99 protein-coding genes and 2 pseudogenes (1 of these 101 only partly in view) are annotated in these 115343 nt (G+C 71.2%); 48 read left to right on the top strand and 53 right to left on the bottom strand.

Annotated features, from left to right (window positions below; translation table 11 throughout):
• Both IEY61_RS09925 and IEY61_RS09920 read right to left on the bottom strand, forming a co-directional pair.
• Positions 1-129 carry the start of a SigE family RNA polymerase sigma factor gene (locus IEY61_RS09925; protein ID WP_229705794.1) on the bottom strand. Its footprint begins 396 nt before the window's first position, so only the first 129 of its 525 coding nucleotides appear in the window; it begins with the start codon at positions 127-129; its stop codon lies beyond the left edge, outside the window.
• Between the two features lie 150 nt (positions 130-279).
• Entirely contained in the window at positions 280-3210 is a 2931-nt protein-coding gene (locus IEY61_RS09920; RefSeq protein WP_189042810.1) for a glycoside hydrolase family 9 protein, read from the bottom strand.
• A 360-nt stretch (positions 3211-3570) separates the two neighbouring features.
• On the opposite strand from IEY61_RS09920, the gene IEY61_RS09915 reads away from it, so the two are divergent.
• Positions 3571-4317 carry a DUF5753 domain-containing protein gene (locus IEY61_RS09915; RefSeq protein ID WP_189042808.1) on the top strand — a complete coding sequence of 249 codons (747 nt, stop codon included), beginning with the start codon at positions 3571-3573 and terminating at the stop codon, positions 4315-4317.
• Positions 4305-4499, top strand: a complete 195-nt coding sequence (locus IEY61_RS09910) for a DUF397 domain-containing protein (protein ID WP_189042806.1) — start codon at positions 4305-4307, stop codon at positions 4497-4499. Before IEY61_RS09915 ends, IEY61_RS09910 begins: the two co-directional genes overlap by 13 nt.
• A 68-nt stretch (positions 4500-4567) precedes the next feature.
• On the opposite strand, the gene IEY61_RS09905 is transcribed toward IEY61_RS09910, so the two are convergent.
• The 7 genes from IEY61_RS09905 to IEY61_RS09875 form a co-directional block, all read right to left on the bottom strand.
• Positions 4568-5269 (bottom strand): ACT domain-containing protein, encoded by a 702-nt coding sequence (locus tag IEY61_RS09905; protein WP_189042804.1) that lies wholly within the window; start codon positions 5267-5269, stop codon positions 4568-4570.
• A 193-nt stretch (positions 5270-5462) separates the two neighbouring features.
• Positions 5463-6509, bottom strand: a complete 1047-nt coding sequence (locus IEY61_RS09900) for a LacI family DNA-binding transcriptional regulator (RefSeq protein ID WP_189042802.1) — start codon at positions 6507-6509, stop codon at positions 5463-5465.
• Positions 6510-6591: 82 nt separating this feature from the next.
• Positions 6592-8025, bottom strand: coding sequence for a GH1 family beta-glucosidase (locus tag IEY61_RS09895; RefSeq protein WP_189042799.1), 1434 nt, complete (start codon positions 8023-8025; stop codon positions 6592-6594).
• Positions 8022-8864 (bottom strand): carbohydrate ABC transporter permease, encoded by an 843-nt coding sequence (locus IEY61_RS09890; protein ID WP_189042797.1) that lies wholly within the window; start codon positions 8862-8864, stop codon positions 8022-8024. Before IEY61_RS09890 ends, IEY61_RS09895 begins: the two co-directional genes overlap by 4 nt.
• An 11-nt stretch (positions 8865-8875) precedes the next feature.
• The gene (locus IEY61_RS09885; RefSeq protein WP_189042795.1) at positions 8876-9844 is read right to left on the bottom strand and encodes a carbohydrate ABC transporter permease; all 969 of its coding nucleotides are present in this window, start codon (positions 9842-9844) and stop codon (positions 8876-8878) included.
• Positions 9845-9959: 115 nt separating this feature from the next.
• Positions 9960-11246, bottom strand: coding sequence for an ABC transporter substrate-binding protein (locus tag IEY61_RS09880; RefSeq protein WP_189042793.1), 1287 nt, complete (start codon positions 11244-11246; stop codon positions 9960-9962).
• Between the two features lie 260 nt (positions 11247-11506).
• Positions 11507-12052, bottom strand: coding sequence for a plasmid pRiA4b ORF-3 family protein (locus tag IEY61_RS09875; RefSeq protein WP_189042791.1), 546 nt, complete (start codon positions 12050-12052; stop codon positions 11507-11509).
• A 150-nt stretch (positions 12053-12202) separates the two neighbouring features.
• Between IEY61_RS09875 and IEY61_RS09870 the strand changes: the two genes are divergently transcribed.
• The 11 genes from IEY61_RS09870 to IEY61_RS09820 all read left to right on the top strand — a co-directional run bounded on the left by IEY61_RS09870 (position 12203) and on the right by IEY61_RS09820 (position 26321).
• A complete protein-coding gene (locus tag IEY61_RS09870; protein WP_189042789.1) occupies positions 12203-12949 on the top strand; it encodes a pyrimidine reductase family protein in 747 nt (248 codons plus the stop codon).
• Positions 12950-13028: 79 nt separating this feature from the next.
• Positions 13029-15284 (top strand): hypothetical protein, encoded by a 2256-nt coding sequence (locus IEY61_RS09865; RefSeq protein WP_229705792.1) that lies wholly within the window; start codon positions 13029-13031, stop codon positions 15282-15284.
• A gap of 156 nt (positions 15285-15440) precedes the next feature.
• Entirely contained in the window at positions 15441-17192 is a 1752-nt protein-coding gene (locus IEY61_RS09860; protein ID WP_189042787.1) for an ATP-binding protein, read from the top strand.
• A gap of 137 nt (positions 17193-17329) precedes the next feature.
• On the top strand, positions 17330-18478 hold the full coding sequence (locus IEY61_RS09855) for an exonuclease SbcCD subunit D (protein WP_189042785.1): 1149 nt from the start codon (positions 17330-17332) through the stop codon (positions 18476-18478).
• A complete protein-coding gene (locus IEY61_RS09850; RefSeq protein WP_189042783.1) occupies positions 18478-20952 on the top strand; it encodes an AAA family ATPase in 2475 nt (824 codons plus the stop codon). The genes IEY61_RS09855 and IEY61_RS09850 overlap by 1 nt, the downstream gene beginning before the upstream one ends.
• A 55-nt stretch (positions 20953-21007) precedes the next feature.
• A complete protein-coding gene (locus IEY61_RS09845) occupies positions 21008-21976 on the top strand; it encodes a hypothetical protein (RefSeq protein WP_189042781.1) in 969 nt (322 codons plus the stop codon).
• The gene (locus tag IEY61_RS09840; RefSeq protein WP_189042779.1) at positions 21976-22833 is read left to right on the top strand and encodes a spermidine synthase; all 858 of its coding nucleotides are present in this window, start codon (positions 21976-21978) and stop codon (positions 22831-22833) included. The genes IEY61_RS09845 and IEY61_RS09840 overlap by 1 nt, the downstream gene beginning before the upstream one ends.
• 82 nt (positions 22834-22915) lie before the next feature.
• Positions 22916-23608 carry a sigma-70 family RNA polymerase sigma factor gene (locus tag IEY61_RS09835; protein WP_189042777.1) on the top strand — a complete coding sequence of 231 codons (693 nt, stop codon included), beginning with the start codon at positions 22916-22918 and terminating at the stop codon, positions 23606-23608.
• Positions 23605-24387: an anti-sigma factor family protein gene (locus tag IEY61_RS09830; RefSeq protein WP_189042775.1), complete on the top strand. Its 783-nt coding sequence runs from the start codon at positions 23605-23607 to the stop codon at positions 24385-24387. The genes IEY61_RS09835 and IEY61_RS09830 overlap by 4 nt, the downstream gene beginning before the upstream one ends.
• Positions 24388-24578: 191 nt before the next feature.
• The gene (locus IEY61_RS09825) at positions 24579-25250 is read left to right on the top strand and encodes a COG4315 family predicted lipoprotein (RefSeq protein ID WP_189042773.1); all 672 of its coding nucleotides are present in this window, start codon (positions 24579-24581) and stop codon (positions 25248-25250) included.
• 153 nt (positions 25251-25403) lie between these two features.
• Entirely contained in the window at positions 25404-26321 is a 918-nt protein-coding gene (locus IEY61_RS09820) for a DNA-3-methyladenine glycosylase family protein (RefSeq protein ID WP_189042770.1), read from the top strand.
• A gap of 125 nt (positions 26322-26446) precedes the next feature.
• Here the strand turns inward: IEY61_RS09820 and IEY61_RS09815 are convergent, their stop codons facing one another.
• The gene (locus tag IEY61_RS09815; RefSeq protein ID WP_189042768.1) at positions 26447-26659 is read right to left on the bottom strand and encodes a hypothetical protein; all 213 of its coding nucleotides are present in this window, start codon (positions 26657-26659) and stop codon (positions 26447-26449) included.
• Positions 26660-26794: 135 nt separating this feature from the next.
• Here IEY61_RS09815 and IEY61_RS09810 point away from each other — a divergent pair, with 135 nt between their 5' ends.
• Together IEY61_RS09810 and IEY61_RS09805 are read left to right on the top strand one after the other, a co-directional pair.
• Entirely contained in the window at positions 26795-27907 is a 1113-nt protein-coding gene (locus IEY61_RS09810; protein WP_189042766.1) for an ATP-dependent DNA ligase, read from the top strand.
• 54 nt (positions 27908-27961) lie between these two features.
• Entirely contained in the window at positions 27962-29524 is a 1563-nt protein-coding gene (locus IEY61_RS09805) for an alpha/beta hydrolase (protein ID WP_373293129.1), read from the top strand.
• Positions 29525-29554: 30 nt separating this feature from the next.
• Here the strand turns inward: IEY61_RS09805 and IEY61_RS09800 are convergent, their stop codons facing one another.
• The 4 genes from IEY61_RS09800 to IEY61_RS09785 form a co-directional block, all read right to left on the bottom strand.
• Complete coding sequence (locus IEY61_RS09800; protein ID WP_189042762.1) at positions 29555-30229, bottom strand: hypothetical protein; 675 nt, start codon at positions 30227-30229, stop codon at positions 29555-29557.
• A gap of 117 nt (positions 30230-30346) precedes the next feature.
• On the bottom strand, positions 30347-30733 hold the full coding sequence (locus tag IEY61_RS09795; RefSeq protein ID WP_189042760.1) for a hypothetical protein: 387 nt from the start codon (positions 30731-30733) through the stop codon (positions 30347-30349).
• A 17-nt stretch (positions 30734-30750) separates the two neighbouring features.
• Positions 30751-37368: a polymorphic toxin-type HINT domain-containing protein gene (locus IEY61_RS09790; protein WP_189042758.1), complete on the bottom strand. Its 6618-nt coding sequence runs from the start codon at positions 37366-37368 to the stop codon at positions 30751-30753.
• An 86-nt stretch (positions 37369-37454) separates the two neighbouring features.
• The gene (locus IEY61_RS09785) at positions 37455-41339 is read right to left on the bottom strand and encodes a LamG domain-containing protein (RefSeq protein ID WP_189042756.1); all 3885 of its coding nucleotides are present in this window, start codon (positions 41337-41339) and stop codon (positions 37455-37457) included.
• Between the two features lie 794 nt (positions 41340-42133).
• Between IEY61_RS09785 and IEY61_RS09780 the strand changes: the two genes are divergently transcribed.
• Positions 42134-42790: a C39 family peptidase gene (locus IEY61_RS09780; RefSeq protein WP_189042754.1), complete on the top strand. Its 657-nt coding sequence runs from the start codon at positions 42134-42136 to the stop codon at positions 42788-42790.
• A gap of 250 nt (positions 42791-43040) precedes the next feature.
• Positions 43041-43493, top strand: a complete 453-nt coding sequence (locus IEY61_RS09775; RefSeq protein WP_189042752.1) for a GNAT family N-acetyltransferase — start codon at positions 43041-43043, stop codon at positions 43491-43493.
• Here IEY61_RS09775 and IEY61_RS09770 read toward each other — a convergent pair.
• Positions 43483-43770 carry a hypothetical protein gene (locus tag IEY61_RS09770; protein WP_189042750.1) on the bottom strand — a complete coding sequence of 96 codons (288 nt, stop codon included), beginning with the start codon at positions 43768-43770 and terminating at the stop codon, positions 43483-43485. The two genes, IEY61_RS09775 and IEY61_RS09770, sit on opposite strands and share 11 nt — an antisense overlap.
• 403 nt (positions 43771-44173) lie before the next feature.
• On the opposite strand from IEY61_RS09770, the gene IEY61_RS09765 reads away from it, so the two are divergent.
• The 3 genes from IEY61_RS09765 to IEY61_RS09755 are packed head-to-tail and all read left to right on the top strand — an operon-like array spanning position 44174 to position 45597.
• On the top strand, positions 44174-45052 hold the full coding sequence (locus tag IEY61_RS09765) for a helix-turn-helix domain-containing protein (RefSeq protein WP_189042748.1): 879 nt from the start codon (positions 44174-44176) through the stop codon (positions 45050-45052).
• Positions 45045-45239: a DUF397 domain-containing protein gene (locus tag IEY61_RS09760; protein WP_189042746.1), complete on the top strand. Its 195-nt coding sequence runs from the start codon at positions 45045-45047 to the stop codon at positions 45237-45239. The genes IEY61_RS09765 and IEY61_RS09760 overlap by 8 nt, the downstream gene beginning before the upstream one ends.
• 55 nt (positions 45240-45294) lie before the next feature.
• A complete protein-coding gene (locus IEY61_RS09755; protein WP_189042744.1) occupies positions 45295-45597 on the top strand; it encodes a hypothetical protein in 303 nt (100 codons plus the stop codon).
• 169 nt (positions 45598-45766) lie between these two features.
• Here the strand turns inward: IEY61_RS09755 and ligD are convergent, their stop codons facing one another.
• The gene (ligD, locus tag IEY61_RS09750; RefSeq protein ID WP_189042741.1) at positions 45767-46792 is read right to left on the bottom strand and encodes a non-homologous end-joining DNA ligase; all 1026 of its coding nucleotides are present in this window, start codon (positions 46790-46792) and stop codon (positions 45767-45769) included.
• A 47-nt stretch (positions 46793-46839) separates the two neighbouring features.
• On the opposite strand from ligD, the gene msrB reads away from it, so the two are divergent.
• The gene (gene msrB / locus IEY61_RS09745) at positions 46840-47250 is read left to right on the top strand and encodes a peptide-methionine (R)-S-oxide reductase MsrB (protein ID WP_189042739.1); all 411 of its coding nucleotides are present in this window, start codon (positions 46840-46842) and stop codon (positions 47248-47250) included.
• Positions 47251-47349: 99 nt separating this feature from the next.
• On the opposite strand, the gene IEY61_RS09740 is transcribed toward msrB, so the two are convergent.
• Positions 47350-48096, bottom strand: a complete 747-nt coding sequence (locus IEY61_RS09740; RefSeq protein ID WP_189042737.1) for a lytic polysaccharide monooxygenase — start codon at positions 48094-48096, stop codon at positions 47350-47352.
• Positions 48097-48194: 98 nt separating this feature from the next.
• Entirely contained in the window at positions 48195-48470 is a 276-nt protein-coding gene (locus IEY61_RS09735; protein WP_189042735.1) for an isoamylase early set domain-containing protein, read from the bottom strand.
• Positions 48471-48662: 192 nt separating this feature from the next.
• Between IEY61_RS09735 and IEY61_RS09730 the strand changes: the two genes are divergently transcribed.
• The 3 genes from IEY61_RS09730 to IEY61_RS09720 all read left to right on the top strand — a co-directional run bounded on the left by IEY61_RS09730 (position 48663) and on the right by IEY61_RS09720 (position 50702).
• The gene (locus IEY61_RS09730) at positions 48663-48923 is read left to right on the top strand and encodes a metallothionein (RefSeq protein WP_189042733.1); all 261 of its coding nucleotides are present in this window, start codon (positions 48663-48665) and stop codon (positions 48921-48923) included.
• Between the two features lie 17 nt (positions 48924-48940).
• Positions 48941-49381 carry a GNAT family N-acetyltransferase gene (locus tag IEY61_RS09725; RefSeq protein WP_189042731.1) on the top strand — a complete coding sequence of 147 codons (441 nt, stop codon included), beginning with the start codon at positions 48941-48943 and terminating at the stop codon, positions 49379-49381.
• A 208-nt stretch (positions 49382-49589) separates the two neighbouring features.
• Positions 49590-50702, top strand: a complete 1113-nt coding sequence (locus tag IEY61_RS09720) for a lytic polysaccharide monooxygenase (RefSeq protein WP_189042729.1) — start codon at positions 49590-49592, stop codon at positions 50700-50702.
• 51 nt (positions 50703-50753) lie between these two features.
• Here the strand turns inward: IEY61_RS09720 and hemQ are convergent, their stop codons facing one another.
• The 3 genes from hemQ to hemE are packed head-to-tail and all read right to left on the bottom strand — an operon-like array spanning position 50754 to position 53961.
• Positions 50754-51455: a hydrogen peroxide-dependent heme synthase gene (gene hemQ, locus IEY61_RS09715; RefSeq protein WP_189042727.1), complete on the bottom strand. Its 702-nt coding sequence runs from the start codon at positions 51453-51455 to the stop codon at positions 50754-50756.
• Positions 51452-52861 (bottom strand): protoporphyrinogen oxidase, encoded by a 1410-nt coding sequence (hemG, locus tag IEY61_RS09710; RefSeq protein WP_189042725.1) that lies wholly within the window; start codon positions 52859-52861, stop codon positions 51452-51454. The genes hemQ and hemG overlap by 4 nt, the downstream gene beginning before the upstream one ends.
• Before the next feature lie 5 nt (positions 52862-52866).
• Positions 52867-53961, bottom strand: a complete 1095-nt coding sequence (gene hemE, locus IEY61_RS09705) for a uroporphyrinogen decarboxylase (protein WP_189042723.1) — start codon at positions 53959-53961, stop codon at positions 52867-52869.
• 135 nt (positions 53962-54096) lie between these two features.
• Between hemE and IEY61_RS09700 the strand changes: the two genes are divergently transcribed.
• From IEY61_RS09700 to IEY61_RS09685, 4 genes are all read left to right on the top strand, one after another.
• On the top strand, positions 54097-54669 hold the full coding sequence (locus IEY61_RS09700; protein ID WP_189042721.1) for a DUF3000 domain-containing protein: 573 nt from the start codon (positions 54097-54099) through the stop codon (positions 54667-54669).
• A 63-nt stretch (positions 54670-54732) separates the two neighbouring features.
• On the top strand, positions 54733-56076 hold the full coding sequence (locus tag IEY61_RS09695; RefSeq protein ID WP_189042719.1) for a ribonuclease D: 1344 nt from the start codon (positions 54733-54735) through the stop codon (positions 56074-56076).
• A gap of 222 nt (positions 56077-56298) precedes the next feature.
• On the top strand, positions 56299-57492 hold the full coding sequence (locus tag IEY61_RS09690) for a thiolase family protein (RefSeq protein WP_189042717.1): 1194 nt from the start codon (positions 56299-56301) through the stop codon (positions 57490-57492).
• A 50-nt stretch (positions 57493-57542) separates the two neighbouring features.
• On the top strand, positions 57543-59612 hold the full coding sequence (locus tag IEY61_RS09685) for a 3-hydroxyacyl-CoA dehydrogenase NAD-binding domain-containing protein (protein ID WP_189042715.1): 2070 nt from the start codon (positions 57543-57545) through the stop codon (positions 59610-59612).
• 55 nt (positions 59613-59667) lie between these two features.
• On the opposite strand, the gene IEY61_RS09680 is transcribed toward IEY61_RS09685, so the two are convergent.
• A complete protein-coding gene (locus IEY61_RS09680; RefSeq protein ID WP_189042713.1) occupies positions 59668-60063 on the bottom strand; it encodes a VOC family protein in 396 nt (131 codons plus the stop codon).
• 335 nt (positions 60064-60398) lie between these two features.
• Here IEY61_RS09680 and IEY61_RS09675 point away from each other — a divergent pair, with 335 nt between their 5' ends.
• Complete coding sequence (locus tag IEY61_RS09675; RefSeq protein WP_189042711.1) at positions 60399-61088, top strand: hypothetical protein; 690 nt, start codon at positions 60399-60401, stop codon at positions 61086-61088.
• A gap of 104 nt (positions 61089-61192) precedes the next feature.
• Here IEY61_RS09675 and IEY61_RS09670 read toward each other — a convergent pair whose 3' ends face one another.
• The 5 genes from IEY61_RS09670 to IEY61_RS09650 form a co-directional block, all read right to left on the bottom strand.
• The gene (locus tag IEY61_RS09670) at positions 61193-61987 is read right to left on the bottom strand and encodes an endonuclease/exonuclease/phosphatase family protein (RefSeq protein ID WP_189042709.1); all 795 of its coding nucleotides are present in this window, start codon (positions 61985-61987) and stop codon (positions 61193-61195) included.
• Positions 61988-62008: 21 nt separating this feature from the next.
• Positions 62009-63166, bottom strand: a complete 1158-nt coding sequence (locus IEY61_RS09665; protein ID WP_189042935.1) for a sensor histidine kinase — start codon at positions 63164-63166, stop codon at positions 62009-62011.
• A gap of 41 nt (positions 63167-63207) precedes the next feature.
• A complete protein-coding gene (locus IEY61_RS09660) occupies positions 63208-63876 on the bottom strand; it encodes a response regulator transcription factor (RefSeq protein ID WP_189042707.1) in 669 nt (222 codons plus the stop codon).
• A gap of 114 nt (positions 63877-63990) precedes the next feature.
• A complete protein-coding gene (locus tag IEY61_RS09655) occupies positions 63991-65301 on the bottom strand; it encodes an outer membrane protein assembly factor BamB family protein (RefSeq protein ID WP_189042705.1) in 1311 nt (436 codons plus the stop codon).
• A gap of 230 nt (positions 65302-65531) precedes the next feature.
• Positions 65532-66827 carry an outer membrane protein assembly factor BamB family protein gene (locus IEY61_RS09650; RefSeq protein ID WP_189042703.1) on the bottom strand — a complete coding sequence of 432 codons (1296 nt, stop codon included), beginning with the start codon at positions 66825-66827 and terminating at the stop codon, positions 65532-65534.
• A gap of 38 nt (positions 66828-66865) precedes the next feature.
• Here IEY61_RS09650 and IEY61_RS09645 point away from each other — a divergent pair, with 38 nt between their 5' ends.
• Both IEY61_RS09645 and IEY61_RS09640 read left to right on the top strand, forming a co-directional pair.
• A complete protein-coding gene (locus IEY61_RS09645) occupies positions 66866-68794 on the top strand; it encodes a DUF6311 domain-containing protein (protein WP_308424560.1) in 1929 nt (642 codons plus the stop codon).
• A gap of 141 nt (positions 68795-68935) precedes the next feature.
• Positions 68936-69538 (top strand): hypothetical protein, encoded by a 603-nt coding sequence (locus IEY61_RS09640; RefSeq protein ID WP_189042699.1) that lies wholly within the window; start codon positions 68936-68938, stop codon positions 69536-69538.
• 134 nt (positions 69539-69672) lie between these two features.
• Here the strand turns inward: IEY61_RS09640 and IEY61_RS09635 are convergent, their stop codons facing one another.
• A complete protein-coding gene (locus IEY61_RS09635) occupies positions 69673-71667 on the bottom strand; it encodes a DUF6311 domain-containing protein (protein ID WP_373293124.1) in 1995 nt (664 codons plus the stop codon).
• Between the two features lie 182 nt (positions 71668-71849).
• Here IEY61_RS09635 and IEY61_RS09630 point away from each other — a divergent pair, with 182 nt between their 5' ends.
• Positions 71850-73049, top strand: coding sequence for a hypothetical protein (locus IEY61_RS09630; RefSeq protein WP_189042697.1), 1200 nt, complete (start codon positions 71850-71852; stop codon positions 73047-73049).
• A 172-nt stretch (positions 73050-73221) separates the two neighbouring features.
• Here the strand turns inward: IEY61_RS09630 and dxs are convergent, their stop codons facing one another.
• The 3 genes from dxs to IEY61_RS09615 form a co-directional block, all read right to left on the bottom strand.
• Positions 73222-75165: a 1-deoxy-D-xylulose-5-phosphate synthase gene (gene dxs, locus IEY61_RS09625; RefSeq protein WP_189042695.1), complete on the bottom strand. Its 1944-nt coding sequence runs from the start codon at positions 75163-75165 to the stop codon at positions 73222-73224.
• Positions 75166-75255: 90 nt separating this feature from the next.
• Positions 75256-76485, bottom strand: coding sequence for a class I SAM-dependent RNA methyltransferase (locus IEY61_RS09620; protein ID WP_189042933.1), 1230 nt, complete (start codon positions 76483-76485; stop codon positions 75256-75258).
• 17 nt (positions 76486-76502) lie between these two features.
• Positions 76503-78575, bottom strand: a complete 2073-nt coding sequence (locus tag IEY61_RS09615; protein WP_189042693.1) for an APC family permease — start codon at positions 78573-78575, stop codon at positions 76503-76505.
• A 184-nt stretch (positions 78576-78759) separates the two neighbouring features.
• Here IEY61_RS09615 and IEY61_RS09610 point away from each other — a divergent pair, with 184 nt between their 5' ends.
• Together IEY61_RS09610 and IEY61_RS09605 are read left to right on the top strand one after the other, a co-directional pair.
• Complete coding sequence (locus IEY61_RS09610; RefSeq protein ID WP_189042691.1) at positions 78760-79425, top strand: potassium channel family protein; 666 nt, start codon at positions 78760-78762, stop codon at positions 79423-79425.
• On the top strand, positions 79422-80117 hold the full coding sequence (locus tag IEY61_RS09605; protein ID WP_189042932.1) for a potassium channel family protein: 696 nt from the start codon (positions 79422-79424) through the stop codon (positions 80115-80117). The genes IEY61_RS09610 and IEY61_RS09605 overlap by 4 nt, the downstream gene beginning before the upstream one ends.
• A 12-nt stretch (positions 80118-80129) precedes the next feature.
• Here the strand turns inward: IEY61_RS09605 and IEY61_RS09600 are convergent, their stop codons facing one another.
• The 4 genes from IEY61_RS09600 to dut all read right to left on the bottom strand — a co-directional run bounded on the left by IEY61_RS09600 (position 80130) and on the right by dut (position 82564).
• Positions 80130-80825 (bottom strand): DUF3159 domain-containing protein, encoded by a 696-nt coding sequence (locus tag IEY61_RS09600; RefSeq protein WP_189042689.1) that lies wholly within the window; start codon positions 80823-80825, stop codon positions 80130-80132.
• 31 nt (positions 80826-80856) lie between these two features.
• A complete protein-coding gene (locus IEY61_RS09595) occupies positions 80857-81237 on the bottom strand; it encodes an OB-fold nucleic acid binding domain-containing protein (protein ID WP_189042687.1) in 381 nt (126 codons plus the stop codon).
• Between the two features lie 128 nt (positions 81238-81365).
• Positions 81366-82037: a DUF3710 domain-containing protein gene (locus IEY61_RS09590; RefSeq protein WP_189042685.1), complete on the bottom strand. Its 672-nt coding sequence runs from the start codon at positions 82035-82037 to the stop codon at positions 81366-81368.
• On the bottom strand, positions 82034-82564 hold the full coding sequence (gene dut, locus IEY61_RS09585) for a dUTP diphosphatase (protein WP_189042683.1): 531 nt from the start codon (positions 82562-82564) through the stop codon (positions 82034-82036). Before dut ends, IEY61_RS09590 begins: the two co-directional genes overlap by 4 nt.
• 78 nt (positions 82565-82642) lie before the next feature.
• On the opposite strand from dut, the gene IEY61_RS09580 reads away from it, so the two are divergent.
• The gene (locus IEY61_RS09580; protein ID WP_373293128.1) at positions 82643-83143 is read left to right on the top strand and encodes a DUF3093 domain-containing protein; all 501 of its coding nucleotides are present in this window, start codon (positions 82643-82645) and stop codon (positions 83141-83143) included.
• A 101-nt stretch (positions 83144-83244) separates the two neighbouring features.
• Here IEY61_RS09580 and IEY61_RS09575 read toward each other — a convergent pair whose 3' ends face one another.
• Together IEY61_RS09575 and IEY61_RS09570 are read right to left on the bottom strand one after the other, a co-directional pair.
• Complete coding sequence (locus IEY61_RS09575; protein WP_189042679.1) at positions 83245-84042, bottom strand: hypothetical protein; 798 nt, start codon at positions 84040-84042, stop codon at positions 83245-83247.
• Positions 84043-84307: 265 nt separating this feature from the next.
• Positions 84308-84604, bottom strand: a complete 297-nt coding sequence (locus IEY61_RS09570; RefSeq protein ID WP_007075406.1) for a DUF4193 domain-containing protein — start codon at positions 84602-84604, stop codon at positions 84308-84310.
• A gap of 431 nt (positions 84605-85035) precedes the next feature.
• Here IEY61_RS09570 and IEY61_RS09565 point away from each other — a divergent pair, with 431 nt between their 5' ends.
• Positions 85036-85554, top strand: coding sequence for a LytR C-terminal domain-containing protein (locus IEY61_RS09565; RefSeq protein ID WP_189042931.1), 519 nt, complete (start codon positions 85036-85038; stop codon positions 85552-85554).
• A gap of 102 nt (positions 85555-85656) precedes the next feature.
• Here IEY61_RS09565 and IEY61_RS09560 read toward each other — a convergent pair whose 3' ends face one another.
• On the bottom strand, positions 85657-86478 hold the full coding sequence (locus IEY61_RS09560; protein ID WP_189042930.1) for an inositol monophosphatase family protein: 822 nt from the start codon (positions 86476-86478) through the stop codon (positions 85657-85659).
• Positions 86479-86762: 284 nt separating this feature from the next.
• On the opposite strand from IEY61_RS09560, the gene IEY61_RS09555 reads away from it, so the two are divergent.
• Both IEY61_RS09555 and IEY61_RS09550 read left to right on the top strand, forming a co-directional pair.
• Positions 86763-88370 (top strand): RNA polymerase sigma factor, encoded by a 1608-nt coding sequence (locus IEY61_RS09555; protein ID WP_189042677.1) that lies wholly within the window; start codon positions 86763-86765, stop codon positions 88368-88370.
• A 243-nt stretch (positions 88371-88613) separates the two neighbouring features.
• Positions 88614-88847 (top strand): DUF7455 domain-containing protein, encoded by a 234-nt coding sequence (locus IEY61_RS09550; RefSeq protein WP_093410327.1) that lies wholly within the window; start codon positions 88614-88616, stop codon positions 88845-88847.
• A gap of 274 nt (positions 88848-89121) precedes the next feature.
• Here IEY61_RS09550 and IEY61_RS09545 read toward each other — a convergent pair whose 3' ends face one another.
• The 3 genes from IEY61_RS09545 to IEY61_RS09535 form a co-directional block, all read right to left on the bottom strand.
• Positions 89122-90849 carry a DEAD/DEAH box helicase gene (locus IEY61_RS09545; protein WP_189042675.1) on the bottom strand — a complete coding sequence of 576 codons (1728 nt, stop codon included), beginning with the start codon at positions 90847-90849 and terminating at the stop codon, positions 89122-89124.
• A 253-nt stretch (positions 90850-91102) separates the two neighbouring features.
• Positions 91103-91756 (bottom strand): trimeric intracellular cation channel family protein, encoded by a 654-nt coding sequence (locus IEY61_RS09540; RefSeq protein WP_189042673.1) that lies wholly within the window; start codon positions 91754-91756, stop codon positions 91103-91105.
• A gap of 28 nt (positions 91757-91784) precedes the next feature.
• Entirely contained in the window at positions 91785-92003 is a 219-nt protein-coding gene (locus tag IEY61_RS09535; protein ID WP_189042671.1) for a DUF3039 domain-containing protein, read from the bottom strand.
• Positions 92004-92091: 88 nt separating this feature from the next.
• Between IEY61_RS09535 and IEY61_RS09530 the strand changes: the two genes are divergently transcribed.
• Positions 92092-93027 (top strand): pseudouridine-5'-phosphate glycosidase, encoded by a 936-nt coding sequence (locus IEY61_RS09530; RefSeq protein ID WP_189042669.1) that lies wholly within the window; start codon positions 92092-92094, stop codon positions 93025-93027.
• Positions 93024-93920: a carbohydrate kinase family protein gene (locus IEY61_RS09525; protein WP_189042667.1), complete on the top strand. Its 897-nt coding sequence runs from the start codon at positions 93024-93026 to the stop codon at positions 93918-93920. The genes IEY61_RS09530 and IEY61_RS09525 overlap by 4 nt, the downstream gene beginning before the upstream one ends.
• 63 nt (positions 93921-93983) lie before the next feature.
• Here the strand turns inward: IEY61_RS09525 and IEY61_RS09520 are convergent, their stop codons facing one another.
• The gene (locus IEY61_RS09520) at positions 93984-94340 is read right to left on the bottom strand and encodes a DUF3099 domain-containing protein (protein ID WP_189042665.1); all 357 of its coding nucleotides are present in this window, start codon (positions 94338-94340) and stop codon (positions 93984-93986) included.
• An 80-nt stretch (positions 94341-94420) separates the two neighbouring features.
• On the bottom strand, positions 94421-95032 hold the full coding sequence (locus tag IEY61_RS09515; protein WP_189042663.1) for an HhH-GPD-type base excision DNA repair protein: 612 nt from the start codon (positions 95030-95032) through the stop codon (positions 94421-94423).
• Between the two features lie 125 nt (positions 95033-95157).
• On the opposite strand from IEY61_RS09515, the gene IEY61_RS09510 reads away from it, so the two are divergent.
• The 3 genes from IEY61_RS09510 (at position 95158) to IEY61_RS09500 (ending at position 98982) form a co-directional block, all read left to right on the top strand.
• Positions 95158-96213 (top strand): iron ABC transporter substrate-binding protein, encoded by a 1056-nt coding sequence (locus IEY61_RS09510; RefSeq protein ID WP_189042661.1) that lies wholly within the window; start codon positions 95158-95160, stop codon positions 96211-96213.
• 65 nt (positions 96214-96278) lie between these two features.
• Positions 96279-97820: an ABC transporter permease gene (locus IEY61_RS09505; RefSeq protein ID WP_189042658.1), complete on the top strand. Its 1542-nt coding sequence runs from the start codon at positions 96279-96281 to the stop codon at positions 97818-97820.
• Positions 97821-97896: 76 nt separating this feature from the next.
• The gene (locus IEY61_RS09500) at positions 97897-98982 is read left to right on the top strand and encodes an ABC transporter ATP-binding protein (RefSeq protein ID WP_189042656.1); all 1086 of its coding nucleotides are present in this window, start codon (positions 97897-97899) and stop codon (positions 98980-98982) included.
• On the opposite strand, the gene IEY61_RS09495 is transcribed toward IEY61_RS09500, so the two are convergent.
• Positions 98975-100195: a S8 family peptidase gene (locus tag IEY61_RS09495; RefSeq protein WP_189042653.1), complete on the bottom strand. Its 1221-nt coding sequence runs from the start codon at positions 100193-100195 to the stop codon at positions 98975-98977. The two genes, IEY61_RS09500 and IEY61_RS09495, sit on opposite strands and share 8 nt — an antisense overlap.
• A gap of 177 nt (positions 100196-100372) precedes the next feature.
• Here IEY61_RS09495 and IEY61_RS09490 point away from each other — a divergent pair, with 177 nt between their 5' ends.
• Positions 100373-101857: a DUF7782 domain-containing protein gene (locus IEY61_RS09490; protein ID WP_189042651.1), complete on the top strand. Its 1485-nt coding sequence runs from the start codon at positions 100373-100375 to the stop codon at positions 101855-101857.
• 19 nt (positions 101858-101876) lie between these two features.
• Positions 101877-102299: a D-aminoacyl-tRNA deacylase gene (gene dtd, locus IEY61_RS09485; protein ID WP_189042649.1), complete on the top strand. Its 423-nt coding sequence runs from the start codon at positions 101877-101879 to the stop codon at positions 102297-102299.
• Between the two features lie 79 nt (positions 102300-102378).
• Here the strand turns inward: dtd and IEY61_RS09480 are convergent, their stop codons facing one another.
• Positions 102379-103167, bottom strand: coding sequence for a sporulation protein (locus tag IEY61_RS09480; protein ID WP_189042647.1), 789 nt, complete (start codon positions 103165-103167; stop codon positions 102379-102381).
• A 257-nt stretch (positions 103168-103424) separates the two neighbouring features.
• Between IEY61_RS09480 and sigB the strand changes: the two genes are divergently transcribed.
• Positions 103425-104435: an RNA polymerase sigma factor SigB gene (gene sigB / locus IEY61_RS09475; protein ID WP_189042645.1), complete on the top strand. Its 1011-nt coding sequence runs from the start codon at positions 103425-103427 to the stop codon at positions 104433-104435.
• A 73-nt stretch (positions 104436-104508) separates the two neighbouring features.
• On the opposite strand, the gene IEY61_RS09470 is transcribed toward sigB, so the two are convergent.
• A complete protein-coding gene (locus IEY61_RS09470) occupies positions 104509-105882 on the bottom strand; it encodes an FAD-binding oxidoreductase (protein ID WP_189042643.1) in 1374 nt (457 codons plus the stop codon).
• A 97-nt stretch (positions 105883-105979) separates the two neighbouring features.
• On the bottom strand, positions 105980-106468 hold the full coding sequence (locus IEY61_RS09465) for an RrF2 family transcriptional regulator (RefSeq protein WP_189042640.1): 489 nt from the start codon (positions 106466-106468) through the stop codon (positions 105980-105982).
• 90 nt (positions 106469-106558) lie between these two features.
• Between IEY61_RS09465 and IEY61_RS09460 the strand changes: the two genes are divergently transcribed.
• Positions 106559-106966, top strand: a complete 408-nt coding sequence (locus IEY61_RS09460) for a VOC family protein (RefSeq protein ID WP_189042638.1) — start codon at positions 106559-106561, stop codon at positions 106964-106966.
• 72 nt (positions 106967-107038) lie between these two features.
• Here the strand turns inward: IEY61_RS09460 and IEY61_RS09455 are convergent, their stop codons facing one another.
• Genes IEY61_RS09455 through IEY61_RS09445 form a run of 3 tightly spaced genes read right to left on the bottom strand, consistent with a single transcriptional unit; the run spans position 107039 to position 111684 of the window.
• Complete coding sequence (locus IEY61_RS09455; RefSeq protein WP_189042636.1) at positions 107039-109594, bottom strand: bifunctional acetate--CoA ligase family protein/GNAT family N-acetyltransferase; 2556 nt, start codon at positions 109592-109594, stop codon at positions 107039-107041.
• A gap of 25 nt (positions 109595-109619) precedes the next feature.
• On the bottom strand, positions 109620-110801 hold the full coding sequence (locus IEY61_RS09450) for an acetoin utilization protein AcuC (protein WP_189042634.1): 1182 nt from the start codon (positions 110799-110801) through the stop codon (positions 109620-109622).
• Positions 110802-110829: 28 nt separating this feature from the next.
• Entirely contained in the window at positions 110830-111684 is an 855-nt protein-coding gene (locus tag IEY61_RS09445) for a sulfurtransferase (protein ID WP_189042632.1), read from the bottom strand.
• 160 nt (positions 111685-111844) lie between these two features.
• Here IEY61_RS09445 and IEY61_RS09440 point away from each other — a divergent pair, with 160 nt between their 5' ends.
• A complete protein-coding gene (locus IEY61_RS09440; RefSeq protein ID WP_229705790.1) occupies positions 111845-112534 on the top strand; it encodes an iron-dependent transcriptional repressor DtxR in 690 nt (229 codons plus the stop codon).
• Between the two features lie 176 nt (positions 112535-112710).
• Here IEY61_RS09440 and IEY61_RS09435 read toward each other — a convergent pair whose 3' ends face one another.
• From IEY61_RS09435 to IEY61_RS31965, 3 genes and pseudogenes are all read right to left on the bottom strand, one after another.
• Positions 112711-112950 (bottom strand): C1orf53 family protein, encoded by a 240-nt coding sequence (locus IEY61_RS09435; protein WP_189042628.1) that lies wholly within the window; start codon positions 112948-112950, stop codon positions 112711-112713.
• A 272-nt stretch (positions 112951-113222) separates the two neighbouring features.
• Positions 113223-114458: pseudogene (locus IEY61_RS31970) on the bottom strand (ribonucleotide reductase barrel domain-containing protein); the annotation flags it as partial.
• A 3-nt stretch (positions 114459-114461) separates the two neighbouring features.
• A pseudogene (locus IEY61_RS31965) lies at positions 114462-115310 on the bottom strand (LAGLIDADG family homing endonuclease); the annotation flags it as partial.
• Positions 115311-115343 lie beyond the last annotated feature (33 nt).

Genomic DNA, 115343 nt, shown 5'->3' with positions numbered 1-115343 from the left:
GACGCGCACCAGTGTCAGCTGCACCAGATCCTCGGCCTGATGCTGGTCACCGGTCAGCAGCCATGCTGCCCGGGACAGTGCCGCGATCCGCCCGGCGACGTACGCCCGGAACGACTCTTCCCCGTCCACGCCCCACCTCCCGACCATCAACACGCCCGGCCCGGGTGTTTCGGGTGGGGAGACGATCACGGTAATCGCCGAGGGCGGGTGTACGGCCGGCGTGGACGGGGCAGGGCGCCTCGCCTGGTGGCGAGGCGCCCTGCCGAGAGGGTGCGACCGTCAGGCGACGGTGCAGGTGGAACCGTTGAGGGTGAAGCTGGTCGGCTTGGGGTTGCTGCCGCTGTGCGTACCGTTGAAGCCGATGCTGGTGGACGCACCCGGCGCCAGCGTGCCGTTGTAGGAGAGGCTCGTCGCGGTCACCGCCGTACCGGTCTGCTGGTAGGTGGCCGACCAGCCCTGGCCGACCCGTTGCCCGGCGTTCGGGAAGGTGAAGGCCAGCGCCCAGCCGTTGATCGCCGTCGTGCCGGTGTTGGTGATGGTGATGTTCGCGGTGAAGCCGGTGTCCCAGTCGTTGCTGCTCCAGGTTATCCGGCAGGACGAGGTCGGCAGTGGCGCCGAGGTGGTCACCGTCACCGTCGCCGACGGTGGGGAGGCGTTGCCGGCCGCGTCGATCGCGACCACGTAGAAGCGGTACGTCGTCTGCGGGTTCAGCCCGGTCAGCGCGTAGGTGGTGCCGGTGGCCGTGCCGACGAGGACTTCACCCAGTTCCAACCGGTAGATCCGGTATCCGGTCACGCCCACGTTGTCGGTCGACGGGGTCCAGGTCAGCGTCGCTCCGGTCGAGGTGATCGCCGAGACCGTCAACCCGGCCGGCGCGGTCGGCGGCACGGTGTCCCCGTCATCGGCGGCGGGGGTCGTCACGGTCAACGTCGGCGACGAGGCGGAGCTGTTTCCGGCCTTGTCCCGAGCCAGCACGCTGAACACGTACGTCCGGGCGGGTGTCAGGTCGGTGATCGTCAACGAGTTGGTGCTGCTGTTGCGGAGCAGGATCGCGTCGCTGCCGACGGTGCGGATGCTGACGCTGTAGCCGTCGACTCCACTGCCGGTGTCGGTGGACGGCGTCCAGGTCAGGCTCACCGATGTAGAGCTGACGGCGGTCGCCACCGGGGTACCGGGGACGGTCGGCGGGGTGGTGTCCGGGGTCGACGTGGGCTCGTTCCCCCACACCCGCGTGCCACCCACGTAGAGCGGCACGTTGCGGTTCGGCCCGGCGGTCGCCTGGTACGACGGGTCGTTGGCCGGATTCCAGGTGCCGCCCTCGGGCACGCCGACCTTGAACTGGACCTCCATCCGGTGCTGGGACTGGCCGGCGGGGGCGATGGTGTGCCCGGTGCAGTCGACCTCGACGTACCAGAGATCGCCGCTGACCTGGCGGGCGGTCGACGGGGACGGACAGCCCTGGGTGTAGCCCGGGGTGACCTGCACCGACCCGGCGCCGTCGGTGCGGAAGTAGTAGCGGAACCTGCCGTCGGTCAGCGCTCGCGCGGGGAAGGCCGACTTGTTGTAGATGATCGCCTTGATGCCGGTGGCCCGCGGCTCGTTCTGCATCACCGTGGTCTCCACGGTCAACTCGTCGATGTCGGGCCGCTCGGCGACCGGGAAGTTGGCCAGCGGGGTGCCGCCGTACTCCTGGGTCAGCCGGGCCAGCGCGGAGGTGAAGCCGGCGTTGTAGTCGGTGGCGACCTCGTTCATCACGTAGTCCGACCGGTTGTCGGTGTACGCGTCGTTCGGCGAGGACGGCCCACCGACCAGCGCGCCGTGCAGGGTGTGCCGGGTCTCGGTGGGCACGGTCATGCTGTCCCACCAGGAACCGTGCGCGGTGCGGTGGTGTGGGTTCTTCGGTGGGTTGGCGCCGAAGCCGACCACGTAGCTGGAGTTGCGCGGGTTGTCGCCGAGCGCGTAGTTGATCTGCCGGACGGCGAAGTCCTTGTACCGCGCCTTGCGGGTGACGTCGGTGGTCTTGTCGCTGTAGACCAGCGCGGCGAACGCGGTGTTGGCGGCGTAGCGCAGCGCACCCCACGAGTCGAGCACGGCCATTCCGCCGGGCGAGTAGCGGACCCGCTCACCGTTCACCCCGACCGTCCAGAAGTCCAACCACCGGTTGGCGTCGTCGACATACTTCTGCTTGCCGGTCAGGTTGGCCAGCAGCACGTACGCCCCGAACTGCTTGTTGTCCCAGGCCACGGTCCACTTGTAGGAGCGGGTGGTGGTCTGCGGCTCGGTGCCGAGCTTGTCGTACTCGCTCTCCGCCTTGGTCAGGTACGCGGCGTCGCCGGTGGCCCGGTACAGCCAGATCGCCCCCCACACCAGCTCGTCCTGGTAGCCGCTCCAGGAGCGGTAGAAGCTGGTCGCGTCGGTGATGCACTCGTGGTAGCTCTTGCGCACCGTGTCGGCGAAGGTGTAAAGCTGCCGGGCGTGGGTGAGCAGCTTGTCGGCGTAGGCGGCGTCGGTGGGCCGGAAGACCATGGACGACGCGGCCATCGCCGCCGCCGTCTCCCCCGCCAGGTCCGCGCCGCCGCAGCTCGCATCGATTTTGTACGCGGGCCGCGCCATCGGCATCACCTCGGCCGGTCCCCACCACTTGTGGTCGTCGTCGCCCTTGCCCACCTGTCCGTAGAGGACGTTCGGCGAGGGGTGCGCCCTGATGAAGTAGTCGTTGACGAAGCGCAGATTGTTCAGCAGGTGGGTGAGCTGGCCGGAGGCGGCGTAGCCGGACCGGTACTCGACCGCACCCCAGGCGAGCATGGTGGTGCTGAACGCCATCGGGAAGCCGAACTTGACGTGGTCACCGGCGTCGTACCACCCTCCGGTGAGGTCCAGCCCGACGCCGGCGCCGTCGCGCAGGGCCGAGTCTCCGCGCCACGAGACGCGGTTCCACTCCGGCAGTTTTCCGGACTGCTGCGCCTCGTAGAACAGCAGGGACTTCTGCAACGCCTCCGCGTAGTTGAAGGCCGGCGCGGCGGCAACCGCGGCTGCGCCGGTGGCCGGGGCGGCTGCGGTTCCGACCGTTGGTACGCCGATCGCGAGCGCGAGCCCGGTCAGCAGCGCCGTGCCGGTGGTCAGCAGGCGGCGCGACCAGTGGTCATCGCTGCGGGCGAAACGTGGCCAGGATCGTTCGGCGCCGACGCGGCGCGACCATCTGGTGTGCATTCGACTACTCCTGTCGATGCGGGGCGGGCAGCACCGGCCGGGCGCGTGGTGACGGGCACGGCGGGTTGGACGGCTGCCGGCGGTGGTGGCGAGGGGTTCCATCAGGACCGGGAGCGCTCCCATGGATAGCTGACAATGTAGTCCGACCGGCCACGACTTGGGAAGCACGACCTCGCACGGTGATCCACACAGTTTCGGGGAAGTTGCTGCCTCCGGGTCCGGCGGACACCGCAACTTCCCCGATGTTGCGACCTCCACCCAGACGAGACCACGACGATCACTCGCTGAGGGTTGTTCAGCAGTGACGGTAAGTAGGAAGGTGTACGGCAGGCATAGCGGACGATGTAGGTAGGGAGAGGGATGAACCGGGCTGTTCAGGTGGCGATGATGGAGGCGGGCCATACGGCCGACAGCCTCGCCGCAAAAATTGGTGTCGACCCGAAGACGGCCGCCCGCTGGATGAACCCGGGACTGGTGCCGCAGACCCGGCACCGCGCCCAGGTGGCCAAGCTCCTGGGCCGGGAGATGGAAGATCTCTGGCCGGGCGCGCTGCGGCGCCGGGAACCCGTGTGGTTTCTGCCCTGGACGCAGATCGAGCGGGAGGCCACCGGACTGCGGTGGTACGAATCGGCCGTGGTTCCAGGCCTGCTTCAGACCGAGGCGTACGCGCGGGCCGTGCTCGCCTGCGGGCCGCTGGTCGGCGACACCGAGCGGCACGTCGCGGTGCGACTGGAGCGGCAGGCAGCGGTCTTCGATCGGCCCCAGCCGCCGCTGGCGGTCTTCGTGATCGACGAGGTGGCGCTGCGTCGGGGCGCACCCGAGATCATGGGGTCGCAGCTCGACCACCTGGTCACGATGGCGCAGCGACCGAACCTCATGGTGCACGTGCTACCCCTGGCCGCCGGGCTGCACCCGGGCCAGGCCGGGCAGTTCGTGATCGCCACGATGTCGGAGGGCGACGACGTCGGCTACCTGGACGATCAGGCCGAGGGGCGGGTCACCAAGGAGGTCAGTCCACTCTGGGCGGTCTGGGATACCGTGAGATCGGTGGCGCTCCCGCGCGACCAGTCCATCGACTTCCTGAGGGAGCGAGCATGGCTGACCTGACCGGCGCCCAGTGGCGCAAGAGCACCCGGAGCAGCTCCAACGGCGGTGCCTGCGTCGAGGTCGCCGACAACCTGCCCGGTGTGGTCGGCGTACGGGACTCGAAGGACCCGACCGGCCCGGCGCTGGCCTTCGTCCCCGCCGCGTGGCGGACGTTCATCACCGGAATGCCCGAGCGGGCCTGACCCGATTTCGCCAGAACGGTGTCGATCAAGTCGACGGGCCGCCGACATGGCCGTGGCGGCCGCCGGTGTCACGGGTTGGCGCTGATCGAGGGGCTGCCCACCAGGTCGAGCCGGTCGCCGAGGATCACCGCGCTGGCCCGGACCAACTGGGCCAGCCGGTCCACCTCGGTGGAGTGGAACGCGGCCGGGGCGAGGGTCGCGCTGTGGTCACGGGACGCCACCAGGACCAGCCCGGCCCGACCGAACGGCACCACCGCGAAGTGGCCGCCGTCGGGCGTGGTCATCGACCGGGCGCGCAGCGGGGTCACCTCGGGCAGCCGCGGCGGTACGGGCGTACGCCAACTCGCGTGCCCCACCGTCGCCCCGCTGCCGCCGTTCGGGGAGGCCCAGTCGACCGGCACCACCGCCGCGACCGCCCACTCGGCGGCGAGCAGGCCCGGCACCGCGTCGACCAGGGTGGCCAGCCCGTCGGACGGGTTGGCGGCGACCTGGGCCAGCAACTCGGCGTCCTGGCCGGTGGCGGTGGGCGCGCCGATCGCCCGCCACACGCCGTCCACGCGTACCCCGGGGATCGCCGCCAGACCGGCCAGCAGGCGCTCCACCCGCGCGGCGCCCGACCACACCAAGGTGAAGTCGTCGACCGCCCGCCCGCCGAGGCGTTCCAGCACGACCACCTGCACGATGTCCGCGCCCGACACCCCGAGGGTGCGAGCCACCTGACCGAGCGTTCCCGGACGGTCCGGCAGGGTGACCCGAACGCGCAGCAACATCGCAAACCCTCCGCTCGGTGGGCCGGCGCAGGGCCGGCAGGCTGAGCACGAGCCTGCCAGTTGACCATTTCGTCACCGTTGCGGCGACATGTCCCCCGGGCTAAACCTCACCTTGCCCCGAGGCCCGTCGGCGCGGGTTAAGAGGGGGCCCCTGCTATACCGCAGGCGTTAAAAGGGGGCCCTTCCTTGCACCTCAGGCGGAGGCACGCTCGACGAACTGGGTGTCCAGGACGACGTGCGGTGCGGGGATCTCGTCGTCGCGGATGCGGGCGACCAGCAACCGTGCCATCTGCCGACCCATCTCCTCCACGGGCTGGAACACCGACGTCAGCGGCGGGTTCGCCTGCCGGGCGATCGGTTCGTCGCCGAAGCCGACCACGGCCACGTCCTCCGGCACCCGCCGGCCGGCCTCACGCAGCGTCCGCAGGGCGCCGAAGGCCATCAGGTCGGCCGCCACGAAGACGGCGTCCAGGTCAGGGCAGCGCTCCAACAGCTGCCGCATGGCCGTCGCCCCGCTCTCCTCGCTGAAGTCGCCGTACGCGATCAGGTCGGGGTTGACGCCGAACCCGGCGGTGCGGACCGCGTCCCGGTAGCCGGACAACCGGGCCAGACCAGCGCCCATGTCCTGCGGGCCGGCGATGGTGGCGATGCGCCGCCGCCCCCGGCCGGCCAGGTATTCCACGGCCTGCCGCGCCCCGCCGACGTTGTCCACGTCGACGAACGACGCGGGCTGCGCGTCGGGGTGCAGCATCCGTGCCGGCCGGCCGCCGAGCACGGTGGGCAGGCCGCGCTCTTCCAGCAGGGTGGGCAGCGGATCGTCGTCGTGCAGCGACAGCAGCAGTACGCCGTCGACGTGCTGATTGGTCAGGTGGTGCTCGACCCGCTCCCGCTCCAGCGGAGACTGCGCCATGGCCAACCAGAGCTGCAACGGCGTCTCCAGCAACGTCGAGCTGATCCCCCGCACGATGCCGGCGAAGAACGGCTCGGCGAAGAGCCGATCACCGGACTCGCTGACCACCAGGGCCACCGAGTCGGTCCGCTGGGTGACCAGCGCCCGCGCGGCCCGGTTCGGCACGTACCCCAGCTCGGCGATGGCCTGCTGTACGGCGGCGCGAGCCTCCGGGCTCACCTGCGGAGAGCCGTTGACCACGCGGGAGACCGTCCCGCGACCGACTCCGGCACGGGCAGCGACCGCGTCGAGGGTCGGGCGCCCGAGTGACCGGGTGCGCTGCGTTGTCATCGTCTGCTCCTCCGACGTCAGGCGGCCCCGGCATCTGGTTCAGCGTCGATGCCGGGCCGCCCGTTACTGGCTGGCCACTGCCCTATTGTGCGGCCAGACCGTTGCGTCGGATCACCTCGGCGTACCACCTGGCGCTGGACTTGGGGATGCGGGTCTGGCTGTCGTAGTCGACGTAGATCATGCCGAACCGCTTCGTATAGCCCCAGGCCCACTCGAAATTATCCAACAGCGACCAGGCGAAGTATCCCCGCAGGGGGACGCCCGCGCCGATCGCCTCGTGCGCGGCGCGCAGGTGCGCGTCGAAGTACGCCAGCCGATCGACGTCGTCGACCTTGCCGTCGATCACCGCGTCGACGAAGGCCGACCCGTTCTCGGTGACGTACAGCGGCAGGTCGGTGTACTCCTCGTGCACCCGGCGCAGCGTCTCCACCAGACCGGGGGCGTCGATCTCCCAGTTCATGTCGGTGACCGGCACACCCCGGGTGACGAACCGGACGTCCTCGCTGCCCGGCCAGCAGGACGGAGCCCGCCAGTAGGGCTCCGGCTTCGCGCCGGGCACCGGCGCGGCCACCACGTGGCGGCTGTAGTAGTTCACCCCGACCAGGTCCAGGGGCGTGGCGATGGTGGCCAGGTCGCCGTCCCGGACGTGGCCGAAGTCGGTCACCTTGGCCAGGTCGGCGACCAGGTCGCCGGGGTACTGCCCGCGCAGCAGCGGGTCGAGGAAGAACCGGTTCGCCAGCCCGTCGATGCGGCGGGCGGCGTCCCTGTCGTCGGGCGAGTCGGTGGCCGGGGTGACCGGGTACAGGTTGACGGTCACCCCGAGCTGCGCCTCCGGCCGGGCCGCGCGCAGCGCCTGCACGGCGAGCCCGTGCCCGAGCATCAGGTGGTGCCCGGCGCGGACCGCGTCCGCCCCGTCGGAGCGGCCGGGGGCGTGCACGCCGGAGCCGTAGCCGAGGAAGGCCGAGCACCACGGCTCGTTCAGCGTGGTCCAGTACTTCACCCGGTCGCCCAGCGCGTCCACCATCAGCTGGCTGTAGTCGGCGAACCGGGCGGCGGTGTCCCGGGCCGGCCAGCCGCCGGCGTCCTCCAACTCCTGGGGCAGGTCCCAGTGGTAGAGGGTGAGCCAGGGCTCGATGCCGTTGGCCAGCAGTTCGTCGACCAGCCGCCGGTAGAAGTCGAGCCCCTCGGCGTTGGCCGGACCCGACCCGCCCGGCTGCACCCGGGGCCAGGAGACCGAGAAGCGGTACGACTTCAACCCCAGCTCGGCCATCAGCCGCACGTCGTCGGAGAGCCGGTGGTAGTGGTCGCAGGCGACGTCGCCGGTGTGCCCGGCGACCGTCCGGCCCTCGGTGCGGCTGAAGGTGTCCCAGATCGACGGCGTACGCCCACCCTCGGCCGCCGCGCCCTCGATCTGGTAGGCGGCGGTCGCCGCCCCCCAGAGGAAGCCGGGCGGGAAGGTCAGTGGCGCACGTTCGTCGAGGACGCCGACGGCGGGCGGGGTGGCGGGGTTGCTCACGACTTGACTGCACCTTCCATGATGCCGCCGATGATCTGGCGGCCGAACAGAATGAAGACCAGCACCAGTGGCAGGGTGCCGATCGCGGTGGCGGCGAAGACCTGGGAGTAGTCCGTGTAGTAGGCGTACGAGAGGAAGGAGAGCGAGACCTGGAGAGTCGGGTTCTCCGGGCTGAGGATCGCGTACGGCCAGAGGAACGAGTTCCAGTTCTCCATGAAGGTCAGCAGACCGAGCACGCCCGCGGCCGGGCGCAGCGCCGGCAGCACGATGTTCCAGTAGATCCGGAAGGTGCTGGCCCCGTCGACCCGGCCCGCTTCGATCAGCTCGTCGGAGATCGCCTGGCTGGCGTACTGCCGCATCATGAACACGCCGAAGCCGGTGACCAGGAACGGCACGGTGACGGCGTACAGGGTGTCGGACCAGTTCAGATCCTGCATCATGCCCCAGAGCGGGATGAGGCCCAATTGGGTCGGGATCATCATGGTGACGATGATCGCCAGCAGCAGGACGTTGCGGCCCCGGAAGCGCAGCTTGGCGAAGGCGAAGCCGGCGAGCGAGCCGGTGAGCACCACCGACACGGTGACCACCGACGAGACGATGATCGAGTTGATCATGCCGGTGACGAAGTTGGCCGCGTCGTTGTCGAGCACCCGGCCGAAGTTGTCACCGAATGCTCCGCCCGGGGTCATCGGCGGTGGCACGTCGTTGATCGAGTCCAGGCTGCGGGTGCCGATCACCACCATGTAGTAGAAGGGGTAGATCGACAGCAGGGCCGCCAGGACGAGCGCGACGTAGGTCAAAGGGCTGGTGCGCCACAGGCGCTGGGAAGCCGAGACCACTTGATCTCTCCTCACTTGGCCGAGCGGCGGACGAGTATGAAGTTGATCAGCGACACCAGTACGATGATCATGAAGATCGCCCAGGCGACCGCGGCTCCGTAGCCTGCGGTGCTCAGGTTGTAAATGCCCTTTTCGTACATGTACATGGCCAGCGTCTGGAACTCCCGCTGGTTACCACCGATGATGCTGCCGTTGGCGAAGAGCAGCGGCTCGGTGAAGAGCTGCATGCCGCCGATCGTGGAGAGGATGACCACGAAGAGGAAGGTGGGCTTGAGCATGGGCAGGGTGATCTGCCAGAACTGCCGCCAAGGACCGGCCCCGTCGATGGCCGCGGCCTCGTACAGGTCCTTGGGGATGGCCTGCATGCCGGCGAGCAGGATCAACGTGTTGTAGCCGATCCACCGCCAGTTGACCATGGTGGCGATCGCCGTCCAGGAACTCCACGACTGCGCGCGCCAGTCGATCTGATCAACCCCGACGAAGCTGAGCAGCCAGTTGAACAGGCCGAAGTCGCGCTGGAACAGCATGCCGAAGACGATCGCGACCGCGGCGACCGAGACCACGTTCGGGACGAAGATGGCCATCCGGAAGAAGGTCTTGGCCCGCAGCATGGTGCGGTTGAGCAGGTTCGCCAGGAAGAGCGCCAGCAGCAACTGCGGGATGGTCGCCAGCGCGAAGATGCCGAACGTGTTGACCAGCGCGTTCCAGAAGTAGTCGTCGGAGAGCAGCTGGGTGTAGTTGTCGAGCCCGATGAACGTTTTATCGCCGATCATGTCCCAGTCGTGCAGCGACATCCAGGCGGTGCGCAGCATCGGGTACAGCCCGAACACGCCGAAGATCAGGAAGAACGGCGCGATGTAGAGGTACGGCGAGTACTTGAGATCCAGGCGGTTGAGCAGGCTCCCCCGGCGGCGACGGGCCGCTACGTCGGGAGGCGGTGTTGCTGGCGACGGCGGGGCCGTCGTGGCCGACAGGCTCATGACGTTTCCTTTCCCGGCGAGGTCCGGGGGCGTCCTCGCGCAGGGTGGTACGCGGAGGGGGACCGACCGGTGGCGTCCGGGAAACTCCCCGGACGCCACCGGTATCAGGAATCACTCAGAAGGCGCCCTGAGTCTGTGCGTCCTTCGTGAACTGCTCCCAGGCCTTGTCCTTGCTGGCCTGCCCGTTCTCGAACGCCCGCATGGCCGGCTCGAACGCGTTCTCCTTGACCGCCTGGTGCTTCGGGCCAAAGTGGATCGGCTTGATGTTGGCGACGCTCTCACCGAAGATCTTGCCGGTCGGCGCGTTGCTGAAGTACTCGTTGGTGTAGCTGAGGAAGGCCTCATTCTTCAGCGCCTCCAGGTTGGTGGGCAGCGGGCCCTTGAGCTTGAAGGCCTCCACCTGGCTGGTGGCGTTGGTCAGGAACTCGGCGAGCTTCGCCGCCTCCTTCGGGTACTTGCTCTGCTCCGGCACGGCCAGCCAGGAGCCACCCCAGTTGCCCGAGCCACCCGGCACGGACGCCACGTCCCACTTGCCCTTGTTGGCCTCGCCGGAGTTGTCCGCGACGATGCCGAGCATCCAGGACGGGCAGAAGGTGGCCGCGAAGGTGCCCTGCTTGAAGCCGCCGGACCACTCCGGCGACCAGGTGGACGCCTTGGCGGAGATGTCCACCATCGAGGTGGCGGTCTCCCAGGCGGCCTTCACCGCGGGGCTGCTGTCCGCGATGACGTTGTTCTCCTGGTCGTAGAACAGGTCGGTGCCCTGCTGGAAGAGCACGCCGTTGGAGACGGCGGTGATCGAGTCGATGAACCCCTTGCCGGTGGCCTGCTTGTACTTCTGGCCGGTCTGGTGGAAGCCGTTCCAGTCCGGCCAGAGCGCCGACACCTGGTCCCGCTCGGTGGGCAGGCCGGCCGCCTGGAACAGGTCCTTGCGGTAGCAGACGGCGAGGCTGCCGACGTCGGTCGGCAGACCGATCAACCGGCCGTCCGGCGCCTTGCCCAGCTCCCACTTCCAGGGCAGGTACTCCGTGGAGTGGTCGGCGACCAGCGGGGTCAGGTCGGCCCAGTTGCGCGGGTTGGCCTTGAACTCGTTGAGGATGCCCTCCTCCAGGGCGGTCACGTCGGCCGCACCCTTGCCGGTGGCCAGGTAGCGGACCAGCTTGGGCCGGTACTCACCGAGCTGGGCGGTCTTGCGCAGCTCGACCTTGATGCCGGTCTGCTGCTCGTACTGCTTGACGAGCTCGTCGTAGCCCATCTCGCCGAAGGTGTCGACGACCAGCTTGGCGGGCTTCTCGCCCTCGGCCGGCTTGTCGTCGTCCTTGCCACAGGCCGCGAGACCGCCGGCGGCGAGGACCGCCGCCAGGGCGGTCGCCGCCATGCGGGTACGCCGCGTGGTGAGGCTCATCCTGACTCCTCTTTCGATGGTGAGGCTGATTCATATGTGTGGTGGGGGCGCCGCAAAGCGCCTGCCGGCACCGGCTCGGTCAAGCCAGCGGCGACGCCCAAGGCTGGACTGTGATCCACGCCTCTTGGGAACGCTCCCATGAGATTGCCGGGAGGTGTCAGGGGTGTCAATAGGCCGATGGGAGCGATCCCAGATCGTTACCACTAAATGGGTTTAGGCGGTGAATCGGGTCATCCGGGTGGGCCCGTCGGGCAGGGTGCTCAGCAGAGTCGACGCAGCAGCGTGGCGACCCGGCCGGCGTCGAAGGCCGCCGGATCGAAGCCGGCACCCACCCAGTCCCGCAACACCGCGTGCTCGGGGTGCAGCGGGTCGGCCAGCGCGGCGAGGAGCAGCAGATGACCCTGCGGCCCGCCGATGTCCTCCGGCGGCCCGGCCCGCTCGCCGTCCAGACAGGTCGGATAGCGCTCGTCCGCCTCGGCCGCGAAGACGTCCTCGACCAGCAGGTCGTGCTCCCACCAGTCGCCGAAGTCGTACGTGTAGTGGAACCTGCTCCCCTTGCCGAGCACCGCGTCCAGCCGGACGTTCAACTCGTCGTGCACGGTCAACTCGCCGTCGGGATCGGGCTCGCCGTACTGCATGCCGTCGATCTCGAACGCGTGCAGGTGGCAGTCACGCCACCCCATGGCGTGCTGCACCACCCGGTGCAGACGATCCAGGGTGTACCCGCCGGGCACGAGCACCCGGCGCCAGATCGTGGGGCGGACTCCCGCCAGTGACACCCTCAGCTGGAAGATCTGACGCGGCATGCTGTCCCATCCTCCCTCGGCATAGGCTGCGAGCATGATCTGCCGAGCGTGCCGGACGCGGCGGCACGACGACTGCCCGGGCCGGAACTGGTGCGACTGCCAGCACCGTACCCCCCGACCCACCCCCGTCGTCACCGGTCCGGCGAGCGAATGAGCACCGAGGCTCCGATTTTCGCGCTCTGGCCTGACCCGTCACCCGCGCCGATCGACGACGAGACCCTCATCGCGCGCTACCGCCGCGCCGACACCCCGCACCTGCGGATGAACTTCGTGACCAGCGTCGACGGCGCGGTCAGCCTGGACGGTCTCTCCGCCGGCCTGTCCGGTGGGCCGGACAAGCGGGTCTTCGGGCTGCTGCGGATGCTCTGCGACGCGCTGCTGGTGGCGGCGGGCACGCTACGCCAGGAGGGCTACCGGGCGGTCCGCCTGGACCAGCGGCGCCGGGCCTGGCGGCGTGCACACGGCTTGACCGAGTACCCCACGCTCGTGGTGGTCTCCGGCAGCCTGCGCCTCGATCCCGCCCAGGCGGCCTTCGCCGACGCGCCGGTACGCCCCGTGGTGCTCACCCGCCACGGTCCGCCGGCCCCGCCCGGGCTGACCGCGGTGGCCGATGTGGTGCGCTGCGGCGCCGACCGCGTCGACCTCGCCGCGGGTCTGGCCGAGCTGCGCCGGCGCGGGCTCGACCAGGTGCTCTGCGAGGGTGGCCCGCGCCTGTTCGGCGCGCTCACCGCCGACGACCTGGTGGACGAGGTCTGCCTCTCGGTCGCCCCACTGCTCGCCGGGCCCGGCGCCGGCCGGATCACCGCCGGCGAACCGGCCCCGGTACGCGGGCTGCCGCTGCGGCACGTCCTGCTCGCCGACGACGGCACTCTGCTGCTGCGGTACGCCCGGGGGTGACCGTCGACCGGAACGGCCTTGTGCGCGCAGGTCAGGCCATACCGTTGACCGGAATCGGCAGCTGCCGAAAGGCGGGGCGTTGGCACACGAGGTGGTCGAGTTACGGGTGCACGGGGTCTCCGGCACCTCCGCCGAGGAGTTGCTCGACCACCCGGTCGTGATCCGGGTCGCCGGTGACGACAACGCCGGCTTCTACCGACCCCGACCCGGATTCGGGACCAGCGACCGGCCGGACGGGTTCGCGGTGGAGGCGTACCGCTGGGGGGCGCTGACCGCGGGCGCCGCCGCCCGGACCCTGTCCCTGCTGTTCCTGCTGCCCTTCATGCTGGTCAACCTCGCCGACTGGGCCAGGCCGGCGACCGGCGGGACCGGTCGGCCGGTCGGCGCGCTGTGCCGGCTGCTGGCCGCCACCCTGACCGCCGCGTTCGTCCTGTCCGTCGCGGGGTTGACCGTCGACCTCGTCGGCTGGCAGTGCGTCTCCTACCGCCCCTGCCTGCGGGGGCGCGGCTACCTGAGCTGGCTGGCCGTGTTCCCTCTCGGGCCGCGACTGGCGCTGCTCGCGCTGGTGCCGATCGCCGCGCTGCGGCTGCTCTGGTGGCTCGGGAAACGCTCCGCCCGGATGTTCGAGGCGTTCTCGACGGCGGGCGGGCAGGACCGCACCAGCGGCGGGGAGGACCGGATCGACCTTCCCGGCTTCTGGAACGACGCGCTCGTGGTGCAGCGGCTGCGCGCCATCCATCTCGCGATCGGCCTCGGCATGCTCGCCGCGCTGCTGCTCGGCGCGCAGATCCACCTCCGTCCCACGGCGGTCGCGTACGTCCTCTACGTCCTGGCCTGGCTCCTGCTGGTGGCTGGCGTCGTCCTGCTCTGCCTACCCGCCCGGATCCCGTCCGAGGGGCCGGGCCGCGGGCCGGTCGACATGCGGGGCATCCGGACCCTGCGGTGGGCGGCCGGCGGGCTCACCGTGCTGACCCTGGTCTACACGGCGGTGCCGCTCGAACCGGAACCGCCGCACGGGGGATTCCCGGGTTACGGGGGCTCGCTCACCGCGCTGGTCGCGGTCCAGGCCGGCCTGCTGGTCGCCCTCGTCGTCACCACGATGCGCCAGCGGCACCACGGCGACTCGTCGTGGCTGAGCGGACTGGCCACCCCGGTGCTCGCCGCCGCGGCGGTCGCCGCCGGGTACGGCTTCTCCGCCGCTCTGGTCTACCGGGTCGCCGACTTCCTGGACCGGGGCGACATCCCGAACCGGTTCCGGCCGACCCCACCCGGCGCGCCACCACTGGAGCCGCCCGTGACCTACCGCTGGGCGGTCCTGGCCGGGCTGACGACGGTGCTGGTGGTCGCCGCGACGATGCTCTGGCGGATCGCCGCGACCCGGCGTCGCCGCCGCCGGTTGGCCGACGAGATCGTCCGGCACGACTTTCCGGACCCGCCGCCGGAGGCGCTGACCCGGCGGACCGACGTCCGGGAGACCGTCGCCAGGTCCGCGCTCGCCGAGCAGGTGGGACCGGTCTTCGTCACGTTCCTGGTGGTGTCGTTGCTCGGCACCGCGGCGGTCGCGCTGGATCTGTTCGGCATCGGGCCGACGTGGCTGAGCGAACAGTCAGCCCATATCGACGGCTTCGTGACCAGGGACCTCCCGCTGCTGACCGACGTCGGGATCTACGTCATCGGGCTGGTCGCGCTCGGAATCCTCGTGATCGCCCTCTTCTCCTACCGCTCGGAGGAAACCCGGCGCACGGTCGCGGTGATCTGGGACCTGGGCACTTTCTGGCCGCGTACCGTGCATCCGTTCGCGCCGCCCTGCTACGCCGAGCGGGCGGTGCCGGAACTGGTTAAGCGGATCATGACGCTCACCAGCCGGGGCAGCGTGATCCTCTCCGGTCATTCCCACGGCTCCGTGCTCGCCGCCGCCGCCCTGCTCCAGTTGCCGGCGGAGGTGCTGCCCCGGGTGGCGCTGCTGACCCACGGCAGCCCGCTGCACCGGCTCTACGCGCAGCTCTGCCCAGCCTATTTCGGTGACCGGGTGCTCACCGAGGTCGGCGACCGGATCGGCTGGCGGTGGGTGAACCTGTGGCGGGACACCGACCCGATCGGCGGCCCGGTCTTCTCCGCGCACCGGCCCGGCCAGCCACCCCGGGTGCGGGGGCCGGCCGGCACGGTCGACCGGCGGATGCGCGACCCGCGCGCGGTCACCGTGCCGCCGGACGACACCGTCCCGCCGCCGATCGAGCGGCACTGGCCGTACCACACCGACCCGACGTACGAGGCGGCCGTGCGGGAGTTGGCCGGGCGGCTCGATCCGGACCTGCGCTCCCCGAGCCGCCGCTGAGCCACCACCCGCCGTGGATGGTGTCGTCGCGGTACGCGGTCGTCGCGACACCGCGACGTGGTCTCCGCCGCGTCGCGTGGCGGCCTGTCGTACTCCTCCGGCAGGATGCAGGGCGCGTGTGCCCATCGCGACGACCGACCGAGGAGGAGCCGCCCGATGACTGACCAGGGGTTCGACGGCCCGGGCGAGGGGGTCGGTCGGGTGCTCGGCACCGCCGACGCCACGCCGCTGCAGTTCTGGACGGCGGTCGCCCCCGGCAACTACCTCCAGCTCGACGACGTCGTGGTGACCCGGCGTGAGCTTCCCGACCGGGAACCGGTGACGATCGCCGGGGTGGTCACCCAGGTCCGGGCGCGGCACGAGGGCGCCCAGTTCGACTCCGACGTGTTCGCCATCGCCGACGGCACGCTCCCGGCTCAGGTGCAGGAAGCCGCCGAGATCACCACCACCCGGGTGGATCCGGAGTTCTACGTGCCGCCGCAGCCCGGCGCGGTGGTGCACCGGGCCGAGGGCGACGCCCGCGCCCGGGCGCTGCACTTCGACCGGATGGAACGGCGGGTCCCGATGGGGACCGGCCGCGACGGGGTGCCGGTCTACCTCAACGCCGACTTCCTCGACGGCACCCGGGGCGCCCACGTGTCGATCTCCGGCATTTCCGGGGTGGCCACCAAGACCAGCTTCGCCACCTTTCTGCTCTACTCGGTGTTTCGCTCCGGGCAGCTCGGCGGTGACGCGGTCAACGCCAAGGCGCTGATCTTCAACGTCAAGGGTGAGGATCTCCTCTTCCTCGACCATCCGAATGCCCGGCTGGACGACCCCACCCGGGCCGCGTACGCACGGCTCGGCCTGGTCGCCGACGCCTTCGGTGACGTGCGGGTGTACGCCCCGCCCCGGGTCGGCGACTCCTCCGGCACCCCCGACGTGAGCAGCCGGCTCACCGGCGTGGACAGCTTCTACTGGACGCTGTCCGAGTTCTGCGCCGACCGTCTCCTGCCGTACGTCTTCGCCGACGCCGACGACGAGCGCCAGCAGTACACGATGGTGGTGCATTCGGTCGCCGCCCACCTGGCCCGCTACGCCCAGCCCGCCGACGGCGGGGTGAGCATCGACGGGGTGCGCCTGGGCAGTTACGGCGACCTGGTCGACCACGTCGTCGAGCAGCTCAGCGACGACGAGACCCGGGGCGACTGGGCCGGCAGCGCGGTCGGCCTGGGCACCGTCAACGCCTTCGCCCGCCGGCTGATCGGCAGCAAGAAGGACCTGTCCCGGCTGATCCGCGGCGACCTGGCCACCCGCCGCCCGCACTCGATCAACACCGCCGAGTCGGCCCAGGTCACCGTGGTCGACCTGCACAACCTGCCCGACCGGGCGCAGCGTTTCGTGGTCGGCGTGACGCTCAAGAGCGAGTTCGAGCGCAAGGAGAAGGCCGGCACCGCCAAACCGCTGCTCTTCGTGGTGCTCGACGAGCTGAACAAGTACGCCCCCCGGGAGGGCTCCTCCCCGATCAAGGAGGTGCTGCTCGACATCGCCGAGCGGGGCCGCTCGCTCGGCGTGATCCTGATCGGCGCGCAGCAGACCGCCAGCGAGGTGGAACGGCGCATCGTCACCAACTCGGCGATCCGGGTGGTGGGCCGGCTCGACCCGGCCGAGGCGTCCCGCCCCGAATATGGTTTCCTCCCCCCGGCGCAGCGGCAGCGGGCGCTGCTGGCCAAACCGGGCACCATGTTCGTCAACCAGCCCGACATTCCCGTCCCGCTCTGCCTGGAGTTCCCGTTCCCGGCCTGGGCGACCCGGGTCTCCGAGGCGGGCACGGCGCCGTCGCAGACCCTGCGTTCGATCACCCAGTCCGCCGATCCGTTCGCGGTGGTCGGGTCCGGCGGCGGCGCCGACGACGACATCCCGTTCTAGAGCAGGGGATTCGGCATGGTGAGCGCGAGGAGTGCAGCGCAGCGGAGCCCCGCAGCCGCGAACGAAAGGTCCGGCCCGGTGAGCGCGAGGAGTGCAGCGCAGCGGAGCCCCGCAGCCGCGAACGAAAGGTCGGCACAGTGAAGATCCTGCACACCTCGGACTGGCACATCGGCAAGGTCCTCAAGGGGCAGTCCCGGGCCGAGGAGCACAAGCAGGTGTTGGCCGGCGTCATCGAGATCGCCCGGCGGGAGCAGCCGGACCTGGTCATCGTCGCCGGTGACCTCTACGACACCGCCGCGCCGACCGCCGAGGCAACCCGGCTGGTCACCCGGGCGCTGACCGCGTTGCGCCGCACCGGCGCCGACGTGGTGGCCATCGGCGGCAACCACGACAACGGGCCGGCGCTGGACGCGCTGCGGCCGTGGGCCGAGGCCGCCGGCATCACCCTGCGCGGCGGGGTACGCGAGGATCCGGCCGAGCACGTCATCGACGGCAGCACCGCCGACGGGGAGCGCTGGCGGCTGGTCGCGCTGCCGTTCCTGTCCCAGCGGTACGCGGTCCGCGCGGTGGAGATGTACGAGCTGACCGCCGCCGAGAGCACCCAGACCTACGCCGACCACCTGGGCCGCATCCTGGCCCGGCTCACCGAGGGCTTCGACGAGCCCGACCGGGTGCACCTGGTGACCACTCACCTGACCGTGGTCGGCGCGGCCACCGGCGGCGGAGAGCGGGACGCGCACACCATCATGGGCTACGCGGTGCCCGCCTCGGTCTTCCCCGGCACCGCCCACTACGTCGCGCTGGGGCACCTGCACCGCGCCCAGCGGGTCGAGGGGCCCTGCCCGATCCGCTACAGCGGGGCCCCGCTCGCGGTGGACTTCGGCGAGCAGGAGAACGTCCCGTCGGTGACCCTGGTCGAGGTCGGCGCGACCACGGCGGCGCGGGTCCGGGAGGAGCCGGTGACCGCGGCCACTCCGCTGCGCACGGTGCGCGGCACGCTGGCCCAGCTCGCCGAGATCACCCCGCCGGAGGGCTGGCTGCGGGTGTACGTCCGCGAGCAGCCCCGGGCCGGGCTGCGTGAGGAGGTACAGGAACTGCTGCCCCGCGCGCTGGAGATCCGCATCGACCCGGAGCTGGTGCCGGCACCCGGCAGCGGCACCCGGGTCGCCCAGCGCTCCGGCCGCTCACCCCGGCAACTCTTCGCCGACTACCTGGACAGCCGCGGCCACGCCGACGACGGCGTCCAGGAACTCTTCGACGAGCTGATCGAGGAGGTCGATCACTGATGCGGCCGATGCGGCTGGACCTGGCCGGCTTCACCGTCTTCCGCGACGAGACCACCATCGACTTCACCGACGCGGATTTCTTCGCCCTGGTCGGGCCGACCGGGTCCGGCAAGTCGACGGTGCTCGATGCGATCTGCTTCGCCCTCTACGGCACGGTGCCCCGCTGGGGTGGCACGCGCGGGCTGGGCAACGCCCTGGCGCCGTCGGCGACCGAGGCGCGGGTCCGGCTGGTCTTCGAATCCGCCGGTGCCCGCTACGTCGCCACCCGGGTGGTTCGCCGGGACAGCCGGGGAAACGTCAAGACCGCGGGCGCCGGGTTGCAGCTGATGCCGGAGGGCTTCGACGTCACCAAGCTGGACACCGGGCTCAGCCCGGAGGATCTGGGTGAGGTGGTCGCCGGCACCCCCGCCGAGATGGACACCGCGGTGCTGGCGGCGGTCGGCCTGCCGTACGAGCAGTTCACCAGCTGTGTGGTGCTGCCGCAGGGGCAGTTCGCCGACTTCCTGCACGCCCGGCCCGCGACCCGGCAGCAGATCCTGGTCAACCTGCTCGGGCTCGGCGTCTACGAGGAGGTGCAGAAGCAGGCCACCGTCCGGGCCGGGCAGGCCGAGGCGAAGCTGGAGGCGGTCGACCAGTTGCTCGCTGGTCTGACCGACACCGACGACGCCACGCTGGAGCGGGCCACCGCCCGCCTCGACCGGATGCGGGCGCTGACCGGGGCGGTGACCGCCGCCGTACCGGAGCTGGACGCCGCGCGGGCATCGGCGCGGGAGGTGACGGCGGCGCTGGCGGCGCTCGACGCCGAACTGGCGGTGCTGGGTGCGGTCCGGACGCCGGACGGGGTGACCGAGGTGGCTGCGGCGGTGACCTCCGCCCGGGCGGAGGCCGACGCGGCGGCGAGCGCGGTGTCGCTGGCCGAGGAGCGCGAGGAGAAACTGCGCGGGGAGCTGGCCGCCGCCGACGACGAGAGCACGCTGCGGCTGCTGCTGCGGGCGTACGCCGACCGGGAGCAACTGGCCGGCCAGGCGGAACAGGTGCAGGCCGTGGTGGCGGCGGCCGGTGCCGAGCACGAGGTGGCGGTGGGCGCGCTGACGCAGGCGCGGGCGGCGGCCGAGCGGGCCGAGGCGGAGTTGACGGCCGCCTTCCAGGCCCACGAGGAGGCGAAGACCGCCGACCAGGCGGCGGCGCTGCGGGCGCACCTGACCGACGGGGACCCCTGCCCGGTGTGCGAGCAGCCGGTGCCCCGGGTGCCGGCGATGCCGGCCGGTTCGGCGGTGGCTCGCGCGGTGGCCGCCGGCAAGGCGGCCCGGGCAGCGAGCGAGGCGGCCAACCGGCTGGTGGCCGAGCGCGACGCCGCCGCGCGGGACCTGGACCGGGTGCTGCTGCGCGCCCGCGCCGAGTACGACGGGCTCCAGGCCCGGCTGTCCGAGCTGGATGACCGGCTGGCCGGTGCGGCCGGTGTCGAGACGCTGCGGGAGCGGCTGACCGAGCACGCCCGGCTGCGGCAGGCGCTGGACGAGGCGGCCGGGGCGGTGCGCGCCGGCCGGGACGCCGCACGGCGGGCCCGAAGCACGGTGGACGCCGCGCAGGAGCGGCTGCGCGGGGCGTGGCGACACTTCGACGGCACCCGCGACGGGCTGGCCCGGTTCGGCCCGCCGGCGGCCGACCGGGACGACCTCGCCGGCGCGTGGACCGCGCTGGTCGAATGGGCGCAGACGGAGGCGGAGCGCCGCCGGTCGGAGCGGGCCGGGCTGGCGTCGGCGGTCGCCGGGGCGGAGGCCGAGGCCACCGCGGTGGCCGGCCGGATCACCGGTCTCTTCGCCGAGGCCGAGCTGCCGGCCCCCGACGATCCGGTCCGGGCCGCGACGGTCGCGCACGAGCGGGCCGAGCACGACCGGCGCCGGCTGGTCGAACGCCGCGAGCAGGCCGCCGAGCTGCGCCAGCAGCGGGCCGAGCACGAACGCCAGGCCCGGGTGGCGCGCGCCCTGGCCGGGCACCTGCGGGCCAACAACTTCGAACGCTGGCTGCTGGCCGAGGCGCTGGACCTGCTGGTCGACGGGGCGTCGGGGATCCTGCGGGAGCTCTCCGGCGGCCAGTACGACCTGGTCCACGACAAGGGCGAGTTCTTCGTCGTCGACCACCACGACGCCGGCCTGCGCCGGGGGGTGCGGACCCTCTCCGGCGGCGAGACCTTCCAGGCGTCGCTGGCCCTGGCGCTGGCGCTGTCCGAGCAGTTGGCCGGGATGTCCACCACCGCCGCCAGCCTGGAGTCGATCGTGCTGGACGAGGGCTTCGGCACCCTCGACGCGGCCACCCTGGACACGGTCGCCGCCACCCTGGAAAACCTGGCCGCCCGGGGCGACCGGATGGTCGGCGTGGTCACCCACGTGCCGGCGCTGGCCGAGCGCATCCCGGTGCGCTTCGAGGTGCGCAAGGACGCCCGGTCGGCGCGCGTCGAACGGACCGGCCGGTGAGCGCGAGGAGTGCAGCGCAGCGGAGCCCCGCAGTCGCGAACGAAAGGCCGGGCCCATGAACAGGTTCTTCGTCGACGCCTGGGATCCGGCCTACGGCGCGTCGTTCGAGGCGTCGGCCGGTGGCCCGGCCGCGCCGAGCAGCGCCCAGGTGGAGGCGGACCACGAGCTGCCCACGGTGGACTGGCGAGCCATCGGCCCCCGCCCCGGCGTCCGGGCCCCCGATGTGGTGCTGCTGGTCGACGGGGTACGCCGGATCGACGCCAGCGTCTGGACGGCCGAGGAGGACGGCACCTCCTTCCCCGGCCTGGCCGCCTCGTACGCCGCCGGGGTGGTGCGTTGCGACCTGGAACGCGGTGCCGCGCAGTTGGCCGGCGCCAGGGTCGGCCGGGGGCTCTTCACCGCCAGCCCGTCGGCCACCGACGTGGTCGCCGGCAACGTCCGCTATCCGGTGCACCGGGTCAGCGGCACCGGTGAGCTGGCCAAACTGCCGGCCGCGGTGCAGGGGCCGCTGACCGCCCTGGAGGTGGAGGTCTCCGGCGCCGCCCGGACCGACGACGATCTGCTGGTGGTGGATGGTCCGCTGCGCAACCGGCGACAGTTGCCGCGCACCCTCGGTTACATCAAGACCCAGCACAGTCAGTACCTCGACGCCCGGCTCACCACGGTGGTCACCGGTCTGGCACCGGGTCACCGCTCACCGGTGTTCCGTCTCGGCACCGCCTGGGGCGGCTGGTCGTGGTATTTGCGGTTGCCGGTCGCCCAGGGCGCGCCCTGGGCGGGCATCGTCCGGATGGAGTGCTCGGCCGAGTTGGAGATCGCCGAGGCGGTCCGGCTGGCGGACCTGTCGCTGGTCACCCTGCCCCGGTTCGCTTCCACCCCGTACAAGGACCCGCGGGCCCCGCAGAACCTGGTCCCGATCGCCGGGCTGGAACGCCTGCTGCGCTCCCGGCTGGGCGACGCCCGACTGCTGCACCGTGCGTTGACCGCCGCCGCGCGTACGGCCGCGGGACGGGCCCGGCGCTGATGGGCCGTCGACGCGACACCGACCGGATCACCGCACGGGTCGACAGCGGGCTCGCCGAGCTGACGTCCGACCCGGACCGGCCCGGCTCGTGGACGCTGTCGCTGGACGGTGCGCCGCAGTCGCACGTGGACCTGACCGACCCGACCCACCTGGAGTTCGAGTACGTCCGCCGGCTGGCCGCGGCACTCGACCTGATCGCGCCCGCCGGTGCACCGCTGCGGGTGCTGCACCTGGGCGGCGGCGCGCTGACCCTGCCCCGGTACGTCGCCGCCACCCGCCCCGGCTCGACCCAGCGGGTGGTCGAGGTGGACGGTGCGCTGGTCGAGCTGGTCCGGCGGCTGCTGCCCTGGCCGACCGATCCGCGACTGAAGGTACGGGTGGGCGATGCCCGGGCGGTGCTCGCCGCCACCCGGGAGGCCAGCTACGACGTGCTGGTCGCCGACGTGTTCGCCGGTGCCCGGACCCCGGCCAGGCTGACCTCGGTGGAGTACGCCGCCGAGGCGGCCCGGGTGCTGCGCCCGGCCGGCTGGTATCTGGCCAATCTCGCCGACGGTCCACCGCTGCGCTACGCCCGCGGCCAGGTCGCCACCGTCCGCACGGTGTTGCCCCGGGCCTGCCTGGTCGCCGACGCCGGGGTGCTGCGGGGGCGCCGCTACGGCAACCTGGTCCTGGTCGCCGGCCGTCAGGAGCCACCCGTGGCGGAGCTGACCCGCCGGGCCGCCGGAGACTGGTTCCCGGGTCGGGTGCTCGCCGACGCGGAGCTCGACCGCTTCGCCGGGGGCGCCACTGTGGTGCGCGACGAGGTCGCCACCGACTCCCCGCCGCCACCGCCGGGGATTTTCTCCGTCCGGCGTTGATCCGTTCGGCGGATCCATGCGTATCACCCGGCGACCATGCCCGTGGGGGGACGGCTTCTGTCCAGCGACATCGGAGGTCTGCATGCATGCACTGGCGGCCGGTTGGCACGGCGACCGGGTGCGGGTGGACTGGATGTCCGCCCGGTCCCAGTCGCGGCCGACCACGTCCACCCGTGGGGTCGACTCCCACGCCGCGGCTCGCCAGAATAGCCCGGTGACGCCGCGACCCGCCCCTGGCCGCCACCAGGCTACGACCTCTGAAGCCGCCCACTCCGATCAGTTGATCCGTACGCTCTACGCCGAACACGCCGGGCCGCTGCTGATGTTCGTGATGCGGCTGACCGGCGGCGACCGGCAGCGGGCCGAGGACATCGTCCAGGAGACGCTGCTCCGGGCCTGGCGCAACGCCCACCGGCTGGGCACGCAGGGGCAGGGGTCGCTGCGGCCGTGGCTGGTGACGGTGGCCCGCCGCATCGCCATCGACGAGCACCGCAGCGAGCAGGCCCGGCCGGCCGAGACGTACGACCGGGATCTGACCGCGTTCGCCGAGTCGGACAGCACCGACCGGGTGCTGCGCTCGATGACGGTGGCGGACGCGCTGCGGACGTTGAGCCAGGCGCACCGGGAGATCCTGGTGGCGACGTACTTTCGGGGAAGGACGGTGCCGGAGGCGGCCGAGGAACTCGGGCTGCCGCTGGGCACCGCGAAGTCACGGGTCTACTACGCGCTGCGCGCGCTGCGCACAGCTCTGCAGGAAAGGGGGGTGACGGAATGAGCCGGGTGGACCACATGGACGTCGCCGCGTACGCGCTCGGCGTGCTGGACGAGCAGGACATGGAGCGGTTCGAGGAGCACCTCGCCTCCTGCTGGGCGTGCGCCGCCGAGCTGGAGACGATGGTGCCGGTGGTGGGGCTGCTCTCCGACATCGACGCGGAGTCGATGACGGCGCTGGAGCAGACCCAGTCGAATCCGGTCCTGCTCGACCGCACGCTGGTGGCGATGCGTACGCACCGACGGAGGGCCCGGTTCCGGCAGGTCCTCGCGACCGCGGCCGCGGTGGTCGTCTTCGGCGGGCTGACCGGCGTCGGATTCGCCAACCTGAGCGCGGAGAGCACCGCACCGCCGCAGGGATCCGGGCAGGGCTCCAACGCCTCTCTGGAGCCGCCGAGCACCCGTTCGGGCAACCCGGGCGGACCCGGGGTGGGCGGCAACGAGCAGGAGGGCGAGCAGGTCGACGTCACCGACCCGACCACCGGGGTGCAGGGGACGTTCTTCCTGGACTCGAAGGACTTCGGCACCCTGGCCGCCTTCACCCTCAGCCGGCTGCCCGGCCCACGCGAGTGCCGCCTCGTGGTGGTGCGCAAGGACTCCGGCACCGAGGTCATCTCCAGCTGGTCGGTGCCGCCGGGCGGGTACGGCACCAACAGCAACCCGACGGCCCTCACCCTGCACGCCACCACCTCGTCCAAGCTGGAGGACGTGAAGCACTTCCGGGTGGAGCAGGTCGACGCGAAGGGAACGGCCAGCCCGCTGCTGACGGTGCCCGCGCCCTGACCCAGGGGACCAGAAGGCCCGCTTCCTTTGTGGAGGCGGGCCTTTGCGATACCTGATCGATGTCGGCCTACACGAAGCGGGACGGGGTTCGGTTCAACGGGTTCGATGTGAAATTAGCCACCGTTCGCGGTTCAACCTTGACATCCCCTCGCCACGTACTTCCCGGTGACTGTCAAGCATGAGGAGGGCACGTGGCAAAGATCAAGCGGACCGTCGTCGTCGCGAGCGCCATGGTCGCGCTCACGGCCTGCGCTCCCGCGGGCTACGAGGGAGCGAACGCCGGAGCGGCCGAGCCGATCGCCGTCGCCGCGGCCGAGCCCACTGTGAGCGTGGACCCCGAGGCCAGCGCGGAGCCGGGCGCCTCGGCGTCACCCGGCGCGGAGGCCGAGATCGACGCTCCCCTGCCCGACGGCGTCGAACTGACCGTGCGCCTGACCGGCAAGAAGTTCGACCGGATGGGCAGCGCGGTCATCAACCAGGACGGCTACATCCTCTACCGCTTCGACCGCGACACCAACGACCCGCCGTCGTCGAACTGCGTCGACGAGTGCGCCGAGGTCTGGCCGCCGGCGCTGACCGACGGCAACCCGAAGATCAAGGGCCTCATCTCCGACGACGCGGTGGGCACCATCACCCGCGAGGACGGCACCCGCCAGATCACCCTCGACGGCTGGCCGCTCTACACCTACATCGGTGACAAGAAGCCGGGCCAGTGGAAGGGCCAGGGCGTCGGCGGCACCTGGTTCGTGATCAACCCCGACGGCAGCAAGAACCTGAGCTGCCTCCCCAAGGGCACCCCCAAGGCCGTCACTCCCCCGTCGAAGTCCAAGTCCGACAGCTCCGACTCCGACTACTCGTACTGACCCAAGCCCTGCCCCGACCCAAGCCCCGTTGATCATGAGGTTAGCGGCAGTTGAGGAGATCAACTTCGCCGTTAACCTCATGATCAACGAAGCAATCGGGTGTGGGGGTGGGGTGGGTGGGGGTGGGGTGGGGTGGGGTGGCAGAGTGGGCCGGTGACCTCGACCGAGCCGGCTGCCAGCCGGAGGCTGCGCCCGCCGGAGCACTATCGGCTGGTCGCCTCGGTGCGCCCGCTCACCTTCAGCCCGTACGATCCCTGCGCCCGGATCGTGGCCGGCACCCTCTGGTGGGCCACCCGCACCCCGGCGGGCCCGGCCACCCTCGCCCTGCGGCCGGCCGGCGGCGAGCTGGTCGCCGAGGGGTACGGCCCGGGCGGCGGCTGGGTGGTGGACCGGGCGGACGCGATCGCCGGGCTCCGGGACGACCTGGCCGGCTTCGCCGAGCTGGCCGCCGGTCACCCGGTGATGGCCGAGCTGGCCAACCGGCACCGGGGCCTGCGGATGCCGGCGACCGGGCTGGTCTTCAACCGGGTGCTGCGGGCGGTCCTCGAACAGAAGGTCACCGGCACGGAGGCCTACCGGGGGTACGCAGCGATGGTCCGCCACTTCGGGCAGCCGGCACCAGGGCCGATGCGGCTGCTGCTGTTACCGGAGCCGGCAGCGGTGGCCGCCGCCGGTTACTGGGTGTTCCACCCGTTCGGCGTCGAGCAGCGCCGGGCCGACACGCTGCGTCGGGCCGCCACGGTCGCCGACCGGCTGGAACGCTGCGCCGACTCCACCGAGGCCACCAGGCGGCTGACCGCGATCACCGGCATCGGCCCGTGGACCGCCGCCGAAGTGGTCCGCGTCGCGTACGGCGACCCGGACGCGGTCAGCGTCGGCGACTACCACGTACCCAACACGGTGGCCTGGGCGCTGGCCGGGGAGCCGCGCGCCGACGACGCCCGGATGCTGGAGCTGCTGGAACCGTTCCGGGGACACCGGGGCCGGGTCTGCCGGCTGTTGGAGGCCGCCGGCATCCAGGCACCGAAGTTCGGCCCCCGCGCCCCCATCCGCTCCTTCGCCCACTTCTGACCCCGCCCGCGTCCCGGGCGCCTGCGGCCGCAGGCCGCGCTTTCCGGACCGCCACGCTTTCCGGACCGCCGCGCTTCTCGGACCGCCGCCCTTGTGGGCCGCCGCGCTGCCAGGCCGCCGCGGTGTCAGGCGGCCTCGCGCAGGTCGGCCAGGCTGAGCGGGGTACGCCGGCCCAACAGCTCCGCCAGCTCGGTCACCGAGCCCACCTCACCGAGCACGTTCTTGCCGCCGCCGAAGCGGCGGGGATAGCGGTGGACCAGCCGGTAGACGTACCGGCCCCGGATCAGCTCGACGCTGACCCGCCACCGCCCGCAACACCCGCACACCCACTCCCGCACCCCGCGAAAGTAGCTCTGACCTGCGGCTTTACGATCCACCCAAGGCGTACGCGAGGGATCTTCGCCGGACACGCCGCCTACCGGGGGCCAGTGATCTGCCTCACCGCTGTCGGTGCCGTCTGGTTGACTGTCGCCGTGGAGCTGCCGATCAATCCGCCCGTGGAGCCGATGCTGGCCCGCAGCGTCGCGTCGATCCCCACCGGGCCGGGAATGACCTACGAGCCCAAGTGGGACGGTTTCCGCTGCATCGTCTTCCGCGACGGTGACGAGGTGGAGCTGGCCAGCCGGGGCGGCAAGATGATGACCCGCTACTTCCCCGAGGTGGTCGAACAGGCGCGCCAACAGCTGCCGACGCGCTGCGCGGTCGACGGCGAGCTGATCGTGATCCGCCGCGACGGGCCGGACGGTCAGCCCCGGCTCGACTTCGAGTTGCTGGCCCAGCGCATCCACCCAGCGGCGTCCCGGGTGAAGCTGCTCGCCGAGACCACCCCGGCCGACTTCGTCGCCTTCGACCTGCTCGCCCTCGACGACGAGAGCCTGCTCGACGCGCCCTACCCGACCCGCCGCGCCCGGCTGGAGCAGGCCCTGGCCGGGGTGCGCCCACCGGTGCACGTCACCCAGGTCACCACCGACGCCGACACCGCACGCCGCTGGTTCGAGGTGTTCGAGGGCGCCGGGCTGGACGGGCTCATCGCCAAGCCCGCCGACCTGGCGTACGAGCCGGGCAAGCGGCTCATGTTCAAGGTCAAGCACGCCCGCACCGCCGACGCGGTGGTGGCCGGGTTCCGCTGGCACAAGTCCGGCCCGGTGGTCGGCTCGCTGCTGCTCGGGCTCCACGACGACGCCGGGGTGCTGCACCACGTCGGGGTGAGCGCCTCGTTCACCATGGCCCGGCGGGCGGAGCTGCTGGAGGAGCTGGCCCCCTACCGGGACGCCGGGGCGGAGCACCCGTGGGTGCACGGCGACCACGAGCGCGGCCAGCGCATCCCCGGCGGGGTCAGCCGGTGGACCGGCACCAAGAATCTGGAGTGGGAGCCGGTCCGCCCGGAGCTGGTGGTGGAGGTGGCGTACGACGCGATGGAGGGCGACCGGTTCCGGCACACCGCGCGATTCGTCCGCTGGCGGCCCGACCGCGACCCCCGCTCCTGCCGCTACGACCAGCTCGACCGGCCGGTCCGGTTCGACGTGGACCAGGTCCTGCGCGGCGATCCGGCGGTCCCGGTCGGGCCCGCACCCGACCCCGCGTAGCCTGACGGTCGACCCGATCACGGAGGCTCGCTCGTGACCCGTACCACCGACCGGATCCGCCGTTTCCGGCTCACCCTGGCCGGCCTGGTCGCCGCTGCGGTGGTCGCCGCCGGTTGCACGCTGCCGGCGTTCGCGCCGCGCGCCGACGTCGAGGGCGAGGCCGCGCCCCCGGGGACGGCACCCACCTGGCAGTCCTGCCCGGAGGTGCCCAAGGAGCTGGTCGGGCGCGGTGCGCCCGGGATGCGCTACGAGTGCGCCCGCATCCAGGTGCCCCGTGACTGGGCCGGCGGCAGCGGCGCCACGGCCGGTCCCGGCGCCGGCGAGACCTTCGAGATCGCCCTGATCCGGATCCGCTCCGACAAGCAGCGCGACCGCATCGGCTCGCTGCTGGTCAACCCGGGCGGGCCGGGCGGGTCGGGGGTGGACACCGCCGTCTACCTCACCTTCGGTGAGCAGTTCGGCGGCCTGCCCGACACCGTCCTGCAGCGGTTCGACATCGTCGGCTTCGACCCGCGCGGGGTGACCCGCTCCAGCCCGGTGGAGTGCATTCCGGACGCCGACCTCGACGCCGCCTTCGGCTTCGATCCTGATCCGGCCAGCCAGGAGTCGTTCGACGATTTCGTCGCGCTCAACAAGCGGATCGGTCAGGGCTGCGGCGACAGGTACGGCGACCAACTGCCGCTCTACGGCACCGAGCAGGCCGCCCGGGACATGGACGCCATCCGCGCGGCGGTCGGCGACGAGAAGATGACGTACCTCGGCTACTCCTACGGCACCCTGCTCGGCGCGACGTACGCCCAACTGTTTCCGCAACGGGTGCGGGCGCTGGTGCTCGACGGCGCGGTCAACCCCCGGCAGGGCCTGATCGAGGGCTCGGAGAGCCAGGCCAGAGGCTTCGAGCGGGCCTTCGACAACTTCACCCGCTGGTGCGCGGCCAACACCGACCGCTGCCCGATCGCGCCGGACGCCCGCGCCGCGGTGACCTCGGCCCTCGACAAGGCGAAGGTCTCCCCGGTCCGCTCCGCCGACGGCCGGGAGGCCACCGCCGGCTGGGTCTTCTACGCGATCATCTCCTCGCTGTACACCGAAACCGGCTGGCAGCAGCTCGCCCGCGCGATCAACCGCCTGGAGGAGGGCAACCCCGACGAGGTGTTCCGCCTCGCCGACGCCTACGCCGACCGCGACGAGGACGGCCACTACAGCAACCTCTTCGACGCCAACATGGCGGTCAACTGCGCCGACGAGGAGAAACGGCCCAGCCTGGAGCGGATCCGCCAGTTGCAGTCGCAGTGGCGCGGGAAGTACCCGCTCTTCGGGCCGGCGCTGGCGGTCGGCCTGATCTCCTGCACCGAGTGGCCCGGCGGCAGCGACCCCTACCCCACCGGCCGCGCCGACGGCGCCCCGCCGATCCTGGTCGTCGGCACCACCGGCGATCCGGCCACCCCGTACGAGCAGACCCCGGCCCTGGCCGAGATGCTCGGCGTCGGCCGGGTGCTCACCTGGGAGGGCGAAGGCCACACCGCGTACCCCCAGACGGCCTGCATCACCGAGGCCGTCAACGCGTACCTCATCGACCTCACCGTCCCCGCCGAGGGGAAACGCTGCCCGGCACGCTAGCGGCCCCAATTCTCGGCATCGGCCAAGTGCTCACCCTGGAAGGCGAAGGCCACCGCCCTCCTCGGGTGCCGCGTCAGCCACCGACTTCTCGGTCAGCCAGAACTCCTCACCGCAGAAGCACTCCGCTGGATCCAGCGTGTGCTGCTGCGCGTGTTCCAATGCGCCGAAATACGTCTCTTCCAGCCGACGTCCCCTCTCTCCGTCACTGCGCCGGACTTCCGCCCAAAGCTGAGTCAGAACGTCCAGGTGCTTCGCGGCGAGATCCTCGAACAGCAGCAGTAATGACGGATACCGTTCCAGGTCAAGACGATGCAGATCGACCATATACATGTCTAAACCAGAGTCGATTGCGGCTCTCGACTCGGTAAACAATCGTTCACCGACCGCGTCGTTCCGAACCCGCCACGCCCGGCACTCCTGGATCGCCTGGAGCACGTAGTAAACCGGCTCGCGGTCCACACACATGTCCAGCCGGAGCACTTGAATCAGAATCTTCGCTATAAATGGCGAGATCTCACTGAGTATGCCCTGGTTCGCCGCAGCACAATACAGGTTGTCCGCTGCCTCCCGTCGGGATTCGGCCGAGACTCCGCCCACCAGGTCGATGACTAGGCGAGGCACCTCCTCAGCGGCGATGGAGTCGCGGTCCAGCTCCGACCAGGGAACCTGATCCAGCATGTCCGCCAGCACCCGCTCGCCACTCATCGACGCCTCCCCACGTCAGGCCGGCAGGATGCCTGGGAGGGAATGCGCCCTGAAGCCCTTCGCTCGCTCTCGGTGATCGGCGGATCGCGATCACGGTTGAGCGTTCACTGCATGGAATCACTCGATCTTTATGATCAAATTCCCACCAGTAGAACCGACTAGCAATTTTCGGCCACTCAGCACGAACCGGACTTCAACAATTTCCGCAGCGTCGTTGAAGCGGGGGACCGCCTGGCCAACTTCAAGGCTCAGGTCGGAAAGTTCGGCAATCACAATCCTAACCCTCTCTTCGGGCGGCCAGAGATATTCCGGCACAACGACGTCGGACCTGAGTTCAATTGCGAGACTCCAATCGGTCCAAACCGTAAGCGTTAAGGACCGACCGTCAGAGAAAACCAGCTGGACAGCTTCAAGTAAACCATCACCGTCACATATTCGGGCAACCTCAAATATCTCACAACCTTGCACGTCAAGCGCGTCCGCGCCCTCAGCTATTAACGCCATTCAAGCACCTTCGACCTTTATCCACACCGACAAGGTATTTGAGTAGCCCCATTGAACCAACCGTTACCGCTTGCGCCTGGGAACATGGTCACGAAGCTTCCATCACCGCGCGTCACAAGAAGATCTTCGTCTTTCCGGTAGAACCAGTAATCGGTCCCCCCGCCGGTCGCCGGATTCCAAGGACCACGCCGTACCTCATCATGGCTGGATCGCACTTCAGCGATGCGATTGCGGAACCACTCTCTCGCCGACGCATTACCCGGGTTGAGGCGATAGTCCTTGGAGTGCTTTCCCCACTTCTTTCCGATGTTGACCCCACTCAGCTCAGGCCCACACGGACCCGTGTTGTGGACCAGGACCGGAGTGTTGCCGGCTAGCACATAGTACGTGTGGATGTCGGCGACCGTGAGGTTGTAGGCCGAGCCGCGCTGGATGGTGCTCCAGTCGAGCCCGACGATGGTGAGCGTTCCACCGGATGCGGTGTACAGAAGGTCGCCAGGATCGAGGGCTTGGCTCTCCTGCCATTGCTGGTCTGTTTCATTCCAGAATGGGTGGTCTTCGGTGGTGGTGAGTTTTCCGCCGTCAACTTTGAGGTCGACCATCTGGTCTTCGTGGACCCACAGGTGGGTTACGCGGCGGGGGCCCTCTTCACCGGTTTCGGGGTCGGTGGCCAGCACCATGTCCCCAACTTCGACGTCCTCGATTGGTTTCGTGCTGCCATCGGCCATGAGAACTTCGGTGCCGGAGGCGAAGCTGCGTTCGCCGTCTGCGCCGTCACCACATCGGCTAGCCCGGCGTGCGATCGTTTGCCTCTTCTCCTCTGAGAAGAGTTCGTAGCCGACTTCTACTAATGCGCCGACAAAAGTCACGGCTCCACAGCCGGCAATGATGGCACATGTGGCCGCTTCCAGGGCCCCTTGAATCATCGCTTCTTTGAACGTTTGTGGCTTTGCAGGCCTGGACAACCTGTATTTAGGGGCGGGCCTGCTTCTTTCGGCAGCTGCTTGGCAGGCGTACGGGCTGCCTTGGGCGCAATGGTTCGACTGTCTCGTCTTTGAAGATGCGCCGCTACCGACAGGACCGTGTGATGCTCCTCCCGCGCCTGGCCCGTTGAAGTGCGGATCGACGCCTCTCTGAAAGTCAGTCCAGATCAGCCCACTGGGATCGCTGTACGTGATTGGGTTGTTGTTGGCGTACGCGTATCCGTTCCACTGCTGGGGGTCGGCGAGATCCTGAAGAGGATCAACCGAGATGAACCCGCCGATGCTGGAGTCGTAGAATCGGGCGCCCAGCAGCGTCAGACCAGTCGGGTCCTCCGTGCCGCCGACAAACCCGCGTTGCCCGGACGGCCACACCAGGCCATCGGAACTTCTCAGGTTGCCGTAAGGATCGGCGTATTTGATGGTGTCGACGCGGGTAACCGAGTTGACCGCCCACCGTGCTGAGCCCTGATGGTCGGAGCTGAGCCAGATGACGTCACCCACCCCGGTGGCCAACGACGCACTGCGAGACGCGATCACACTTCCCGCATGCGTGTAGTAGCGAGTGGCCGACTTGTTCTGACCGGAGACGGTCAGCTCCTGCCCCGCCACGAAAACCGTCGCATCGCCGTTCGGATCGATTCGGGCGATCCGATTGCCGTCGACGTCGTAGAGCATCCGGGTCGTGCCGTCCGGCCCACTGATCTCGGTCAGCTTGCCCTGCGCGTTCCAATCCAGGGTTTCGGTGACCCCACCGACCTGGCGGGAGGTGAGGTTGCCGGTGGCGTCCCAGCCGTAGTGATCGACCCGCTGCCCTGTGGTCACCGTCCGCACCGCGTGCGGCTGGCCACCCGTCGAGGCGTACTGGTAGGTCGACGTCACGCCGGTGCGCCGGTCGGTCACCGACTGCCGGGAGCCGGCTTTGTCGAAGGCGTACGACTTCCAGTACGGCGACACCCCACCGACGTCACTGGCCTGCGGTGAGCTGGCACAGACGTTCGTGCTCTGCGTCCACGCCTGAGTCAGCCGCTGCAACTGGTCGTACTGGAAACACTGAGCATCGCTGGCACCGGGCCGCGGGTTATCGTCGTTGTCCAACGGCCGGTTCGCCATCGACAGCACGTTGCCGGCCGGGTCGTACCGGTAGGTCAACGCGGCGACGTTCGTGATGCTCGCGTCGCGGTCGAAGTAGAACTCGGACAGTCGCCGGGTCACATCGTCGTAGACGTACGTCTGGTACGCCTGCGGCCGCTTGTCGACCCCCAGCGTGCGTTGCAGCAGCTCGCCGTAGGGCGAATAGGTGGCGGCGTCGACGTAGACGTTCTCCGTCCCGGAGGCCGAACTTCCGCCGACCAGGCGCGTGACGTTGCCCAGGTCGTCGTAGTGGTGGTTGAGCATTTCACGCTCAAGACCACCCATTCCCGGCACGCTGATCCGTTCCGGCGAACCGTCGACCTTGAAGGTGAAGGTGGAGACGTAGGTCCCGGCAACGCCGGCCAGGCCGGGCATGGCCGGAACCACCGACTCTTCGTCGCGCACCTGATAGGCGTCGTTGTAGTCGAAGATCTCGCGGGTGAAGTGGTAGCCGTCGACGACGGTCAACTGCTTGGTCAGGTGTCCCTTTTTAACTGTGTCGTAGGTCCACTGGCCGACCAGTTGGCCGTTGGTCAGTCGCTTTTTACGCCGCCCCAGTGGGTCGTACTCAGTGGAGATGACCTCGCCTCGGGCATCCGTGGTGGAGCTGACCTGATCGTCGTTGTCGTACGTCAGGCTGGTCTCGCCCTTGTCCGGGTCAATCGTGCGTACCACTCGTCCGCGCAGGTCGTACTCGTATCGCCAGATTTTTCCGGTCGGTCCGGTCGCAGTCGCGAGGCTGCCTCGCGGGGCGTACGCGTAACGGGTGACGTCGTATCCACTGGTGAGGGCACGGCCGTGGAACTGCCGCAACTCGGTCGTCCGATCATGGACGTCGCTGATGGTGGCCGTGGTGGTGCCGCCGAGCGGCGGGGTGACCGCCACCTGCCAGCCGTCCGGGGCGCCGCCGTAGCTGGTGATCGTGGCCCAGCGTTGGCTGTTGCCCGACCAGAGCGCTTCGCTGATCACCCGACCGGCGGCGTCGTGGCTGTACACCGTCCGTGCCCGGTCCGCGCCAGGGTTCAGCTCCAGCAGCGTGCTGCCGGGAGCGCCGGTGACGGAAACCGGCCCGGCCTGGTATGCCTTCAACCCTCGGTCGTTGTATCCGATCGAGGAGACCAGGCGCTGGCCGCCGACGGCATCCTTCTGCGTCTGCACGGGCCGGTAAAGCGAGTCGAGGAGCCCGACCTCGGTGAGGTAGTTGCCGTTGGGGCCGAGCCGCCTGGTGGTGACGGTCAGCGGCCCATCGGCCCGCACCAGGTAGCTGAACTCGACGTTCGGCGTTGCGGTCGCCTTGGCGCGGCCCGGCAGCCACACCTTCGTCAGTCGGCCCAGCGGGTCATGGGCAAGATCGGTGCGCTTGTTGTTGGCGTCCACCACGGAAGTCGGCTCGGCCCACGCCGGCTGCTGGGTGGTGGTCACCTTGTGATCGAGCGGATTGGTGGTGACCGTCTGGGTGACCGGGCCGGGACCTTCCGGCGTGTAGTCGGTCTTGGTCACCCCGCCACGGGCGTCGGTGGCGGTTTTGATCCGGCCGAGTTCGTCGTAGGTGCTGCGGGCGACGGTGGCGTAGACCGGGCCGCCGCTCCAGGTGTCGAGGGTTTTCTCGCGGGTCACCAGTCCCTTGCTCGGCGTGGATCCGTGGGTGTTGGAGCCATCGTGGTAGGTCCGAACATCGGAGATGACGTCGGCCGGGCGGGACACTGTGGCAGTGCACGCCTTGGCGACGGTCTCCACCCGGGACACCGCCTCCCGGATCCAGTCGGTCTGGTTCTTGGCGTACGTGGTGCGGGTGCAGGTCTCGTCGCCCGTGATGTCGGTGTCGCCCAGGTCGGAGACCGACTCGGGCAGGCCGTCGTCGTTGTTGTAGGTGGTCCGGGTCTCGGTACGCGCCCACTTGCTCGCTGCCAGCAGCTTGCGGGTCTTCTGCACGGACGGCCCGCTGAAGTACGCCCGGTCGGTGCCCCCGTCGTGGCTACGTGCGGCGGTCTCGCGGGTCCAGTACTGCGTGGTGGACGCCTCGACCACGGACGAGCCGTCGAGAGTTGCCTCCTCCAGCGTCATACCGGCAAGCGCCCGATGGTCGGTGAACGTGTTGCCCTCGGAATCGGCGACCTGCACGGTACGCCGGCCGCCGCCGGGCAACGGTTGGTCGTGCAGGCCACGGTAGAACCGCTTGCGGGTGGTCAGCGGTACGCCCCGACCGGGCTCGCCGACCTTCGTCACCACCTGCGAGTAGCCGCGCCACTGCCCGTACGTGCGGTGCTTCTTCTTAATGAACTCGCTGTCGTCGTAGCCCCACAGCGTCGACGTGCCGCCGCCGGTGGTGGAGTACTCGTACTGGATGGTAACCGCCGGCTGGTCGGCGGTGCGCTCGATCTCGGAAATCTCGGTCACCACGTACTTGTGGAACCAGTCCAGCTTCGGCTCGAAGTAGCCGTCGGGCGTCCAGTAGACCGGGTAACAGCGCCGGGAGTTGTTCTGCGGCGACGCCGGCAGGTCGTTGTGGTCGCAGTCGGGCTCGGAGTAGGTGACGTGGATGTCGGCGCCGGACTCGGTACGGATGGTCTGGATCCGCCACCGGGAGAAAAGCGGTGCCCCGGCCAGGACGTTGGCGCGGTTGGCCAGCTCCACCCCGGTGAACCGCACCGGTGGGTCGGTGACGGTGCCGCCGACGTGCCCGGCGTGCACGATCTCCTTCAACCACAGCGACGCCGAGCCGGCCACCTTCGGTGCCTTGAACTCGTGGGTCAGGCTCCACGACTCGACGTCGGAATCGGCGGAGAAGGAGCTACCTCTGCGCACTTGAGTGGTGATCTTCGTGAGCCGTTTGGTGGTGAAGAAGACCGGCGCCAGTTTGTCGGTGCAGGGTGTGGCATCGCAGTACTTGTCCCACGGCACGTCCGGCCAGTTCGCCTTGACCGGCTTACCGTCCTTGTGGCACTCGGCCGCCAGGCACCGGTCGGCGACGGTGAAGACCACGCGGCCGGTGGCGGCGACGCTCGGATGATCGGCGTGCAGCCCGTACTCGATCCGCATCAGGTAGCCGCCCCGGTCGAACGACTGCCGGTTGTCCTTGTCGTCCGCCGCGCCGTAGTACCCGGTCTCGTTCTGATAGTAGAAGCGGACGATGTTGCCGTGCACGTCCACGATTTTGTCCAGCAGCCACCGCCAGGCCTGCTTGCAGGACGAGTCCTTGAAGGCCGTGGCCCGGCACTTCTCGTCCGGGTGGTTACCGAAGACAGGAACGGTCCAGCGGGAGTTGGCCGAGGCCGCCTCGCTGGCGAAGAAGTAGCGGGTGCCGTCCGCCGTGGTGATCGTCCACCGTTCGGTCGTGGCGTTGCCCGGCGTAGCCGCGCTGCCCTCCAACCGGATCCGCCAGTTGCTGTCGTTCTGGACCCGCCAGACGCCGCTGGTGTCGTCCCTGATCAGGGAAGCGTTGCTGCCGTTGAGCGAAACGGTGACGTTGTGGGAGTCGCCCTTCCAGCACTGGTCGTAGGTCTTCTTGTCCTTGTTGTTCGGCTCCTTGCCGCCGTCTGCGTCCCGGTCGTCCGTGCAGGTGACGTAGGACCGCTCGATGAATCCTGGGGCATACTCCCAGCCGTCGCCGATCCACGACGCCTGGTTGTTGGCACCGGCCATCCGCCCGTCGACGAGCTGCGACGAGTAGTTCAGTGACACCTCGGGCAGCGGACCCTCCGCCGGCGGCAGGCGCAGCGGATTCGAGTAGGAGAACGCGCCGGAGCTGTCCCCCGCCGTCCAGGAGCCCGACGCCTTCAGGTCGGTGGCCTTGTAGTCGCCCTCTTCCGAGGACTCGTCGGCCACCATGGCAAACACCATCGGCACCGCTCCGGAGAGCGTGACCTCGGTCGACAGCGTCCTGGTGACCGGGTCGTTGGTCGCCTCGACCGGCTCGATCTCCTGACACTCAGAGCGCTGCGGCGTCGTCGCCGCACAGGCCGGCAGCCGCTTGATGGTCAGCCGCTCGCCCCACCCCGCGCCGTAGAGTTCGCGGATTCCGGCGTAGTCGAAGGCCGTTTCGACCGTCCCGGCAGCACCTTCGACGACCAGGACCGGGCCGCTGACCCCGAGCTGGCGGGAGTGCTGCTCGTCCAGGAGCTGCACCCGAGCCTGGTCAGGTGCGCTTTGACCGGCGACAGCCGAGGCCGTCACGGGTAGACCACCGGCCGTGCCCCGCACCGTCCGCCCGGAGTGCCGGTCGCCGTTCAGCCGCCGATCCGGCCGCGCGTCGGCGATCGCGAAGGTCACTCGGCCCGCCGCCGGCCACGTCGCGTGCTTCGGCCCGGTCCACCTGCCACCGTCCTCCGGTAGCGGCGTCTGTTCGACCGTTGCCGGGCGGGCCCTTTCCGGCTTGGCCGCCTTGACCGGCCGGTCGCCGGAGGGCACCTCGGCCGCCTGAGCCGGTTGCGCCACCGCGAAGGTGGACGCCAGCAGCACCGCGACGGTGCCCAGGGTGATGATTCGTCGTGGCCGAGAGATAGCGGTGCGTGACTGCGACATGGCACCTTCCTGACGCGGAGGAGAGGGTGAGGAAAAGTCAGGTGGGTCGGCGACGGGGGCGACGTGTGGTCGCCCCCGTCGCTGGGTCAGAGGCCGGCGAGTTCGGCGATCCGATCCGGATCGACGGTGGAGGTCCAGATCCGGACGTCGTCGACGACGCCGCCGAGCCACGAATCCCGCGTTCCGTTCGTCGACCCGTTGCAGCCGATCAGGGTCGGGCCGCTGGCCGACCACGGGGAGGACGGGCCGGTGGTCTCGTCCTCCAGCACCCCGTCGACGTAGAGCTGCACCTTGCCGGAGGCCACGTTGAAGACGCCGGCGAGGTGGGTCCACTTGCCGAGTTCCGGTGCCTGCTGAGATTCGGCGTTGTGCCAGGTGACGTTTCCAGCAGTGGCCGACGGCAGACCGAAGTGCCACCGGTTCACATCAGAGCGGTAGCCGAGATAGAAGCCGGGACTGCCGCTGGCTGCCTGCGTCACGACCGCGTGGTCTCCGGCCGTCTGGTCCAACAGCACCCAGGTGGTGACCGTGAACGAGGCGTCGGTACGGACCGCTGGGCCAGCCGTTTCGGCGCAGGAGTTCGCGGAGAGTTCCAGGCCGAGGGCACCGTCACGGCCGAAGCCCCGGTCGCGCACCCAGTTGTACGGGCCGGTGATGGTCAGATCACGGCCGTTGCCGGATCGGTCGGTCAGGTACGTCGGCGCTTCGCTGGCCGGGCCGTCCAGCGGCCACCTTCCCTCCAGCTGCACCCCCGGGTTACCGCCATGCACGGTGGCCACCTCCGTGGCGCTCAGCACACCTCGCCACGCGCGGACACCGGAGACCGCCCCGTGGACTCGGTCAACGTGCGCGCCGGTCCATTTCGCGCATCCGACCGTCATGGGGCCGTCGGCGTTCCAGTTCGTCCCGGTGCGCTCCCGAGAGGAGGCGAGAACTCCGTTGACGTACAGGCTCATCTGGCGCGTGGTGGCGTCGTAGACGGCGGCCAGGTGGGTCCAACGGCCGACGTCCCCCGTGATCGGGGTCGTCGAGGTGGTCACCGGTCCTCCCCCGATCTCGCTGTCGGAGGCCAGCATCATCAGCGCCCAGTAGGGGGTGCCGTCCAGGTACCGCGTACCGAGGTAGAAGCCGCTGACGCGTACGCCGTCCTGTCCCAGAACCGTCCGGTTGCCCGTACCCGCCGTGGTCAGCTTGACCCACGCCGCCACGGTGAACGACTCATCCGTATGCACCACCGGACCGCCCGTGGTCACGCACTGCGTGCCGTCCAACTCGATCGCGGATTCCACCCGCCCGTACTGGTCGTCGACCCAGGATTCGGTTTCCGGCAGCACCAGGTCGGTGGCTCGGCCCGTGGACTCGCCACCGCCGCCGCGCAGCTGCCAGTTTCCGACCTCACCGGCGGGAAGCTCGGTGGCTGCGCGGGCGATCTGCGCGTCGGAGAGCAGGCCCTGCCAGACGCCGACGTGGTCGATCGAGCCGTGCATGTGGTGCCATTCATCGGTCAGGCTCGCGGCGCAGCCGACCGTGAACCTGGCCTGCGCGTCCCAGGGCACGAACGGGATGGCTCCCTCCGCGGCGAGCTGACCATCGACGTAGAGCCGCATCACTCGCGCTACGGGGTCCACAGTGGCTGCGATGTGCTGCCAGACATTCAGCGGCACAGACGTGGTCGTCTGGATGAAGGCCCAGGTCGGTGCCGCTACGTCGCCGCTGGGCATCGCCAACTCCCAGCGGTCGTTGGCAGCGTGGTACTGCAGGTAGAAGGCGGGGCGAGCGGTGCCGGCCTGCGTGGCCAGGGCACGGTTGGCGGACTTGTCGGTCAGCTTCACCCACCCGGTGACCGTGTATTCAGCATCGGTGCGGATCACCGGTTCGGCCTCCGCGCAGCCCGTGCCGTCGTAGGTCAACGCGGCGTTGGCGGTCCCCTTACGGTCGGGCCCGTAGTTGACGGCGCTGCCCAGCGTCAGGTCGTGCCCCTGGCCGGTGTCGTCGACGGCATCACCGTCGAACCGCCACGCAGCCTGGGCCTGCACCTCCGTGATACGACCGGTGAAGAAGTTGTACGCGGTACGCGCCGAATAGTTGCCAGCGTTGTCCTGCGCCCACACGTAGACGACCGTCCGGCCCGCTTCCGGGGTGAACGTGATCGTGGTCGTGCCAGTGGATGCCTTGAAGCTCTGCTGGGCGTCCACACCGATGCCGTACGCGAACTGCTTGACGCCGGAGCGCGCGTCCGACGAGGTGAAGGAGAGCGTCACCGGCTGCCCAACCACCGGCGTGCCGGAGGTGCGGGTGACCACCGGCGCGGTCGGCGGGGTGTGGTCGAGCCGGAAGTAGCAGGAAGCGGTCCAGGGGGTGTTCTCTGCCTCCACCCCGTCGGTGCCGCGTACCCGCCAGTTGTAGTTGCCCTCGGCAAGGGTGGGAGTCGTCCAGCCTCGCTCTGCACCGGAGTTCGTCCAGGCCGAAGTGTGGTCGGCGGGACTGGTCGGGCCATTGAGGTCGAACCGGATCCGCACGGTGCCGTCGCCGTCGTTTGCCTTGCCGTACAACGTGGGTGTGCGGTTGGTGATCCACGGTCCGGGCGACGTCTTCGCGCAGTTTCCGCCCGGGGCCGTTCGGATCGCGACCGGCGAGGTGGGCTTGTGCTGGTAGGTGGCGATCAGCCGGACACGATCCGGATCGAACTTCGCCCACCGGCCGCCGCTCTCGGTTCCCATCCGCAACCCGAAAGTGATCGACGTGGAGTCGTTGTTCGCGTGGCGTTGGACATGGTGGCCGACCTGGGAGCCGTTGAACGTCAGCCAGTCGGGCTTATGACCACATCCTGAGTTGGCCTTGCCGAGCCTGGTCTGCAACGCCCCGTCGTGCAGCCACTTGTTCTTCATCCCGTTCCAGGTGGGAGTGTTGCTCGCGATCGAGTTGGTCTGCCAGATGCCGATCGACTCGCCAGCGCAGTCGGCGGCGTGCACGAGCCAGGCGTCCACGCTGGTCGTTCCCGTGATCCGTTTGCCGGCGAGCACCTTGGTGTCGAAGTAGAAGTGCGACCGCCAGATGTCGCCGTGGCTGTCGTAGTTCGACCCCACCCGGGCGACCTCTCGTGGCCACGACGTGCCCGAGGTCCACTGGGTGTCCGGCCGGGAGTCGTTCACCGGAGCCCAGCGGGCCCACTTCTTGTCGTACGTCGGATCGATGAAGACCGGGAAGTGCCCATCATCGAGCACCTCGGGCGCGGCGCTGACGGTCAGCAGGCCCACGCCGACCTGAACGTCGACCTCGGCGATCCGGGCCGAGTCCGCCGGCCCTCGTGCCGTCGACCGGCCGGAGCCAGGATCGGCCGGCGCGTCGGCGGCGAGGAACCCGGTGCGCGCGCCGCTGGCCGGGGGCGCCGAGTCCCAGGCCTTGGCTGGTGGGGCCGCAGCCAGCAGGCCCTCGGGCCCTGCGATCGTCACCGCACCGTCCACTACCGATACGTCTGCCGAGCCGCCGACGATGTAGCGCGTCTCACGGACCAGCGGATTCTCCGCCGCTGCGGCGCTCTTGACGACGAGCAGGTGAGAGAAACCGCCGCGCTCCGCACGGACCACCAGGTCAACATCCGGGTAGACGCTCGGATACGTGATCGTGTCACCGGCGATCACGCCCTGGGGAAGGGCGCTCGGCCAGCCGAGCGAGAAGCTGGCGCCGGCGCCAGTCATGGTGGCGAAGGCGCCGGCCCCGCCTGTGGAGAAGACCACGTCGGCCGTTGACGCGACCGGGCGGACAAGTCCGTCAGCGCCCACCACCAGCGTCGTGTCGATCTCGCGCCAGGACCCATCGCGCTCGGTCCACCTCGGCTCGGCCCAAGACTCGAAGGCGAAGTCGCCCGATGGCTGAGCGAAGACCTTCGTCGTCTCCGATGCCGCCGCCAGAACCTCAACGTCGGTGTCACAGGACACCGCCAGCGCGAGGGCCGCCCGCTCGGACTCCACTCCTCGTTCCGCAGCCCCGGCGGCACAGGGCTCCACTGGTTGTGCGGCGGCACGATCAGCTGACCACACCACCTGAAGAGAGGCCGCCAGCACAACACAGGCCACAATGGACGGTAGTCGGACAGACCAAGCCGACGACACAGCCGCACCCCCCGCAAAGCAGCGTGATCAACGAACAGCGTGATCATCAATGTTCGGCACAGAGTACAGATAGGCCAACCTCGACGCCAGAGCGAGAAGATTGGACTACTCTCCGTAAAATCGGCTTGCAGCGGACCACCCGGGCGGTCCGTACCGGCAGGCGGGGGTGCAGCAAGCCCTCGACCTCTGGCTTGGCGATCAAGAGCATGGTTGATCGCGGCTCATGGCCCGACCGACTCCTGATCACGCCGAGTTGTGGCCGCTGTCGCAAGGCGAGATCGCGCCCACCACGGACAACTTACCGGGCTGCGCGTTTCCGACCCCGGGGAGCCGCCGAGCCCCAATCCACCCGTGTGCGAGTTTCGGGATGCATGTCTGGTTTACGGGCCGTTATCCCGTGGGCCGGGCCACTCCGGCGGCGGAATGATGGCCGGGGCCGGGTCGTTGTACATGGCTGACCGCAGGCGCTTCCCCGCGCCACGGCACCCCCCGGAACCCGGAACCCCTGGAATGTGGGGCCGACCCGGATCGTTACACCCCCCGGACGTCCGAGCACCCCCCGCCGGGCGTTCCCTTTCTCCCCCCGCAGCACCGCGAGCCCCGGTATGGGTTGATCCGTGCTGCGTACCCCCGAACGGAAGGTGTGACCCATCATGCGTACCACCATCCTGCGTAAGACCGCCCTGACCATCGCCGCTGCCGCCGCCACCGCCGGTGGCATCGCCGCCCCCGCCATCACCGCCCACGCCGCCCCGGCCACCACCACCGCCCAGGTGCAGGCCGACCGCAAGACCGGCGGCGAGCGCCAGCTCCCCGTGCGCTACCAGGCCCAGGAGACCTTTTACTACTGCGGCCCCGCCGCCGCCAGCAACGCCCTCAGCGTCCAGGGCAAGCACATCGACCAGCACGAGATGGCCAAGCGCATGGGCACCACCGAGAACGGCACCGACTCCATCAACGACATCACGCCCATCCTGAACAAGGAAACCGGCAAGGACGTCTACAAGTCCGTGGAGATCCGCGACGCCAAGGCCGCCACCAAGCAGGCCGACAAACTGCGCGACGACATCGTCCGCACCGTCGACGACGGCCGCGCCGTGGTCGCCAACATCGCCGGCACCGCCACCGACACCAACGGCACCCCCCACAGCTTCGCCGGCGGACACTACATCAGCGTCACCGGCTACCAGAACAACGGCGACACCGTCACCATCGCCGACTCCGCCAACCCCAACCAGGCCACCTACCAGATGAACACCGACACCCTCGCCAACTGGATCGCCACCCGCGGCTACTCCGCCACCAGCTGACGACCCTGACAACGAAGGGCCGACCCCGAACCGGGGTCGGCCCTTCGTCATCTTCGCCCCCTGCAGGCCTGCGAACCGACGACAGTTTCGGGGAAACTGCTGCCTCAACTCCGCACGAGGCAGCAGTTTCCCCGAAGTTGCCCGCCAGACCAATCGGGGAGTACGCCGTCGGCGCTGCGGTTGGGCAGCCACACCATGCGAGCATGGCTCTGCCGTACATCGGTCCGTGCCGGTATGAAATTCTCGCGGGATGAGCGACGTGATCTTCCGTGAGGCAGTCCGGGCCGACCTGCCCGCCGTGCTCGACCTGCTCGCCGACGACGTGCTGGGGCGTACCCGTGACGTCAGCGAGGTCGACGCCACCTACGAGGAGGCGTTCGCGGACATCACGGCCGACCCGCGCAACCAACTCGTGGTCGCCGAGGCTGGCGGCGAGCTGTTGGGCTGTATGCAGCTGACCTACATCCCCGGGCTCGGGCGGCACGGCACCGAGCGGCAGCTGGTCGAGTCGGTCCGGGTTCGCTCGGATCACCGGGGTCGCGGCCTGGGCCGCCTGATGATGACCTGGGCGATCGACCAGGCGCGGCTGCGCGGCTGTGGTCTGGTGCAGCTCACCACCGACAAGACCCGCCACGACGCGCACCGCTTCTATCTCGGTCTCGGCTTCGTCGCCAGCCACGAGGGCATGAAGCTCAATCTCTGACCCGCTCGGCGTCGCGGGCTCCGACCAGCCGAGGTCGTCCGACCTCGCAGTCCAGGATGCTGGCCCAGAAGGTGGTCAGCACCGAAAGGCTCGAACCGTGGGTCAGGGCCCGGGACGAGTTGCGGATCAGCCAGAAATGGCCGTCGGGAAGAACGATCGCCCAGCCGATCGGCCCGTCGTCCTCCGTCGCGAGCACCAACAGATCCGGCTGGCGGTCGACCGCTATCTCCGGCAGCTCCGACACCTCGACCGGCCGCCACTCCTCCTCGCCACTCACCGGTGGCTCCCCTGGTTGCACCGCCGCGCCGGCTGCTCGACATGCCGCTGTCCCGCCCGCGCCGTCAGCAGTCTTCGCTGCCGAGCCTGGCCCGTGGCCACGTCCCCGACGGATCGATTCGCCCGGCCGGCCGCGCCCCGATCGGCACACTCCCTGCCGGCACCGGCGGGTCTCACCACCACGTCGATCGCTTCATTCCTGCGCTGGAACCACTTCCACCGAGCCACCCAGACCTCCAATGATCACTGGTCGACACCCGTCTACCAACCACCATCGGTCCGCAGATTCGCTGAATGCAACATCTCATCAAGAAAACGCCGCGCGCATACTTGAAACGCATCATCCCGCAGTTCAATCTGATCGAGTCGAGACACGTCGCCACATCGAACTGAGACGAGCCGAGATGAGCGAAGTTGGATCTTCAGTGCCCCGTCGGCAATTAGGCAGGCTGCTGCGGCAGTCCAGAGAAGAAGCGGGCATCAACCTGGAAGCCGCAGCCCAGACGCTTGAATGGTCGCGTGCCAAGATGTACCGACTGGAGAGCGGGCAGACCACGCTCCGCACCCACGACGTGGCGCTCATGTGCCAGCACTACGGCACCTCAGCGGAACTGACCGAGGTCATGGTCAGCCTGGCCCGCGAAGGCAAGAGCCGCGGCTGGTGGCACGCTTACGGAGAGGCCATCCCGGCCTGGTTCGAGCTGTACGTCGGGCTGGAGGCGGCGGCCCGGCACATACGCTACTACGAGCCGTCGCTGATCCCCGGGTTGCTCCAGACGGCTGATTACGCGTCAGCCATTTTCAGTGCGAAGCCTGGGCGAAGCCAGGACGAGGTGGCACAGAAGGTCGCGCTCCGATTGGAGCGCCAGAAGCTGCTCACCCGCCGCAGCCCGAAGGCCCCCATCTTCGAGGCCATCGTCGACGAGGCGGTGATCCGTCGCCCTCTTCCCGACCTGGACGCTTGGCGCAGCCAACTTGCGCACCTGGTGAACGCTGCGCAGCGACCGAACGTATCCGTCCGGATCCTGCCGCTGAATAGCGGGCCACGCCTGGTTTCGGTTGCCGGCTCGTTCATCATGCTGGATTTTCCAGCTGTGGGCACGCGGCCTCCAGAGCCTTCGACCGTCTACAGCGAGTCGCTGACCGGCAGCCTCTATCTGGACAAGCCGGCAGAGGTAGAGGCCTACGTTGACGCCTGGTCCACCCTTCTGGACCTTTCGCTCGACGTGCGCGAGTCTGAAGATCTGATCGGGACGGTTATCAAGGAGACGTTCAATGAATGACCTGACCAATGCCCGGTGGCGCAAGAGCAGTCGTAGCGCGGAGGGAGCTTGCGTCGAGGTAGCTGACAACATCGGTGGCGTCGTGGGGGTGCGGGACAGCAAGGATGCCGCCGGGCCGGCGTTGCTGTTCGACGCCGCCCAGTGGCGATCCTTCGTGACCGCCGTGAAGGCTGGCGCCCCGAGCTGACTCTCAGCGCGGAGTTCCCTTGCCCACCGTGGAGCGGCCTGCTTCGATCACCGGCATGGACGTCCTCCTTGCCGTACTCCTCGTGCTCGTGATCGGTCTCCTGTTCGCGCAGACACCGAGCCGGCGAGAGTCGGCCCGCACCGCGTACCGGCTGGCCGCACTGGAGCGCCGCCTGGCGCTGGTGATGCAGCATCTGGGAGTTCCTGATCCCGACCCGCTGCCGGTCGAGGTTCAGGAGCACCTGGCCCGGGGCGACAAGATCCAGGCAATCGCGGCGTACCGGAAGGCCACCGGTGTTGGCCTGGCCGAAGCCAAGGAGGCGGTGGAGGCGGCGGTTCGTCGAGGCCTTCACGTGTGACCGCCTGTGGACGGAAACTTGCCCGCCCTCTGGCCCCCACCCCCGCCTCCGCGATCTTGCACTTTTCGTCGCCGCTATGCGTCGTTGAGACCACTATGTCCCGACGGAAAGTGCAAGATCGGCGACAGCGGGGGGCGTCTGTCGTACGGGGCGTAGTGAGTCGGGTGGGTCAGCGGGGGCGGTCGCGGTCCTTGGAGGGTTGGACCCGCTTCGGTTCGCCGGGCATTTTCGGGTGGTCGGGCGGGTAGGGCAGGTCGCCCTCGCCGGCGGCGGCGTCCCGCTCGGCCCACTCCAGCAGCGGGGTGATGTCCCACCCGGTGTCGTCGACGCCGGCGTGCGGGTCGCCCCGCTGGGCCAGTCGCTCGGGCACGGTACGCAGGTCGAAGTCGTCCGGGTCGACGTCGGGCAGCTCGGCCCAGTCGACCGGGGTGGAGACGGTGGCCCGGGCGGTGGCCCGCAGCGAGTACGCGCAGGCGATGGTGCGATCCCGGGCCATCTGGTTGTAGTCGACGAAGACCCGCTCGCCGCGCTCCTCCTTCCACCAGGCGGTGGTGACCAGGTCGGGGCGGCGGCGACCCAGCTCCCGGGCCAGCGCGATGGTGGCCCGGCGCACCTCGACGAACGTCCAGCGCGGCTGGATGCGCAGGTAGACGTGCACGCCTCGGCCGCCGGAGGTCTTCGGCCAGCCGGTCACCCCCAGCTCGTCGAGGATCGCGCGCAGCTCGGTGGCGGCCCTCGCCGCGTGGGCGAAGTCGGTGCCGGGCTGCGGATCGAGGTCGATCCGCAGCTCGTCCGGTTGGTCGACGTGGGTGGCGCGCACCGGCCACGGGTGGAACACAATCGTGCCCATCTGCGCCGCCCAGGCCACGTGGGCCAGGTCCGCCGGGCAGAGTTCCGCGGCCTTGCGCCCGCTGGGGAAACTGATCTCGGCGGTACGCACCCAGGGCGGCACGCCCCGGCTCGGCACCCGCTTCTGGAAGAACATCTCCCCCTCGACGCCGTCGGGGAAGCGCTGGAGGGTCGTCGGCCGGTCGCGCAGGGCGCGCATGATGCCGTCACCGACACTCAGGTAGTAGTGGAAGACGTCGGCCTTGGTGAAGCCGCGCTTCGGGAAGATCACCCGGTCCGGGCTCGACAGCCGTACGGTGTGCCCGGCCACCTCGATCTCCTCGGCCGGGGCCTTGGTTGCGCCCATTGCGCGACCATATGCGATGGGTCCGACGTTCGACGTACCGTTGAGAGGTGAGTCTTCCCGACAGTGAACTGCCCCGCACCGAGGACGAGTGGCGGGTCCGGCTCAGCCCCGAGGAGTTCCGGGTGCTGCGTGAGCACGGCACCGAGCCGGCGTGGACCGGCGAGTACGTGGACACCAGGACCCCCGGCATGTACCGCTGCCGGGCCTGCGGTGTCGAGCTCTATCCGAGCGACACCAAGTTCGACTCGCACTGCGGGTGGCCGAGTTTCGACGACGCCATCCCGGGTGCGATCAAGGAGGTCGAGGACAACAGTCTCGGCATGCGGCGCACCGAGATCCGCTGCGCCCGCTGCGACAGCCACCTCGGGCACGTCTTCCACGGCGAGGGCTTCACCCCGAAGGACACCCGGCACTGCGTGAACTCCCTCTCCATCCGCCTGGACCCCAGCACCGCCTGACCCCCACCCCTCGTTGATCATGAGGTTAGCGGCACCTTGAAGATCAACCACTGCCGCTAACCTCATGATCAACGCTGGGCATTCATGGGCAGGCGGGGATCAGAGCAGGAGCCAGAGCGCGGGTACGTTTGGGGGCTCCCAGCCGGCGAGGGCGGTGTGCGCCTGCCGGCAGCGGTACGTACGCCCACCGTAGGTGACCTGGTCACCGACGGCGTACGCGCGACCCGCGGTCCAGGTGCCGCCGGCCGGCGGGGTGCTGGTCGGGCCGGCCGTCGGGGTGGGCGACGGCGCCGGCGGGGTGGTCGGGCTCGGGCTGGGCGGCGGGGTGCCGCCCCCGCCGCCGATCTGGAGGTCGACGCAGGAGTAGAAGGCGTTGGCGGTGTCGGCGATGTTCCACACCGCCAGCACCTTCTGTCGGCCGGAGTAGCCGGAGAGGTTGACGGTGTGCGAGACGGTGGCGCCGGGCTGACGCCCGCCGCCGGAGAAGACCGCCACCCGGTTGTTGCCGATGAAGTACTCCCAGTCGCGGGTGGCGTGCTGGGCGGTGTTGACCCAGGTGAAGGTGACCGTGGAGCCGACCGAGGTGGCGGGCCAGCCGCGGTTGTCGTCGTTGAGGACGGCGAAGTGCGCGATGTTGGCGTGGCAGTTGCGCAGCCCCTTGGGGCCTTCGACGCTCTGCGGTTCCCATCGGATCTGCCCGCAGTCGGGGACCCGGTTCTGGGCGCAGAGCGCCTGCCGGCTGGGCGGCGACGAGACGTAGCCGTGGGCCTGGGCCGGGGTGGCGACGGCCAGGGTGGCGACCATGGCGCCCGTCGCGACCAGTGGGAGGGTGATTCTTCGGCGCATGACGGCAGCTCCTTAGCGGCGTGTTGCCTGGTGAGGTGCCACCAACATAATTTAAACCTTGTTAACAGTAAAGACGCCTGTCGATAGATTTCTCCCCCTCACAGCACCAGCAGGCCACCCTGCTCGTCCACCTGGTCGGCGGACTCGTCGTCGAACCACAGCCCGCCAGTGGCCAGGTAGCGGAAGCGGTGCGGGCCGGGGCCGAGGCGTACGGTCACCGTCCGGGTGCCGTCCCGGCGGGCCACCAGCACGTGCTGACCGGGCTGCCACCCGTTGAAGGAGCCGACGACGCTGACCGTGCCGGGCGGGGTGTCCCGCGGGAGACAGAAGGTGATCCGGGTCTGGGTGCCGAAGAGTCGGTTTCTCTTGATCATCATCGTCCTCCCGGTTCGCGATCTCTACGGACCGGCGGCCGGGCCGCCGCCACCGGCCAGGTCATCCGGTACAACGGCCGACGCGCCGGTGCGACACGCCGCCCCACCCGGGTGACCTGGACCGTTTCCACCCGGCATCGGTGCCAGCGGGTCGCACGCTGGGCGGGACACCGACTGCGAGGGGATGGCACCGTGGCGACGTGCGAGGTCTGCGGAAACGACTACTGGATGGCCTTCGAGGTACGCACCGTCAGCGGCGACGTGCACACCTTCGACTGCTTCGAGTGCGCCGTGCACAAGTTGGCGCCGATCTGCGAACACTGTCAGATCAGGATCGTCGGGCACGGCGTTGAGGTGTCCGGCCGCTTCTTCTGCTGCGGACACTGCGCGCGGGCCGTGGAGGCCGAGCAGGGCGCCGAGATCCGCGACGCCGTCGGCGCCCGCCCGAGCTGACGGCCTAACCTGGCGGGATGCCGAGCCCGGAACTACGGGTCGCCGCCTTCGCCGACCTGGACACCCGCACCTTCCACGACCTGCTGCGACTACGCGTCGACACCTTCGTGGTAGAGCAGGAGTGCGCGTACCCGGAACTCGACGGACGGGACATCGAACCCGGCACCCGGCACCTCTGGCTGGCGCTCGACGGCGGGCCCGTGGCGTACCTGCGGATCCTGGCCGACCCCGGCGGCGTGGCCAGGATCGGGCGGGTGGTGGTGGCGCCGGCGGTCCGCGGCGGCGGGCACGCCGGGCGGTTGATGGCCGCGGCGCTGGCCGAGATCGGCGACCGGCCGTGCGTCCTGGACGCCCAGTCACACCTGGTGGACTTCTACGCGCGGCACGGCTTCACGGTCAGCGGCCCGGAGTACGTCGAGGACGGCATCCCGCACACTCCGATGCACCGCCACTCCTGAGCGATCGGTCAGTGGTCGACCCGTCCGGGTGCCGACCGCGATCGGGTACGACCTGCCGGAAAACGTTTTCCTCATTGACGAATGGCGATTGCTTGTGCCATTCTTCCGGCAGAGCCAGCACGATTGGGGCCACGCACACCGGCGCGGGAGGGGGCAACTCCCGGGCGTCTGGGCGATGTCGATCCGACGACTTCCCCCTGGGGGCTCCATGTCCAAGATACTCAGATCATCGCGCGCGCTGGGTCTGCTGGCCGTCGCGGCCATCGCCACGCTGCTCAGCACCGCGCTGGCCGTTCCCGCGTCGGCACACGGTTCCGTGGCCAACCCCGTCTCCCGCAACTACGGCTGCTGGCAGCGCTGGGGCGGTGACTTCCAGAACCCTCGGATGGCCACCGAGGACCCGATGTGCTGGCAGGCGTGGCAGACCGACACGAACGCCATGTGGAACTGGAACGGCCTATTCCGCGAGGGTGTGGCCGGCAACCACCAGGCCGCCATCCCGAACGGCCAGCTCTGCTCCGGCGGGCGCACCGAGAACGGGCGCTACCGGGCGATGGACGCGGTCGGCGCGTGGCGGACCACCTCGGTCGCCAACAACTTCCGGCTCAAGTTCTACGACCAGGCCAGTCACGGTGCCGACTACATCCGGGTGTACGCCACCCGGCAGGGCTACGACGCACTGACCACGCCGCTGGCCTGGTCACACCTGGAACTGGTTGGTCAGATCGGCAACACGCCGGCCTCGCAGTGGCGGCCGGAGACCGGCGGGGTGTCCGTCGAGGTCCCGGTGAACGCCCCGAATCGCACCGGCCGGCACGTCATCTTCACCATCTGGCAGGCCAGCCACTCCGACCAGTCGTACTACATCTGCAGCGACGTGCAGTTCGGCGGGGGCTCCACGCCGCCGAGCAGCCCGCCGCCGAGCAGTCCGCCGCCGACCACCTCGCCGACCCCCACTCCCCCGCCGACCACCGCCCCGCCGACCACCGCCCCGCCCACGACCGCTCCGCCGGCGACGGGCGCGTGCTCGGCGATGTACCGGGTCACCAACACCTGGTCCGGCGGCTTCCAGGCCGAGGTGCAGGTGACGGCGGGCAACGCGCCCATCCGCGGCTGGCGGGTGACCTGGACGTACGCCAACGGCCAACAGGTCAGCCAGGTCTGGAACGCCACGGTCAGTTCCAGCGGCTCCACGGTGACCGCCACCAACGTCAGCTACAACGGCAGCCTCGGTGCCGGAGCCAGTACCACCTTCGGGCTCCTGGCCTCGAGCGGCAGCACCAACAACACGCCGACGCTGACCTGCACGGCGACCGCCTGACCCCGGTCGGGGGCGCGCCTTCTCCCTCCGGCGCGGCCCCGACCGGCTTCCTTACATCAAGTTGGAGATGATGTCGGCGATGGGGCGGCGGCGACCGGTGTAGAAGGGGACTTCCTCGCGTACGTGCAGCCGGGCCCGCGAGCCGCGCAGGTCACGCATCAGGTCCACGATCCGGTGCAGCTCGTCGGCCTCGAAGGCGAGCATCCACTCGTAGTCGCCGAGCGCGAACGAGGCGACCGTGTTGGCGCGTACGTCCGGGTAGCCCCGGGCCATCTTGCCGTGCTCGGAGAGCATCTCCCGCCGCTCGGCGTCGGGCAGCACGTACCAGTCGTACGAGCGGACGAACGGGTAGACGCAGAGGTACGCGCGGGCCTCCTCGCCGGCGAGGAACGCCGGGATGTGGCTCTTGTTGAACTCGGCCGGCCGGTGCAGCGCCATCTGCGACCACACCGGGGTGAGCGCCCGACCCAGGGCCGTGCGGCGGAACCGCAGGTAGGCGTCCTGGAGGTCGTCGCTGGACGAGGAGTGCCACCAGATCATCAGGTCCGCGTCGGCGCGCAGGCCGGCCACGTCGTACGTGCCGCGGACCACCACGTCCTTGGCGGCCAGTTCCTCGATCAGCGACTCGACCTCGCCGGTGATGTTGTCGCGCAGCGACGGCAGCGGCGAGTTGACCCGGAACACCGACCACATGGTGTAGCGGATGCTGGCGTTGAGTTCCCGCAGCCGGGCCGCGTTGCTCGTCTCGGTCATCTGCCCGATCCTTCCAGTGCTGTGATGATCTCCTCGGCCGCCGTCTCGCCGGAGCGGACGCAGACCGGGATGCCGACCCCGTCGTAGCCGGCGCCGGCCACGGTCAGCGTCGGATGCGCCGCCCGCAGCACCTCCCGCGCGTCGGCCACCCGGTCGAGATGGCCCGGGGAATACTGCGGCAGCGCGCCGCCCCACCGCTGCACGTGCCCGTCGACCGGGGCCGGCAGCGGCCCGCCGAGCACCGCCGACAGTTCCCGGTGCACGGTGGCGGCGAGGTCGGTGTCGGGGCGCTGGAGCTGGGCCTCGTCGCCGTACCGGCCGACCGAGGCGCGCACCAGGGCCAACCCGTCCGGTCGGCGCAGATGCCCCCACTTGGTGGTGAAGAAGGTGGACGCCTTGATCAGCAGCCCTTCGGTGGCGGGCACCAGGAAACCGGAGAGTTCCGGCAGCGCCGGCTCGGGCAGCGCGAGGGTGACCAGCGCGACGCTGGCATAGTCCAGCCGGCCGATGCCCGCCGCGGCCCCGGGGGCGACGTCGGCGAGCAGCCGGGCCGCCGGCCGGGCCGGCACGGCCAGCACCACCGCGTCGACGTCGACGTGCTCGGGGTCGCGGGTCGGGCCGACGGTCAGCCGCCAGCCGGGCCCGGTCGGGGTGAGTTCGCGTACCGCCGCGTGCCGGCGGATGGTCGCCCCGCTGGCGGTCGCGGCCGCGTCGACCAGGGTGCTCAGCCCGCCGGCCAGGGTGCCGAAGACCGGCTCGCCGGGGGCGCGTGGCGTGGCGGCCTGCGCCGCGCGGACCGCGCCGAGCAGCGTGTGCTCCACCCGGGCCGCTCGGGCCAGGGCCGGCATGGTGGTGGCCAGGGAGAGGTCGTCGGCGCGGCCGGCGTACACCCCGCCGAGCATCGGGTCGACCAGCCGGTCGACCACTTCGTCGCCGAACCGGGAGCGGACCAGCGCGCCGACCGAGACGTCGTCGGTGGGGCCGAGCAGCGGCCGGCCCTCGTCGCGGTCGGCCGCCGCGTCCGGCCGGGCCACCGTCGCCACCTTGTCCAGATCCCCGGGTACGCCCACCAGCGTCCCGCCCGGGATCGGGCGCAGCCCGCCGTCGACCGCGAGGGCCGCCTGCCCGACGGTGGGGTGCACGATCCGCCCGGCCAGCCCGAGCCGGCGGACCAGGGCCACGGCTGCGGACTCCCCGCCGGCCGGGTCACGCATCAGGAACAACTCGGCGCCGAACTCCACCGCAGCGCCGGCCAGCTCACCGGTGCGCAGCTTGCCGCCGAGCGCGCCGGACTGCTCGTACACGGTGATCTCGGTGCCGGCGGGGGTGCGGTCGCGCAACCGGACCGCGGCGGCGAGCCCGGCGATGCCGCCACCGACCACCGCCACCCGCCACCGCGTCGTCATGGCGGTCAGTCCCGGTCGGCGGGCCGGGCGGAGAGCTCGTGCACCAGTGCGACCACCCGGGTCAACATCTCCGGGTCGGTCTCCGGCAGCACGCCGTGGCCGAGGTTGAACACGTGCCCGGGTGCGGCCCGTCCCTCGTCGAGGATCCGGCGTACCTCGGCCTCCACCACCGGCCACGGGGCCAGCAGCAGGCACGGGTCGAGGTTGCCCTGTACGGCCTGCTCCGGCCCGATCCGGCGGGTTGCGACGTCCAGCGGCGTACGCCAGTCCACGCCGACCACCTCGGCCCCGGCCTCGCTCATCGCGCCGAGCAGCTCGGCGGTGCCCACCCCGAAGTGGATCCGGGGCACACCCGCGTCGGCGAGCCCGGCCAGCACGGCCGCCGAGTGAGGCAGCACGAACCGGCGGTAGTCGGCCTCGGAGAGCGCGCCGGCCCAGGAGTCGAAGAGCTGCACCGCGGAGACCCCGGCCTCGATCTGCACCCGCAGGAACGCCAGGGCCATCTCGGCCAGCCGGCCGGCCAGGGCGTGCCACAGTTCGGGCTCGCCGTACATCAGCGCCTTGGTCTTCGCGTGGGTCCGCGACGGACCGCCCTCGATCAGGTAGCTGGCCAGGGTGAAGGGAGCCCCGGCGAAGCCGATCAGCGGGGTGTCGCCCAGCTCCCTGACCAGCATCCGGACCGCCTCGTCCACGTACGGCACGTCGTCGCGGCCGATCGGCCGGATGCGCTGCACGTCGGCGGCGGTGCGCACCGGTTCGGCCACCACCGGCCCGGTTCCGGGCACGATGTCCAGGTCGACTCCGGCGGCCGCGACCGGCACCACGATGTCGCTGAACAGGATCGCCGCGTCCACCCCGTGCCGGCGGACCGGCTGGAGGGTGATCTCGGTGACCAGGTCCGGCCGGCGGCAGGACTCCAGCATCGCCACGTTGGCCCGGATCTCGCGGTACTCCGGTAGTGATCGTCCGGCCTGGCGCATGAACCAGACCGGGGTGTGCGGGACGGGCCGACGCCGACACGCCCGCACGAAGGGCGAGTCGGCAGGCCCGCCGGGGCGGGTTGCGTCGTCTCGGGCGGTGCCCGTGCTGTCGGTGGTCATCGCGGCCATCGTGCCACGCGCCCCACCCCGTCCCCACGCCTACCGCCCTCTTTGTGACGTGCACACGATCATCGGCGAGTGGATCGTCGGCGTGCCGTCCCGGCCGGAGCGCGGACGGCGGCATAGGCTGCGGGCATGGCCGCCCCGATCGCGCTTCCGGACACCTTTGCCCGCGCGGTCGCCGGTCTGCGGTCGGCGGCGCCCCGGCCGGAGATCCTCCTGGAGGAGGTCGCCGCGCCTCAGCGGCTGGCGCCGTACGCCTTCGCGCTCTCCGCGTCGGTGCTGCGCGACGGTGACGAGGTGGCCACCGGGCGGTTGATCCTGCTGCACGACCCGGCCGGCCACGAGACCTGGCAGGGCACCCTGCGGCTGGTCACCTACGTGACCGCCGAGCTGGAGGTCGACCTCGCCGCCGATCCGCTGCTGCCCGGGGTGGGCTGGACCTGGCTCACCGACGCCCTCGACGCCCAGGGCGCGGGGCACCGGGCCATCGGGGGGACGATCACCCAGACCATGTCGACCCGGTTCGGGGAGCTGGCGGGGCCGCCCGCGGCGAGTGACATCGAGATCCGCGCCTCGTGGACCCCGACCGGCGTCGACCTCACCCCGCACCTGCACGCCTGGTGCACCCTGCTCGCCTCCACGGCCGGGCTGCCTCCGCCGGGCGTCACCGCCCTGCCGGAACGCCGCACCGCCATCACCGGCTGACGGCCGACACGCGACGGGGGCGGGTGCGCGCCGCGCGATCCGGTCGCGCACTAGGGTTGTCAGGTGACCGACGAACCACCCCTGCGCCGTCGGGCCGCCGCAAGCCGTACGGGGCACGACACGCACCACCCGCCGTCGGCGCGGTCGGAGCCGTCGGACGCGGGGACCGAACCCACCGGCAGCGAGTCCGTGCCGCTGACCGCGCCCCGTGAGGGCACCCCTGAACCGATCGCCCTGCCCGAGCAGCTCGCCGAGATGGTGGCGCGATTCGCGGCCGGCACCGGGCCGGTGGCCCTGGACGCCGAGCGCGCCTCGGGCTACCGCTACAGCCAGCGGGCGTACCTCGTGCAGCTGCGCCGCGGCGGCGCCGGCACCGCCCTGATCGATCCGCTGCCCCTGCCCGACCTGAAGGCCCTCGACGCGGCGATCGCCGAGGCGGAATGGGTCCTGCACGCGGCGAACCAGGATCTCCCCTGCCTGGCCGAGTTGGGGCTGCGCCCGCGCCGGCTGTTCGACACCGAGCTGGCCGCCCGGCTCGCCGGCTTCGAACGGGTGGGCCTGGCCGCGCTCACCGAGCAGCTGCTCGGGTTCAGCCTGGAGAAACACCACTCCGCGGCGGACTGGTCCAGCCGGCCGCTGCCGCAGTCCTGGCTGACCTACGCCGCGCTGGACGTGGAGCTGCTGACCGACCTGCGCGACGCGCTCGACGCGGAGCTGACCCGGCAGGGCAAGTCGGAGTGGGCGGCTGAGGAGTTCGCCGCGCTGGTGCGCACCGGGGCCCAGCCGCCCCGGGTACGCGCCGAGCCGTGGCGGCGCACCTCCGGCATCCACCGGGTACGCGGGGCGCGGGCGCAGGCTCGGGTCCGCTCGTTGTGGTACGCCCGCGACCAGATCGCCGCCCGCCGCGACTCGGCACCGGGTCGGGTGCTGCCCGACTCGGCCATCGTCGCGGCGGCCGAGCTGGACCCGAAGGACGAGAAGGCGCTGCTCACCCTCCCCGGCTTCGGTGGCCGGTCGGTGCGCCGGCTGGCCCGCACCTGGTTGACCGCGCTGGAGGACGCCCGACAGCTGCCGGAGGACGCGCTGCCGGTGACGCCGGCCGTGGAGGGCCCGCCCCCACCGCACCGGTGGGCCGAGCGGGACCCGGCTGCCGCCGCGCGCCTGGCACGCTGCCGCGAGGTGGTGGTGCGCACCGCCGGCGAACACCACCTGCCGCCGGAGAACCTGATCACCCCCGACACCATCCGCCGCATCGCCTGGCAGCCCCCCGAGGAGATCACCGAGACGACGGTCGCGGAGGCCCTCCGTACCCACCACGCCCGCGAATGGCAGATCCGCCTCCTCCTCCCCGCCCTGGCCGAAGCCCTGCTTCCCCCCACCCTCCCCACTCCCCCCACCCCCGCCTGACCGGGGTTGATCATGAAGTTGTTGCCCCGACACGCCGGGCGGAGTGGCAACAACTTCATGATCAACGAGGTAGGTGTGGGCTGGGCCACAGGGGGAGGCCCGGGCGGGGATTGTTACTGACGGGTAGCATCCGGGGAAACGCCAGTGCTGGCGACCTTCATTCGGTCCGTAGCGCCGCCTGGCGGCGCGAAGGCCGAATTATGGTCGAATAGGAGGCTCACAGTGCCCCGTGAAGTTCGAGATGTCGTCTTCGTCGACGGCGTCCGCACCCCGTTCGGCAAGGCGGGTGGCATGTACGCCAACACCCGCGCGGACGACCTGGTGATCCGCTGCATCCGCGAACTGCTGCGCCGCAACCCGCAGCTGCCGCCGGAGCGGGTCGAGGAGGTCGCCATCGCCGCCACCACCCAGATCGGTGACCAGGGCCTGACCATCGGCCGCACCGCAGCCCTGCTGGCGGGCCTGCCCAAGACCGTTCCCGGCTTCGCCATCGACCGGATGTGCGCCGGGGCGATGACCGCGGTGACCACCGTCGCCAGCGCCATCGCCGTGGGCGCGTACGACGTGGCGATCGCCGGCGGCGTCGAGCACATGGGCCGCCACCCGATGGGCGAGGGCGTCGACCCCAACCCGCGCATCATCGCGGAGAAGCTGGTCGACCCGTCCGCGCTGGTCATGGGCGCCACCGCGGAGAACCTGCACGACCGGGTCCCGCACATCACCAAGGAGCGCACCGACGCGTTCGCGCTCGCCTCGCAGCAGAAGACCGCGAAGGCGTACGCCAACGGCAAGCTCCAGGACGACCTGGTGCCGATGGCGATCCGCGACCCGGAGACCGGCTGGGGTCTGGCCACGGTGGACGAGGCGCCCCGGGACACCTCGATGGAGAAGCTCGCCACCCTCAAGACCCCGTTCCGCCCACACGGAAGGGTCACTGCGGGCAACGCCGCCGGCCTGAACGACGGCGCCACCGCCAGCCTGCTGGTGGCCGAGGAGGTCGCCCGCGAGCTGGGGCTGCCGGTCGCCATGCGGCTGGTGTCGTACGGCTTCGTCGGCGTCGAGCCCGAGGTGATGGGCATCGGCCCGATCCCGTCGACCGAGAAGGCGCTGCGCATCGCCGGCCTGAGCATCGACGACATCGGCCTGTTCGAGCTGAACGAGGCCTTCGCGGTGCAGGTGCTCGCCTTCCTCGACCACTTCGGCATCGCCGACGACGATCCACGGGTCAACCCGTGGGGTGGCGCGATCGCCATCGGTCACCCGCTCGCCTCCTCGGGTGTACGGCTGATGACCCAGCTCGCCCGGCAGTTCGCCGAGCACCCCGAGGTCCGCTACGGCCTCACCGCCATGTGCATCGGCATCGGCATGGGCGGCACGGTCATCTGGGAGAACCCCAACTGGGAGGGTGGCAAGTGAGCGCGAGGAGTGAGCTTGCGAGCCCCGCAGTCGCGAACGAAGGAGGCACAGTGAGCGCGCTCGCGGCACCGAACGAGGTGATCACCAAGGCGCTGCTGCGCCAGGTCAACGTGCCGGGGCTGGACCGCCCGGCCGCCCTGATCACCCTGGACAACGGATTCGACCACAAGAAGCCGAACACTTTCGGCCCGGCCGGGCTGACCAGCCTGGACGAGGCGATCACCGCCGCCCTGGCGGCAGAGCCGGCGTTCATCGCGGTCACCGGCAAGCCGTACATCTTCTGCGTCGGCGCGGACATCACCGCCCTGCCGCTGCTCGCGGACCGCGCGCAGGCCCTGGAGATCGGCCGGCTCGGGCACCGCGTCTTCGCCCGGCTGAAGGACAGCGAGATCCCGACCTTCGCCTTCGTCAACGGCGCGGCGATGGGCGGCGGTCTGGAGCTGGCCCTGCACTGCCACTACCGGACGCTGTCGGCCGGCGCGGCGGCCCTCGCGCTGCCCGAGGTCTTCCTCGGCCTGATCCCCGGCTGGGGCGGCACCCAGCTGCTGCCGAACCTGATCGGCATCCCGGCCGCCACCCAGGTGATCCTCCAGAACCCGCTGATGCAGAACAAGATGCTCAAGCCGAAGCAGGCGGCCGAGCTGGGCATCGCCGACGTGCTGCTGGAGCCGGCCGACTTCCTGGAGCGGTCGCTGGAATGGGCCGCCGGGGTGGTCCGTGGCGAGGTCGCCGTGACCCGGCCCGAGGTGGACAAGGACATGTGGGCGGGCGTGCTCTACTTCGCCCGACAGACCCTCGACCAGCGGCTGCACGGCGCGGTCCCGTCCGCGTACAAGGCGCTGGACCTGCTGGAGACGGCGAAGGACGCCGACTTCGCCACCGGCACCGCCGCCGAGGAGGAGGCCCTGGCCGACCTGGTCTTCTCCGAAGAACTACGCAGCGGCCTGTACGCCTTCGACCTGGTGCAGCGGCGGGCCAAGCGGCCGGCCGGCGCGCCCGACAAGGGACTGGCCCGCTCGGTCACCAAGGTCGGCATCGTCGGTGCCGGCCTGATGGCCAGCCAGCTCGCTCTGCTCTTCGCCCGCCGCCTCCAGGTACCGGTCGTCCTGACCGACCTGGACCAGGCCCGGGTCGACAAGGGCGTGGCGTACGTGCACGCCCAGATCGAGAAGCAGGTCAGCCGGGGCCGGATGGACAAGGGCACGGCGGCCAAGCTGTACGGCCTGGTCTCCGGCTCGGTCGACAAGTCGGTGTTTGCTGACTGTGACTTCGTGATCGAGGCGGTCTTCGAGGACCTGGCCGTCAAGAAGCAGGTCTGGGCCGAGCTGGAGAAGATCGTCAAGCCGGAGGCGGTGCTCGCCACCAACACGTCCTCGCTGTCGGTGACCGCGATGGCCGAGGAGCTGACGCACCCCGAGCGGGTGGTCGGCTTCCACTTCTTCAACCCGGTCGCGGTGCTTCCGCTACTGGAGATCGTCCGCGGCGAGCGCACCGACGACGCCACCCTGGCCACCGCCTTCGCCGTCGGCAGGCAGCTGAAGAAGTCCTGCGTGCTGGTCTCCGACGCGCCCGCGTTCGTGGTGAACCGGCTGCTGACCCGGTTCCTCGGCACGGTCTTCGCCGCCGTGGACGCCGGCACCCCGCTGGAGGTCGCCGACCGGGCGTTGGACCCGCTGGGTCTGCCGATGCGTCCGCTCGCGCTGCTCCAACTGGTCGGCCCGGCCGTGGCGTACCACGTGGGCGGCACCCTGCACGCCGCCTTCCCGGACCGGTTCGGCGTCAGCGAGAACCTCAAGCGCATCGCCGACTCCGGCCAGCCGATCGTGGTCGACGACGAGATCAACGCCGAGGTGGCGAAGCTGCTGGTGGTCGGCGACCAGCCGCTCACCGAGGAGCAGGTACGCACCAACGCGCTGGACGCGCTGGCGCAGGAGATCCGGCTGATGCTCGACGAAGGTGTCGTCGCCGAGGCGCAGGACATCGACCTGTGCATGATCCTCGGCGCCGGCTGGCCGTTCCACCTGGGCGGCGTCACGCCGTACCTGGACCGGACCGGCGCCAGCGAGCGGGTCACCGGCCAGCGCTTCCTGCCCCGGGGAGTGGCCAGCCTGGCCGGCTGAGCCACCAGGTGGCCCCGGGGGCCCAGTCGCAGACGCGGCTGGGCCCCCGGGCACGTCAGGCCGGGTTCGGTCCGGCCGCCGCCTTCTCGGCGGCGCTGCGCAGTACGCAGAACTCGTTGCCCTCCGGGTCGGCGAGCACCACCCAACCGGAGCCGTCCGGTCGGACGTGGTCGGCGACGTGGCGGGCACCGAGACCGAGCAGCCGCTGCACCTCCTCGTCGCGGGTCCGGTCGGTGGGCTCCAGGTCCAGGTGCAGGCGATTCTTCACCGTCTTGCCCTCGGGCACCGCCAGGAAGAGCACCTCCGGCCCACCCGGGGGCAGCAGCATGGCCTCCGGATCGCCCGGAAAGTCGTCCGGCTGGCGGGGGCACTCGAACACCTGGGCCCAGAAGCCGGCCAAGGCGTACGTGTCGTGACAGTCGATACCGATGTTGTGGATCCGTGCGCTCATTGTCGTCCCTCTTGGCAGTCAGAACTGACGTGCTGGGTCCGCTGATCTGCGGGACCCGCTGAAAGGCGCCCCGCGTGGGTGAGCGGTCAGCCGGCGAGGCGGGGCGCGGACAGCATCACAGTGAACATCGACGCACCCCCCTCCTGGATCGGGCTGACACCGGATCTTCGCACTGATGCGTCCTGGGGGGCAACCCGGACAGCGGGGCGTGCCTTGGCTCGTTAGGATCACCGCTTTCGTCGACAGCAGGAGCTGACTCCATGTCCCAACCCCAGGACGAGCACCAGAACCCGCCGAACGCCGGGCCGTACCCACCGTAGTCGTCGGCCGGGCCCGTGCCGCAGCAGCCGGGCGCCGCACCCGCCGGCTTCCCGCCCCCGCCCGGTGCCGTGCCGCCCGGCGACGCTTACCCGCCGCCCGGCGGCGCCTTCCCGCCGCCGAAGAAGAAGTCCAACGTCGGGAAGATCGTGCTGATCGTCCTCGCGGTGCTGCTGCTCCTCTGCGTCGGCGGCGCCACGGCCATCTGGTTCGCGGTCAAGGACACGGTCAACGAGACGATCGACGCGACCCGGACCCGGGTGGTCGCGCCGGACACCCTGGCCGGCCGGTCAAAAACCACCGATCCGGACTTGCAACGCGCCTCCGACAAACTGGTCCAGGATCTCACGTCCAGCGTGGAGAACGAGACGGGCGCGGTTGGGGGATTCTACGGCGACCCCGAGGCGCAGGACCTCGTCATGATCGTGGCGGCCTCCGGCGTGATGGTCGACCCGAAAAAGGAACTGGACGATGCGATCCAGGGAATCAGCGGCGAACTGTCCGTCACCAACATGGCGGCGGTAGAGCCGGGTCCGCTCGGCGGCAACGCCAGTTGCGGTGACGGCAAGGTGGAGGATGTGCCGATGGGCGTCTGCGCCTGGGCGGACCGCGGCAGCGTCGGCCTCGTGGTGACGTACTTCTCCTCCCGCGCCGAGGCCGAGGCCGAGTTCGTCACCATTCGCAGCCAGATCGAGCAACGAGACTGAGCCGACGATCCGCGACCGGGCCCGACACCGGCGCAGCCGACGTCACCGAACCGCGGGCGACGTCCCGGCAGCCCAGCTGAGCGGGACCGGACCGCCGGTCCCGCTCAGATGTCGAGGATCAGGGCCCGGTGGTCGGAGACCTCCGGGTCGATCATGATCTCGAAGCGCTGCACGGCGGCGACGTCGGAGACGAGCAGGTAGCTCGCGTGTCGTACCGGCTTAGGGTAGCGGGACGTCCGGGTGTCGGCCGCGCCGACCAGGTCGGTCAGCCCCGCCTCGGCCAGCACGTCGAAGGTCTCGCTGTCGGGCAGCAGGTTGAAGTCCCCGCAGACCACCACCAGGTCGCGGGGACCGCGGATCCGACGCACGAGGTGCGCGAGTCGCTCGGCCTGGCCACGCCGGGCCGGGGTGTCGGCCTTGCCGGCCGGGTCGCGCAACCCGTGCACCTGCACCACCCACACCGACCGGCCGGCGGCGCGGTCGACGGTGCACACGGCGAGCGCGACGCGCGGCCGGACCGGGATCGTCCACTCGTCGTGGTCGACGAACTCGCCGTGCACGAAGGCGGAGTCGACCCCGACGACCGGCAGTTGCTCGGCCACGAAGGTCGCCAGGCCGAAGTCCTGCCGATGGCGGCCGCCCGTGTCGTCGTACACCGGGCCGGAGTCGCTGGCGAGGAAGATTCCCTGATGGCGCGGCAGCGCGGCGCGGACGTCGTCGAACAGGTCCGCGCGCTGCGGCAGCTTGCGTTCACCGTCGGAGAAGCGGGTCCACCCAGTCAGGCCGGCGGTGCGCGTCACCTCCTGAAGGCAGAGGACGTGCGCCCCGGCGCCGGGCAGCCACTCGACGAGTTCGTCGAAGAGCATGCCACCCCAGGCGTTCACACTCGTGATCCGCATCCACACCCCTCTGGTTCGTGCCTATCCGATCGAAACCTGCTCCGCCGCCGGCAGGGTCACCGTCACCTCCAGTCCGCCGCCGGGCTGCGCCACGGCCGTCACCGCACCGCCGTGCGCGTCGCACACCGCCCGGACGATGGACAGGCCGAGCCCCGACCCGCGCGCCCCGGTCCGTTCCCGACCGCCCCGCCGGAACGGCTCGAACAGCCCTGGTACCTCGGCCGGATCCACCTCGAAGCCGGTGTTGCCCACCACCAGCCAGGAGCGTTGCCCGTCCGATCCGGTCCGCACCCAGAGCCGGCCGTGCAGGTGGTTGTAGCGGATCGCGTTCTCGATCAGGTTGCCGGCCAGCCGGTCCAGCAGCCCGGGATCGCCGACCACCGGCGCCGGTTCCAGCGAGGTCCGCACGTCCAGCTTGATCCGGTCCACCTCGCGGCGGACCGCCGACAGCGCGTTGGCGGTGCCGGCCGCCAGGTCACATTCGGTACGCCGGCCGAGCCGGCGGCCCTTCTGCGCCTCGCTGCGCGCCAGCACCAGCAGCGCGTCCACCAGCCCGTTGGCCCGCTCGGAAGCGTCCCGGACCACCGTCGCCATCCGGCGGTACTCGGCCGCATCCGCCTCGTCGTCGCTGAGCGTCACATCGATTTCGGTACGCATCACCGCCAGCGGCGTACGCAGCTCGTGCGAGGCGTTGGCGACGAACCGTTTCTGCGTCTCGAACGCGGCGGCTATCCGGTCCAGCATCGCGTCGAAGGTGTCCGCCAGCTCGGCCACCTCGTCGTCCGCCCCGGTGTAGCTGATGCGCTGGTCCAGCGTGGTCTCGCCGAGCCGACGCGCGGTCGCGGTGACCTGCTGCAGGGGCCGCAGCGCCCGGCCGGCGACCGCGTACGCGCCGACCACGCCGACCGCACCGATCGCCAACAGCACGGCCAGCCCCTTGGCGAGCAGTTCCCCGGAGGCAGCAGCGACCATCCGCTGCTGCCAGACAGCCGCGTCCAACGACGTCCCGTCGGCCAGCAGCACCGTCGTGCCCGGCAGCAGTTCGTCGGTGGGCCGCAACGCGTCGCGCACCAGCAGCCAGGCCAGCAGCATCAGGAGCACGCCCGCGCCGACCAGCAGGACGCCGTTGAGCAGGGTCAGCCGCAGCCGCAGGGTGGGTCGCAGGCTGGGCCGCCGCAGCCGCAGGCCGGGCCGGGACCGCAGCCGCCGCAACACGTGGGTCACGCCGACACCTCGGCGGTCCGGTAGCCGGCTCCCACCACGGTCTCTATCAACGGAGGGTCGCCGAGCTTGCGACGCAGGGTCATCACGGTGACCCGGACGATGGTGGTGAACGGATCGGTGTTGGCGTCCCAGACCCGCTCCAACAGCTCCTCGCTGGACACCACGGCGCCGCGCGCCTTGAGCAGCTCGCAGAGCACGCCGAACTCCTTGTTGGTCAGCTCCACCGGCGTCCCGCCCCGGGTGGCGATGCGCCGGGCCGGGTCCACGACCAGGTCGGCCAGCTCCAGCACCGGCGGGGCCGCCGGGGTGGCCCGCCGGCCCAGCGCCTGCACCCGGGCGACCAACTCGTCGAAGGCGAACGGCTTGGGCAGATAGTCGTCGGCACCGAGCTGCAGGCCCTCCACCCGGTCGGCGACCGTACCGCTGGCGGTGAGCATCAGCACCCGGGTCAACGCGCCGGAGACGGCCAGCTCCGCGCAGATCTGGTCGCCGTGCATCCCGGGCAGGTCGCGGTCGAGCACCACCACGTCGTAGCGGGTGACGAAGGCCATCTCGTGACCGCTGTCGCCGTCGTAGGCGATGTCCACCGCCATTCCGCGCTTGCGCAAACCGCGCCCGATCGCGTCGGCGAGGTTGCGTTCGTCCTCGACCACCAGTACCCGCATGTCCAGTTCCTTCCGCCCGCGACCACCGCCAACCTAGCGCCGCCGGCCAAGCCGCCAACCGGCCCGGGGCCGGCCAAGCCGCCTACCGGCCCGGGGCCGGGCGGTGACCTGTGGTCAGTCGGGCAGCCGCCAGACCCCGATGTCACCATCCTGGCGGCGGCAGGCAATCAGTCCGTACCGGTGCTGGCAGTCGCCGGTGGCGCCGAACAGCACGTCGACGATCCGAGGTCGCGCCTCGGCCGGATCGAGCCGGGCCACCACCAGCCCGACGTCGGGCCGCTGCTGCACCCCGAGCAGTTGTTGGTCGTAGCCGTAGTGGACGACCAGGTGCCAGGTGCCGTAGTCGGTCGACACCTGCCCGGTCCCCGGGTCGATCGCGACGATCTTCCCGGCATCGCCGGCACCGCTGTCGACCGCCAGGACCCGGGTATCGCTGGCCAGCATGACGTCGACGTCCTCGGGGCTGCCCCACCGCACGGCTCCGGTCTCCGGATCGAGCAACTGCCCACCACCCCGGTTGACCCGGGCGCAGAGCAGTGCGCCGCACCGGTTGACGTAGTCGGCCAGCGGCACGACGGACTGCCACCGTCGGGTGAGTCCGTCCAGGTCGTACGCGGTGACGGTCCGCGAGTTGCGGACCACCAGCAGCAGGTCACCGACCACCGACGTCTGCTGATAGCCGGCCAGGTCGTCGGCTGCGGGCAGACGGTGCCGGGCCTTCCCGCTCTCCGGGTCCAGCACCTCGATGTCGCCGGCCACTGTTGACACAATGATCGCGTCGATCAGGCCGGCGCGCTCGTGGTGGTCCACCCAGACCCCCGGCAGCGATCTCGACCACAGCTCGCGACCGCTGGCCAGCTCGACCGCCCGCAGCACGAGCGGCTCCTCCACCGGCCACGTGCGCAGCAGTACGCGGCCCGACGCGTCGAGCGTGGCGATACCGGGCACCCGCCAGCGTTCCTGCCCGGTGCGAGGGTCGAGCAGCACGGTCTCGGTGGGGGTCGAAGCGGTCGCGGTGAACCGCCGGAGGGTGGAGACCAGCACGGCGTCGGCGGAGACCGGCTGCACCGCAACGACCTGCCTGGCCGTCGGCACCGGCACCCGCCACAGCGGGGTGAGCCGTTGCGGCCTGACGGTGGCCTGTTCCGGCCACCGGTAGGCGGTCAGTTCCTGGCTGCCGTCGGTCACCCCGGGCAGCGGTGTGACGGCGAAGATCTGGCCCTGCGCGATGAACACGTCGGAACCGAGGCCGGCCGGCACGGTCGCGTGCACCCGGGCGGGCGGCGGCGCGGCACCGGCCAGGGTCAGCAGCGTGGCCAAGGCCACCAGCGCGGCCGGCAGCCACCGGTTGCCGGCCGGGCGTCGGCGGCGCGGCGGTGGCGGACCGGTCGGCTCGGTCAGCTCACCGAGGTCGATCAACGTCACGCTCTTCCCTCCCACCGCGCATCCGGCACGCGCCCGCGTCCCACCGACCACACCACCGACAACCTAACGCCGGTGGCCAAGGTGCCGTACCGCCGACGGGCCGGTGTCGCCGGTTGCCCGCCAACGCCGCCGGGCGGCTGGGTCGGGCTGCGGCACCAATGCCTGGGCACGGCCGTCCGGCGTGCCACTGCCGGTCGTGCCCGGCGCAGCGTCCACCCGGTGAGCTGCGGTCAGTCACGCAGCTGCCACACCCCGAAGTCGCCGTCCTGGCGGCGGCAGGCGATCAGGTCCTCCCGGTATGTGCAGTTGCCAGTGGCACCGGGCAGCATGTCGATGCGCCGCGGCTGCGCATGCGCCGGGTCGAGCCGAGCCAGCACCACGCCGACGTTGGGGATGGGCCGCGTCCCGAGCACGTACGAGGCGTGATCGACCTCGTGGACCAGGTCCCAGGTGCCGTCATCGGCCGCGATCCGCCCCGTCCCCGCATCGACGGTCGCCACCTGCAGCCCGCGGCTGATCCGGTAATCGGCCACCAGGGCACGTCGGTCGCCGGCGCGCAGGATGTCGAGGTCGTCGAGGAAGCTCCACCGGATGGCTCCGGTCGCCGGGTCCAGCATGTGTGCGTCACCGTCGATGTCGCGCGCACAGAGCAAAGCGCCGCACGGGGCGATCCATTCGACCGGCGAGCCAGCCGTCTGCCAGCGTCGGACCAGTCCATCGATGTCGTAGGCGACCACGCCCGTCACGTTGCGGGCCAGAATCAGGTCACCGATCACCCACGCGTGCTGGTAACCGCGCGACACGTCGCCGATGGCCAGGATGGTGTCCCGCAGCGCGCCGGTCTCCGGGTCCAGCACCTCGACGGCACCGGCCGCCCCGGAGAGCACGATGGCGTCGACAACCCCTTCTCGCTTGTGATAGCTGGCCCAGCTCGCCTTCGACGGCACCGACCACAGTTCGCGACCACTGGCCAACTCGACCACGGCAAGCGTTATCAGCCCCCGCCCGTCGGACCGTTCCAGGATCACCCGGCCCGACGCGTCGAGCATCGCGGCTCCGGGTTTCCGCCAGCGGAGCTGCCCGGTCCGGCTGTCCAGCAGCAGGGTCTCGACCTCGCTTTCCGCCCCGACAAGGGAGAGCACCAGCCCGGAGCCGTCCACGCGGTCGGCCGTGTCGACCCGGTAGTCGGGCGCCACGGGCATCCGCCACAGTGGGGTGAGCCGCTGCGGCGACCCGGTGGCACGTTCCGGCCTCCGGTAGGCGAGCAGTTCCTGGCTACCGTCGGTGACCTCGCGTACCGGCACGACGGTGAGGATCTGGTCTCCGGTGAGGTGCACCTGGGCGGCCAGCGAGGACGGCAGGATCGCGTGCATCCGGGGGGCTGGCGGCGCGGCACCGGCCAGGATCAGCAACGCGACCAGCGCCACCAGCGCGGCCCACAGCCAGCGGCTGCCGGACGGGCCCCGCCGTCGCGGCCGCTCCGGGTCGGTCGGCCCGGTCCGCTCACCGAGGTCGATCAACGTCACAGTCGTCCTCCCCCGCCGCGCACCCGGTACGCGCCCTCATGGCCGTCGGGTGCCCCGGCACCCCGCCTGTACGATGGCCCGTCGTGGCTGTGCCGGTGGTAGACCCCTCGCTGAACCCCGTCTCCGAGACCGTCGAGGCGCAACCGCCGACACGACGCCCCCGACGTTGGCCGGCGCGCAGCGACGTACTGGCCATCGGAGCGTACGTGCTGCTCGGTGTCCTCGTCTGCCTCAACTACTGGGTGGACGTGAACAACCGCGTGTCGTCGCATCTGCCCACCGACCACAGTTGGTTCGAGTGGCTGTTCTCGCACGGTGCGTACTCGGTGCTGCACCTGGAGAATCCGCTGTTCAGCATGCGGCAGAACGCCCCCGACGGGGTGAACATGATGGCCAACACCTCGCTGCTCGGGGTGACCCTGCCGCTGGCCCCGCTCACCTGGCTGCTCGGCCCCCAGGTGGTGTACGCGCTCTACCTGGGCGGCGCAATGGCGGCCACCGCCGGCACCTCGTACTGGATGCTCTCCCGGCACCTGGTCCGCTCCCGGGCCGCCGCCTTCGTCGGTGGCGCGTTCCTCGGCTTCGCCCCCGGCATCGTGCACCACGCCAACGGCCAGCCGAACTTCGTCTCGAACTTCCTCCTCCCGCTGATCGTGGTGCGGGTGTTCCGGCTGACCGAACCGGGCCGGTGGCGCCGCAACGGGCTGGTGCTGGGCCTGCTGGTGGCGTACCAGATCTTCATCAACGAGGAGATGCTGCTGCTCACGGCGCTGGCCTGCCTGGTCGTCGTGATCGCGTACGCGATCATGCGACCGCGCGCGGCGTGGCAGCGCGCCGGCACGTTCGGCGCGGGACTCGGCGTCGGTGGCGGACTCGCCCTGCTGCTCGCCGCCTACCCGATCTGGTACCAGTTCAACGGCCCGCAGTCCTACCGTGGCCTGCAGGGCGGGGTGTTCCACAGCTGGGGCGAGGACCTCGCCGCCTTCGTCGCCTTTCCCCGCGACACCATCGCCGGCGACGAGGCGGTGGAGGCGACCATCGGGCTGACCGAGCAGAACACCTGGTTCGGCTGGCCGCTGATGCTGCTCTCCGTGGTGGCCCTGGCGCTGCTGGTCCGCCGCTCGCTGATCGCCCGGATCCTCGCCGTGCTGACGGTGGTCTTCTCGGTCGCCTCGCTCGGCCCGGAGATCCGGTTCAACGGGGAGCTGACCGGGACCGCCGGCCCGTGGTCGTACATCCCGGCGGATCTGCCGCTGGTCGAGATGATGATGCCGACCCGGCTGACCCTGGTGACCACCGCCGCGCTCGGCGTCCTGCTCGCACTGGCCTGGGACGCGGTGGCCGGCAACCGCCGCTCGCCGATCCCGGCACCGCGCGCCGGGGAGCCAGCGGCGGACGCGGCGCCACGCGCCGGAAAGCCGGTGGCCACCGTCGGGCACCGTCCCCGCTGGCAGCGCGGGATCGGGTACGCCGCGATCACGCTCGCCGTGCTGCCGCTGCTCCCCACCCCGCTGCCGGCCGAGCCGGTCGACCCGCCGCCGGCCTTCATCACCACCGGCGCCTGGCGGGCCTACGTGCCGGACGGCCGCGCGCTGGTGCCGGTGCCCATCCCCAGCAACGTGCACGGCCTGTCCACACTGCGCTGGAGCGCGCTCACCCAGCACGAGTTCCCGATCCCGGCCGGCTACTTCATCGGCCCCAACCAGGACGGCGCAGGCGTCTTCGGCGCACCGAACCGGCCCACCAGCACCCTCATCTACCGCACGATGGACGCCGGCGAGCTGCCCGACCTGACCGACGAGGACCGCCGGCAGGCAGTGGAGGACCTGCGCTTCTGGCGGGCCTCGGTGGTGGTGCTCGGCGCCCACCCGAAGGAAGCGGTGCTGCGCGACCTGATGACCGCCCTGCTCGGCGAGCCGCAGCGCGTCGACGACGTCTGGCTCTGGAACGTCCGCGACCGGGCGTAAGGGTGTAAGGAAGGGCCCCTTCTTAACGCCTCCGGTAGAGAAAGGGCCCCCTATTAACATCCAGCGGGCGCCGGCCGCGAGAGCGGGCGCCGCCCGTGGCGAGGATTGTGGTGAGCGTCGCGGATGGACGGCGGTGTGGACATGAACGACGGCGGACCGTTGGAGTCGTTGGACAGGTGGGTGCGGCGGGGGCCCGGCCGGTTCCTGCTGCTGGTGATCGCGCTGACGGTCGCGGGGACGGCCGTGATCCTGGCCGCCGGGCTCGTCGCGTCCGGCATCGACTCCCACGATCCGCGGTTCATCAGCGGTGACCCGCCGGACTGGGCGAGCGCCCTCGGTATCCTCCTCTTCGGCACTGGGCTGGCCACGACGACCGGTGGCTTCCTGTGGCTGGGGCACAGCGGCCACTACCGGCGCAACGCCCGCTCCCGGCTGTGGGCGAAGGGTTGGTCCCGCCGGCGGGCACTGGTCCGGCAGGTACGCGGCACCGCGCTGCGCCGGGACGAGGATCGGCCGTTGTTGCCCCTGGTCGCGGAGCATCTGATCGACCAACCGGCGTTCGCGCTGCCGCTGGGCGGCATGGCCATGCTGCAGGTCGCGCAGGCGTTCCTCCGGTGGGCCCCCGGCTTCGTCATCCTCGCCGTGGTCTTCGTCGGTGTGCTCGGGGTCGTGACCGTCACGGCCCTGCGGAACGCGCGCTCAGCGAGAGCGTTCCTCGCCGAACACGCGGCCGGCGAGGCCTGACACCGGTAACCGCGGACGAACAGCTGACGACGCAACCACAGACGAAGAGCTGAGGGCGCAGCCGCGGACGAAGAGCTGACGGCCCGGCTCGTCGGTGGCGTACGGCTCAGCAGCCACGCGCCACCGGCCGCCGCTCAGCTCCTCGGGTCGGTCAGCGGCCGTACGTCCCACACCCAGACGTCCAGTTCGAGCCGGGCCGGACCGACCAGTTGCTCGACGGTCTGCCGCAGCGGCTCGGAGTGCGGCTGCCGGACCGGCAGCACCAGAACGGCCGCCTTCCAGTGCCGCAGCTCGTCGAGGGAGCGGCGCCGCTGGCGGTCGTCCAGTTCCGGCGTCCGCCCGGTCGACGCGACCTCCTCGAGGAGTTTCCCGATGCCGCTCGGTCGGCCACCGAAGCGGCCCGGGTCACCGGTGTTGCCGTTGCGCGGGGCGAGGAAGTAGCCGCCGGGCATCTTGAAGTCGAGGTTGGTGGCGGCGGCCCAGCGCATGCCGTGGGTGTTGCCCATGCTCGGCACCGGAACCGGCACCAGCGTCTGTTCCGGCCCGACGTAGGCACGCCAACGATCCGAGGTGATGAACTCGGGTACCGGCGGCCGGGAGGTCATCGGCAACGGCATGGGTGCGATCGGCAGCAGGGCCAGCACCAGGCCGGCGGCGGTCAGCGTACGCACGACGCGCCGGTCCAGGTCCAACGTGCGGCTGCGTTCGATGGCCAGCGCCAGCAGGATCGCCACCACCACGCTGGTAATCATGCCGAACCGGGTCGGCACCACCGCGTCGAGCAGCGGCAACCGGACCAGCCATTCCCAGGGGCCGATCATCAGCTCCCGATCCCACCAGGTGATGCGCTCGCCGAGGGAGAGGACGGTGTAGAAGGCGGCGGTCGCCGCGAGCGCCCGGACCAGCATCTCCCGGCGGAGCCAGAGCACGATCCCGACCGCGATCAGCGCCAGGCTCCAGCCGAAGAAGGCGTTCTCCTCGGAGTAGTTCGGGGCGAGGTCGACGTTCGCCCGCTGGTTGCCGCCGATGGTCGGGGAGCCCGGGGCGAGGTAGGCGGCGATGTCGTTGCCGTAGTCCCGCACGGCGTCGCTGAGGCCGTGGTAGGCCATCGGCCCGGCGAACTGGATGTACAGCGGGTACGCCAGCAGCGCGCCGGCGACCACCGCGCAGGTCGCCAGCGCCTTGGCCAGCGGACGCCAGGCCGCCGACCAGAGCCCGGGACGCTGCGCCACCATCGCGATCAGGAAGATCCCGCAGCCCATCGCGGTGAAGAGGAGGATCTCCTCGTTGATGAACGCCTGCGCGGTGACCAGCAGGGCGAGCAGCGCGCCATCCCGGTACGGCCGGGTGGACCGGGTGATCACCATCACCCGCCAGACGATGAACGGCAGCAGGAACTGGCTGATGATGTTCGGGTGCCAACTGGCGTGCGACAGCATCGCCGGCGAGAACCCGCAGAGCCATCCCCCCACCACGGCGGCGAGCCGGTTGCTCACCACGTGCCGGGACAGCACGTGGTACCAGGCCCACGCGGTGCCGGCGAGGCCGAGCGTCACCAGCACCACGAAGGTGACGGCGGGTCCGAACAGGAGGGTCACCGGCACCATCGGGATGCCCAGCGCCAGGATGGCCGTGTTGGCCATCAGGTTGACCCCGTCCGGGTAGTTGAACTGTTCGGTGAAGAACGGGAACTCGCCGTGCAGCACCACCCGTACCGAGTGGGCGAGGAAGAACTGCACCTGGGCCGGGTCGCTGGTGTAGAGCGAGGCCACCCGGCCGGCCGGGTCCACCCAGATCTGGCTGGTCACCCAGACCGCGACGAGCAGGAACCCGCCGAAGACCGCCAGGTCCACCCGGCGGCGCGTCCACCGGAAGCGGCGCCATCGGGCCGCCAGTCTGCCGGCCGCCGCACTCCGACCCGGGTGGACGGTGGGAGCGGTCGCGGAGCCGCCGGCCGCCGGAGCGCCGATAACCGGAGCGCCCGTGACGGCAGCGCCGGCGGCAGAAGCGGAGTGCAGCGTACGCTCGGAGTGCCGCACACTCTCACTGACGGTGACCGGTTCGGTCGGCGAGCCCACGACGACGTCGGATTCTGGCGATGCTGCGGCGCGGGTCTCAGCAGGCGTCACAGTCGGCGGAGTCTACCCGAGTAGGGATATTGCTCCCAAGTCGACCCGGCATCGGCTGCGGCCGTCGTGCGGTCGGCGTGCGGTGGGCGCCACGCAGCGTGAGGCGACGCGGAGGACCGCCGGGACGTCTCGTACTATTGCCCTCCGATACACGACGACCGAGTCGATCGGGGGCGTAACAGGTGGCTTCATTCCGCTGGCGCGGCGTGACGGCCATCAGCCTGTCAGCCCTGCTGGCCGCCGTTACCGCGTGCGGGCCCGTGGCCGAGCGCCGGCCACAGGACCTGCGGATCGGGTACGACAGCATGGACGGTTCGTTGACCGTCTGGCCCCCACGGGGTTCACTGATCGAGGACGCGACGGTGACGGCCGCCGTCACCAGAGCGGTACGCGACTGGCGCTCGCCTGTGGACGACCGGGTCCACGTGCCCTCGTCCGGCATTCTCTTCTCCGGCGAGGTCGGCGGCGTCCCACTGGCCCTCGTCGCCGCCCAGGTGCCCGGCCAGGCCGCCTCCTGGCTGCTCCAGCTCACCGCCGACGGCGACCGGTACGCGGTCACCCACGCCACCGAGTACACCGATCCGGGCTACCTCGTCTACTCCGACGTGCTGCCGGTGCAGATCGCCGACGGGCGGCGCTACCTCACCTCGGAGCGGGTCCGCCGGCTCCTCGGCCCGGACGGCAGCGCGCTGTCCGGCACCGACGGCCTCACCGATCCGGTCGACGTGCCGGCGTGCCGGGCGGTGACGGTGACGGCCGCGCTGCGGTCCACCGAGTCGCTGCCCCGGGGCCGGGCCGCCGACCGACTGCTCGACCTCGGCACCGGCACCGCGGACCCCCGGTACCCGCTGGTTCGCGACGAGAGCGGCTCCGGCAGGCGGGCCCTGTCGGGTCTGGACACCTGCCAGCTGGCCCGTGCGGACGGCCCGTTCGGCAGCGTCACGCGACGCGTCGCGGATCGGAACGCCCCGCAGTTGGTGCCGGCGTCCTGGCCGAAGTCGAAACTGGCCATCCGCACTCTCGGCGAGGTGGCGCTCGACGGTGGCGAGCCGGCCGAGTTGGAGCAGCTGACCTGGGAGACCGCCGAGGGCGCGATGAGCGCCGTCGTCTACCGATCAGCTGGCGACGGCCCGGTGGTGTTCTCCCCCGCCGACCGGACGAACGCGTTGCAGGTCTACGAACTTCCGGTGCCGGACCAGCCACTGGTCGTGTTGAGCTGGCGCTCCACCAAGGACACCACGCTGTCGGCGCCGCCGAACACGACCCGCCTGGTCGACCGCCCCGGCCTGGTCGTGGTCCCCCGACCCGACCGCAGCGAGACCTTCAGCCTCGCCGCCGAGGACAAAACCCACTACCGCTCCGCCGGCTCCCCCCGCCGCTGACCCGTTACTCCCCCGCTGCGCCGCTCCCCCTCCCTCCCCACCTCCCCGCTGCCCCACCTCCCCGCTGCGCCGATCTTGCACTTTTCGTCGCCGCAAAAGGGGCATCTGCCGCGTAACGGCGACCGAAAGTGCAAGATCGGCGCGGGAAAGCAGGTGGGGGGTGGGTGGGGGGTTAGTTGGGGGAGGGGGTGCTCAGGGGAAGGGGGTCGACGGGGTGGGTGTCGAGGCGGGAGATCCAGCCGGTGACGTCGCGGGCGACGTCCTGGGCGGTCAGACCGAGGTCGGCCAGGATCTGGGCGCGGGAGCCGTGCGGGTGCCAGTCGGCCGGTACGCCCAGGTCGCGTAGGGGCACCCGGACACCGACGTCCCGCATGGCCTGGGCCAACGCGTCGCCGACGCCGCCGGCCCGGACGCCGTCCTCGACGGTGACCACGAGCCGGTGCTCGGCGGCCATCTCGACCAGCTCGGCCGGGATCGGGCGGACCCAGCGCGGGTCGACCACGGTGACCCCGTAGCCCTGTTCGGCGACCCGGGCGGCGACGTCCATGCCCAGTTGGCCGAAGGCGCCGACGGCGACCAGCAGCACGTCGGTACGGGTCGACTCGGCCAGCACGTCCACCGGACCGACCCGGCGCACGGCGGGCAGGTCGGCGGCGACCGCTCCGGTCGGGAAGCGGACCACGGTGGGGCCGTCGTCGACGGCGACCGCCTCACGCAGCTCCTCGCGCAGCGTGGCGGCGTCGCGGGGCGCGGCGATCCGCAGACCGGGCACCACCCCGAAGACCGACATGTCCCAGATGCCGTAGTGGCTCGGCCCGTCGGGGCCGGTGATGCCGGCGCGGTCCAGCACGAAGGTGACCGGCAGCTTGTGCATCGCCACGTCCAGCAGGACCTGGTCGAAGGCCCGGTTGAGGAAGGTCGCGTAGACCGCCACCACCGGGTGCAGCCCACCGAGCGCCAGCCCGGCCGCCGAGGTGGCGGCGTGCTGCTCGGCGATGCCCACGTCGTAGGTGCGCTCCGGGTATTTGCGGGCCATCTTCGCGATGCCGGTCGGCTCGGCCATCGCGGCGGTGATGCCCACCACGTCGGGCCGCTCGTCGGCGATCGCGACCAACTCGTCGGCGAAGACGTGGGTCCACTTCACCGCCGGCGCGGCGACCAACTGGCCCGTCTTCACGTCGAACGCACCCGGGCCGTGGAAGCAGTCCGCCTCGTCCTCCTCGGCCGGGCGGTAGCCGTATCCCTTGCGGGTGACCGCGTGCACGATCACCGGACCGCCGAAGTGCTTCGCCGCCCGCAGCGCCGCCTCGACCGCGGCGACGTCGTGCCCGTCGACCGGGCCGACGTACTTGATGCCGAGGTCCTCGAACATGGCCTGCGGCGCGACCGCGTCCTTGATGCCCTTCTTGACCGCGTGCAGCACCTCGTACATCGGCTTGCCGACCAGCGGGGTCGAGCCGAGCGCGTCCTTGACGGTGTCGAGGACCTTCTCGTAGCCCGGGTTCAGCCGCAGGGTCGAGAGGTGGTCGGCGAGTCCGCCGATGGTCGGCGAGTACGACCGACCGTTGTCGTTGACGACGATGACGAGCGGGTTGCCGGCGGTGGCGATGTTGTTCAGCGCCTCCCAGCACATCCCGCCGGTCAGCGCCCCGTCGCCGACCACGGCCACCACGCTGCGCGACTCCCCGCGCAGCGCGTACGCCTTGGCCAGCCCGTCGGCGTACGACAGGGCGGTGGAGGCGTGCGAGTTCTCGATGATGTCGTGTTCGCTCTCGGCCTGGCTGGGGTAGCCGGAGAGCCCGCCGCGCTGGCGCAGCTGGTCGAAGCCGGCCTGCCGACCGGTGATGATCTTGTGGACGTACGACTGGTGGCCGGTGTCGAAGAGCAGCCGGTCACGAGGGGAGTCGAACACCCGGTGCAGGGCCAGGGTGAGCTCCACCACGCCCAGGTTGGGGCCGATGTGCCCGCCGGTGCGCGACACCTTGGCGATCAGGAAGTCACGGATCTCGGCGGCGAGGATGTTCAGGTCGGTGCCCGACATCCGCTTGACGTCCTGGGGACCGTGCACCGCGGCCAGCAGCCGGCCCTGGTTGGCCGTATCCTCATCAACACTCATGACCGCAGAGTCTATCGGCCCTCGCCCGCACCGCAGCCGGTGCAAGGAAGGGCCCCTTCTTAACGCCTGCGGTAGAGGAAGGGCCCCCTTTTAACACTCACCACCCGGCAACAGCAGCCCGACCAGTTCCACGTGCCGGGTCATCGGAAACAGGTCGTACCCGCGCAGCGCCGCCAGCCGCCAGCCGAGATCACCGAAGACCCGCAGGTCGCGGGCGAACGCGGCGGGGTCGCAGGCCACGTACGCCACGGCCCGGGGCGCGGCCGCGACCACGTCGCGCACCACCCGCGCGCCGGCCCCCGATCGCGGAGGGTCGAGCACCACCACGTCCACCGGGCCGGTGATCCGGCGGCGGGCCAGGGCCTTCTCCACCCGGGACGCCACCACCTCGACCTGGGGCAGATCGCCCAGATTGTCCCGGGCCGCCGCGATCCCGTCGCCGGCCGCCTCGACGAGGGTCACCCGCCCGCCGGGACCGACCCGGTCGGCCAGCGCCGCCGCGAACAGCCCGGCCCCGCCGTAGAGGTCCCACACCGTCTCCCCCACTCGCGGCCCGGTCAGCTCCAGCACCGCGTCGACCAGGGTGTCCGCGGCGGCCGGGTGCACCTGCCAGAACGACGAGACGGGCAGCCGCCACTGCCGGCCCGCGGCCCGCTCCCGGACCCGCTGCGGGCCCTGCACCAGGTCGGTACGCCCCGCCGCGACGGCGAGCACCGCCACGTCGCCCCCGGTGGAGGCGACGGTCTCCACCGCTTCGGCGTCCGGCCAGTTGGCCCCGGTCGAGGTGAGCACCGGCAGTTCCTGGATGGCCGGGTGAGCGATCAGGCAACGGTCGATCGGCACCACCTCGTGCGAGCGGTGCTTGAGCAAGCCGGCCCGGCCCGCCGCATCCACCGCGTACCGGACCCGGGAACGCCAGCCGAGTTGGCCGCCCGGCAACGCCTCGACCCGTACGTCCAGCGCGTCGCACGCGGTCTCGTCGAGGCCGCCGAGGCGGATGAGCTGCTCCCGCACGGCGGCCGCCTTCCAACGCAGCTGGGCCTCCGGGGCGACGTGCTGCAGGTCGCAACCGCCGCAGCGGCCCGGCCGGGCGTACGGGCAGGGCGGGGTGACCCGCTCGGGCGCGGCCTCCAGCACGGCCACCGCGTCGGCCCGGACGAAGCCCCGGTGCACCTCGGTGACCTCGGCCAGCACCCGCTCGCCGGGCAGCGCGTGCCGGACGAAGACCACCTGGCCGTTCACCCGGGCCACGCAGTGCCCGCCGGGGGCGACCGCCGCCACGGTCAACTCGACCCGTTCGGCCTCCTCCAGGCCCACCATCCCGCCGCGCTCGGCGCTCACCGCGGCTCACCGCCTTCCTGTTGTTGTTGATCGACGACGCTGCTCGCCGGCGGGGCGCTCGGCGGCAGCGTGCTGCGCGGCGAGACCCGGGGTCCCCGGGCCGGTCCGCGGCCCAGGGTGGCGTCCATCCGGTCGAGGTCCTTGCCGGCGGTGGAGGCCAGCTGCCAGGGCACGCTGGTCACCATCACGCCCGGCTCGAACAGCAGTCGCCCCTTCAGCCGCAACGCGCTCTGGTTGTGCAGCAGGTGCTCCCACCAGCGCCCGACGACGTACTCCGGGATGAAGACCGTGACCACGTCGCGCGGCGAGTCGCGGCGGACGCCGGCCACGTAGTTCAGGATCGGACGGGTGATCTCCCGGTACGGCGAGTCGATCACGGTCAGCGGAATCGGCACGTCCCGCCGTTCCCAGTCGGTCTGCAACTGCCGGGTGTCGGTGTCGTCCACGTTGACCGTGACCGCGGTGAGCGTGTCCGGCCGGGTGGCCCGGGCGTACGCCACGGCTCGCAGGGTCGGCTGGTGCAGCTTGCTGACCAGCACGATGGCGTGGTTGCGGGCGGGCAGCACCGGCCGGCCGTCGTCCGGGGCCAGCTCGACGGCGACCCGGTCGTAGTGCCGGCGGATGGCCAGCATCAGCAGGTAGATCACGCCCATCGCGACGATGGCGATCCAGGCGCCGAGCAGGAACTTGGTGACCAGCACGATGATCAACACCGCGCCGGTCATCGCCATGCCGAAGGCGTTGATGGCCCGGGACCGCAGCATCCGCCGGCGTCCCTGCGGGTCCCGCTCGGTGCGCAGCAGCCGGTTCCAGTGCCGGATCATGCCGCCCTGGGAGAGGGTGAACGAGACGAAGACACCCACGATGTAGAGCTGGATGAGCCTGGTCACCTCGGCCTGGAAGCCGACGATCAGCACGATCGCGAAAGCGGCCAGGAAGAGGATGCCGTTGGAGAAGGCCAGCCGGTCGCCCCGGGTGTGCAGCTGCCGGGGCAGGTAGCGGTCCTGGGCGAGGATCGAGCCGAGCACCGGGAAACCGGTGAAGGCCGTGTTGGCGGCCACGAAGAGGATCGTGGCGGTCACCCCGACGACCAGGAACAGCAGCACCGAGCCGGAGCCGAAGATCGTCTCGCCGAGCTGGGCGGTGACGGTCTTCTGCACGTACCCCTGAGGGCCGGAGAGGATCTGCATCCGCGGGTTCTCGACGAACTGCAACCCGGTGAGCCGGGCCAGCCAGACGATGCCGACCAGCATGGTCACCGCGACCAGGCCGAGCATCAGCAGCGTGGTGGCGGCGTTACGGCTCTTCGGCGCCTTGAACGCCGGCACGCCGTTGGAGATCGCCTCCACGCCGGTGAGGGCGGCGCAGCCGGAGGAGAAGCTGCGCAACAGCAGGAACGCCATGGCCCAACCGGTGGTGTCGTGCCACTCGGCCGCGATCACCAGGTCGGCGCTGGGGGCGCGCAGATCCTCGCCGAGCACGACGATCCGGACCAGCCCGGTGAGGATCATGCCGATGACGACGATCATGAAGCCGTACGTGGGGATGGCGAACGCGATGCCGGAGTCCTTCAGGCCGCGCAGGTTGACCGTGGTCAGCAGGGCCACGGCGACGACCGCGATGAGCACCTTGTGGTCGGCCACGAAGGGGATCACCGAGCCGAGGTTCGCCACCCCGGAGGAGACCGACACGGCGACCGTCAGCACATAGTCGACCAGCAGCGCGCTGGCCACCCCGACACCGAAGCGGGGGCCCAGGTTGACCGTGGCCACCTCGTAGTCGCCACCGCCGGAGGGGTAGGCGTGCACGTTCTGCCGGTAGCTGGCCACCACGGTCAGCATCACCACGACGACCGCGAGGGCGATCCACGGCGAGAAGACGAAGGCCGAGGCGCCCGCGAGGGAGAGCATCAGCAGGATCTCGTCCGGTGCGTACGCCACGCTGGACAGCGCGTCCGAGGCGAAGACCGGCAGGGCGATGCGCTTCGACAGGAGGGTGTGCTTGAGCCGGTCGGACCGGAACGGTCGACCGACGAGCAGCCGCTTCAGCAGGGAAGTGGATCGGGCCACAACCGGCAAGCGTACGGCCAGCGCCGGCCGCCGGGAGGGGTGGTCGTCCGCCGGCGGACGGACCCACCCGGTAGCGTCGGCGCAACCTATGCGAAGTCCTCAACCTCGTCCACGAAGTCCCCGTCCGCGCTCCGGACGTGGCAGGCTCGCAGACGACGAGGCGACGGGCAGCCTGGGAGGCAGCGTGCATGTCGTGATCATGGGGTGTGGCCGGGTCGGCTCCACCCTGGCGCACAACCTGGAGGCCCGGGGGCACTCGGTGGCGGTCATCGACCAGGAGACCGACGCCTTCCGCCGGCTGGGCCCGGACTTCGCCGGGATCACGGTGACCGGTGCCGGTTTCGACCGTGACGTGCTCCGACAGGCCGGCATCGAGCGGGCGGACGCCTTCGCCGCCGTTTCCAGCGGTGACAACTCCAACATCATCTCCGCCCGGCTGGCCCGCGAGACGTTCGGCGTGTCCCGGGTGGCCGCCCGCATCTACGACCAGCGCCGGGCGCAGGTCTATGAGCGGCTGGGCATCCCCACCGTGGCCACCGTCCGGTGGTCCGCCGACCGGATGCTGCGGCACCTGCTGCCCGAGGGCAACGTCGAGATCTTCCGCGACCCGACCAGCACCGTCTCCATCATCGAGGTACCGGTGCACAAGGACTGGATCGGCCAACCGGTGCGGGCCCTGGAGCAGGCGGCCGGAGCCCGGGTGGCGTACCTGATCCGCTTCGGCATCGGCACGCTGCCCACCGCCTCCGCCGTGGTGCAGGAGGGCGACCAGGTCTTCATGCTGGTCACCGACGACATGACGGACGCGGTGACCGCGGTGGTGGCGGCGGCGCCGGAAGGGGGGCACTGATCGTGCGGGTCGCCATCGCCGGCGCAGGCAACGTGGGTCGGTCCATCGCCCAGGAGTTGATCGTGAACGGCCATCAGGTGCTGCTGATCGAGCGGCAGCCGCGGATGCTGCGACCCGACCGGGTGCCGGAGGCCCGCTGGATTCTGGCCGACGCCTGCGAGCTGACCAGCCTCGAGGAGGCCGAACTCGCCGACTGCGACGTGGTGGTCGCGGCCACCGGCGACGACAAGGTGAACCTTGTGGTGTCGCTGCTGGCCAAGACCGAGTTCGCGGTGCCCAGGGTGGTCGCCCGGGTCAACCGGGCCGAGAACGAATGGCTGTTCACCGAGCAGTGGGGCGTCGACGTGGCGGTCAGCAAGCCACGGGTGATGGCTGCGCTGGTCGAGGAGGCGGTGACGGTTGGCGACCTGGTCCGCCTGATGACGTTCCGGCAGAGCGAGGCGAACCTCGTGGGGATCACGTTGCCGCCGAGCGCGCCGTACGTCGGCCAGCCACTGCACTCGGTGCCGCTGCCCCGGGACACCGCGCTGGTGGCGATCCTGCGCGGCAAGCGGGTGCTGGTCCCCACCCCGGACGACCCGATCGAGACCGGCGACGAGCTGATCTTCGTCTGCACGACCGAGATGGAGGAGGCCGTACGGGCGGTGGTGCTCGGCCCGGACAGCGTGGAACGTACCCGCGAGTCGCGGTGACGGCCCGGCCGGTCAGCCGCCGGGCAGCGGCGTCGGCTGCGCGCCCGGATGCGACTGCCGGGTGACCCGGCGCACGGTCCACACCGTGATCAACAGCAGCAGGACGTACGGCGGGTAGCCCAGCACCAGCCGTGCCACGCCGAGCGCCGTGTCCTGCTCGGCGATGTACAGCCCGGCCTGCACACCGACCTTGGCCAGCCAGACCACCCCCCACAGCACGGTCAACCCGGTGAAGGTCCGGACCAGCTTCGGGTCGTCGCGCCACTCGGCACTGCCCTTGGCCACCAGCACCGACCAGAGCCAGCCGACCAGCGGCTGCCGGATCGCCGCCGAGATCAGCAACACCACCCCGTAGCCGATGCCGTAGATGATGCCGGGAAGGTAGAAGTCGCGTGCCTCGCCGGTACGCCAGGCGATGGCGGCGCCGATGGCGATGCCGAACAGCCCGTTGACGGCGTGCCGCACCGGCCGGCGCTGAGCCAGCCGCAGCGCGCCGATCAGCACCGCCACGGTCACCGACGCGATCACCGCGGGCCGCAGTTCGCCGACGATGTTGGCGATCACGAAGACCACCACCGGGACGCTCGACTCGAACAGCCCTCGCCAACCGCCGAGCTGGTCGGCCATCTGTTCGGCGACGGTGGGCAGCCGATCCTCCTCCGCCGACCCCGTCTCCGGCTGGGTGGCCGGGGGCTGTTCTGTGGTCATCGCCGGCCTTCCATCCGCCTCGCCCGCAGCTTCACTTCGACGGCTCCAAGTCGTAGTACGGGTTGTAGATCACTTTGCGGTCGTCCCGCACCGCGACCCGACCCCGGGCGGTCAGGTGCCGCCCCGGTTCGATGCCAATGATGTGCCGCCGCCCCAGCCAGACCAGCGTCAGCACATCGCTGCCGTCGTAGAGGTCCGCCTCCAGCGCCGGCTGATTGAGCCGCGGCGTGTAGACGACGGTACGCAGCCGGCCGGTGACCGAGACCATCTGCCCGCGCCCGCACTGCCGCACCGGCACCGCTCCGCACCGGGCACTCTCCCGCTGCAGCTGCTGGGCCTCGATCTCGGCCTCGCTCGCGGTGATCCGGCGTAACATCCGGCGCAGCGAACCCCGCCCCTCGTCGGCGGTCATGACCTCCGCGTCACCCTCTCCACACCGGCCGGCTGGCGCCGGGGCCCGGCGGTGCCGGGACGGCTTCCCGCCAGCGTACGCCGACCGGGGCCGTCCCGGTGGTCCGGCAGTCGGCGGGATCACCGCGATCAGCGGCCACCAGGGGTCGACGGGGCGTTCGCGTCCGCCTGGTCGCCCAGCTGATCCGCCTCACGCGGCAGCCGCAGCGGCAGCGGCTCACGCACCGGCTTGGCCTCCATCCCCCGGTCGACGACCAGCCCGTCCAGACACCGGGCCAGCGGGCCGGCCGCAGCCGGGGTGGTGGCCGCCTCACCCTGGTACACCGCGCGGACCATCCAGCGAGGCCCGTCGACGCCGACGAACCGCAGGTCGGTCGGGCCGTCCTCGCCCCGCACCCGGGCGTGCAGCTCGGTGCCGTACTCGCCGGCGACCTCCTCGGCGGCGGCACCGTCGTTGAACAGCGACTGGCGGATCTCCTCGCGCACCTCGTCCCAGATTCCCTCGCTACGCGGGGCGGCGAAGACACCGACCTGCAGGGCGCTTCGTCCGTGCACCAGGACGACCTGCTGGATCACACCCTGCGGGTCGGCCTGCACCCGCACCTCGACGTCGGGCACCGCGGGGATCTGCAGGCTGCCCAGGTCGAGTCGCTGCACGCCCTCGGGTGCCTCGGTGACGTCGTACGGCCCGCGCGCCGGCGCCGCCGGCGACGCCTCGGCGCCCTCCGCGGTCTCGGGCATCTCGGCGGCCCGCTCGTCGCGGGCGTGTCGTCCCGCGGCCCGCTTTCGGGAGAAGATCACTGCGTCCACCCTCCGCTGTTCGCACCCACGGTGCCATCTCGTCCGTCCGTGCCACCCGTCCCCGGCGGCGGCACCAGGCCGTCGTGCCCACCGGTGGAGCCGTGGCCGCCGGTCCCGCGTCCGGACGCGGGCAACTCGTCCACCGGCCGGAACGCGGCCCGCGCCACTCGCTGCACAACGAGTTGCGCGATCCGGTCGCCCCGGGAGATCTTCACCGGCGTGGCCCGATCATGATTGATCAGGTTGACCAGGATCTCACCCCGATAGCCGGCGTCGACCGTACCGGGCGCGTTGAGCACCGTCACGCCGAGTCTGGCCGCGAGCCCCGATCGGGGGTGGACCAGGCCCACGTACCCCTCGGGCAGCGCGATCGCCACGCCGGTCGGCACCAGCGCCCGGCCACCGGGCGGCAGCTCGACGTCGGCCGCCGCCACCAGGTCGGCGCCGGCGTCACCGGGATGGGCGTACGCCGGCAGCGGCAGCTCGGGGTCGAGCCGCCGGACCGGCACGGACACCAGGTCGGTCACGGGTTTCCCTCTTTCGTCCGTTCCGCTGGGGGTGACCCTGCCATCCTGCCCGGTACCCGGGTCAGCCCGCGCCGTACCCTGGCACGAGTGAGCCAGTCACCGTCTGCTTCCCCCACCACAGCATCCGGGGCCTACGCCGAGCGGCTCCGCCTGCCCTGGTGGTTGTGGCTCGCAGGGCTGGCCACCGCCGCCCTGGTCGCCGCCGAGGTGTGGATGGGCGGAATCGGCGTACGCGCCTGGTTGCCGTTCGCGGTGCTGCTGCCGGCCGCGATCGGCGCGCTGGTGTGGCTGGGCCGGATCCGGGTCGCGGTCAGCGACGGCGAGTTGCGGGTCGACGACGCCCGGCTGCCGGTCCGGTTCGTCGCCGACGCCATCCCGTTGGACGCCGACGGACGGCGTGAGGTGCTCGGCGTCGGGGCGGATCCGCTGGCCTTCGTGGTCCAGCGGCCGTGGATCTCCGGCGCGGTCCAGGTGGTTCTCGACGATCCGGCCGATCCCACCCCGTTCTGGGTCGTCAGCTCGCGGCGCCCGGTCGAACTGGCGGAGGCGATCCTGGCCGCCCGGCAGGCCACGAACTGATCCCGGCGTAGGGGCAGCGCAGCCCTTTCGCCGAGGCGGCTCTCGCCGCCATCCCGTCTCCTGCTCCGGCAGCACCGGTACGCCAGCCGGCGGTTTGCGTCTCAGCGCGCGCCGGGCAGCGCCGGTGGAGCACCCGGCAGGCCGCGCCGCTGCCGACGCAGATCGGCGCGGAGCTGGTCGGCCAGCGTTCGGGTCGCCCGCCGGTTCAGGTAGCTGGCCACCGCGGCACCGGTGAGGAACGGGCCCAGCGTGGTCATGTTCCGGCCGAAGCGCTTCAGCAGGGTTTCCCGCAGCTCGCGCCGGGCGGCCGTGCCCAGCACAGCGCCGACGCCCACGCCGGGCATCATCGGGTTGACCCCACGTTGGTTGGCCCAGGCCTGCACCAGGGCCACCGTCCGCTGGGCACCCCCGGCAGGCAGCGGGGCCCGGTAGACCTCGTGCAGTTCTCCGGTCAGCTTCAGCTCGATCGCCACCACGGCCACCGTCTCGGCCGCGAGCAGGACCGGCGCGGACAACAAGCTCGGCGCGACCGTCCACTGCACGGCGGAGGCACCGCCACCGGCCGCGCCGACTCCCGCGGTCGCCCGGGCCGCGTTGCGCACCAGCCGGTCGGCCAGTGCCTCGCCGTCCAGATCGGGAAAGTGCCGGCGCAGGGTGGCCAGGTCACGGACCGGCACGTGGGGGGCGATCTCGGCGACCGCCTCGACCATCCAGCGCAGCGCCGTCCACGGTTTGAACAGATCGCGGACCCCGCGGGCCCGGGCCTGGTCGACGAGCCGACCGAGCAGCTGGCGGCGGGTGGCCGGCTCGATCCCGTCGGCGGTCAGCGCCGCGATCGTCGCACCCAACTGGTCCGCACCACGCTCGCCATCGTCCACGGCACCACCACGTTCGCTCATGCCGCACCGAGCCGATGATTCGCTCGCTCACGCCCGCTCATGCCGGCACTCCGCTGCGCTCCGTGCCGCCATGAGGCACCACCGCACCGAGCCGATGATTCGCTCGCTCACGCTCGCTCATGTCCCGACCTCTCGGCTGGACGACCGCCGGCACGGCGGCCTGCCTTACGAGTGAATCAGGTCGGCCCCCGCGGCGCTCGCCGAGCCGGGCAGCGGCGGCTCCACCCGGGAGCCGCCGCATGTGCCGGTGTTGTCGATCCGTCGGTCAGACGCACTCGCGGCAGATCAACTCGCCGTTGCGCTCGACGGCCAGCTGGCTGCGATGGTGCACCAGGAAGCAGCGAGCGCAGCGGAACTCGTCCTGCTGCATCGGCAGTACCTTGACCGTCAGTTCCTCGTCGGCCAGATCAGCTCCGGGCAACTCGAAGCTCTCAGCCACTTCGGCCTCGTCGACATCCACGGCGCCCGACTGCGAGTCGACACGCCGGGCCTTGAGCTCTTCCAGGCTGTCCTCGCCGAGGTCGACCTCGTCGCGGCGCGGGGCGTCGTAGTCGGTGGCCATCGGTTTCACTCTCCCATTTCGATGTTGTCGCTTCCGGTTGTAACGCCGGACGACGCTGTTTCGGTTCCGCAGGCCGGCCACCGCTAGTGTCGGCCACCTGACCCGATGACCGCTCGGATCAGGTCGCCGGAGGATCTTCCCCGGCGAGCGCGGAACCCTACCCCCCCTCTGGGCGAGGCATGTATACCGCCCTCGTGGCTGAGATGTACGCCCCTGGACGGGAAGTTGTTCCCAATGTGACTCAGGCGACACGAAGATAGGGGTAGTACTACCCGGTTATCGGATGGCGCGCCGGCATGTCGGACTGTTTCCACGCGACGGTCGGACAACCGCTAACCTCAGCGGCGTACCCGACGGCCGGCGGGACGCCTCACCGTCGACGGCCGCCGCCACCCACCACTTCGGGGAGCGCACTGATGAGCTTTGCGCGAGTGCGAGCACTCGTTGCCGTCGGCCTGCTGGCGGTACTCGCCCTGGTCTTCGTGGTCGTCGCCCTGGTTCGGGACACCCAGAGCAACGCCGGCATCGCGGAAGGCTGCCCCGACGACTGGCCGCGCGCCAACGTCACGCTGCCCGAGCGCAAGGACGTCAAAATCAAGGTGCTGAACGGCACGGATCGCCCCGGCCTGGCCGCCGTGATCGGCGACGACTTTCGCAACCGCGACTTCCAGGTGGTGTCGCACGCCAACTCGAAGAAGAAGATCGACGCGGTGGCGGTGCTGCGCTACGGCCCGCAGGGGGTCGGGTCGGCGCACCTGCTGCAGGCGTACTTCCTGGGCCGCGCGAAGCTCGAGTACAACCCCGGCTACGACGACGCGGGCGTCGTCCGGGTGGTGCTCGGCAACCAATTCCAGCAGTTGGCCACCACCACCGAGGTCAACCAGTCCCTCGGTGACCTCGGTGCCCCCGTCGCCCCGCCAGGTTCCTGCCCGGTGGTGAACGAGAAGTGATCGGGCTGAGCGGTCCGCCTTGGCCGGCGGCGGGACGGATCGTCCGGCCGAACGGGTCGATCTGACCGGGCGAACGGTCGCGGCGATGATCGGCCGGTCGGGTCAGGGCCCCCCGGCGGCGTCCAACCGGGCCAGGTGGTCGTGCAGGGGGTCGAACAGTGCCGGCGGGGCGGCGACAACCATGTCCGGCCCGGGCGCCAGGCCCTTGAGCCCGCCGATCCGCAGCCCGGCCTCGGCGGCCACCAGCGCGCCGGCCGCCTGGTCCCACGCTGCCAGGCCCTTCTCGTAGTAGGCGTCGGCCCGCCCCTCGGCGACCAGGCAGAGGTCGACGGCGGCGGCACCGAGCCGACGGATGTCCCGCACGTGCGCGATCAACTCCGCCACCACCCGGGCCTGGTGGGCCCGACGTCGCGGGTCGTAGCCGAACCCGGTGACCACCAGCGCCTGGGCGAGGTCGGATTCGGTGGAGCAGCGCAGCCGCTGACCAGCCCGCCAGGCGCCGCCGCCGACGGTCGCGGTCCACTCCTCGCCGGTGTGGATGTTGCGGACCACACCCGCCACCACCTCGCCGTCCACCTCCGCGGCGATCGACACCGCGCAGTGCGCAAGCCCGTACAGGTAGTTGACCGTGCCGTCGATGGGATCGACGATCCACCGCACCCGCGCCGGCGGCTGCGTGCCGCGCTCCGCCATGCCGTACTCCTCGCCCAGCACGGCGTCGGCCGGCCGCAGCCGGCGCAAGGCCTTGGTGATCTGGCGCTCCACCGCCCGGTCAGCCGCGGTCACCACATCGGTGGCGGTGCTCTTGGTAGCCGCGACCGAGACACCCTCGACCCGCATCCGGTACGCGGTGGCCGCCGCGTCCCGCGCCACCTCGATCGCGATCTCCAGTAGTTCCGACGACGGGGGCGCCGAGTGGTCCATCATCCGTCCCTTCCCACGCGGCCGGGTTTCCGCGTTCCACGCGGGTATCATCCTTACAAAGTCCACAGGAACACCGATTCGGCGGTCTCGACCACCGATCAGCCGTGCGGCGCGGGTCGATCGCCGCAGACGGCGTTACAATTCAGCCCTGCCCACGCGCCCCGGGCGGCCAGGCCACCGGCCGACCGGGGACACGAGGTCCTTAATCACATCGCCCGGCACGGTGTCCCGCGCTGCGCCGGACGATCCGGCCGTGCTCGCTCTTCGCCTCCGGAAGGTCATTCGTGACAGAACCCCGCCAGACCGGCGCCGACGTTCGCTCGCTCACCGACACCCTGATCGCCCACGCCCAGAGCGCCGGCGGTCAGCTCACGTCGGCCCAGCTCGCGCGCACCGTCGAGTCCGCCGAGGTGACTCCGGCCCAGGCCAAGAAGATCCTGCGAGCGCTCTCCGAGGCCGGGGTGACCGTGGTGGTCGACGGCTCGGCCAGCACCCGCCGCCGGGTCGCCGCCGCCCGCTCCGCGACCCCGGCGTCGCGGGCCACCACCGCCAAGACCACCAAGAAGGCCGCGCCCGCTCCGAAGCAGGCGCCCGCGGCCGAGGAGACCTCGACCGCCCCGGCGCCGCGGAAGGCCACCTCGCGCAAGGCCGCCGGCACCACCGCCGAGGTGGCCGCCAAGGCCGCCGGGCCGGCCAAGAAGACCACCCGGGCCACCAAGGCGACGGTGGCCGCCGCGGCGAGTGCGACCAAGCCCGCCGGCAAGGCCGCCAAGGGTGAGGGCACTGCCGAGGGCGAGGTGGACCCGGAGGAGCTCGCCGCCGAGATCGAGGACGTGGTGGTCGAGGAGCCGGCCGAGCTGACCCAGGCCGCCGAGGCCGACGCCGCGAGCTCCGCCACCGACAACGACTTCGAGTGGGACGACGAGGAGTCCGAGGCGCTCAAGCAGGCGCGCCGGGACGCCGAACTGACCGCCTCGGCGGACTCGGTCCGGGCGTACCTCAAGCAGATCGGCAAGGTCCCGCTGCTCAACGCCGAGCAGGAGGTGGAGCTGGCCAAGCGGATCGAGGCCGGGCTCTACGCCGCCGAGCGGCTGCGCGCGGCCGACGAGGGCGAGGAGAAGCTCGTCCGCGAGATGCAGCGCGACCTGCTCTGGATCTCGCGCGACGGTGAGCGGGCCAAGAACCACCTGCTGGAGGCCAACCTCCGGCTGGTCGTCTCGCTCGCGAAGCGGTACACCGGCCGCGGCATGGCCTTCCTCGACCTCATCCAGGAAGGCAACCTCGGCCTCATCCGCGCCGTCGAGAAATTCGACTACACCAAGGGCTACAAGTTCTCCACCTACGCCACCTGGTGGATCCGCCAGGCCATCACCCGCGCCATGGCCGACCAGGCCCGCACCATCCGCATCCCGGTACACATGGTCGAGGTGATCAACAAGCTGGGCCGGATCCAGCGCGAACTGCTTCAGGACCTGGGCCGCGAGCCCACCCCGGAGGAGTTGGCCAAGGAGATGGACATCACACCGGAGAAGGTGCTGGAGATCCAGCAGTACGCCCGGGAACCCATCTCGCTCGACCAGACCATCGGCGACGAGGGCGACAGCCAACTCGGCGACTTCATCGAGGACTCGGAAGCCGTCGTGGCGGTCGACGCGGTCTCGTTCTCGCTGTTGCAGGACCAGCTTCAGCAGGTGCTCCAGACCCTGTCCGAGCGTGAGGCGGGCGTGGTACGCCTGCGGTTCGGCCTGACCGACGGCCAGCCGCGTACCCTCGACGAGATCGGCCAGGTCTACGGCGTGACCCGCGAACGGATCCGGCAGATCGAGTCCAAGACCATGTCCAAACTCCGGCACCCGTCGCGCTCCCAGGTGCTGCGGGACTACCTCGATTGATCAGCATCCGTCAACAGATCGTGTCGTTTTGATCACCTGACGGCAACGCCGGATGGTGATCAGGCGGTTGCCCGAATGTGATCATTGACGTGACACCCTGGGTGCACGGCACACTGTCCGTGCCAGGTGTGACCTCGGTCCCCCGAGGGCACACAGGGAAGGCGAGGCCCGCCAAGGGTGTTGCACGATAGGTGACCAAGACCGAAGAGAGTGTTCATCGGTGACGACCAGAGGAGGAAGGCGATGACCCCGACCCTCACGCCGCCGCCCGAGACGGTGAGCCCCCCGGCCGCCGATGAACGGTGCGACCGCTGCAATGCCGCCGGCAAGCTCCGGATCACCCTCGCGGGTGGTAGTGAGCTCGTGTTCTGCGGACACCACGCGAACAAGTACGCCGAAGATCTCGTGAAGATCACTGTGCGGTACGCGACGGACCCGGAATTCACCTGGCGCGGCGCCGACCTGATGGCCAACTGAGACCCATCAGCCGGAACATAACCCGACCGGAGGCATCCCAACGGATGCCTCCGGTCGTCTTTCCCACCCACCCGAGCCACCCCGAGCCACCCGACCCACCCCGAGCCGTTGATCATGAGGTTATTGCCGAGAAAAGCGCTTGCCCATGGCATTAACTTCATGATCAACGCCGGTGGGACCGCGGTAGGACCGCGGCGGGACCGCGGTAGGACCGCGGCGGGACCGCGGTGGGACCGCGGTGGGACCGCGGTGGGTGGGGGCGGGACGGGGTGAGTCAGAGGGTTTGGACGGTGGCTATGCGCTCTTCCAGTTGCTCGATGGTGGCCTGGGCGCTGGGGGGGCCACCGCAGAGGCGACGCAGCTCCGCGTGGATCTTGCCGTGCGGCTGGCCGGTGCGATGGTGCTGGGCGGCCACCAGGGCGTTGAGTTGACGGCGTAGCGCCACTCGGCGCTGAGCGGCGCTCATCGGTGCCGGTGCGGCCGCCGCCGGAGACGGCTCGGACTGTCGCTCGGCGGCCCGGCGCCGCTGGGCGGCCAACTGCTCGGCCTGCCGCTTGGACAGCAGCGCCGCCACCTGCTCGGAGGTGAGCAGCCCCGGCAGGCCCAGGTACTCCTCCTCCTCGGGCGTACCCGCCTGAGCCGCCGTGCCGAAGGATGCACCGTCGAAGATCACCTGATCCAGCTCGGCGGTGGCGGACAGCGCGGCGAAACGCTTCTCCAACTCGCCGCTGGCCTGGTCGTCGCGCTGGGCCCGCTCCAGCAGGTCGTCGTCGAAGCCCTCCCGGTCGGACGGCTTGCCCAGCACGTGGTCCCGCTCGGTCTCCATCTCGCTGGCCAGCCCGAGCAGGTGCGGCACGCTGGGCAGGAAGACCGACGCGGTCTCCCCGGGTCGCCGGGCCCGGACGAACCGCCCGATCGCCTGCGCGAAGTACAGCGGGGTGCTGGCACTGGTCGCGTAGACACCGACGGCCAGCCGCGGGATGTCGACGCCCTCGGACACCATCCGCACCGCAACCAGCCAGCGTTGCTCAGATGCCGCGAACGTCGCGATCCGGGCCGAGGCGCCCACGTCGTCGGAGAGCACCACGGCGGCCTTCTCCCCGGCGACCTGCTCGATGAGCTTGGCGTACGAGCGGGCCGTCTGCTGGTCGGTGGCGATGACCAGGCCACCCGCGTCGGGCATGCCGGCCTCACGCAGCACCGTCAGCCGGGCGTCGGCGGCCCGGAGCACCTGCGGCATCCAGTCGCCCGCCGGGTCCAGGGCGGTACGCCAGGCCTGCGCGACCAGATCCTGCGTCATCGGCTCGCCCAGCCGGGCCGCCAGCTCCTCCCCGGCGTTGGTACGCCACCGGGTCTCCCCCGAGTACGCCAGGAACAGCACCGGCCGCACAACCCCGTCACGCAGGGCGTCGGCGTACCCGTACACCGAGTCGGCCCGGGACCGGAGCAGGCCGTCCCCGCCGCGCTCATAGTTGACGAACGGGATGGGATTGTCGTCGGAGCGGAACGGGGTACCGGTCAGCATCAGCCGGCGTACCGCGGGCTCGAAGGCCGCCTTGACCCCGTCGCCCCAGGTACGCGAGTCGCCGGCGTGGTGGATCTCATCCAGGATGACCAGGGTCCGTCGGGTCATGGTGCGCCGCCGGTGCACCTGTGGCGCCATCCCGACCTGGGCGTAGGTGACCACGGCGCCGTGGAAGTCGGCCGAGGAGTGCAGGTCGGCGTTGCGGAACGCCGCGTCGAGTTGGATGCCGACCCGGGCCGCCGCTTCCGCCCACTGGTTCTTCAGGTGCTCGGTGGGCGCGACCACGGTGACCGCCTCGATGGTGCCGTCGGCGAGCAGCTCGGCGGCGATCCGCAGGGCGAAGGTGGTCTTGCCGGCGCCAGGCGTGGCGACCGCGGTGAAGTCCTCGCTACGCCGGCGCAGGTACTCCACCATCGCCTTGCGCTGCCAGGCCCGTAGAGGTGGAAACGTCTCGAGCGCCGGCGTCCGGGCTGCCACGGGGTTGGCTCCTCTCCGACCGCACGATGTCCCGACCGCGAGCAGCGGGGCCGGGCCGAGGGGCATGCCAGCCGCCGCCCACGAAAACGCCTCCGCGCATCGGTAGCGGCGAAGGCCGCCTCAGCATAACCAGCGGCGGCTGGCGCCCCCACTCGACGCCACACCGGGTCGGTCCGTGCTGTTCACCACTGGGCCGGCTCACCGCCGGTCCGGCGCGGGCACCGCACTCCGCCCGGACCGATCGCGGATCAGGTCACTCCGGTGGCGGCCCGGGGGCGCCGGTGCCCGGCGGCCGCAGCGGCGGCACCGGCGCCGACCAGCGCCGGCGCAGGGCCACCAGGCGTACGCCGAAGACCAGCATCGCCGCAGCGGTGAGCGGGATCGGCCCGGCGTGCCCGAGGCCGTTCAGCAGCACCACCAGGATCGCGCCGGCGAGCGCCGCGACAGCGTAGATCTCCCGCCGCAGCACCACCGGGATCTCGCCGGTCAGCAGGTCCCGACCGAGCCCGCCACCGATCGCGGTGATCATGCCGATCAGGCCGGCACCGACCGGCGGCACCTGGGCGTCGAGAGCCTTGAGAGTGCCGGTGACGGTGAACAGGCCGAGCCCGGCCGCGTCCAGCACCAGCACGGTGGCGCGCAGCCGGGCGAACTGCGGGTGCAGCCAGAAGATCGCCGCTGCGATCACCGCGGCGGTGGCCGCGTACCGCCAGTCGGCGAAGGCCAGCGGCGGAACCTCGCCGATCACGAGATCCCGGACGATCCCGCCGCCGAGAGCGGCGACGAAGCCGACGAAGACGACACCGAACAGGTCGAGCCGTTTGGCCACCGCCGCGGAGGCACCCGAGGCGGCGAAGACCGCAACGCCGGCCAGGTCGGCCAGGAGCAGGGCGGTGGAGGTGGTCACCGCCGCAGGCTACGCGCCCGGCGCGGACTCACTCGGCGTACGAGTCGTAGATCTCCTTGCACTTGGGGCAGACCGGCGAACCCGGCTTGGGTGACTTGGTCACCGGGAAGATCTCCCCGCAGAGCGCCACGACGAAGGTGCCCATGACGGCACTTTCGGCGATTTTTTCCTTCCGGACGTAGTGGAACATCTCCGGACCGGTGTCGGCGTCCTTCAACTCCGGACGTTCGAGAACCTCTGTACTCACGTCTGCACCTCCGACCGACAAGTCTGGCAGGTCACCGGGACCCCGGTCCACCTGAGGGGCCCGAGACGGCACGCTACGGTGGGCCATTGTGACCGACTTTCCCCTTCGCCTCGGCGCCGAGGTGGCCCGGGCGCTGCGTGAGCGCCGTCCCGTGGTCGCCCTGGAGAGCACCATCGTCTCGCACGGCCTGCCCCGGCCGGACAATCTCCGGGTGGCCCGGCAGATCGAACAGGCCGTCCGGGACGCGGGCGCGGTGCCGGCCACCATCGGCATGGTCGGCGGTGATCTCGTGGTGGGCCTCGACGACAGCCAGCTGACCCGGCTGGCCACCGCCGACGGGGTGACCAAACTTTCCGTACGCGATCTCGCGGTGGCCGCCGCGACCGGCGCGGACGGCGCCACGACCGTGGCCGCGACCAGCGCCGTGGCCGCCGCCGCGGGGATCGGTGTCTTCGCCACCGGCGGCCTGGGCGGGGTGCACCGCGAGGCCGTGCAGACCTTCGACGAGTCGGCCGACCTGACCACCCTGGCCCGGACGCCGATCGCGGTGGTCTGCGCGGGGGTCAAGTCGATCCTCGACGTGGGGGCGACCCTGGAACGTCTGGAGACCCTGGGCGTGGCCGTGGTGGGCTACCGCACCCGCCGGTTCCCGGGCTTCTTCATCACCGACGGCGGCTTCGACCTGGACTGGTCGGTCGACTCGCCGGAGCAGGTCGCCGAGGTGCTGGCCGCCCGCGAGCGGCACGGCGTGCACCACGGTGGTCTGATCGTCGCCAACCCGCTGCCCGTCGACGAACAGCTCGACCCACAACTGCACGACCGTACGCTCGCCGAAGGGTTGGCCCGGCTGGAGCGCGACGCGGTGAGCGGCAAGGCCGTGACGCCGTACCTGCTGGCCCACTTCCACTCCGCCACCGAGGGCGCGAGCCTGACGGTCAACGTACGGATCATCCTGCGCAACGCGGACCTCGCCGCCCGGATCGCGGTCGCCGCCGCCACCCGACGGGCCGACACGCCGACGTGAGCGGGCGGGGCCGGGTCGTGGTCGTCGGTGACGTGATCACCGACGTGGTGGCGGTGCTGGACGGGCCGCCGGCGACCGGCTCGGACACCCCGGCGACGATCCGCTTCACCGGGGGCGGGCAGGCTGCCAACACCGCCTGCTGGCTCGCCGCCCAGGAGGTGCCGGTGACCCTGGTCGGCGCGGTCGGCGACGACCCCGCTGGCCGGGAGCGGGTGGCGGAGCTGACCGCCGGCGGGGTCGACTGCGCGGTGGACCGGATCGTCGGCTGCGCCACCGGCACGGTGATCGTGCTGGCCGTCGGCGACGAACGCACCATGCTCACCGAGCGTGGCGCCAACCTGCGGCTGCGTCCGGAGCACGTCGACGCCGCGCTGGACGGCACGCCGGAGGCGGCGCACCTGCACCTGTCCGGATACACCCTGCTGGACGCCGGCTCCCGCCCGGCCGGCCTGCGCGCGTTGGCCGCGGCCCACGAGCGCGGCCTCACCACCAGCGTCGACGCTGCCTCGGCGGCACCGCTGCGGGCGGTCGGCGCGGCGGTCTTCCTCTCCTGGGTACGCGAGGTCGACCTGCTGCTGGTGAACACGGACGAGGCGGCCGTGCTTGCCGGCGGGCTCGACCCGGCGGCTCAGGGCCGGGCGCTGGTAGCTTCGGCGCGGCGGGTCGTGATCAAGCAGGGTGCTGCCGGCGCGACCTGGGTCGACCGGGACGGCACGGTCGCCGTGGCAGCGGCCCACCGCGTGGCGGCGGTCGACGTGACCGGGGCGGGAGATGCCTTCGCCGCCGGACTACTGGCCGCCTGGCTCTCCGGGGCCGGGCCGGAGGCGGCCCTGGGCCGGGGCGCCGACCTGGGCGCCGATGCCGTCTCCCGACTCGGTGCCCGCCCGCGCTGAAGTAACCCGGCCGGCCGGATCGTGTGCCACCGGGCTGTCCGGTCAGGTGCCGTCAGTGACGGGTCAGGGCTCGGCGTCAATGACCTTGTGTGGTCGTTCCTCGGCGGTGACACTCAGCGACGGAACGTCCTTCGCCACGCCGGACCGCAACCGGGTGGCCAGCCGGTGCCGCTCCTTCGGCGGCCGGTCGTTGGCCAGCAGCACCGCGAGCCACGGGACGATCACCATGCCCAACGCGACCAGCGGGAGCCAGATCCAGAGCAGCGGTGCCTTCGCGCCGACCAGGATCGCGCCGACGATCACGCAGGCCACCCGGACGGCCATCATCAAGACGTACCGCCGCTGCCGGCTGGTCAACTGGTCGTCCTGGCTGCGCGAAGCATCGGTGATGAGAATCGGCTGGTACGCCTGGCGCTTCACCGTGTGCCTCCTCAGGGGTCCTTCCCATCCTGTCATCAGGAGCGGGCGAACGGCGAGAATCCTCGACGGCGGGCTGGGTGTTACGTGCGTGGCACGTTCGCCCGGCGGGCAGCAGGTCCAGCTCCCGCGGCCTTCGCCGCCGCCTTCATCTGCTGTTTGTACTCGCGAACCAGGCGCAGCGACTCGGCGTCGGTGACGTCGGCGACGGACCGGTAGGCGTCCGGGTCGCCGTAGTCGCCAGCCGCCTCCCGCCACCCCTGCGGCCGCACATCGAACCGCTTGCCGAGCAGAGCGAGGAAGATCTGCGCCTTCTGCCGGCCGAATCCGGGCAGGGCGGCGATCCGGGCGAGCAGCTCGCGGCCGTCGGCCGGGTCGGACCAGAGCCGGGCGGCGTCGCCGTCGTAGCGCTCCACCAGCGCCCGGCACACCTCCTGGACCCGGGCGGCCATCGCCTTGGGGAAGCGGTGCAGCGCCGGCGGCTGGGCGAAGAGCGCCACCAGGGCCTCCGGGTCGTACTCGGCGAGTTCCCGGGCGTCCAGGCCGTGACCGAGCCGCTGGGTCAGCACGTACGGCGAGGAGAACGCCTTCTCCATGGTGACCTGCTGGTCGAGAACCATCCCGGTCAGCAGGGCCAGTGGGCTGCGGAGCAGCAGCTGGTTGGCCTCCGGGTCGATGGGCAGCACGAGCGTCATGTCCCCCATCCTGCCCTTTGATCGCGGGGCCGACGTGATCCAGCACCCATCCCGATTCCGAGTGAGGTTAGGCTGTGCTAACTTCGCCCCGTCGGTCGTCCTGACCGGAAGAAGGGAATCACCCCGTGCACCTGCACCGCCGCACCACCACCGTGCTGCTCGCCGCCAGCGTGCTCACCCTCGGCCTGGCCGCCTGCGGATCCGGCGGGACGGACAGCACCGACCCGGGCAAACCGGACGACAAGCAGATCACCATCTACAGCGGCCGTAACGAGCAGCTGGTCAAGCCGTTGCTGGAGAAGTTCACCGAGCAGACCGGCATCACCGTGCGGCCGCGCTACGCCAGCACGGCGCAGCTCGCCGCGCAACTGGTCGAGGAGGGCGAGAAGTCCCCGGCCGACGTGTTCTTCGCCCAGGACGCCGGCGCGCTCGGCGCCGTCGCCAAGCGCGGCATGTTCAGCACGCTGCCCGAGGCGACCACGGCGAAGGTGCCGCAGACCTACCGCGCCGGCACCGGTCAGTGGGTCGGCGTGAGCGCCCGGGCCCGGGTACTCGCCTACAACCCCGATCTGGTTCCGGCCGACCAGCTGCCGAAGTCGGTCTTCGACCTGACCGGCCCGCAGTGGAAGGGCAAGGTCGCCCTCGCCCCGACCAACGCCTCGTTCCAGGCGTTCGTCACCGCGATCCGGGTGCAGCACGGCGACGCCAGGGCCGAGGAGTTCCTGGCCGGGCTCAAGGCCAACGACCCGCAGATCCGCGAGGGCAACGTCAAGATCGTCGAGGACGTGAACAGCGGCATCGTCCCGGTCGGCCTGGTCAACCACTACTACCTGGGCGAGGTCGCCAAGGAGCAGGGCACCACCCCGGACGGGCTCAAGGTCAAGTTGCACTTCTTCCCCGGCGGCGACACCGGCGCCCTGGTGAACGTGGCCGGCGTGGGCGTGCTCAATCGCTCTGCCAGCGACCCGGACGTACAGAAGTTCGTGGACTTCCTGCTCGGCACCGAGGCACAGACGTACTTCGCTGAGCAGACCTTCGAGTACCCGGTGGTCACCGACGTGCACGGCCCGGCGTACGTGCCGCCACTGGCCGAGCTGGCGGTGCCGGAGGTCGACCTGAACGACCTGGACACCCTGGACGCCACGGTGACCATGATCAAGAATTCGGGGCTCGTTCCCTGACCGCCACGCCGACCATCGCAGGGCCGACCCGGACCGGGCCGGCCCGGTCCGGCGTACCCGGACGGTTGCGGCGACTGGCACCCCGGCCGGCGCTGCTCGCGGCCTCCACCGCCGCGGTGGCGGTCGCCCTGACCCCGCTGGCCTACCTCGCGGTACGCACCGGCGAGGCGGGTGGGGACCGGATCCTCGCGGAGCTGTGGACCGAGCGGGTGGGGCTGCTCGCCCTGCGCAGCCTCGGGCTGGCGGCGGTGGTCACCACGGCCTGCGTGCTGCTCGGCGTCGGCACCGCGTTCCTGGTCATCCGCACCGACCTACCCGGCCGTCGGGCCTTCGCCGTGCTGGCGGCGCTGCCGCTGGCCGTACCCACCTACATCGCCGCCTTCGCCTGGGTCTCCGCGATGCCCCGGCTGGAGGGTTTCTGGCCGGCGGCGCTGGTGCTCACCCTCTGCTCCTACCCGTACGTACTCCTGCCGGTGGCGGCCGCGCTGCGTGGCGCGGACCCGGCCCAGGAGGAGGTCTCCCGGTCGCTCGGGCGCAGCGGCTGGCAGACCTTCACCGCGGTGACGCTGCGGCAGATCCGCCCGGCCACCGCCGCCGGGGCCCTGCTGGTCGCCCTCTACGTGCTGTCCGACTTCGGTGCGGTGTCCATCCTGCGTGCCGACACCTTCACCCGGGCCATCTTCGTCGCCTTCGACCTGGGCTTCGACCGCACCGGAGCACTGGTGCTCTCCAGCGTGCTGGTCGTGCTCACCGTGCTGTTGCTGACCGGCGAGACCGCCACCCGCCGGCGCGGGGCCCGGTACGCCCGCCTCGGCGGCGCCCGCCGTGCGGTGTCCCGGCTGTCTCTCGGGCCGGCCCGTTGGCCCGCCATGGTGGCACTGGTCGGGGTCGCCGGGCTCGCGCTCGGTGTGCCGGCGGTCAGCCTGGGCCGACGGCTCGCCGCCGGGGTGTCCCGCCCGGGGGCGTTGCCGGAGGTGCTCGCCGCGGCCGGGAACTCGCTGACCGTCTCGCTCGCCGGAGCCGCGCTGACCATGCTGCTGGCGCTGCCCCTGGGCCTGCTCGCGGCCCGCGCACCGGGCCCGCTGACCACCGTGCTGGACCGGCTGGCGTACCTGGCCCACGCCCTGCCCGGCGTGGTGATCGGTCTCTCGCTGATCTTCTTCGGCATCAACGTGGCGTACCCGCTCTACCAGACGCGGTGGTTGCTGGCGCTGGCGTACGCCACGCTGTTCCTGCCGCTGGCGGTCGGTGCGGTGGCGGGCGCCGCCGCCCAGTCCCCCACCGGGCTGGAGGAGGTGGCCCGCTCGCTCGGCCGCGGGCCGTGGACGGTGCTGCGGACGGTGACCCTGCCGCTGACCCTGCCCGGCATCGGTGCGGGCGCCGCGCTGGTCTTCCTGACCGGCATGAAGGAGCTTCCCGCCACCCTGCTGCTGCGACCCACCGGGACGGACACCTTGGCCACCGAGCTGTGGACCAGCACGGCCGTCGGTGCGTACGCCGCGGCGGCACCCTACGCCGCGCTGCTGGTGGCGATCTCGGCACTACCCACCTGGCTGCTGGTCGCCCGCAGCGGCCTGCTAGACAAGGAAGACGGAGGGCCGTCATGAACGAGCGCCAGCGAGCGAATCATCAATTCAGTGCCTCGGTGCCTCATGACGGCACGCAGCGAAGCGGAGTGCGGTCATGAGCAACGTGGTGCTCAGTGGTGTGGTCAAGCGGTACGGGCGCGTCACCGCCCTGGCCGGCGCCGACCTCAGCGTGCCGTCCGGCCAGCTGACCGCCGTGCTCGGCCCGTCCGGATGCGGCAAGACCACGCTGCTGCGCTGCCTGGCCGGCTTCGAGCGGCTGGACGCCGGTGAGATCCGCATCGACGGCACGCGCGTGGCGGGCGGCGGCAGGCACCTGCCGGCGCACCGGCGCAGCATCGCGGTGGTGCCGCAGGAGGGCGCGCTCTTCCCGCACCTGAGCGTGGCGGACAACGTCGGCTACGGCCTCGACCGGGCCACCCGGCGCTCGGACCGGGTGGAGGAGGTGCTGGCGCTGGTCGGGCTCGCCGGATACGGCGGCCGGATGCCGCATCAGCTCTCCGGCGGGCAGCAGCAGCGGGTGGCGGTGGCCCGCGCGCTGGCACCCCGACCGTCGGTGGTGCTGCTGGACGAACCGTTCAGCGCCCTCGACGCGGGCCTGCGGGCCGGGCTGCGGCACGACGTCCGCCAGGCGCTGCGCGCCGACGGCGCGACCGGCGTGCTGGTCACCCACGACCAGGGCGAGGCGTTGTCGGTGGCCGACCAGGTGGTGGTGCTGCGCGACGGGCGCGTGATCCAGGCCGGCTCGCCGACCACGGTCTACCGCGAGCCGGCCGACCCGTGGGTGGCCGGGTTCGTCGGCGACGCGGTGCTGCTGCCGGCGGTCGTCGAGCACGGATCGGCGCGGACCGCTCTCGGCGTCGTCCCGGTCGCCGGTGCGGTGACGGACGGCCCGGTCACCGTGCTGGTCCGGCCCGAGCAGGTACGCTTCGCCACCGGTCCGGGCGCGATCAGCGCGACCGTCCTGCGGCACGACTTCCACGGCCACGACGCGCTGGTCGGGCTCCGGTTGGCCGACGGCACCCGGATCACCGCCCGGATCCTCGACGGCGACGTCGCCGTGTCCCTGGGTGGCGAGGTGACGGTGCACGTGGACGGCGCGGCGCGGGTCTTCCCTTGCGCGGAGCGGCCCGGCGGACAGGTCGAGCCGTCCACCGGGCCGGTTCACGTCGGGATCAGTTGACCACGAACAGCAGCCGGTTCGGCGAGCCGGTGCCGGGGCTGGTCACCACACCGGTGGTGGCGTTGCTGGTCAGGTAGCTGCTGACCTGCGACGGCGACCAGGACGGGTTGGCACCAAGCACGAGGGCGGCGGCGCCGGCCACGTGCGGCGAGGCCATCGAGGTGCCGCTGATCGTGTTGGTGGCCGTGTTGCTGGTGTGCCAGGTCGCCGTGATGCTCGACCCGGGCGCGAACAGGTCCAGGCAGGTGCCGTAGTTGGAGAAGGACGAACGGGCGTCGGTGTTGGTGGTCGAGCCGACGGTCAGCGCGGCCGGGGTGCGGGCCGGGGACGAGTTGCAGGCGTTGGCGTTGGAGTTACCCGCGGCCACCGCGTAGGTGATGCCCGAGTTGATGGAGTTCGCCACCGCGTTGTCGAGGGTGGTGCTGAGGCCGCCGCCCAGGCTCATGTTCGCCACCGCGGGCTTGACGGCGTTGGCGGTCACCCAGTTCACGCCGTTGATCACACCGGCGGTGGTGCCGCTGCCGGAGCAGTTGAGCACCTTCACCGCCACCAGGCGTACCTGCTTGGCCACCCCGTAGGTGTTGCCGCCGACGGTGCCGGCGACGTGGGTGCCGTGGCCGTTGCAGTCGGTGTTGTTGCTGTCGACCGTGTTGGTGCCCCAGGTGGCTCGGCCACCGAAGTCGTTGTGGGTGGTCCGGATGCCGGTGTCGATGATGTACGCCCGCACGTTCGAGGCGGTGTTCGGGTAGGTGAAGCTGTTGCTCAGCGGCCGGTTGCGCTGGTCGATGCGGTCCAGGCCCCACGTCGGGTTGCTCTGGGTCGCCTGCACCGTGAGCACCTGGTCCTGCTCGACGTATGCGACGGCAGAGTCGGCGGCGAGCCGGCGGGCCTGCGACTCGGTCATCTTGGCGGCGAAGCCGGTCAGCGCGGCGCTGTACACGTCGGCGACGCTGCCGCCGTACCGCTTGGCCAGCGCGCCGGCCCGGGTCGGCACGGAGGTACGGGCGGCGAAGGTGCCGGCGGCACCGACCGCGTCGGCGCGAAGCACGACGAGGTAGCTGCCGCTGACCGCGTTCGACGCACCGGCGCCCCGGATCTCGCCGGTGGGCGCGGCCAGCGCCGGCGTGGTGCTGGCCGCCGAGATGGCCGCCGCGGTAGTGACGACGGCGAGCGCCCGGATGAGGCGCCGTCGCGCGGTGAACCCTGATGGCATCTGCTGCCTCCCTTACCGATGCGACCCGCCGGGCTCTTGGCCGGCGGGTCACACCATCGACTGAGTTGGAGGAGATGCTAGCCTTTGATCGATGGATACAACAACGATGGTTGTCGATAGTTTGTGAATGTCACGGGTGGCCCCGCCGCGACCGGCGCCACCAGGCAGGATTGCGGCGTGGACGGACACGACATGCTGCTCTCCCCGGCCGGGGTCGAAGCCCTACGGACCGCGCTGGTCAGGGCGAACTTCACCGCGAACGGCATCGCCGCCCGGCTCGGCTCACAGGCCACCGGCGGGGTCGCCCGCAACGACTTCCGGGCCGCCCTGCGCGCCACCACCGAACGCGACCGACTCGCCACCCTGATCCGGGTGTTCATCTGCGAGCAGACCGAGCCGGAGGAGGCCGTGGCCGCCGCGCTGGCACCGCTGTCCCTCGCCGACGCGCTCTCCGCGGGACTGGTCGAGCGACACGGCGACGGGCTACGGATGGGCCTGGACCTGGAACCGTACGGCGACGACTGGTGGGTGCTCGCGGACGTGCCGGCGAGCGCCCGCCCCGGCCGGCCGCTGCACGCCGAGCACGTGCTGGGCATCGGCGGGGCGACCCAGACGATGATCGGCGCCGCCGTCCGCCAACCGGTGGAGAGCGCGCTCGACCTGGGCACCGGATCGGGCGTACAGGCGCTGCACCTGAGCACCCACGCCCGGCAGGTCACCGCCACCGACGTCTCGCGGCGCGCGTTGCGTTTCGCCGCCACCACCGCCGCGCTCAACGGCCAGGACTGGGAGCTGCTGCACGGCGACCTGGTGGCACCGGTCGCCGGCCGCCGTTTCGACCTGGTGGTGAGCAATCCGCCCTTCGTGGTCGGGCCGGGAACCACCACGCACGTCTACCGTGACTCCGGCCGGGTCGGCGACGCGATCGGCGCCGAACTGGCCGCCGCCGCACCGGCGCTGCTCACCGAGGGCGGCACCATGCAGTACCTGGCCAACTGGGTCCACGTCACCGGTGAGGACTGGGGCGAACGGGTGGCCGGCTGGTTCGCCGGCACCGGGCTGGACGCCTGGGTGATCCAGCGCGAGGTCGCCGACCCGATGGCGTACGTCAATCTGTGGCTGACGGACGTCGGCGAGGCGGCCGATCCGAAGCGGATGGCCGACTGGCTGGACTGGTTCGACGCGCACAAGGTGGAGGCGATCGGCTTCGGCATCGTCTCGCTGCGCCGCGGCGGCCATGACGATCCGGTGCTGCGGGTGGAGGATCTGCGTCAGCGGGTGCAGGCGCCGATGGGCGACCGGATCGCCGCCTGGTTCGACCGGCAGGACTGGCTGCGCGCACGGGGCACCGACGGCTTGTTGGACGCGCGGTACCGTGCCGCCGACGGGCTCCGACTGCACCAGGAGGCGACCATGGGCGAGGACGGGTGGGGGGTGGACCGCCAGGTTCTCACCATGCCGCACGGGCTGCGCTGGAGCGAGGAGGTCGACCCGCTGGTGCTGGCGCTGGTGGGCGGGGCCGACGGCCGGCTGCCGCTGCGCGACCAGCTCGCGTTGCTCGCCGTCGCGCACGACGTGACCGTCGACGAGCTGGCCGAGGCGGCCGGGCCGATCGTGGCCCACCTGGTCGAGCGCGGCCTCATCGAGCCGGTGGCGCCCTGATGCGCACGGTGGTGGCCTGATGCGGGCCGTGGTGCAGACCGTGGGCCGGGCCAGCGTCACGGTCGACGGCGAGGTGGTCGGTGCGATCACCGACGGGCTGTTGGTGTTTCTCGGGGTGACCCACAGCGACACGGTCGAGACCGCCCGGACGATGGCCCGCAAGGTGCACGAGCTACGGATCCTGGACGACGAGCGGTCCGCAGCGGAGGTCGGGGCCCCGATTCTGCTGGTCAGCCAGTTCACCCTCTACGGCGACGCCCGCAAGGGGCGCCGCCCGAGCTGGACCATGGCGGCCCCCGCCGAGGTGGCCGAACCGCTGATCGAGGCGGTGGTCGCGGCACTACGCCAGCGCGGCGCAAAGGTCGAGACCGGCCGCTTCCGCGCCCACATGCTGGTCGAGAGCGTCAACGTCGGCCCCCGCACCCTGCTTCTCGATCTCTGACCGCACGCCGCCGCCTTGACAGGGTTGATCATGGAGTTGCCGCCGAGGCAACAACTCCATGATCAACCTCGGATGGGGGTCAGCCGAACAGGCCACGGCGGCGGAGGGACTGGCGCAGCCAGCCGTCGAGCTGGGCGGCCCAGTCGACCTGGTCGACCGTCGCGTGGTCGACGGTGAACCGGCCGAAGACGTCCCGGCCCTCGGTGAACAGACCACCGCGCTTGTCCAACTCCAGCACCACCTCCATCTGCCGAGGGTCGGCGACGAAGGTGACCTCCAGCTGTTTCATCGCGCCGGCGTACTGCGGGGCCGGGTAGAACTCGATCTCCTGGTAGAACGGCAGCGTCTGATGCACGCCGTAGATGTGTCCCCGCTCCACATCGGCCCGGGCGAACCGGAAACCGAGCCGCAGCAACGCCTCCAGCAGGCGTTCCTGGGCAGGTAACGGATGGACTGCGACCGCGTCCAGGTCGCCCTTGTCGACCGCGCGGGCCACCTCCAACTCCGTACGCAGTCCCATCGTCATCCCGTGCAGGTGCTGCCCGTACAGCTCGGTGACCGGGGTTTCCCAGGGCACGTCGAAGTGGAACGGGATGTCGTACCGCTGCCCCACCTCCAGCCGGAACGGCCCGGTCACCCGCTGCCGGTGAAACTCCTGGTTGGCCGTGTACTCGTTGTCGCCGCTCTCCACCTCAACCCTGGTGAGCAGGCCGAGCGCCACGTACGAGACGTCCACTGCGTGGTCGCCGCCGGTCACCGCGATGGTGCCCGTCAACTGCCCGCCGGGACGGCAGTGCGGGTTCGCCAGCACCGTCTCCACGGACGGGCCGCCGACCCCCATCGCCTGCATGAGCCGCTTGAAGACCACGATCGCCTCCGTCGCTTGATGATCATCGCGCCCTGGTGTGGACGCAGCCACGCCGCCTTCCGGCCGGCCGGTGGCACGGTAACCGGCGCCGACAAGCCCGTCCGGCCAAACGGCCGAACCGGCCGGGCCCGAGGAAATTTCGGTGTCGGGTCCCCGATCGCCTCACTCCCGTTTTACGCCCCACCCGCCAAGCTGTTCGTCACCGGCAGAACTCCGCCGGAGCGACACGGCACGGACGTGGAACGGGGAGACAAAAGATGGCCCTGCAGATGACGGAGCACCGCACGCGCGCCGGCAACGAAGTCGAGCCCGGCCTCGACACCCTCACCGACCTGGACGCCACCGACGAGCGTGGCGTCTCCACCGACCTGGTCCGGGCGTACCTCAACGGGATCGGGCGGCGGAAGCTGCTGACCGCGGCAGAGGAGGTCGACCTCGCGAAGCGCATCGAGGCCGGCCTGTTCGCCGAGGAAAAGCTCGCCACCTGCACTCCGGTCTCCGCCGAGCTGCGCGCCGACCTGGAACTGATCGCGCAGGAGGGCCGGGCGGCCAAGGACCATCTGCTGGAGGCCAACCTCCGGCTGGTGGTGAGCATCGCGAAGCGGTACACCGGCCGCGGCATGGCCTTCCTCGACCTCATCCAGGAAGGCAACCTCGGCCTCATCCGCGCCGTCGAGAAATTCGACTACACCAAGGGCTACAAGTTCTCCACCTACGCCACCTGGTGGATCCGCCAGGCCATCACCCGCGCCATGGCCGACCAGGCCCGCACCATCCGCATCCCGGTACACATGGTCGAGCAGGTCAACCGCATGGTCCGGGCCCGCCGCGAACTGGCGGTGTCGCTGGGCCGCGAGCCCATGCTCGCCGAGATCGCCCGCGCGCTCGACGTACCGGAGTTCCAGGTTATCGAACTGATTTCGTACGACCGGGAGCCGGTCAGCCTGGACCAGGCCGTCGGCGAGGACGGCGAGAGCGCCCTCGGTGACTTCGTCGCCGCCGTCGACCCGGCCGCCCAGCCGGGTGACCTGGCCGCTCAGGGCGAACTGCGCAACGAGGTGAGCATCGTGCTGGCCACCCTGTCCCAGCGCGAGCAGGCGGTCATCCGGCTGCGGTTCGGGCTCGACGACGGCCGGCAGCGCACCCTGGACGAGGTCGGCCGCGAGTTCGGCCTGTCCCGCGAGCGGATCCGACAGATCGAGAAGGTGACGCTGCTCAAGCTACGGGCCCCGGAGCGGGCGCAGCGGCTGGAGGCGTACGCCTGCTGAACTGACCCGGCGTGGTGTCGGCCCCGGCGTTCGCCGGGCCCGACACCGTATGCGCGGCGTGACGCGGGATGGGTCAACCCCGACCTCGGGGCGTGTACGGGGGCACATTGTGGTTGATCCGGAAGAGGTTGTCCGGATCCCAGGTGGCCTTGATCTCGGTGAGCCGCCGGTAGTCACCGTCGCCGTAGCCGGTCCGCAGTTGGGACGTCGTGACGCGCGGGCCGGAGAGGAAGGCGGGCGTGATGCCACCGGTGCTCCAGGGAAGCATGGCCCGGTGCAGGTGGTCCTGTGCCGAGGCGGCCTCGTCACCGGTGAGCGGGTGGAGCCGGCTGCCGGTGTAGAGGATGAACTCGCCGTCCCGGCGGCCGATCACCGCACGGCTGCTCGCCGAGGGACCGAAGGCTCCGCCGAGGTGGCGCAGTTCGACAAGGTAGTCGTCGTCCCCGGCAACGCCCGCGTGGTCGAGGAGCCGGTCGACGGCCACCGCGTCGAGCCGGCCGAGCAGGGTGTTGCGGGCCTCGAAGGTGACCGGCCCCGGTGGCTCCCCGTGGATGCTGGCGAGTTGGCTGGCCGGCAGTTCGTCGACCGTGTCCATGACTGCGGGAGCGGCGGCACGCAATGGATGAAGCAGCCGGTTGGCGGTGCCGGGATCGCCCAGGTAGGCGATCCGGACGTGCGCGATCCGGCGGCCGCGCAACGGCTCGGGCACGCCGTTGAGGTCGGGCATCCGCATCAGCAGGACCGAGGAGGACATCTCCTCGGGAACCGTGGCGCTCCACTCGACGTAGGTTCGGAGCGCGGGCGCGATGGCATCGCCGGTGAACCAGAGGCCGCCCCCGACCAGGGTCGCCAGCGGTATCACCTCGGTGGTCAACGCGGTGACGACACCGAAGTTTCCGCGGCAACCGAGCATGGCCCAGAACAGCTCGGGTTCGGACTCGACGGTGACGGTGCGCTGCTGCCCGTCGGCGGTGACCACCTCCAGGGAACGGACCCGGTCGGCTGCGTAGCCGAACCGCCGGCCCAGCAGCGGGATGCCACCGCCGAGGTGGTAGCCGACGACCCCGACGTCGGGTGAGGACCCTCCGAGCGGGACGAGCCCGTGTGGAACGAGGGCGGCCAGGATGTCCCTGGACACCACCCCGGCACCGACGGTGACCGTACGATCGCCGGGGTGAACCTCGATGTGCCGCATCCGGCGGGTACTGATCAGGACACCGTCGGCGGGCACGCTGGGTCCGTGACCGGTGGCCTGCACGCCGACCGACTGCCCGATCTCGGTGGCGTACCGGACGGCGGCGACGACGTCGGTGGCGTGCCGTGCGCCGACCACGAGCGTGGGTCGGTGGGTGATCAACCGGTTGTACCCGGCCAGCTCCGAGGCATAGCCGGCATGGCCGGGGGTGAACACCGGGCCCCGGGTCTTGAGCTGGGTGCTGACGTCCATGCGCCTCTCCTCTGTGGGATCGAGCATCCGCCTGATTTCCTCGACATTCAACGTCCAGATATTTGCTGACAGTGGTGCCGGTGGGCTCGGTGGGCACTCAGCGCTCGTGCAACTCGGCGAACCGGTCGCGAGTCGCATCCGGCGTGGCGGGGAAGCTTCGCTCGACGTCGGCCTTGAGGTCGGCCAGCGTCCGGCTCGCGAGCTCCTGCCGCCAGGCCAGGTCGGCTCGGCGCATGGCCCCGGAAACGAGGCACACCTCGCGATAGTCCACGTCCGGGCGACCACCGGGCCCCGCGCGCAGGATCTGCTCGCACCGGAACAGCGGGTCCGGCCCCTCGATGGCGACCACGACATCCAGCAGCGAAATGTCGGCCGGCTGGCGGGCCAACGAGAAGCCGCCGCGCCGACCGGGCGTGGAGGCCAGGATCCCGGCGCGCACAAGGCTCTGCAGCTGCTTGTTCAGGTACGCCGGCGGCAGTTGATAGAACTCCGCCAGCCGCGACGTCGACACGCCGCGCTCCGCGCCCAGCCAGGTGAGGTTCAGACAGGTGTGGATCGCCCACTCGACACCCTGACTCAGACGCATATCCGGATGTTACATGTCCAGGTTAATGTCTGGCAAAGTCAGCCGGGCCGCCCGAGGTCCGGGCATGGCCGACGACATCGGGAGGAAACGATGAACTGGACGCTGGAGGTAGTGGTCGTACCGGTCTCCGATTTGGACCGAGCCAAGGCCTTCTACGCCGACCAGCTCGGCTTCGTCGTCGACCACGACATGGTGATCAACCACGAGGTGCGGATCGTGCAGTTGACCCCGCCCGGCTCCGGCTGCTCGATCGTGATCGGCAAGGGCGCGGTGCCGCACATGCCGCCAGGTTCGTTGAAGGGGCTCCAACTCGTCGTGCCGGACCTGCACAAGGCCCGCGCCGAACTCCTCGACCGGGGCGTCGAGGTGAGCGACATCCAGGTGCTCGGAAAGAATCCCCGCCCGGTGCCGGACCCACTGGACAACGTCGGCTTCGTCTTCTTCGAGGACCCGGACGGCAACGCCTGGGCGGTGCAGCAGATCTCCACCCGTCCCTGAGCCGGCTGGCGACGGCCGCTGTTAAAAGGGGGCCCCTCCTCTACACCAGGCGTTAATAGGGGTCCCTTCCTTTCACAGCCGGCGAGGGCCGGTGTCGGGGCGGGGGGTGGCGGAGCCGATCAGGACGGTGGCGTGCAGCACCGACAGGCCGTCCGGTCGGGCGAGCACCGGGTTCAGCGTCAGGGTGCGGACCCGGGGCTGTTCGTCGGCGAGCCGGCCAACCCGCAACAGCAGGTCGGCCAGGGCGGCCCGGTCCACCGGAGCCGCGCCGCGGTGACCGCGCAGCAGTGGCGCCGCCCGGGGTGCGTCGACCAGTTCGGCGGCGTCGCGGTCGGTCAGCGGCACCGCCCGCCAGGCCTGGTCGCCCAGCAACTCGGTGGCGACCCCACCGAGACCGAAACCGACCACCGGGCCGAACGCCGGATCCTCCACCAGCTCCACCACGCAGGCCACCCCGGGCGCCACCATCGGCTGCACCAGGACGTCCGCGCCGAACGCCACCGCCAACTCCGCGTACGTGCGACGCACGGCGGCGGCGTCGGGCAGATCGAGGCGGACCGCTCCGAGGTCGAACCGGTGCCGCAGCCCAGCGGCGGCGGCCTTGAGCGCCACCGGGAAGCCGAACCGGGTCGCCGCCTCGACGGCCTCCTCGGCCGAGTCCACCGTCGCCGAGGCGACCACATCGATGCCGTACGCGCCGAGCAGCGCCGCCGGATCGACCCCGTCCCTGCGCAGCGCCGCCGACGCCGCCGCGCGCCGGATGCCGGGCAGTTCGGGCAGCACCCCGGACGGTCGGCGCAGCCAGTCGGCGTACGCGGTGACCCGGGCGAGCGCCCGCACCGCCTCCTCCACGCTCGGGTAGGACGGCATGCCCGCCGGTGCCCGGCCGACCAGGAAGGTCGCCACCGCCGGCTTGGCGGCGGTCAGCGCGCTGGGCAGGGCAGCGGTGAAGTCCCCCTCGGCGCCGGTGAACTGGCCGGGCAGCGGCGGCGCGAACAGGGCCACCAGCACGTCGACGGTCTCGGCGGCAGCGGCCTCGGCCAGCGCCTCGGCGAACTCGGCCGCACTGGCCCGGGGCCCGACGTCACGGGGATAGCCCACGGCGACGGTCAGGCCCTGGGCCGCGCAGGCGGTCGCCGCCAGCCCGGTCAACGCCGAGGAGTTGCCGACGATGCCCACCCGGTTCCCGGCGGGCAGCGGCTGGTTGGCCAGCAGCACGCCGACGTCCAGCAGCTCGGCGACGGTGTCCACCCGGATCACCCCGGACTGGGCGAACAGCGCGCTCACCGCCGTGGCGTCCGGGCCGACGGAGTCGCCGACCCCGGGCGGCCGGGCCGGCGAGGCCAGCGCCACCACCGGCTTGTCCCGGCCGATGTGCCGGGCCAGCCGGGCGAACTTGCGCGGGTTGCCGAACGTCTCCAGGTACAACATGATCACGTCGGTCGCCGGGTCGCCCTGCCAGTACTGCAACAGATCGTTGCCGGAGACGTCGGCCCGGTTGCCGGCCGAGACGAAGCTGGACAGGCCGAGCCCTCGGCGGTCGGCCTCGGCCAGCAGCGCCACGCCGAAGGCACCGGACTGGCTGAAGATGCCGACCCGGCCGGGCCCCGGCAACCGTGGGGCGAGGGTGGCGTTGAGGCGTACCTCCGGGTCGGTGTTCGCCACCCCCAGGCAGTTCGGGCCGATCACCCGCATGCCCGCCGCGTGGGCGGCCCGGACCAGCGCCCGCTGCGCGGCGGCGCCCTCGACGCCCGCCTCGGCGAAGCCGGCGGAGATGACGACCAGGCCGTGCACCCCGGCCGCGGCGGCGTCGGCGACCACCTCAGGGGTCGACCCCGGTGGCACGGCGACCACCGCCAGGTCGACCGGCAGCCCCGCGTCGGCCGCAGACGGGTACGCCGGTAGCCCCGCCACCCGGGTGGCGGTGGGATGCACCGGCACCACCGCGCCGGTGAACCCGCCGTCGCGCAGGTGCCCCAGCACCGCCGCACCGACACCCTGGCCGGTGGCGCTGGCGCCGTAGACGGCGACGCCACGCGGCGCGAGCAGCCGGGCGACGGAGCGGGCCTCGGTGCGCTGCTCCCGCCCGCGCTGCACGGTCAGGGTGGTCTCGGTGGGGGCGATCGGGAAGGTCAGGTGCACCACACCGTCGGCGAACTCACGCTGAAGCTGGTACCCGAAATCGGCGAAGACCCGCAGCATCTGACCGTTGGCCGGCAGCACCTCGGCGACGAAGTTGACGATCCCGACCCGCCGGGCGGCGTCGGCGAGGTGCTCCAGCAGCACCGAAGCGATACCCCGCCCCTGGTAGGCGTCCTCGACCACGAAGGCCACCTCGGCGTCCGGCGAGGCCGGGCCGAGCCGCTCGTACCGGCCGACGGCGACGATCCGGTCGCCGGCCAGCACCACGAACGCCTCCCGGTCACGGTGGTCGACGTTGACGAAGCGCTGCAGGTCCCGCTCGGGGATGCGCGGGTACGGCGAGAAGTAGCGCAGGTAGCGGGTGCGCTCGGAGAATCGCGAGTGCATGGCCACGATCGCCGGCCCGTCCGAGGGGCGGATGGGCCGCAACTGGACGGTGCTGCCGTCGCTGAGCAGCACGTCCACGGCTGGTTCGGCTGTGGTCACCTCGGACGGCCCTCCCCCGGCCGGCTCAGTCGCGCGGATCGTGCGGGTCGAGGCCGAGCAGCGGGAAGACCGCCTTGCGGGTCGCGGCGATCGCCCGGTCCACCGGACTGGGCTCACCGGTGGGCTGCCACGGTTCGTACCCCGGGTCGATGTCGTCGGTCATCCGCAGCGGCACGTCGGAGCCGGGTCGGCGACTGGCGGCCAGCTCCCGCCAGGCCTGCGGGGTCAGCGTGGCCGGCTCCAGCGGCGCCCCGGTAGCCACCGCCAGCAGGTGCGTCCAGGCTCGGGGCACCACCTCCACCAGCGCGTACCCGCCGCCGCCGGTGGCCACCCAGCGTCCGTCGCACAGTTCGTCGGCGAGCGCCCGCAGCGCCAGGTAGGTCGCGCGTTGCCCGTCGACGGAGAGGTGCAGGTCGGCGAGGGGGTCGACGCGGTGGGCGTCCGCACCGCACTGGGCGAACAGCAGCTGCGGGCGGAACGCGCGCAGCACCGACGGGACGATCGCGTGAAAGGCGCGCTGCCAGCCGGCGTCCTCCACCCCGGGCGGCAGCGCGATGTTGACCGCGGTTCCCGCGGCGCCCGGCCCGCCGGTCTCGTCCGGGAAGCCGGTGCCGGGGAAGAGCGCGAGCGGGGTCTCGTGCAGGCTGACGGTCAGCACCCTGGGGTCGTCCCAGAAGATCTGCTGCACCCCGTCGCCGTGATGCACGTCGACATCGACGTACGCGATCCGCTCCGCGCCGAGGTCGAGCAGCCGGGCGATGGCCACCGCCGGGTCGTTGTAGACGCAGAACCCGGCCGCCCGCGCCGGCATGGCGTGATGCAGGCCGCCGGCCACGTTCACGGCACGGCGTGCCGCACCACGCCACACCGCCTCGGCGGCAGCCACGGTCGCCCCGGCGACCAGCGCGCTGGACTCGTGCATCCCGTCGAAGACCGGATTGTCCGGGGTGCCCAGGCCGAAACCGGCGAAGAGCGGGTCACGCGGCGCGATCCGGACCGCGTCGAGGTAGCGCGGATCGTGCACCCGGGCCAGCAGCGCGTCATCGGCCGGCACGGGCTCGACCAGCCGTACGCCGGGTCGTCGCAGGATGCCGAGTTCGCGGGCGAGCGCGATGGTCAGCTCCACCCGCACCGGATCGAGCGGGTGGTCGCCGAGGTCGTAGGCGAGCAGCGACTCGTCCCACACCACCACCGTGTCGTCGGACATCTGCCCATGGTCGCACGAGGCCGGCTGGTCAGCCGCCTGGTGTCGAGCCGGTGGCCACCGGCCGGTCCGGATCGGCGACCCAGTTGCTCCAGGAGCCGACGTAGAGCGCGGCGTCGGGGCGGCCGGCGAGATGCAACGCCAGCACAGCTTGCGCGGCGGCCACCCCGGAACCGCAGTACGCCCCGACCGGCGCGCCGGCGATCACCCCGGTGACGACGAACCGGTCGCGCAGCGCCTCGGCGGCCGGGAAGCGGCCGTCGGAGACGTACTCGGCCGCCGGGAGGTTCACCGCACCGGGAACGTGGCCGGCGACGGGGTCGACCGGCTCGTGTTCGCCCCGGTAGCGCGGTGCGGCGCGGACGTCGAGCAGCACGCCGTCGCCGGCGGCCAGTTCGGCGGCGGCCGGGGCGTCGAGCACCGGCAGGGCGCCCGGCCGGACGAGGACGTCGCCCTCGGCCGGGGTCGGCGCGTCGGTGCTGGTGGGCAGGCCGGCGGACAGCCAGGCCGGCAGGCCGCCGTGCAGCAGCCGTACCGGCCGGTGCCCCGCCCAGCGCAGCGTCCACCAGGCGCGGGCCGCGGACATGCCGTCGCCGCCGTCGTACACCACCACGGGGTGACCGGCGCGCACCCCGGCGGCCCGCAGCGCCGCCTGCAACGCGGCCGGGTCGGGCAGGGGGTGCCGGCCCGCCGGGCCGGGCGGGCCGCACAACGCGGTGTCCAGATCGACGAAGACCGCGCCGGGCAGGTGCGCCGCCGTGTAGTCGTCGCGGCCGGGCGGCCCGACCAGCCGCCAACGCACGTCGAGCAGGGTGGGCGGGTCGACCGCGTCGAGTTCGGCGGCGAGCCGCCCGGCCTCGATCAGAAGCTCCTCGGCACCGGACATGACGCCCAGTCAACACCATCCGTGACCGGGCGCTTCGGCAGAGCTGATCCGAGGTGCGGCACGGTACCATCGATCACTGGAGGGCCGCTGACACCATGAAGTCTCACGACCTGGTCGACACCATTGTGTGTGGAGCCACCTCCGGAAAGAGGTGGTAACCATGGCCAAACATGATCTTGTTGACACCACTGAGATGTACCTGCGGACGATCCTCGAACTCGAGGAGGAGGGGGTGCCACCGCTGCGCGCGCGAATCGCCGAACGGTTGCGCCAGAGCGGCCCCACCGTCAGCCAGACCGTCGCCCGGATGGAACGCGACGGCCTCCTCACCGTCGAGGGTGACCGGCAGCTCACCCTCACCCCACTCGGCCGCAGCACCGCCGTCTCGGTGATGCGCAAGCACCGGCTCGCCGAACTGCTCCTGGTCAACGTGATCGGGATGCCCTACGAGGAGGCCCACGAGGAGGCCTGCCGCTGGGAGCACGTGATGAGCGACGCGGTCGAGAAGCGGGTCTACGACCTGCTCAACCGGCCGACCCGGTCGCCGTACGGCAACCCCATCCCCGGCCTCGAGGAGCTGGGCTCGCCCGGGCACCCCGAGCCGGAGCCCGCCGAGAGCGAGCGCAACCTGGCCTTCCCCGGCCTGACCGGCAAGGTGATCGTCCGGCGGATCTGCGAGAGCGTGCAGAGCGACGCGGAGGTGCTGCGACAGCTGCACGCCGCCGGCGTCGACCCGGGCGCCACGGTGACGGTGTCGCAGGAACGCGACGTGGTGTCCGTCGACCGTTCCGGCGAGAGCATCCGGCTGCCCCGCGAGGTCGCCTCCCGGGTCTTCGTCGCCGCCGCCTGACCGGGCCCGCCGTCCCGCCCCCGGCCCAGCCCGGCGTCCGCCGCTTGGCCGGGCCACACTTGATCGACTCCGTTTCGCCGCAATGGCGTGATCAACTCAAGTCCGATACCGCCATGCCGGCGAAACGGAGTTGATCACGCCTGGCCCCCGGCGGGCCGCCGGGCCACCGGCACCGGTCACCGCGCATACGGGCAGTGCCGGCAACCCCGACCGCAGCAGGTGCCGCGATCGGCGAGAAACCCGGCGGTGAGCACGAACAGGCCGGTGGCCGGGTCCAGGTAGCCGGCGGCCCCGGCGGACAGGGCGTCGGCGTGTGCGGCCAGGATCCGCTCCCGGTCCGGATGCTCGGGCGACAGCCGGGACGGATGCGGCTCGGTCAGGGGCCGCGCCGCCAGGGGCCGTCGCTCTCCGCTCACCCCGGGCAGTCTAGGCAGGAGAAACTCCTCCCGACCCGGCCACCCCCGCCCTGCCGCTGCCCTCCACCCGCCAACCCCGCCGAGTCGAGCAGACGGACGTACGCGCCCGCCGATTTTGCACTTTTGGTCGCCGAAATGACCCCTTCACGGCATTTGACCCGGCAGAAAGTGCATGATCGATGCGGTGAGCGGAGGGCGGGGCGTGCCGGCCCGGCGGAACGAACGAGCCCCGGGCGGGTGATCCGCCCGGGGCTCGTCGCGTACCTCGCCTGTCAGCTGCAGCCGCTGGTGGAACCGCAGCCCTCGCAGACGTAGCAGCTACCGGCCGGGCGCATCTTCGTACCGCAGGTGAAGCAGAGCGGCGCGTCAGCGGCCTTGCCGATCACGGCCTCCAGCAGCTCGGTGCTGGAACCGACGGGCGGCGCCGGCTTGACGGCCGCGACGTCGGCGAGTTCCTGCGCCGGCTGAGCCACCGGGCCGGCCTTCGACTCCTCCGGCCTGGTCTCCACCGGCGCCGACGCGGCCATCGCGGTCAGGTCCGTGCCGTTCATCTCGGCCTCGGCCTCCGCCTGAAGCTGGGCGGCCCGCTCCTTCGCGGTGAAGATGCCCAGCTCCGCGCGGCGCTCGTACGGCAGGAAGTCCAGGGCCAGGCGACGGAAGATGTAGTCCATCACCGAGGCGGCCATCCGCACGTCCGGGTCGTCGGTCATACCGGCCGGCTCGAAGCGCATGTTGGTGAACTTGCTGACGTACGTCTCCAGCGGCACGCCGTACTGCAGGCCGATGGAGATGGCCACCGAGAAGGCGTCCATCACCCCGGCCAGCGTCGAGCCCTGCTTGGACATCTTGAGGAAGACCTCGCCGAGACCGTCGTCGGGGTACGACGAGGCGGTGAGGTAGCCCTCCGCGCCACCGACCGAGAAGGAGATGGTCTCCGACGGGCGCTTCTTCGGCAGCCGCTTGCGCACCGGGCGGTACTCGACGACCTTCTCCACCACCGGCTCGACGGCGGTAACGGTCGTCGCCGGCTCGGTGACCTTCTTCTTCGCCGCCGACAGCGGCTGGCCGACCTTGCAGTTGTCCCGGTAGATGGCCAGTGCCTTGAGCCCGAGCTTCCAGCCCTCGAAGTAGATCTTCTCGACGTCCTCGACGGTCGCCTGCTCCGGCATGTTCACCGTCTTGGAGATGGCCCCGGAGATGAACGGCTGGACCGCCGCCATCATCCGCACATGGCCCATCGGCGCGATGGAACGCTCGCCCATGGCGCAGTCGAAGACCGGGTAGTGCTCCGGCTTCAGGCCGGGGCCGTCCACCACGTGGCCGTGGTCGGCGATGTGCTCGACGATCGCCTCGACCTGCTCCTCCGGGTAGCCGAGGCTACGCAGGGCGCGCGGCACGGTCTGGTTGACGATCTGCATCGAGCCGCCGCCGACCAGCTTCTTGAACTTGACCAGCGCCAGGTCCGGCTCGACACCGGTGGTGTCGCAATCCATCATCAGGCCGATGGTGTTGTGGCTGACGAAGCCGCCCGCGACGTAGGTGACGTTCTCCGGCACCGACAGGTCGTACGTCGGCTGGATGCCGCCGTCCTCGTTCGCCTCGACCGTCTCGAACAGATAGCCGAGCGCCTGCCCGAGCCGGTCGTCGCCGGTCTCGGCGAAGAGCCGCATGGCCACCGCCCGGGACACGCCCCCGGTCTTGCGCAGCGACTGGGTGACCGTGTCGCGCAGCTCGTGCCCGGCCGGTACCAGGAGGTCCCACATCGCGGCGGGCAGGTGGATCCGATCCCGGTTGCCGGCCTGCTTCGGCTCGACCACCAGCAGGCGGTTCTTACGGTCACTCATGAAGCCGACAATCTCGTCGAACGCGACTGCGTGCTCCATGTTGCGCAGCCGGATCTGCCACATGTCAGAGCCCATGCCGCTGGTCGTCCGCCGAGTGGTCGTGGCCATCCCGAGCGTGAGCAGCAGCGTACGCACCTCGGCAGCGAAGGACTCGGCCGACGTCGAGATCGACGGCACCCCGCCGGTCACGCTGCCGTCAGCCTCGAAGAGACCGCGCAGGAACGCCGCGTACACGACGGCGTCGTTGGTTTCCAGCAGCGCCGATGGCACCCGCGGCAGCCAGCCCTTGCCGCTGTGGTCGGCGTGTGGCAGTTTCTTCGCGAAACCGGCCGCCTGCCACCACCGGGCCAGCCGCACCGACTGGAGCGTCACCTCCTGGTACCCGACCTGCGCTGTGACGACCGGTTCCAGGCCGAAGAGCCCCTTGCCCAGCACCCGGAGCCGCTCGACGACGTCCAGGTCGGTGTCCGCCACACAGAAGCGGACGCCCTTGGCGTGCAGGCTCCCGTCGCCCATGAAGTAGCCGACCAGCTCGGCCAGATCCGCGTC

The organism is Micromonospora sonchi (genome assembly GCF_014646235.1).
GTDB lineage: Bacteria > Actinomycetota > Actinomycetes > Mycobacteriales > Micromonosporaceae > Micromonospora > Micromonospora sonchi.
The sequence above is the reverse complement of the archived record's forward strand: the minus strand, read 5'-3'. Positions and strand labels throughout refer to the sequence as shown.

Excerpts from the sequence above, each read along its gene's own strand:
- IEY61_RS09920 (WP_189042810.1), bottom strand. The coding sequence starts at position 3,210 with ATGCACACCAGATGGTCGCGCCGCGTCGGCGCCGAACGATCCTGGCCA.
- IEY61_RS09725 (WP_189042731.1), top strand. The coding sequence starts at position 48,941 with ATGCCGAGCCCGGAACTACGGGTCGCCGCCTTCGCCGACCTGGACACC.
- IEY61_RS09800 (WP_189042762.1), bottom strand. The coding sequence starts at position 30,229 with ATGAGTGGCGAGCGGGTGCTGGCGGACATGCTGGATCAGGTTCCCTGG.
- IEY61_RS09640 (WP_189042699.1), top strand. The coding sequence starts at position 68,936 with ATGAACGACGGCGGACCGTTGGAGTCGTTGGACAGGTGGGTGCGGCGG.
- IEY61_RS09835 (WP_189042777.1), top strand. The coding sequence starts at position 22,916 with ATGCATGCACTGGCGGCCGGTTGGCACGGCGACCGGGTGCGGGTGGAC.
- IEY61_RS09495 (WP_189042653.1), bottom strand. The coding sequence starts at position 100,195 with ATGCCATCAGGGTTCACCGCGCGACGGCGCCTCATCCGGGCGCTCGCC.
- IEY61_RS09880 (WP_189042793.1), bottom strand. The coding sequence starts at position 11,246 with ATGAGCCTCACCACGCGGCGTACCCGCATGGCGGCGACCGCCCTGGCG.
- IEY61_RS09465 (WP_189042640.1), bottom strand. The coding sequence starts at position 106,468 with ATGCGTCTGAGTCAGGGTGTCGAGTGGGCGATCCACACCTGTCTGAAC.
- IEY61_RS09575 (WP_189042679.1), bottom strand. The coding sequence starts at position 84,042 with ATGAGCGAACGTGGTGGTGCCGTGGACGATGGCGAGCGTGGTGCGGAC.
- IEY61_RS09670 (WP_189042709.1), bottom strand. The coding sequence starts at position 61,987 with ATGCGGATCACGAGTGTGAACGCCTGGGGTGGCATGCTCTTCGACGAA.
- dtd (WP_189042649.1), top strand. The coding sequence starts at position 101,877 with ATGCGGGCCGTGGTGCAGACCGTGGGCCGGGCCAGCGTCACGGTCGAC.
- IEY61_RS09755 (WP_189042744.1), top strand. The coding sequence starts at position 45,295 with ATGGACGTCCTCCTTGCCGTACTCCTCGTGCTCGTGATCGGTCTCCTG.
- IEY61_RS09740 (WP_189042737.1), bottom strand. The coding sequence starts at position 48,096 with ATGCGCCGAAGAATCACCCTCCCACTGGTCGCGACGGGCGCCATGGTC.
- ligD (WP_189042741.1), bottom strand. The coding sequence starts at position 46,792 with ATGGGCGCAACCAAGGCCCCGGCCGAGGAGATCGAGGTGGCCGGGCAC.
- IEY61_RS09450 (WP_189042634.1), bottom strand. The coding sequence starts at position 110,801 with ATGTCCGACGACACGGTGGTGGTGTGGGACGAGTCGCTGCTCGCCTAC.
- IEY61_RS09840 (WP_189042779.1), top strand. The coding sequence starts at position 21,976 with ATGGGCCGTCGACGCGACACCGACCGGATCACCGCACGGGTCGACAGC.
- hemG (WP_189042725.1), bottom strand. The coding sequence starts at position 52,861 with ATGACGACGCGGTGGCGGGTGGCGGTGGTCGGTGGCGGCATCGCCGGG.
- IEY61_RS09460 (WP_189042638.1), top strand. The coding sequence starts at position 106,559 with ATGAACTGGACGCTGGAGGTAGTGGTCGTACCGGTCTCCGATTTGGAC.
- IEY61_RS09680 (WP_189042713.1), bottom strand. The coding sequence starts at position 60,063 with ATGAGCGCACGGATCCACAACATCGGTATCGACTGTCACGACACGTAC.
- IEY61_RS09860 (WP_189042787.1), top strand. The coding sequence starts at position 15,441 with ATGACTGACCAGGGGTTCGACGGCCCGGGCGAGGGGGTCGGTCGGGTG.
- IEY61_RS09515 (WP_189042663.1), bottom strand. The coding sequence starts at position 95,032 with ATGACGCTCGTGCTGCCCATCGACCCGGAGGCCAACCAGCTGCTGCTC.
- IEY61_RS09560 (WP_189042930.1), bottom strand. The coding sequence starts at position 86,478 with ATGGACCACTCGGCGCCCCCGTCGTCGGAACTACTGGAGATCGCGATC.
- IEY61_RS09700 (WP_189042721.1), top strand. The coding sequence starts at position 54,097 with ATGGCCGCCCCGATCGCGCTTCCGGACACCTTTGCCCGCGCGGTCGCC.
- IEY61_RS09910 (WP_189042806.1), top strand. The coding sequence starts at position 4,305 with ATGGCTGACCTGACCGGCGCCCAGTGGCGCAAGAGCACCCGGAGCAGC.
- IEY61_RS09500 (WP_189042656.1), top strand. The coding sequence starts at position 97,897 with ATGAGCAACGTGGTGCTCAGTGGTGTGGTCAAGCGGTACGGGCGCGTC.
- IEY61_RS09790 (WP_189042758.1), bottom strand. The coding sequence starts at position 37,368 with ATGTCGCAGTCACGCACCGCTATCTCTCGGCCACGACGAATCATCACC.
- IEY61_RS09845 (WP_189042781.1), top strand. The coding sequence starts at position 21,008 with ATGAACAGGTTCTTCGTCGACGCCTGGGATCCGGCCTACGGCGCGTCG.
- IEY61_RS09720 (WP_189042729.1), top strand. The coding sequence starts at position 49,590 with ATGTCCAAGATACTCAGATCATCGCGCGCGCTGGGTCTGCTGGCCGTC.
- IEY61_RS09875 (WP_189042791.1), bottom strand. The coding sequence starts at position 12,052 with ATGCCGCGTCAGATCTTCCAGCTGAGGGTGTCACTGGCGGGAGTCCGC.
- IEY61_RS09570 (WP_007075406.1), bottom strand. The coding sequence starts at position 84,604 with ATGGCCACCGACTACGACGCCCCGCGCCGCGACGAGGTCGACCTCGGC.
- IEY61_RS09830 (WP_189042775.1), top strand. The coding sequence starts at position 23,605 with ATGAGCCGGGTGGACCACATGGACGTCGCCGCGTACGCGCTCGGCGTG.
- IEY61_RS09765 (WP_189042748.1), top strand. The coding sequence starts at position 44,174 with ATGAGCGAAGTTGGATCTTCAGTGCCCCGTCGGCAATTAGGCAGGCTG.
- IEY61_RS09645 (WP_308424560.1), top strand. The coding sequence starts at position 66,866 with ATGGCCGTCGGGTGCCCCGGCACCCCGCCTGTACGATGGCCCGTCGTG.
- IEY61_RS09885 (WP_189042795.1), bottom strand. The coding sequence starts at position 9,844 with ATGAGCCTGTCGGCCACGACGGCCCCGCCGTCGCCAGCAACACCGCCT.
- IEY61_RS09620 (WP_189042933.1), bottom strand. The coding sequence starts at position 76,485 with ATGGTGGGCCTGGAGGAGGCCGAACGGGTCGAGTTGACCGTGGCGGCG.
- IEY61_RS09775 (WP_189042752.1), top strand. The coding sequence starts at position 43,041 with ATGAGCGACGTGATCTTCCGTGAGGCAGTCCGGGCCGACCTGCCCGCC.
- IEY61_RS09735 (WP_189042735.1), bottom strand. The coding sequence starts at position 48,470 with ATGATCAAGAGAAACCGACTCTTCGGCACCCAGACCCGGATCACCTTC.
- IEY61_RS09445 (WP_189042632.1), bottom strand. The coding sequence starts at position 111,684 with ATGTCCGGTGCCGAGGAGCTTCTGATCGAGGCCGGGCGGCTCGCCGCC.
- IEY61_RS09660 (WP_189042707.1), bottom strand. The coding sequence starts at position 63,876 with ATGCGGGTACTGGTGGTCGAGGACGAACGCAACCTCGCCGACGCGATC.
- hemQ (WP_189042727.1), bottom strand. The coding sequence starts at position 51,455 with ATGACCGAGACGAGCAACGCGGCCCGGCTGCGGGAACTCAACGCCAGC.
- IEY61_RS09780 (WP_189042754.1), top strand. The coding sequence starts at position 42,134 with ATGCGTACCACCATCCTGCGTAAGACCGCCCTGACCATCGCCGCTGCC.
- IEY61_RS09915 (WP_189042808.1), top strand. The coding sequence starts at position 3,571 with ATGAACCGGGCTGTTCAGGTGGCGATGATGGAGGCGGGCCATACGGCC.
- sigB (WP_189042645.1), top strand. The coding sequence starts at position 103,425 with ATGGCCCTGCAGATGACGGAGCACCGCACGCGCGCCGGCAACGAAGTC.
- hemE (WP_189042723.1), bottom strand. The coding sequence starts at position 53,961 with ATGACCACCGACAGCACGGGCACCGCCCGAGACGACGCAACCCGCCCC.
- IEY61_RS09905 (WP_189042804.1), bottom strand. The coding sequence starts at position 5,269 with ATGTTGCTGCGCGTTCGGGTCACCCTGCCGGACCGTCCGGGAACGCTC.
- dxs (WP_189042695.1), bottom strand. The coding sequence starts at position 75,165 with ATGAGTGTTGATGAGGATACGGCCAACCAGGGCCGGCTGCTGGCCGCG.
- IEY61_RS09595 (WP_189042687.1), bottom strand. The coding sequence starts at position 81,237 with ATGACCGCCGACGAGGGGCGGGGTTCGCTGCGCCGGATGTTACGCCGG.
- IEY61_RS09870 (WP_189042789.1), top strand. The coding sequence starts at position 12,203 with ATGAGCACCGAGGCTCCGATTTTCGCGCTCTGGCCTGACCCGTCACCC.
- IEY61_RS09470 (WP_189042643.1), bottom strand. The coding sequence starts at position 105,882 with ATGGACGTCAGCACCCAGCTCAAGACCCGGGGCCCGGTGTTCACCCCC.
- IEY61_RS09900 (WP_189042802.1), bottom strand. The coding sequence starts at position 6,509 with ATGACAACGCAGCGCACCCGGTCACTCGGGCGCCCGACCCTCGACGCG.
- IEY61_RS09850 (WP_189042783.1), top strand. The coding sequence starts at position 18,478 with ATGCGGCCGATGCGGCTGGACCTGGCCGGCTTCACCGTCTTCCGCGAC.
- IEY61_RS09795 (WP_189042760.1), bottom strand. The coding sequence starts at position 30,733 with ATGGCGTTAATAGCTGAGGGCGCGGACGCGCTTGACGTGCAAGGTTGT.
- IEY61_RS09760 (WP_189042746.1), top strand. The coding sequence starts at position 45,045 with ATGAATGACCTGACCAATGCCCGGTGGCGCAAGAGCAGTCGTAGCGCG.
- IEY61_RS09600 (WP_189042689.1), bottom strand. The coding sequence starts at position 80,825 with ATGACCACAGAACAGCCCCCGGCCACCCAGCCGGAGACGGGGTCGGCG.
- IEY61_RS09550 (WP_093410327.1), top strand. The coding sequence starts at position 88,614 with ATGACCCCGACCCTCACGCCGCCGCCCGAGACGGTGAGCCCCCCGGCC.
- IEY61_RS09440 (WP_229705790.1), top strand. The coding sequence starts at position 111,845 with ATGGCCAAACATGATCTTGTTGACACCACTGAGATGTACCTGCGGACG.